The 115,343-nt window shown below is 57.1% G+C and carries 94 protein-coding genes and 7 pseudogenes (2 of these 101 only partly in view); 65 read left to right on the top strand and 36 right to left on the bottom strand.

Features of this window, described 5'->3' with window-relative positions:
• Both I9H07_RS24210 and I9H07_RS24205 read right to left on the bottom strand, forming a co-directional pair.
• Positions 1-403, bottom strand: the start of a protein-coding gene (locus tag I9H07_RS24210) for a lysophospholipid acyltransferase (protein ID WP_058824910.1). 485 nt of this gene lie to the left of the window's left edge; 403 of the gene's 888 nt are visible here — the first part of the coding sequence; it begins with the start codon at positions 401-403; its stop codon lies beyond the left edge, outside the window.
• A gap of 37 nt (positions 404-440) precedes the next feature.
• Positions 441-992, bottom strand: a complete 552-nt coding sequence (locus tag I9H07_RS24205; RefSeq protein ID WP_236424357.1) for a DNA-3-methyladenine glycosylase I — start codon at positions 990-992, stop codon at positions 441-443.
• Between the two features lie 79 nt (positions 993-1,071).
• On the opposite strand from I9H07_RS24205, the gene glyQ reads away from it, so the two are divergent.
• From glyQ to I9H07_RS24165, 7 genes are all read left to right on the top strand, one after another.
• Complete coding sequence (gene glyQ, locus I9H07_RS24200; RefSeq protein WP_024675483.1) at positions 1,072-2,019, top strand: glycine--tRNA ligase subunit alpha; 948 nt, start codon at positions 1,072-1,074, stop codon at positions 2,017-2,019.
• The gene (gene glyS, locus I9H07_RS24195; protein WP_024675482.1) at positions 2,016-4,070 is read left to right on the top strand and encodes a glycine--tRNA ligase subunit beta; all 2,055 of its coding nucleotides are present in this window, start codon (positions 2,016-2,018) and stop codon (positions 4,068-4,070) included. Before glyQ ends, glyS begins: the two co-directional genes overlap by 4 nt.
• Before the next feature lie 10 nt (positions 4,071-4,080).
• Positions 4,081-4,635, top strand: a complete 555-nt coding sequence (gene gmhB / locus I9H07_RS24190; RefSeq protein ID WP_162839739.1) for a D-glycero-beta-D-manno-heptose 1,7-bisphosphate 7-phosphatase — start codon at positions 4,081-4,083, stop codon at positions 4,633-4,635.
• 58 nt (positions 4,636-4,693) lie between these two features.
• Entirely contained in the window at positions 4,694-5,464 is a 771-nt protein-coding gene (locus I9H07_RS24185; RefSeq protein WP_024675480.1) for a lysophospholipid acyltransferase family protein, read from the top strand.
• A 424-nt stretch (positions 5,465-5,888) separates the two neighbouring features.
• A complete protein-coding gene (locus tag I9H07_RS24180; protein ID WP_236424361.1) occupies positions 5,889-7,541 on the top strand; it encodes a ShlB/FhaC/HecB family hemolysin secretion/activation protein in 1,653 nt (550 codons plus the stop codon).
• A gap of 39 nt (positions 7,542-7,580) precedes the next feature.
• Positions 7,581-16,928 (top strand): hemagglutinin repeat-containing protein, encoded by a 9,348-nt coding sequence (locus I9H07_RS24175; protein WP_283107543.1) that lies wholly within the window; start codon positions 7,581-7,583, stop codon positions 16,926-16,928.
• On the top strand, positions 16,928-17,356 hold the full coding sequence (locus I9H07_RS24165) for a hypothetical protein (protein ID WP_236427197.1): 429 nt from the start codon (positions 16,928-16,930) through the stop codon (positions 17,354-17,356). The genes I9H07_RS24175 and I9H07_RS24165 overlap by 1 nt, the downstream gene beginning before the upstream one ends.
• Here the strand turns inward: I9H07_RS24165 and I9H07_RS24160 are convergent.
• The gene (locus I9H07_RS24160; RefSeq protein ID WP_236427198.1) at positions 17,347-17,898 is read right to left on the bottom strand and encodes an RNA 2'-phosphotransferase; all 552 of its coding nucleotides are present in this window, start codon (positions 17,896-17,898) and stop codon (positions 17,347-17,349) included. The two genes, I9H07_RS24165 and I9H07_RS24160, sit on opposite strands and share 10 nt — an antisense overlap.
• A 364-nt stretch (positions 17,899-18,262) precedes the next feature.
• Here I9H07_RS24160 and I9H07_RS25265 point away from each other — a divergent pair.
• From I9H07_RS25265 to cysC, 13 genes and pseudogenes are all read left to right on the top strand, one after another.
• A pseudogene (locus I9H07_RS25265) lies at positions 18,263-21,261 on the top strand (hemagglutinin repeat-containing protein); the annotation flags it as partial.
• An 85-nt stretch (positions 21,262-21,346) separates the two neighbouring features.
• Positions 21,347-21,727 carry a ribonuclease toxin immunity protein CdiI gene (gene cdiI / locus I9H07_RS24145; protein WP_024673870.1) on the top strand — a complete coding sequence of 127 codons (381 nt, stop codon included), beginning with the start codon at positions 21,347-21,349 and terminating at the stop codon, positions 21,725-21,727.
• A gap of 226 nt (positions 21,728-21,953) precedes the next feature.
• A pseudogene (locus I9H07_RS24140) lies at positions 21,954-24,029 on the top strand (hemagglutinin repeat-containing protein); the annotation flags it as partial.
• A complete protein-coding gene (locus tag I9H07_RS24135) occupies positions 24,026-24,334 on the top strand; it encodes a cyclic-phosphate processing receiver domain-containing protein (RefSeq protein ID WP_236427175.1) in 309 nt (102 codons plus the stop codon). The pseudogene I9H07_RS24140 and the gene I9H07_RS24135, both read left to right, overlap by 4 nt.
• A gap of 448 nt (positions 24,335-24,782) precedes the next feature.
• Positions 24,783-25,859, top strand: a complete 1,077-nt coding sequence (locus tag I9H07_RS24130; protein ID WP_236427174.1) for a hypothetical protein — start codon at positions 24,783-24,785, stop codon at positions 25,857-25,859.
• Entirely contained in the window at positions 25,859-26,383 is a 525-nt protein-coding gene (locus tag I9H07_RS24125) for a hypothetical protein (protein WP_024673397.1), read from the top strand. Before I9H07_RS24130 ends, I9H07_RS24125 begins: the two co-directional genes overlap by 1 nt.
• An 816-nt stretch (positions 26,384-27,199) precedes the next feature.
• Complete coding sequence (locus I9H07_RS24120; RefSeq protein WP_024673396.1) at positions 27,200-27,823, top strand: hypothetical protein; 624 nt, start codon at positions 27,200-27,202, stop codon at positions 27,821-27,823.
• Positions 27,823-28,293, top strand: coding sequence for a hypothetical protein (locus I9H07_RS24115; RefSeq protein ID WP_024673395.1), 471 nt, complete (start codon positions 27,823-27,825; stop codon positions 28,291-28,293). The genes I9H07_RS24120 and I9H07_RS24115 overlap by 1 nt, the downstream gene beginning before the upstream one ends.
• A gap of 128 nt (positions 28,294-28,421) precedes the next feature.
• On the top strand, positions 28,422-28,928 hold the full coding sequence (locus tag I9H07_RS24110) for a hypothetical protein (protein ID WP_236426766.1): 507 nt from the start codon (positions 28,422-28,424) through the stop codon (positions 28,926-28,928).
• Positions 28,929-28,931: 3 nt separating this feature from the next.
• Positions 28,932-29,447 (top strand): hypothetical protein, encoded by a 516-nt coding sequence (locus I9H07_RS24105; RefSeq protein ID WP_024675069.1) that lies wholly within the window; start codon positions 28,932-28,934, stop codon positions 29,445-29,447.
• A 62-nt stretch (positions 29,448-29,509) separates the two neighbouring features.
• Positions 29,510-30,270: pseudogene (locus tag I9H07_RS24100) on the top strand (hemagglutinin repeat-containing protein); the annotation flags it as partial.
• Positions 30,271-30,480: 210 nt separating this feature from the next.
• Positions 30,481-31,086 (top strand): T3SS effector protein kinase HopBF1, encoded by a 606-nt coding sequence (gene hopBF1, locus I9H07_RS24095; protein WP_236425367.1) that lies wholly within the window; start codon positions 30,481-30,483, stop codon positions 31,084-31,086.
• Positions 31,087-31,631: 545 nt separating this feature from the next.
• The gene (gene cysC / locus I9H07_RS24090) at positions 31,632-32,219 is read left to right on the top strand and encodes an adenylyl-sulfate kinase (protein ID WP_236425368.1); all 588 of its coding nucleotides are present in this window, start codon (positions 31,632-31,634) and stop codon (positions 32,217-32,219) included.
• 113 nt (positions 32,220-32,332) lie between these two features.
• On the opposite strand, the gene gyrB is transcribed toward cysC, so the two are convergent.
• From gyrB to dnaA, 4 genes are read right to left on the bottom strand one after another with little or no spacing between them, the layout of a single operon-like run.
• Positions 32,333-34,750 carry a DNA topoisomerase (ATP-hydrolyzing) subunit B gene (gyrB, locus tag I9H07_RS24085; protein ID WP_024675074.1) on the bottom strand — a complete coding sequence of 806 codons (2,418 nt, stop codon included), beginning with the start codon at positions 34,748-34,750 and terminating at the stop codon, positions 32,333-32,335.
• A gap of 4 nt (positions 34,751-34,754) precedes the next feature.
• Positions 34,755-35,858 carry a DNA replication/repair protein RecF gene (gene recF / locus I9H07_RS24080; protein ID WP_024647544.1) on the bottom strand — a complete coding sequence of 368 codons (1,104 nt, stop codon included), beginning with the start codon at positions 35,856-35,858 and terminating at the stop codon, positions 34,755-34,757.
• Between the two features lie 22 nt (positions 35,859-35,880).
• The gene (gene dnaN, locus I9H07_RS24075) at positions 35,881-36,984 is read right to left on the bottom strand and encodes a DNA polymerase III subunit beta (RefSeq protein WP_024675075.1); all 1,104 of its coding nucleotides are present in this window, start codon (positions 36,982-36,984) and stop codon (positions 35,881-35,883) included.
• A 38-nt stretch (positions 36,985-37,022) separates the two neighbouring features.
• Positions 37,023-38,561 (bottom strand): chromosomal replication initiator protein DnaA, encoded by a 1,539-nt coding sequence (gene dnaA, locus I9H07_RS24070; protein ID WP_236425369.1) that lies wholly within the window; start codon positions 38,559-38,561, stop codon positions 37,023-37,025.
• A 584-nt stretch (positions 38,562-39,145) separates the two neighbouring features.
• Here dnaA and rpmH point away from each other — a divergent pair.
• The 21 genes from rpmH (at position 39,146) to glmS (ending at position 59,547) form a co-directional block, all read left to right on the top strand.
• Positions 39,146-39,280 carry a 50S ribosomal protein L34 gene (gene rpmH, locus I9H07_RS24065; protein WP_002551315.1) on the top strand — a complete coding sequence of 45 codons (135 nt, stop codon included), beginning with the start codon at positions 39,146-39,148 and terminating at the stop codon, positions 39,278-39,280.
• A 16-nt stretch (positions 39,281-39,296) separates the two neighbouring features.
• Positions 39,297-39,698 (top strand): ribonuclease P protein component, encoded by a 402-nt coding sequence (gene rnpA / locus I9H07_RS24060; RefSeq protein ID WP_024675077.1) that lies wholly within the window; start codon positions 39,297-39,299, stop codon positions 39,696-39,698.
• Complete coding sequence (yidD, locus tag I9H07_RS24055) at positions 39,691-39,936, top strand: membrane protein insertion efficiency factor YidD (RefSeq protein ID WP_002551313.1); 246 nt, start codon at positions 39,691-39,693, stop codon at positions 39,934-39,936. Before rnpA ends, yidD begins: the two co-directional genes overlap by 8 nt.
• A gap of 2 nt (positions 39,937-39,938) precedes the next feature.
• A complete protein-coding gene (gene yidC / locus I9H07_RS24050; RefSeq protein WP_024675078.1) occupies positions 39,939-41,624 on the top strand; it encodes a membrane protein insertase YidC in 1,686 nt (561 codons plus the stop codon).
• 78 nt (positions 41,625-41,702) lie between these two features.
• Positions 41,703-43,073 (top strand): tRNA uridine-5-carboxymethylaminomethyl(34) synthesis GTPase MnmE, encoded by a 1,371-nt coding sequence (mnmE, locus tag I9H07_RS24045; RefSeq protein ID WP_058823691.1) that lies wholly within the window; start codon positions 41,703-41,705, stop codon positions 43,071-43,073.
• Positions 43,074-43,668: 595 nt separating this feature from the next.
• A complete protein-coding gene (gene mnmG / locus I9H07_RS24040) occupies positions 43,669-45,561 on the top strand; it encodes a tRNA uridine-5-carboxymethylaminomethyl(34) synthesis enzyme MnmG (protein WP_058391777.1) in 1,893 nt (630 codons plus the stop codon).
• Complete coding sequence (gene rsmG / locus I9H07_RS24035; RefSeq protein WP_024675081.1) at positions 45,558-46,202, top strand: 16S rRNA (guanine(527)-N(7))-methyltransferase RsmG; 645 nt, start codon at positions 45,558-45,560, stop codon at positions 46,200-46,202. Before mnmG ends, rsmG begins: the two co-directional genes overlap by 4 nt.
• Positions 46,203-46,220: 18 nt before the next feature.
• Positions 46,221-47,012 (top strand): ParA family protein, encoded by a 792-nt coding sequence (locus I9H07_RS24030; protein ID WP_002555991.1) that lies wholly within the window; start codon positions 46,221-46,223, stop codon positions 47,010-47,012.
• Between the two features lie 9 nt (positions 47,013-47,021).
• Positions 47,022-47,894, top strand: coding sequence for a ParB/RepB/Spo0J family partition protein (locus tag I9H07_RS24025; protein WP_024675082.1), 873 nt, complete (start codon positions 47,022-47,024; stop codon positions 47,892-47,894).
• A 146-nt stretch (positions 47,895-48,040) separates the two neighbouring features.
• Positions 48,041-48,448 (top strand): F0F1 ATP synthase subunit I, encoded by a 408-nt coding sequence (locus I9H07_RS24020; RefSeq protein ID WP_003377886.1) that lies wholly within the window; start codon positions 48,041-48,043, stop codon positions 48,446-48,448.
• 16 nt (positions 48,449-48,464) lie between these two features.
• Positions 48,465-49,334 (top strand): F0F1 ATP synthase subunit A, encoded by an 870-nt coding sequence (gene atpB, locus I9H07_RS24015; protein ID WP_024675083.1) that lies wholly within the window; start codon positions 48,465-48,467, stop codon positions 49,332-49,334.
• Between the two features lie 138 nt (positions 49,335-49,472).
• Complete coding sequence (gene atpE, locus I9H07_RS24010) at positions 49,473-49,730, top strand: F0F1 ATP synthase subunit C (protein ID WP_002555987.1); 258 nt, start codon at positions 49,473-49,475, stop codon at positions 49,728-49,730.
• Positions 49,731-49,787: 57 nt separating this feature from the next.
• The gene (locus I9H07_RS24005; protein WP_024647532.1) at positions 49,788-50,258 is read left to right on the top strand and encodes a F0F1 ATP synthase subunit B; all 471 of its coding nucleotides are present in this window, start codon (positions 49,788-49,790) and stop codon (positions 50,256-50,258) included.
• 12 nt (positions 50,259-50,270) lie between these two features.
• A complete protein-coding gene (locus tag I9H07_RS24000) occupies positions 50,271-50,807 on the top strand; it encodes a F0F1 ATP synthase subunit delta (RefSeq protein ID WP_007252348.1) in 537 nt (178 codons plus the stop codon).
• Between the two features lie 21 nt (positions 50,808-50,828).
• The gene (gene atpA, locus I9H07_RS23995; protein ID WP_002555984.1) at positions 50,829-52,373 is read left to right on the top strand and encodes a F0F1 ATP synthase subunit alpha; all 1,545 of its coding nucleotides are present in this window, start codon (positions 50,829-50,831) and stop codon (positions 52,371-52,373) included.
• A gap of 50 nt (positions 52,374-52,423) precedes the next feature.
• Complete coding sequence (gene atpG / locus I9H07_RS23990) at positions 52,424-53,284, top strand: F0F1 ATP synthase subunit gamma (protein ID WP_003367855.1); 861 nt, start codon at positions 52,424-52,426, stop codon at positions 53,282-53,284.
• A 27-nt stretch (positions 53,285-53,311) separates the two neighbouring features.
• On the top strand, positions 53,312-54,691 hold the full coding sequence (atpD, locus tag I9H07_RS23985; protein ID WP_024647531.1) for a F0F1 ATP synthase subunit beta: 1,380 nt from the start codon (positions 53,312-53,314) through the stop codon (positions 54,689-54,691).
• A gap of 44 nt (positions 54,692-54,735) precedes the next feature.
• Positions 54,736-55,161 (top strand): F0F1 ATP synthase subunit epsilon, encoded by a 426-nt coding sequence (locus I9H07_RS23980; protein WP_003413751.1) that lies wholly within the window; start codon positions 54,736-54,738, stop codon positions 55,159-55,161.
• A 125-nt stretch (positions 55,162-55,286) separates the two neighbouring features.
• Positions 55,287-56,654 (top strand): bifunctional UDP-N-acetylglucosamine diphosphorylase/glucosamine-1-phosphate N-acetyltransferase GlmU, encoded by a 1,368-nt coding sequence (gene glmU / locus I9H07_RS23975; RefSeq protein WP_236425284.1) that lies wholly within the window; start codon positions 55,287-55,289, stop codon positions 56,652-56,654.
• Positions 56,655-56,931: 277 nt separating this feature from the next.
• Positions 56,932-57,702 (top strand): DeoR/GlpR family DNA-binding transcription regulator, encoded by a 771-nt coding sequence (locus I9H07_RS23970; RefSeq protein WP_200866804.1) that lies wholly within the window; start codon positions 56,932-56,934, stop codon positions 57,700-57,702.
• 9 nt (positions 57,703-57,711) lie between these two features.
• Complete coding sequence (gene glmS / locus I9H07_RS23965; protein WP_236425283.1) at positions 57,712-59,547, top strand: glutamine--fructose-6-phosphate transaminase (isomerizing); 1,836 nt, start codon at positions 57,712-57,714, stop codon at positions 59,545-59,547.
• A gap of 346 nt (positions 59,548-59,893) precedes the next feature.
• Here glmS and I9H07_RS23960 read toward each other — a convergent pair whose 3' ends face one another.
• From I9H07_RS23960 to I9H07_RS23920, 10 genes and pseudogenes are all read right to left on the bottom strand, one after another.
• Positions 59,894-60,700 (bottom strand): isocitrate lyase/PEP mutase family protein, encoded by an 807-nt coding sequence (locus tag I9H07_RS23960; protein ID WP_236425282.1) that lies wholly within the window; start codon positions 60,698-60,700, stop codon positions 59,894-59,896.
• 98 nt (positions 60,701-60,798) lie between these two features.
• Positions 60,799-61,524 (bottom strand): NAD-dependent epimerase/dehydratase family protein, encoded by a 726-nt coding sequence (locus tag I9H07_RS23955; protein WP_236425281.1) that lies wholly within the window; start codon positions 61,522-61,524, stop codon positions 60,799-60,801.
• 268 nt (positions 61,525-61,792) lie between these two features.
• A complete protein-coding gene (locus I9H07_RS23950) occupies positions 61,793-63,019 on the bottom strand; it encodes an MFS transporter (RefSeq protein WP_236425280.1) in 1,227 nt (408 codons plus the stop codon).
• Between the two features lie 172 nt (positions 63,020-63,191).
• Positions 63,192-64,055 carry a methyl-accepting chemotaxis protein gene (locus tag I9H07_RS25260; RefSeq protein WP_236537390.1) on the bottom strand — a complete coding sequence of 288 codons (864 nt, stop codon included), beginning with the start codon at positions 64,053-64,055 and terminating at the stop codon, positions 63,192-63,194.
• Positions 64,050-64,814, bottom strand: a pseudogene (locus I9H07_RS25255) (MCP four helix bundle domain-containing protein); the annotation flags it as partial. The pseudogene I9H07_RS25255 and the gene I9H07_RS25260, both read right to left, overlap by 6 nt.
• Positions 64,815-65,229: 415 nt before the next feature.
• Entirely contained in the window at positions 65,230-66,174 is a 945-nt protein-coding gene (locus I9H07_RS23940) for a methyltransferase (RefSeq protein ID WP_024673906.1), read from the bottom strand.
• The gene (locus I9H07_RS23935; RefSeq protein ID WP_236425278.1) at positions 66,171-67,619 is read right to left on the bottom strand and encodes an iron-containing redox enzyme family protein; all 1,449 of its coding nucleotides are present in this window, start codon (positions 67,617-67,619) and stop codon (positions 66,171-66,173) included. The genes I9H07_RS23940 and I9H07_RS23935 overlap by 4 nt, the downstream gene beginning before the upstream one ends.
• 266 nt (positions 67,620-67,885) lie before the next feature.
• Positions 67,886-68,383, bottom strand: a complete 498-nt coding sequence (locus I9H07_RS23930) for a ferritin-like domain-containing protein (protein WP_024673904.1) — start codon at positions 68,381-68,383, stop codon at positions 67,886-67,888.
• A gap of 106 nt (positions 68,384-68,489) precedes the next feature.
• Positions 68,490-68,687, bottom strand: a complete 198-nt coding sequence (locus I9H07_RS23925; protein WP_024673903.1) for a hypothetical protein — start codon at positions 68,685-68,687, stop codon at positions 68,490-68,492.
• 73 nt (positions 68,688-68,760) lie between these two features.
• Complete coding sequence (locus I9H07_RS23920) at positions 68,761-69,642, bottom strand: manganese catalase family protein (protein ID WP_024673902.1); 882 nt, start codon at positions 69,640-69,642, stop codon at positions 68,761-68,763.
• A gap of 430 nt (positions 69,643-70,072) precedes the next feature.
• On the opposite strand from I9H07_RS23920, the gene I9H07_RS23915 reads away from it, so the two are divergent.
• The 6 genes and pseudogenes from I9H07_RS23915 (at position 70,073) to I9H07_RS23900 (ending at position 75,710) form a co-directional block, all read left to right on the top strand.
• Positions 70,073-70,297 carry a DUF6555 family protein gene (locus tag I9H07_RS23915; RefSeq protein ID WP_024673901.1) on the top strand — a complete coding sequence of 75 codons (225 nt, stop codon included), beginning with the start codon at positions 70,073-70,075 and terminating at the stop codon, positions 70,295-70,297.
• Positions 70,298-70,716: 419 nt separating this feature from the next.
• Positions 70,717-71,877, top strand: a pseudogene (locus I9H07_RS25250) (HAMP domain-containing protein); the annotation flags it as partial.
• Positions 71,878-72,747 carry a methyl-accepting chemotaxis protein gene (locus I9H07_RS25245; RefSeq protein WP_419149428.1) on the top strand — a complete coding sequence of 290 codons (870 nt, stop codon included), beginning with the start codon at positions 71,878-71,880 and terminating at the stop codon, positions 72,745-72,747. It abuts the pseudogene before it with no gap.
• A gap of 179 nt (positions 72,748-72,926) precedes the next feature.
• A pseudogene (locus tag I9H07_RS25240) lies at positions 72,927-73,946 on the top strand (methyl-accepting chemotaxis protein); the annotation flags it as partial.
• 39 nt (positions 73,947-73,985) lie between these two features.
• On the top strand, positions 73,986-74,849 hold the full coding sequence (locus I9H07_RS25235; RefSeq protein ID WP_419149426.1) for a methyl-accepting chemotaxis protein: 864 nt from the start codon (positions 73,986-73,988) through the stop codon (positions 74,847-74,849).
• A gap of 375 nt (positions 74,850-75,224) precedes the next feature.
• Positions 75,225-75,710, top strand: a complete 486-nt coding sequence (locus I9H07_RS23900; RefSeq protein WP_032606323.1) for an Lrp/AsnC family transcriptional regulator — start codon at positions 75,225-75,227, stop codon at positions 75,708-75,710.
• Positions 75,711-75,766: 56 nt separating this feature from the next.
• Here I9H07_RS23900 and I9H07_RS23895 read toward each other — a convergent pair whose 3' ends face one another.
• The 7 genes from I9H07_RS23895 to I9H07_RS23865 are packed head-to-tail and all read right to left on the bottom strand — an operon-like array spanning position 75,767 to position 83,195.
• A complete protein-coding gene (locus I9H07_RS23895) occupies positions 75,767-76,210 on the bottom strand; it encodes a GNAT family N-acetyltransferase (RefSeq protein ID WP_058392165.1) in 444 nt (147 codons plus the stop codon).
• A complete protein-coding gene (locus I9H07_RS23890) occupies positions 76,197-77,414 on the bottom strand; it encodes an MFS transporter (RefSeq protein ID WP_236425276.1) in 1,218 nt (405 codons plus the stop codon). The genes I9H07_RS23895 and I9H07_RS23890 overlap by 14 nt, the downstream gene beginning before the upstream one ends.
• Positions 77,411-78,547, bottom strand: a complete 1,137-nt coding sequence (locus tag I9H07_RS23885) for an ATP-grasp domain-containing protein (protein WP_024673895.1) — start codon at positions 78,545-78,547, stop codon at positions 77,411-77,413. Before I9H07_RS23885 ends, I9H07_RS23890 begins: the two co-directional genes overlap by 4 nt.
• Before the next feature lie 3 nt (positions 78,548-78,550).
• Positions 78,551-79,783: an aminotransferase class III-fold pyridoxal phosphate-dependent enzyme gene (locus I9H07_RS23880; RefSeq protein ID WP_236425275.1), complete on the bottom strand. Its 1,233-nt coding sequence runs from the start codon at positions 79,781-79,783 to the stop codon at positions 78,551-78,553.
• 14 nt (positions 79,784-79,797) lie between these two features.
• The gene (locus I9H07_RS23875; RefSeq protein ID WP_236426005.1) at positions 79,798-81,207 is read right to left on the bottom strand and encodes a hypothetical protein; all 1,410 of its coding nucleotides are present in this window, start codon (positions 81,205-81,207) and stop codon (positions 79,798-79,800) included.
• A 10-nt stretch (positions 81,208-81,217) separates the two neighbouring features.
• A complete protein-coding gene (locus tag I9H07_RS23870; RefSeq protein ID WP_024673892.1) occupies positions 81,218-82,207 on the bottom strand; it encodes an iron-containing redox enzyme family protein in 990 nt (329 codons plus the stop codon).
• Positions 82,208-82,217: 10 nt separating this feature from the next.
• A complete protein-coding gene (locus I9H07_RS23865; RefSeq protein ID WP_024673891.1) occupies positions 82,218-83,195 on the bottom strand; it encodes an iron-containing redox enzyme family protein in 978 nt (325 codons plus the stop codon).
• A 709-nt stretch (positions 83,196-83,904) separates the two neighbouring features.
• Here I9H07_RS23865 and I9H07_RS23860 point away from each other — a divergent pair.
• From I9H07_RS23860 to I9H07_RS23845, 4 genes are all read left to right on the top strand, one after another.
• Positions 83,905-85,659, top strand: coding sequence for an ABC transporter permease (locus I9H07_RS23860; protein ID WP_236425684.1), 1,755 nt, complete (start codon positions 83,905-83,907; stop codon positions 85,657-85,659).
• A gap of 31 nt (positions 85,660-85,690) precedes the next feature.
• On the top strand, positions 85,691-86,995 hold the full coding sequence (locus tag I9H07_RS23855; protein ID WP_236425683.1) for an ABC transporter ATP-binding protein: 1,305 nt from the start codon (positions 85,691-85,693) through the stop codon (positions 86,993-86,995).
• Positions 86,996-87,219: 224 nt separating this feature from the next.
• Positions 87,220-88,287, top strand: a complete 1,068-nt coding sequence (locus tag I9H07_RS23850; RefSeq protein ID WP_236425682.1) for a sensor histidine kinase — start codon at positions 87,220-87,222, stop codon at positions 88,285-88,287.
• Positions 88,287-88,922 (top strand): response regulator transcription factor, encoded by a 636-nt coding sequence (locus I9H07_RS23845; protein WP_024673887.1) that lies wholly within the window; start codon positions 88,287-88,289, stop codon positions 88,920-88,922. Before I9H07_RS23850 ends, I9H07_RS23845 begins: the two co-directional genes overlap by 1 nt.
• A gap of 55 nt (positions 88,923-88,977) precedes the next feature.
• Here I9H07_RS23845 and I9H07_RS23840 read toward each other — a convergent pair whose 3' ends face one another.
• Together I9H07_RS23840 and I9H07_RS23835 are read right to left on the bottom strand one after the other, a co-directional pair.
• The gene (locus I9H07_RS23840) at positions 88,978-90,597 is read right to left on the bottom strand and encodes a glucan biosynthesis protein D (RefSeq protein ID WP_024673886.1); all 1,620 of its coding nucleotides are present in this window, start codon (positions 90,595-90,597) and stop codon (positions 88,978-88,980) included.
• 183 nt (positions 90,598-90,780) lie between these two features.
• Positions 90,781-90,921, bottom strand: a complete 141-nt coding sequence (locus tag I9H07_RS23835) for a hypothetical protein (RefSeq protein WP_235181179.1) — start codon at positions 90,919-90,921, stop codon at positions 90,781-90,783.
• Between the two features lie 303 nt (positions 90,922-91,224).
• On the opposite strand from I9H07_RS23835, the gene hflK (I9H07_RS23830) reads away from it, so the two are divergent.
• The 5 genes and pseudogenes from hflK (I9H07_RS23830) to I9H07_RS25230 form a co-directional block, all read left to right on the top strand.
• Positions 91,225-93,171, top strand: coding sequence for a protease modulator HflK (gene hflK / locus I9H07_RS23830; RefSeq protein ID WP_236425720.1), 1,947 nt, complete (start codon positions 91,225-91,227; stop codon positions 93,169-93,171).
• A 10-nt stretch (positions 93,172-93,181) separates the two neighbouring features.
• Positions 93,182-94,216 (top strand): protease modulator HflC, encoded by a 1,035-nt coding sequence (gene hflC, locus I9H07_RS23825; protein WP_236425721.1) that lies wholly within the window; start codon positions 93,182-93,184, stop codon positions 94,214-94,216.
• Positions 94,213-95,241, top strand: coding sequence for a protease modulator HflK (hflK, locus tag I9H07_RS23820; protein WP_058392174.1), 1,029 nt, complete (start codon positions 94,213-94,215; stop codon positions 95,239-95,241). The genes hflC and hflK (I9H07_RS23820) overlap by 4 nt, the downstream gene beginning before the upstream one ends.
• A complete protein-coding gene (locus I9H07_RS23815) occupies positions 95,238-97,163 on the top strand; it encodes a heavy metal translocating P-type ATPase (protein ID WP_248957191.1) in 1,926 nt (641 codons plus the stop codon). Before hflK (I9H07_RS23820) ends, I9H07_RS23815 begins: the two co-directional genes overlap by 4 nt.
• A gap of 3 nt (positions 97,164-97,166) precedes the next feature.
• Positions 97,167-97,271, top strand: a pseudogene (locus I9H07_RS25230) (hypothetical protein); the annotation flags it as partial.
• 239 nt (positions 97,272-97,510) lie between these two features.
• Here I9H07_RS25230 and cls read toward each other — a convergent pair.
• A complete protein-coding gene (cls, locus tag I9H07_RS23810; protein WP_024673881.1) occupies positions 97,511-98,950 on the bottom strand; it encodes a cardiolipin synthase in 1,440 nt (479 codons plus the stop codon).
• Between the two features lie 168 nt (positions 98,951-99,118).
• Here cls and I9H07_RS23805 point away from each other — a divergent pair, with 168 nt between their 5' ends.
• Together I9H07_RS23805 and I9H07_RS23800 are read left to right on the top strand one after the other, a co-directional pair.
• A complete protein-coding gene (locus tag I9H07_RS23805; protein ID WP_024673880.1) occupies positions 99,119-99,640 on the top strand; it encodes a DUF3617 domain-containing protein in 522 nt (173 codons plus the stop codon).
• Between the two features lie 199 nt (positions 99,641-99,839).
• Positions 99,840-101,063 (top strand): N-acetylmuramoyl-L-alanine amidase, encoded by a 1,224-nt coding sequence (locus I9H07_RS23800; RefSeq protein WP_024673879.1) that lies wholly within the window; start codon positions 99,840-99,842, stop codon positions 101,061-101,063.
• Between the two features lie 5 nt (positions 101,064-101,068).
• On the opposite strand, the gene I9H07_RS23795 is transcribed toward I9H07_RS23800, so the two are convergent.
• Positions 101,069-101,446, bottom strand: coding sequence for a hypothetical protein (locus I9H07_RS23795; RefSeq protein ID WP_024673878.1), 378 nt, complete (start codon positions 101,444-101,446; stop codon positions 101,069-101,071).
• 140 nt (positions 101,447-101,586) lie between these two features.
• On the opposite strand from I9H07_RS23795, the gene zigA reads away from it, so the two are divergent.
• Both zigA and I9H07_RS23785 read left to right on the top strand, forming a co-directional pair.
• Positions 101,587-102,798: a zinc metallochaperone GTPase ZigA gene (gene zigA, locus I9H07_RS23790; RefSeq protein ID WP_024673877.1), complete on the top strand. Its 1,212-nt coding sequence runs from the start codon at positions 101,587-101,589 to the stop codon at positions 102,796-102,798.
• A complete protein-coding gene (locus I9H07_RS23785; protein WP_024673876.1) occupies positions 102,798-103,448 on the top strand; it encodes a DUF1826 domain-containing protein in 651 nt (216 codons plus the stop codon). The genes zigA and I9H07_RS23785 overlap by 1 nt, the downstream gene beginning before the upstream one ends.
• A gap of 6 nt (positions 103,449-103,454) precedes the next feature.
• Here I9H07_RS23785 and I9H07_RS23780 read toward each other — a convergent pair whose 3' ends face one another.
• The gene (locus tag I9H07_RS23780) at positions 103,455-103,826 is read right to left on the bottom strand and encodes a hypothetical protein (protein WP_024673875.1); all 372 of its coding nucleotides are present in this window, start codon (positions 103,824-103,826) and stop codon (positions 103,455-103,457) included.
• Positions 103,827-103,878: 52 nt separating this feature from the next.
• On the opposite strand from I9H07_RS23780, the gene I9H07_RS23775 reads away from it, so the two are divergent.
• Positions 103,879-104,850 (top strand): CobW family GTP-binding protein, encoded by a 972-nt coding sequence (locus I9H07_RS23775; RefSeq protein ID WP_024673874.1) that lies wholly within the window; start codon positions 103,879-103,881, stop codon positions 104,848-104,850.
• A 171-nt stretch (positions 104,851-105,021) separates the two neighbouring features.
• Here I9H07_RS23775 and I9H07_RS23770 read toward each other — a convergent pair whose 3' ends face one another.
• On the bottom strand, positions 105,022-105,414 hold the full coding sequence (locus I9H07_RS23770; RefSeq protein WP_024673377.1) for a DUF3301 domain-containing protein: 393 nt from the start codon (positions 105,412-105,414) through the stop codon (positions 105,022-105,024).
• Positions 105,415-105,531: 117 nt separating this feature from the next.
• Between I9H07_RS23770 and pdxY the strand changes: the two genes are divergently transcribed.
• Positions 105,532-106,398: a pyridoxal kinase PdxY gene (pdxY, locus tag I9H07_RS23765; RefSeq protein WP_024673378.1), complete on the top strand. Its 867-nt coding sequence runs from the start codon at positions 105,532-105,534 to the stop codon at positions 106,396-106,398.
• A gap of 48 nt (positions 106,399-106,446) precedes the next feature.
• Here the strand turns inward: pdxY and I9H07_RS23760 are convergent, their stop codons facing one another.
• Positions 106,447-106,932 (bottom strand): acyl-CoA thioesterase, encoded by a 486-nt coding sequence (locus I9H07_RS23760; protein ID WP_005895029.1) that lies wholly within the window; start codon positions 106,930-106,932, stop codon positions 106,447-106,449.
• Positions 106,933-107,224: 292 nt separating this feature from the next.
• On the opposite strand from I9H07_RS23760, the gene I9H07_RS23755 reads away from it, so the two are divergent.
• Positions 107,225-108,988, top strand: coding sequence for a cation:proton antiporter (locus I9H07_RS23755; protein ID WP_024673379.1), 1,764 nt, complete (start codon positions 107,225-107,227; stop codon positions 108,986-108,988).
• Positions 108,989-109,040: 52 nt separating this feature from the next.
• On the opposite strand, the gene I9H07_RS23750 is transcribed toward I9H07_RS23755, so the two are convergent.
• The 3 genes from I9H07_RS23750 to uvrD all read right to left on the bottom strand — a co-directional run bounded on the left by I9H07_RS23750 (position 109,041) and on the right by uvrD (position 113,040).
• The gene (locus I9H07_RS23750) at positions 109,041-109,448 is read right to left on the bottom strand and encodes an SMI1/KNR4 family protein (RefSeq protein ID WP_005895035.1); all 408 of its coding nucleotides are present in this window, start codon (positions 109,446-109,448) and stop codon (positions 109,041-109,043) included.
• 131 nt (positions 109,449-109,579) lie between these two features.
• The gene (locus I9H07_RS23745) at positions 109,580-110,422 is read right to left on the bottom strand and encodes a Tim44 domain-containing protein (RefSeq protein ID WP_058392178.1); all 843 of its coding nucleotides are present in this window, start codon (positions 110,420-110,422) and stop codon (positions 109,580-109,582) included.
• A gap of 434 nt (positions 110,423-110,856) precedes the next feature.
• Positions 110,857-113,040, bottom strand: coding sequence for a DNA helicase II (gene uvrD, locus I9H07_RS23740; RefSeq protein WP_024672598.1), 2,184 nt, complete (start codon positions 113,038-113,040; stop codon positions 110,857-110,859).
• Positions 113,041-113,360: 320 nt separating this feature from the next.
• Here uvrD and hexR point away from each other — a divergent pair, with 320 nt between their 5' ends.
• Positions 113,361-114,227: a transcriptional regulator HexR gene (gene hexR, locus I9H07_RS23735; RefSeq protein ID WP_024643477.1), complete on the top strand. Its 867-nt coding sequence runs from the start codon at positions 113,361-113,363 to the stop codon at positions 114,225-114,227.
• A gap of 78 nt (positions 114,228-114,305) precedes the next feature.
• On the opposite strand, the gene I9H07_RS23730 is transcribed toward hexR, so the two are convergent.
• Positions 114,306-114,620: a hypothetical protein gene (locus tag I9H07_RS23730; protein ID WP_024672599.1), complete on the bottom strand. Its 315-nt coding sequence runs from the start codon at positions 114,618-114,620 to the stop codon at positions 114,306-114,308.
• Between the two features lie 257 nt (positions 114,621-114,877).
• On the opposite strand from I9H07_RS23730, the gene I9H07_RS23725 reads away from it, so the two are divergent.
• A complete protein-coding gene (locus I9H07_RS23725; protein ID WP_161632850.1) occupies positions 114,878-115,063 on the top strand; it encodes a PA3496 family putative envelope integrity protein in 186 nt (61 codons plus the stop codon).
• Here I9H07_RS23725 and I9H07_RS23720 read toward each other — a convergent pair.
• Positions 115,017-115,343, bottom strand: the 3' end of a protein-coding gene (locus I9H07_RS23720) for a LysR family transcriptional regulator (RefSeq protein WP_236425479.1). It continues 609 nt past the right edge of the window; 327 of the gene's 936 nt are visible here — the last part of the coding sequence; its start codon lies beyond the right edge, outside the window; the stop codon is at positions 115,017-115,019. The genes I9H07_RS23725 and I9H07_RS23720 overlap by 47 nt on opposite strands.

Genomic DNA, 115,343 nt, shown 5'->3' with positions numbered 1-115,343 from the left:
ACTGGCTGCAATAAAAGTGATTGAGCACTTCCCAGTTGCCCAGGTGGCTGGTGATGCCGACCACGCCCTTGCCAGACGCCAGCGCGTCCTTGAGTACCTCGAGCCCTTCAACCTCACGCACCAGATTGATCGATTTCTGTGCCGGCCAGATCCACGCGCAGGCGCTCTCGGTGAGCGTCTTGCCGATGTCCATCAGGCTGCGGCCGACCAGCTTTTCCAGTTCAGGCTCGCTCAGTTCCGGGAAACACTTGGACAGATTGATTCGCGCCACTTCACGGGAGCGATTGGGCAGCTTCCACATCAACCAGCCGATGGCGGTGCCGGCCCACTGAACGGCTCGCCAGGGCAGCAAGGCAAACAATCGCAACGCCCCGACCATTACGGCGCCTTTGAACTTATCCACAGATGACTCCCAGATTCTTGAGGCGGGTAGTGTAACGTCAGCGGCTCAACACCGCGTACCGATCACAATCGACCGTGTGATCCATGACCATGCCGCTGGCTTGCATGTAGGCATAACAGATGGTCGGTCCGACAAAGGTGAAACCGGCCTTTTTCAGCGCCTTGCTCATCGCTTCTGCCTCAGGGGTAATGGCCGGTACTTCGCTGCGGCCCTTGAAATGATTGACCTTCGGCTGCCCGCCGACAAACGACCAGAGCAGGCCGACCGGATCTTCCAGCGCCAGCCAGGCCCGCGCATTGGTACGCACGGCCTTGAGCTTGAGACGGTTGCGAATGATGCTCGGATCGAGCATCAGCGCCTCGATTTCGGCATCACTCAATTGCGCCAGCCGCTCGACATCAAAGCCATGCAGCACCTCGCGATAACGTGTCCGACGCTTGAGAATCGTGATCCACGACAGCCCCGCCTGGAACCCTTCGAGCAAAAGCAACTCGAAGAGCTTCTGCGCATCGCGCAGCGGCACTCCCCACTCCTGATCGTGATAAGCGATGTACAGGGGGTCTTCGTTGCACCAAAAGCAGCGTGTCATAGGGCTCCCAGGAGCGGACGTGCGGCCGAATCGGGTATACTCCCGCTCTTTGAATCGCAGCCCAGCACAGGTGAAATTTGTGAGCCAGCCTACGCCAGCCGTGCGTACCTTCCAAGACTTGATCCTCGCCCTCCAGCAATACTGGGCAGAACAAGGTTGCGTGGTACTTCAGCCCTACGATATGGAAGTAGGCGCCGGCACGTTCCACACTGCCACGTTTCTGCGCGCCGTAGGCCCGGAAACCTGGAATGCCGCTTACGTACAGCCAAGTCGTCGCCCGACTGACGGCCGCTACGGCGAAAACCCGAACCGCCTGCAGCATTACTATCAGTTTCAGGTGATTCTCAAGCCGAACCCGGACAACTTCCAGGAGCTGTACCTGGGCTCGCTCAAGCACATCGGCCTCGATCCACTGGTGCATGACGTGCGCTTCGTCGAAGACAACTGGGAATCGCCGACGCTGGGCGCCTGGGGTCTGGGCTGGGAAATCTGGCTCAACGGCATGGAAGTTTCGCAATTCACTTACTTCCAGCAAGTGGGTGGCCTGGAGTGCTACCCGGTGACTGGCGAAATCACCTACGGCCTCGAACGTCTGGCGATGTACCAGCAGGGCGTGGACTCGGTCTACGATCTGGTCTGGGCTGACGGCCCGTTCGGCAAAGTGACCTATGGCGACGTGTTCCACCAGAACGAGGTGGAGCAGTCGACCTACAACTTTGAACACGCCAACGTCGAAAAGCTGTTCGAACTGTTCGATTTCTACGAAAGCGAAGCAGCGCGTCTGATCGAGCTGGAACTGCCATTGCCGGGCTATGAAATGGTCCTCAAGGCCTCGCACACGTTCAACCTGCTGGATGCCCGTCGCGCGATTTCCGTGACAGCGCGTCAGCAATACATCCTGCGCGTGCGCACGCTGGCCCGTTCGGTGGCTCAGGCTTACCTGCAAGCCCGGGCGCGACTCGGCTTCCCGATGGCGCCACCCGATCTACGCGATGAAGTGTTGGCCAAGCTGGAGGCAGCGCAATGAGTGCTCAAGATTTTCTGGTCGAACTGGGCACCGAAGAACTGCCACCCAAGACCCTCGTTTCTCTGGCGGATGCGTTTCTGGCCGGTATTGAAAAGGGCCTGCAGGGCGCAGGTCTGACGTACAGCGCCAAACAGGTCTACGCCGCACCGCGTCGTCTGGCCGTGTTGATCACCGCGCTGTCCACGCAACAACCGGATCGCAGCGTCAACCTGGACGGCCCGCCGCGCCAGGCTGCGTTCGACGCCGACGGCAATCCGACTCAAGCGGCACTGGGCTTCGCCAAGAAGTGCGGCGTCGATCTGAGCGAAATCGATCAAAGCGGCCCGAAACTGCGTTACAGCCAGACCATTCTCGGAAAACCGACGATGTCGCTGCTGCCGACCATTGTCGAAGACTCGCTGAACGACTTGCCGATTGCCAAGCGCATGCGCTGGGGTGCTCGCAAGGAAGAGTTCGTGCGTCCGACCCAGTGGCTGGTGATGCTGTTCGGCGATCAGGTGGTTGATTGCACGATTCTCGCCCAGAGCGCAGGGCGTCATTCTCGCGGCCACCGCTTCCACCACCCGGAAGACGTGCGTATTTCCTCGCCTGCCGGTTACCTGGGCGACCTGCGCGCCGCTTATGTACTGGCCGACTTCAATGAGCGTCGCCAGATCATCAGCAAGCGCGTCGAAGAGCTGGCCACCCAACAGGAAGGCACCGCGATCGTGCCGCCAGGCCTGCTGGATGAGGTCGCCGGTCTGGTCGAGTGGCCGGTGCCGCTGGTGTGCTCGTTCGAAGAGCGTTTCCTTGAAGTGCCGCAGGAAGCCCTGATTACCACCATGCAGGACAACCAGAAGTATTTCTGCCTGCTGGATGTCGATGGCAAGCTGCTGCCGCGTTTCATCACGGTCGCCAACATCGAAAGCAAAGACCCCGCACAGATCGTTGCCGGCAACGAGAAGGTGGTTCGTCCGCGTCTGACCGATGCCGAGTTCTTCTTCAAGCAGGACAAGAAGCAGAAGCTCGAAACCTTCAATGATCGCCTGAAGAACGTCGTGTTCCAGGCTCAGTTGGGCAGCGTCTTCGACAAGGCCGAGCGTGTGTCGAAACTGGCCGCCTACATCGCGCCACGCATCGGCGGCGATGCGCAGCGCGCAGCGCGGGCCGGCCTGTTGTCCAAGTGCGACCTGTCGAGCGAGATGGTCGGCGAGTTCCCGGAAATGCAGGGCATTGCCGGTTACTACTATGCCAAGGCCGACGGCGAGCCAGAAGATGTCGCGCTGGCGCTCAACGAACAGTACATGCCGCGCGGCGCAGGGGCCGAACTGCCGACCACACTGACCGGCGCAGCCGTCGCCATCGCTGACAAGCTGGACACGCTGGTCGGTATCTTCGGTATCGGCATGCTCCCCACCGGCAGCAAGGACCCGTATGCCCTGCGCCGTGCAGCGCTGGGCATCCTGCGAATCCTGATCGAGAAGAAGCTCGACCTGAACCTGGTCGACACCGTGAAGTTCGCGGTCACCCAGTTCGGTAGCAAGATCAAGCCAGCCGGTCTGGCGGAACAGGTACTCGACTTCATCTTCGACCGCCTGCGTGCGCGTTACGAGGACGAAGGCGTCGATGTGGCGGTGTACCTCTCGGTGCGTGCCCTGCAACCTGCCTCGGCGCTGGATTTCGATCAGCGTGTTCAGGCGGTCCAGGCCTTCCGCAAACTGCCGCAAGCCGCTGCACTGGCTGCCGTGAACAAGCGCGTGTCCAACCTGCTGAGCAAGGCCGAGGGCAATATTGCCCAGACCGTCGAGCCCAAGTACTTCGATAACGCCAACGAGTTCTCGCTGTACTCGGCAATTCAGCAGGCTGACAATGCGATCCAGCCTATGGCTGCCGAGCGTCAGTACAGCGAATCGCTGGCGCGCCTGGCCATGCTGCGTGAGCCGGTCGATGCGTTCTTCGAAGCGGTCATGGTCAACGCGGAAGACGCCAATGTGCGCGCCAACCGTTATGCCTTGTTGTCGCGCCTGCGCGGCCTGTTCCTCGGCGTTGCCGATATCTCGCTGCTGGGCTGACAAGGGATCGATGGTGAAACTGCTGATACTGGATCGGGACGGAGTGATCAACCATGACTCCGACGCTTACATAAAGTCGGTGGAGGAATGGCTGCCCATTCCCGGCTCGATCCAGGCGATCGCAGCGCTGAGCAAGGCCGGCTGGACGGTGGCCGTTGCCACCAACCAGTCCGGCATTGCCCGCGGTTATTACGACCTGGCCACGCTCGACGCCATGCATGCGCGCTTGCGCGAGCTGGTGGCTGCGCAGGGTGGCGAGGTCGGCTTGATCGTCTACTGCCCGCACGGGCCAGACGAAGGATGTGAATGCCGCAAACCCAAACCCGGCATGCTGCACACCATCGCTCGTCACTACGCAGCCGACCTCAAGGGACTATGGTTCGTAGGCGACAGCAAAGGTGACCTGCAGGCCGCTTTGGCCGTCGATTCCCAGCCTGTGCTGGTGCTGACCGGCAAAGGCCGCAGGACAATTGAAGGCGAAGTGCCGGAAGGCACACTGATTTTTGACGATCTGGCGGCGGTTGCCGCAGAACTTATCCACAACAGCGCTTCACTGAACAACTGACCCCATCAGGTTCGGAACGCTCCAGGAGCGGGCACCTGCCCGTACGGTAAACGTAACTATGTCGATCATGCAGGCAATCAGGACTTTCTTCTTTTACCTGTTGCTGGGCACCAGCTCGCTGCTGTGGTGCACATTGAGCTTTTGCATCGCGCCTTTTCTGCCGTTCAAAGCCCGCTATCGCTTCATCAATGTCTACTGGTGCCGCTGCGCCCTATGGCTGACCCGGGTGTTCCTGAACATCAAGGTTGAGGTGACCGGCGCAGAAAACGTGCCGAAAACGCCCTGCGTGATCATCTCCAACCACCAGAGCACCTGGGAGACGTTCTTTCTCTCGGCGTACTTCGAGCCGTTGAGCCAGGTCCTCAAACGTGAGCTGCTGTACGTCCCGTTTTTTGGCTGGGCCATGGCCATGCTGCGTCCTATCGCCATCGATCGCGAAAACCCGAAAGCAGCACTGAGAGAAATCGCCAAGAAGGGCGACGAGTTGCTCAAGGACGGTGTCTGGGTACTGATTTTCCCGGAAGGCACACGCGTGCCCTACGGCCAGGTCGGAAAATTCTCGCGCGGCGGCACTGCGCTGGCGGTCAACGCTGATCTGCCGGTGCTGCCAATTGCGCACAACGCCGGTAAATACTGGCCTCGGGACGGTTGGGCGAAAAAGCCTGGCACCATTCGTGTGGTCATCGGCGAACCCATGTACGCAGAAGGCACCGGCCCGCGCGCTATCGCTGCGTTGAATGAGCGCGTACAGGCCTGGAACGAAGACACACAACGCGCCATGGGAACCCCGGTCACACCTGCAACAACTGCAGAAAAAGTCCCCGCGTGATTTTGTGGATAACCTGTGTACGGATTTTGGAAAAGTATTGGAAAACGGCGTTAAGCCTTTAATTATACTGCTTATTTCTCAAAGTGATTAACACGCCCAAAACGTGCATAAGTTTTGGTGATGTACAAAAACCGACCCTTTAGAGGTCGGTTTTTTATTGGTGCGCGATTAACCACAACGTCATGTATTTCAAATTAAAAGGCAGGTCGGGTCAGTAAAATTTCGCTCGTGTAGGAATTTTCTTGCATGTGCGTGGTCTGTTTCACGATCGTTACACGCGATATCACTTGGCCGCTATCCGGCCTGGGGCCTTCGTGTTGACTAACCCCGAACAGGCGTACCTCTCGCCTCCAGCGCTTTTAATGGAATATTTATGTTTGCCTCCAAAAGGACATGGCTGGGTTTGTGTGCGTTACTGCTGGCTATGGGAGCGTTGACGCCTGTTCAGGCTGCGACCCCCGGAGAACAGGATCTCATCCGTGATCGCCAGGACCGCTTGCTCGAAGAGCAGCGCCGCCGCCTGGAAGAGCTCAAGGACCTGCCCGGCAAACAGACCACACCGACGGCCCCCGTCACGCCCGCCGACACCCGCTGCTTCACTATCAACCGCATCGAACTCAAGGGCGCTGATTCCTTGTCGCCTGCCGAGCGCGAGGCACTGATCACGCCATTTCAGGGCAAGTGCCTGGGCGTTGCGCAGCTCAATGAACTGTTGAAGGCCATCACCGACCATTACATCGGCAAAGGTCTGGTGACCACCCGGGCCTATCTGCCGCAACAGGACCTGTCCAAAGGCGACCTGCAAGTGCTGGTCATCGAAGGCAAACTGGAAAAACTGCGCAGCGATGCCGACAGCGGCCTGTCGGATCGCGAGCTGGCCATGACCTTTCCCGGCCAGGAAGGGCAGGTGGTCAACCTGCGCGAGATCGAGCAGATGGTAGACCAGCTCAACCGCTTGCCCTCCAATCAGGCGCAGATGGAACTGACTCCGGGCCAGACCGTGGGCGGCAGCGACGTGGTGGTCAAAAATACCCCGCAAAAACCCTGGCGCGCCAGCCTGTCGCGCAATAACGACGGCCAGCGCAGCACCGGCGAACAGCAGTGGAACGCCGGTCTGGACTGGGACAGCCCGCTGGGCCTGGCCGACCAGTTGAGCCTGCGCGGCGGGCATGACGCCGTCAGCGACCATCAACAGGGGTCGCACAATGGCATGCTGTCGTACAGCCTGCCGTGGGGCTGGTGGACCTTCAGTTACCTGTACAGCGAAAGCGAATATCGCTCGCAGGCCCAGGCCGACGGCTTCAAGTTCAAGCAGGATGGCGACAGCCAGAACCATCAGTTCCGTGCCGAACGGGTTATCCATCGAGACTCGGTCAGCAAGACCTCGCTCAACGCCGGTCTGGCGTACCTGCGCACCAACAACTACCTGGATAACAGCAAAATCGGCGTAAGCAGCAACCGCATCACCGAAGCGCAGTTCGGCATCAACCATGGTCGCCGGGTCGGCTCAGCGTTCGTCAACATCGACCTCGGCATGCAACAGGGCATCGGTTTGCTGGACGCCCAAGGCAACCACGATCCGGGGCCGGGCGAAGCCGATGCGCGCTACCGCAAATACACCGGCACCATCAGCTACCTGCATCCGTTTCAGCTGTGGGGCGAGAACCTGGCCTTCACCAGCCTGGCCACCGGACAACGCAGCGAAGACGTGCTGTTCAGCCCGCAACGCCTGAGCCTGGGCGGTTCGTCGTCGGTGCGCGGCTACAAGGATGAGTTTCTGTCCGGCGACAGCGGCGGCTACTGGCGCAACGAAATCCGTCTGACCCGTCCGGTGACCCTCGACTGGCTGCGCCCGGTTTTCGTCGAATACGGTGCTGCCGCTGGCTACGATCAGGGCGTGATCCGCAATGACCGTTACAACGGCCAGGAACATGGTCGACTGTCCAGCAATTCGTTCGAACTGTTTACCCGTGGCGAGCACGTCGCCGCCTCTGTCACGTTTGCTCATTCTCTGGAACGTCCCGACGTGATCGAGCGCGAAGCGCCGGTCTATTTTCGCGTGGACTTTTTCCTTTAATAACGCTGCTCCTGATAACACTGCCCCGAGGTTGCTCACATGGACGTTCATCAACTGGCTCTGCTGACACGTCAGCCTTCTGCGGCCCTGACCGAACGCCCACGCTTCTGGGGCATGCCCAAGCGCGGCATCGCATTGATCCTCGCCAACGCGCTGTTCTGGCAGCCGCTGCTGGCGCAGGCCGAAGGCATCGCTGTCAGCGGCGCCACCAACACCTCCGTAGGCCAGGCTGGCAACGGCGTGCCGGTGATCAACATTGCCGCACCCAACGGGTCGGGGCTGTCGCATAACCAGTACCAGCAGTACAACGTCGACAGCAAAGGCGTGATTCTCAACAACGCGACCAATGCCACCCAGAGCACGCAACTGGGCGGCATCATCGTGGGTAACAAGAATCTGGGGGGCACAGCCGCGCGTACGATTCTCAACGAGGTGACCGGTGCCAATGCCAGTCAGCTCAACGGGTATACCGAGGTGGCAGGGCAGTCGGCGCGCGTGATCGTGGCCAACCCCTATGGCATCAGTTGCAACGGCTGCGGTTTCATCAACACCCCGCAAGTCACACTGACCACTGGCAAGCCGGTACTGGACGCCAACGGTCAGTTGAATCGCTTCAACGTTCAGGGCGGCAGCGTGTCCATCGATGGCGTCGGCCTGAATGCCGACAACGTCGACCAGTTCGACATCATCACCCGCAGCGCAAAAATCAACGCCGAGCTGCATGCCAAGCGCCTGAACATCATCGCTGGCCGCAACGACGTCGACGCCCAGACGCTCAATGCCACGCCACTGCCAGACGACGGCAGCGCCAAACCTGAACTGGCCATCGACTCCTCGGCGCTGGGCGGGATGTACGCCGGGGCGGTCCGGCTGGTCGGCACCGAAGCAGGCGTCGGGGTTCGGCTGGCCGGAGACCTGGCGGCCAGCGGTGGCGATATCAATATCGATGCCAACGGCAAGCTGACCATGAATCAGACCGCAGCCAGCGGCAACATCGTTGCCAAGGCTCGCGACATCAGCGTCACCGGGCCGACCTATGCCGGTTCACAACTGGCGCTCAACGCCTCAGAAACCCTCACCAACAGCAGCGATCTGGTGGCCGGTCAGGCCGTGACCATCGACGCCGATCAACTGAGCAACACCGGCGTCATCGAATCCGGGATCAACGCCGACAACACACGCAACAGCACGGGCACCTTGAGTGTCCGCGCGCGCAACGTGGTGAATCAGGGCACTCTGGCGGCCAGCAGCGCACTCAGCGCCATCGTCAGCGAAACGCTGGATAACCGCGCCGGGAAAATCGTGTCGGAAGGCACGTTGACGGCCAGTGCTGCGCGCCTCGACAACAGCAACGGCCAGCTGTCCAGTGCCGGTGAGCAATCGGTCACCGCCAGTGAAAGCCTGGACAACTCCGCCGGGCAACTGGTGACTGACGGCGTGCTGACCGTGAGCAGCGCACGCCTGAACAACAGCGGCGGTACCCTGAGCGCGGCTCAGGCCTTGAACATCAACTCGGCACAGCTCGACAACAGCGCCACAAGCCGGATCACCAGTGGCGCAGCGCTGGCGCTGAACACCACTGTACTCAATAACCTGGGCGGCCTGATTTCCGGCTGGCAGGGCATGACCCTGACCGGCGACAGCTTCGATAACACCGCAGGCACGCTGGTCAGCAACACAGGCATGACGCTCACCCTGAATGGCGCTCTGACCAATACCAACGGCACAGTGGTCAGCAACTCAGCCATGACCCTTGACCTGCCCGGCACGCTGAACAACAGCAATGGCAACATCGTCAGCGGCGGAGACTTGCTGCTGCAACGCGGCGGCAACGTGACCAACAGCAATGGCCGCCTGACCAGCCAGGGCCTGATGACCCTGTTCGCCACCACCCTGGATAACCGCAACAACGGCACCCTTGCTGGCAGCACCGTCTCGATCACGTCCAGCGGCGATGTGCTGAATGGCAACAACGGGCTGATCAACAGCCGCACCGGCACGCTCGGCCTGAACGCTGGCGCACTCAACAACGACAGCGGCGTGGTGCAAAGCGCCAATACGCTGACCCTGGCGACCGGCAACGGCGCCGTCAGCAACGTGGGCGGTAACCTCATCGCGCAGACTGGTGATCTGTCGATCACCGGAGCCAGCGTCGATAACAGCGCAGGCGTGCTGGCCAGTCTGTCAGGAGGCGTGAGCACCGATCTTTCCGGCCTGCTGCGCAACGGCCTGGCGAACGCCAAAGGCGGGGTCATTCAGGGCCAGCGCCTGCTGCTGACCGCGCGTGGCGGCATCGATAACAATGGCGGCAGCATCGCCGCACAACAGGGCGATGCGCTGATTCAAGCGTCGACCTTCGATAACCGCAATGGCGCGCTGTCTGCCCTGGGTCTGGTGCAAGTCCGCGGCGATAGCTTCGATAACAGCGGCGACCAGGACGGTCAGGTAGCCGGCCGGGACATCGACTTCGACCTGTCCGGCGCATTGAACAACCGGCAGGGCATCATCGAAAGTGACAACAGCTTGCTGCTCAAGGCGGCCAGCCTGGACAACACGTCGGGACAACTGCGCGCTCTAGGCAACGGCGGCTCTACAGTGCTGACCCTGAGCGGTGCGCTGGACAACACCGGCGGCAAGCTGGAAAGCGCGAGCAGCAATCTGCAGTTCGCCATCGGCAGCCTGGTCAACACCAACGGCTCCATCCTCCACGTTGGCCAGGGCGATCTCGGCCTGAGCCTGGCACTCCTGCAAAACGCAGGCGGCAGTATTTCCACCAACGGCAGCCTGACCCTGACCGGCGACAGCTGGACCAACAGCACCACGCTGCAAGCGGCCAACATGGACCTGAACATCGGCAGCTTCACTCAGCTGGGTGGCGGGCAGTTACTGGCAGCCAACAGCTTCGTCGGACGCGGCGGCAACTGGACCAACGACGGACGCATTGCCAGCGACGGTACGCTGGACGTGCGCCTGACCGGTGCCTACAACGGCGCAGGCAGCATGACCAGCCTGGGCAGTTCGACCCTGACGGCCGCGCAGCTCAACCTGACCGACGCCAACGCGCGGCTGGCCAGCGGCGCGGCCGGTGTCATTGATATCGATGGCATCCTCAACAACAGCGGACGGATCACCGGCAACACCGACCTGCAAGTAAACGCAGGGGCCATCAACAACTACGGCACCTTGGGCGCAGGCGGCAACCTGTCGGTCAGCACCCCGACGCTGCTGAACCAGAACGCGCTGATCTTCAGCGGCGGCAATACCTCGCTGCTGGTGAATGACTTCACCAACCAGTACGCCGATGTGTACAGCATGGGCAACCTGCAGATCAGTCGTGATGCCGCTGGCGCGTTCGCCAACAGCATCATCAATCGCTCTGCCACGCTGACCAGCGACGGCAGCATGCTGCTGGCCGCCAACACGGTTCAGAACATTCGCGATGTGCTGTCGGTGAAAGACTCCGGAATCTACAGCGCTCGCATCGACGAGATCTCCTGCTCAACCCCGGGCACCGGCAATCTGGATTGCGGCGGCGGCAAGGAGCACCACGTCTGGAAGATCCAGCAGCTGGAAAAGCTGGAGGTGACCGCCGCCAGCGCTGCATCGAGCATCACGTCCGGTGGCAACATGACGCTGGCCGGGGGTGATTTCCTCAACAGCAGCAGCTCGCTGGCCAGCGGCGGCGCCCTGACCGCCACCTTCAACAACTTCAGCAACGTCGGCGTGGTCACCGGCCAGACCGAGAACAACCGCATCTTCGTCTCCCGCCGTACCCGGGACGACGACCGCTGGGATGAAGACGCCAGGCTGTTCAACCTGCGCTATTCGCAAGACAGTCCACGCTACGACCCAAACAACCTGAGTGGCTTGCAGGCCGCGATGAGCAACTTCATCGCGATCACTGAACGCGACGTCCCAGAGCTTGAAACCAACCGCCAGCTCGCCTTCGATGCCACGACCTACGCCGCAACCATTCAGGCCGGCGGCCCGGTCAGCATCACGGCAGGCAACAATTTCGACAACAGTGTGGTGCGCGGCGGGTTCACCTACGTCAGCGGCGGCACACGCACAGACACTACGGCGCCGGGCACCGATTACGCAACGGTCGTCACGCTCAATCGTCAATTGCCGCCTGACCTCGCGCAGCAGCAGGTCAACCCGACTGCCTTGCCCGGCTTTAGCTTGCCGACCGGACAAAACGGCCTGTTTCGCCTGAGCGACACGCAAAACGGCACGAGCCTTCCAGGCAGTGGCGCACAATTGCTCGGTACCGCAACAGCCGCCCAGCCACACCCGTACCTGATCGAAACCAACCCGGCGCTGACCGACCTGCGTCAGTTCCTGAGCTCCAGCTACTTGCTCGACACCGTCGGTTACAACCCCGACGCTGCCTGGAAGCGCCTGGGCGATGGTTATTACGAGCAGCGCCTGATCCAGCAAGCGGTTATAGCGCGTACCGGCCAACGCTTCATCGACGGTCTGACCAGCGATGAAGCCATGTACAAATACCTGATGGACAACGCCATCGCCAGCAAGAGCGCGCTGGACCTTAGCGTCGGCGTGGCCCTGACGGGCGAGCAGGTCGCGGCCCTGACTCACGACATCGTGTGGATGGAAGATCAGGTCGTGCGCGGCGAACACGTGCTGGTGCCGGTGCTTTATCTGGCCCAGGCCAACAATCGACTGGCCAACAATGGCGCGCTGATCCAGGGCGGCGACCTGTCGCTGATCGCGGGCAACAACCTGACCAACGTCGGCGTACTCCGAGCGACCAGTACCCTCAACGCTCGCTCAGGCAACAGCCTCATCAACGAAGGCCTGATTCAGACCAACGAGCGCCTGAACCTGCGCGCCGACAACAACCTGATCAACCGCGCAGGCGGTATTGTCGCCGGGCGCGACGTGACCCTGAGTTCCGCCAACGGCGACGTGAGCAACGAACGCAGCGTTACCAGCCATCAGAGCGCAGTCGGCAATTCCACCTGGCGCAGAGACTTCGCCAATAACGCCGCTCGCGTCGAGGCTGCCAATGACCTGACCATCAGTGCCGGTCGCGACGTCAGCAACAGCGGTGCGCTACAGGCCGGACGCGACGTAACCCTGCTGGCTGATCGCGATGTCGCGATCAGCGCCGCACAACTCCAGCAAGACCGTAGCGACGGACCAAACCACGTACGCACCAGCACCAACCAGCTGGGCGCCAGCGTAAACGCCGGTCAGGATGTCGCGGTGCAGGCGGGACGTGATCTGGGCGTAACGGCAAGTCGCGTGGACGCCGGGCGGGATATGGCCTTGCGCTCCGCTGGCAACCTTGCGCTCGAGTCGGCAGCCAACCAAAGCGAATACGTGTCGCGAAGCAAGAAGACCACACTGGAGACCCGCACGGTCAATCAGCAGGCCAGTGAGCTTAACGCGGGCGGTAACCTCTCGGCAGATGCCGGACAAAACCTCGACATCGTCGCCAGTCGGGTCAAGGCAGGCGGTGACGTTGCGCTGGATGCCGCGCAGGACACGACCATCACCTCGGCCAAAGACGAGAATTCGTACTTCTACTCGAAGAAGAGCAAAGGCTCATTCGGGCGTAGCAGCAGCAAGCAGCAGGAAAGCTACGACAGCACCAACATGGCCTCCGAGGTCAACGCGGGGCAAGACCTCACGGTCAACGCCAGCAAGGCCGCCGACGGCAGCGTCAACATCAACGGCGGGCGTGATGTCAGCGTCATCGGCAGCAAGCTGTCGGCCGGTAATGACCTGGTACTGGGTGCGACCAACGACGTCGCGGTGCTCTCGGGTGTCGAGGAACACGGGGCCTACAGCAAGAAGACCAAGTCGGGTTTCCTCGGCCTGTCCAAAAGCGGCAAAAGCCAGCTGAAGACCAGCGCGACTCAGGTCGGCAGCGAACTGGACGCAGGCGACGATGTGGTGGTTGCGTCCGGCAAGGATGTGCGGCTGCGCGCGAGCGAGATCGGCGCGGGCAATGATGTCGACGTCAGGGCCGGCCTGCTGGACAAAACCGGTGATATCAACCTGGTCTCAGCCAACGACGAGGCCTACAGCCGCAGCGAGGAGTACAAGAAGAAAACCGGTCTGTCGGTGTCCGGGGGTTTCCTGTCGATCTCGTCGGCCAAGGAAGCCGGCCGCGTCGCACAGAGCAGCACCAGCGTAGGCAGCCAGGTCAACGCGGTACGCGATGCCGATCTGCAAGCCGAGCGCGACATCAACGTGATAGGCAGCAGCATCAACGCAGGCGGCAATGTGCGCCTGAACGCCGGTCAGGACGTCAATGTGCTGGCTGCGCAGAACAGCAACTCCAGTCAGGACTGGGAAAAGAACCGGCAGACCGGCATCGGTGTGTCCTCCAACGCCAACGGCGTAACGTTCTTTGCAGGCGTTGATCGCACCAAGGAGAAAAACCGCCTTGAGCAACAGACCGCCGCCGCCAGCCAGATCCGCGCCGGTGAAAACCTGGCCGTCGATGCCAAACGCGACATCAATCAGATCGGCTCCGACCTTGAAGCCGCCAACAATATTGACCTGACGGCCGGGCGCAACATCAAGATCGACGCGGCCCGTGAGTCGCAACTGATCGAACAGCAGCGCGAAAGCTCGCGCAACGGCCTCAGCCTAAGCGTCAACCACAACTACGGCAGCACCAAAGATGCCGTGAGTGGCGCAGGCAAGGGTGATGACGCAGTCAGCAAGGGCTCGAGCACGCTCAAGGCCGTGGACGGGGTTTCGCAGTTCCTCTCAGGCCCGACGGGCGACGCCAAACTGGGCACCAGCAAGCAGAGCACCAGCCAGCAGGTCATCGAAGAAACCAACCGCGCCTCGACCCTGAGCGCCGGCAACGACGTGAACCTGTCGGCGAACAACGCCGTGCAGGTCACCGGTGGCCAGCTGCAGGCGGGCCGTGACATCAACGTCAAAGGCCGGGACGTCACCCTTGATGCCGCCAGAGGCAGCTACAGCCAGGAAACCCGCGAGCGTCAAAGCTGGGGCGGCATCCACGGCGGCACCAGCGGCGGCTTCAAACTCGGCGTCGGTGGCAGCAACGGCATCGCCAGCGGTGATCAGAGTCAGGAATCCTCCACAGTCACCGCTTTGCAAGCAGGCCGCGACATCAACCTGCAGGCCAGCAACGACCTCAACCTGATCGGCACCCAGGCACAGGCCCAGCGCGATATCGACCTGCGCGCAGGCAATAACCTCAACATCAAAGCCGCCCAGAACAACAGCAGCACCGACAACACCCGCAAGAACGGCGGCGGCGAAGCAGGTATCGCGGTAGGCCCAGGCGGCATCGGCTTCTACGCCAGCGTCAACATCGGCAAGGGCGACCTGGAACGCGAAGGCTTGCAGCAGCAAGAAGCCTATCTGTACGCAGGCAACCGCTTGGGCTTCACCAGCGGCCAGGACACCAACATCGGCGGCGCCACCCTTCGCGGCAACGACGTCGTCGGGCGCGTGGGGCGCGACCTCAACGTCACTTCACTCGCTAACACCGGCAAGGCCGAAGGCAAGGAATACGACCTCAGCGCCACCGTCGTGGTCGGCTTCGGCGGCAGTTTCAGCGGCTCGGCCGGTTACGGCCGCACCAACGGCTCCACCAACTGGATCGAGCAACAGACCAGCATCACCGGCAAGGACCAGGTCGATATCCGCACCGGGAACCACACCCAACTCGACGGCGCACTCATCGCCTCCGACACCGGCAACCTCAAGCTCGACACCAACACCCTCGGCTTCAGCGACATCGCCGGCAAGGACAAGGAACACGGCTATTACCTGAACGTCGGCGGTTCCTACGGCAACAGCAGCGGCGCCATTCAGGACCCGAGCCAGGTCGGCAAAGGCACACAAGGCCAGAACGGCTGGAGCGTCGAAGGCTGGAACTACGAGAAAGACCGCCAGCAGGTTGTGCGGGGGACTGTGGGTGTTGGGGACGTGGTGGTGCGCGGTGATGCAGCAGCGGGCAAGGACTCGACTGTCGGGCTGAATCGCGATGTGGATAAAGCGTATGAAATCACGCGCGATGAAGAGCATCGGACTGATTTGTATGTGACGAAGAGTTCGGTGGAGGCGGCCAGCCAACCGGTTGTCACCGCCAAACAGTGGACAAATCAGTTACTGACCTACGACGACACCGCTCGGCAGAACTTCGAAGATGCCTCCCGCAATTTGACACGTGCCGTCAACAAGATCCAAAGCACCTTGGGCCGCCAGATGGATTCAGGCGCGACCAAACTGATGGGCGCTGATTTCGCCGAAAACACCATGGACTCGCTGCTCCAAGGTGGCATGACGCGAGACCAGGCCATGAATACCCTGGCCGACGCCAAGTTTCAGGAGAACGTCGTAGCGGAAATCGCTCGCCTTGCCGGGATCGACCTCAACCCGGTTGAAGACCTGGACAAGACGCTTCAGGAAGACAAGAGACCCACTAGCCCAAATGCGATGGAATTACCTGAAATCTCTGTCACCGCGAGTGACGAAGAAAAGCTCACGGTCGCTCAGACCACGTTGCGATCGATGGCTTCGATCAAGCAGTACATCCAGGAGCATCCGCAACAGGAAGAAGCCGTAAGCGTATTGGTGGCGGTAGCGCAGGGGCCTAAAGGTCTGGTGCAACTGGCGGTTTACAACGCGGTTTCCGAAACGCCTTTGGGGCAGAGCCTGAACCAGAAGCTCGCCGAGTACAGCGACGCGTTGGGTAAGGAAGTCGCCAATGCCATGGAAGGCAAAAAACTCAGCGACGAAGAGGGTTACGATAACTACCTGATCGGCGGAGGACTGTTCACCACCGCCATCTTGACGGGCGTACTGACAAGCGGCAAGTTTTCGGGCAAGTCCAAGGTGGTCACGGCTGAAATGAAGGCTGATCCTTACCATCCTGACTGGAAGAATTATACTGGTAAGGATAGAGGGGTTGGGGCTGATGTTGTTAAGGGGGAGGGAGGTAAAGGCTCAAATAGTGCAACACTTCATGCGGCTGATGATATTCGGTTCTCGCAAAATAGCGTTTCTTTCAATAAAACTGACCGAGTAACAGGTACAAATTACACATACGATGATTTAGTTCAAAGCATGCGTACTAATGGCTGGAAAGGTGATCCAGTTGACGTTGTTAAAATGCCTGATGGCAAGCTAACTAGCATGGATAACACCCGAATTGCCGCAGCCAGAGAGGCGGGGATCGATGTTAAAGCTAGCGTTCGGGAATTTGATGATCCATTGACGCCAGCTATTCAAGAGGCTAGAGGATGGCAAAAATTTAATACTTGGGGAGAGGCCATTACTGGTCGTATAAACAAACAGTCAGGAGGCTTTTCTACCTCCAACCCTCACGGTTCAACAGAAGCACCACGTATTTCTGGAGGTGGTAAATAATGAAGAATTTTTTGTACGACCTTCCAATTTTGCCGGATGGTTTTAAATTCCCTGCTGAATATCTAAATGTAGTTTTAGCTGATGAGCTTATAGATATAGAGCCCTGGCGGTTTCTATCAAAAGATATGGCGACATCACTTTTTTATTACAGCTCCATGCTTTTGAAATTCTCGGAAGCTGCGCTTGTTCCTTTTGCAATTATCCAAGATGAGTCTGGACTGTATAATGATGGATGGGTTGTTCTTGCTTGTTTTGATGGGGAGTGCAAGGAAGGCAATGCATGTGTGCGAATTTATGATTACTCCAAACCAAAGTTAAGTCCTTGGGATAACCTTTCTTATTCAGGTTTTTCTGACTGGTTTATTTCTGCCAAAGAAGAGTCTTCCCGCTATAAAGCTGAGCAAGTTGAGGACAACGACTATTCCTGACGAATGAAAAAATTTGGGACATAGCCGGTTAACCATACATCATTCTCAGCCTGAAAAAACTTGAAGCCCTGTTGGTGCATCTGCAGGGCTTCAACTTTTAGCACCGCAGGTTTTCCATATCGCTGCCCAACATCTATCGCTGTAGTAAAGTCTTGCGACAAATGTACGTGGTGACGAGATCCTGCAATTAATCCTTGTTGCTGAATTGACGTTAGAAAGCGAGTTGCAGTTCCGTGGTACAAAAGCTCGGGAGGTTCTTTCTCAATGTACTGGATATCTACACTTTCAATCGAGTGCCCCTGCACAGCTCGAATGTATTGTGCATCTTCAGAAGTAGCGAAACGCCTCTTATCGCTGCTACTGACAACGGCCAAGATCAGTTCACGATCTAGAGCAACCCCTCCCTTAGCCGCGCCTGCAATTAAACAATCTATTTCTGCCCAGCCTTCCTTGTCGAGCTGAAGTCCAATGGACTGCGGCTCATGTCGCAATACATAGCTGAGAAATTTACTGACTTCGTTTAGATGCTTATTGCTATTCATGATTGCTGTTTTTACTCTGGACTAAGTACAAAACTTTTTCCTGATTTTTTAAAATTATTGCATCGGGCAGAGCGAGCACTGAGCGGAGTTCATCCTTATCCATTTGCACAACTGCTTCAAATTTTGAGCTTTAGCTCGTTATGCGATTTTCGCTCATTTTTGTCAAACACCCAGCCAATCGGTGAAGACGCTAAAGACCACCTCCACCTTTTGAGCATCCAAGCGATGTAGGCTCCACCAGAATAGCTAGCACTCTGCATAAGGCGCAAGCACTGTCAATGCAAAGACTACGACATTAACGAAGCAGATTTTTGCTCAATAAACAATCTGATTGTCCTCCAACGCCAACGGCGTAAAGTTTTTTACAAGCAGTGATCTCATCAAAATCGATGCGGCGCGTGAGTCGCAATTGATCGAACAGCAGCGCGAAAGCTCGCGCAACGGCCTCAGCCTAAGCGTCAACCACAACTACGGCAGCACCAAAGATGCCGTGAGTGGCGCAGGCAAGGGTGATGACGCAGTCAGCAAGGGCTCGAGCACGCTCAAGGCCGTGGACGGGGTTTCGCAGTTCCTCTCAGGCCCGACGGGCGACGCCAAACTGGGCACCAGCAAGCAGAGCACCAGCCAGCAGGTCATCGAAGAAACCAACCGCGCCTCGGCCCTGAGCGCCGGCAACGACGTGAACCTGTCGGCGAACAACGCCGTGCAGGTCACCGGTGGCCAGCTGCAGGCGGGCCGTGACATCAACGTCAAAGGCCGGGACGTCACCCTCGATGCCGCCAGAGGCAGCTACAGCCAGGAAACCCGCGAGCGGCAAAGCTGGGGCGGCACCAGCGGCGGCTTCAAACTCGGCGTCGGTGGCAGCAACGGCATCGCCAGCGGTGATCAGAGTCAGGAATCCTCCACAGTCACCGCGCTGCAAGCAGACCGCGACATCAACCTGCAAGCCAGCAACGACCTCAACCTGATCGGCACCCAGGCACAGGCCCAGCGCGATATCGACCTGCGCGCCGGCAACAACCTCAACATCAAAGCCGCCCAGAACAACAGCAGCACCGACAACACCCGCAAGAAGGGCGGCGGCGGAGCAGGTATCGCGGTGGGCCCGGGCGGCATCGGCTTCTACGCCAGCGTCAACATCGGCAAGGGCGACCTGGAACGCGAAGGCTTGCAGCAGCAAGAAGCCTATCTGTACGCAGGCAACCGCTTGGGCTTCACCAGCGGCCAGGACACCAACATCGGCGGCGCCACCCTTCGCGGCAACGACGTCGTCGGGCGCGTGGGGCGCGACCTCAACGTCACTTCACTCGCTAACACCGGCAAGGCCGAAGGCAAGGAATACGACCTCAGCGCCACCGTCGTGGTCGGCTTCGGCGGCAGTTTCAGCGGCTCGGCCGGTTACGGCCGCACCAACGGCTCCACCAACTGGATCGAGCAACAGACCAGCATCACCGGCAAGGACCAGGTCGATATCCGCACCGGGAACCACACCCAACTCGACGGCGCACTCATCGCCTCCGACACCGGCAACCTCAAGCTCGACACCAACACCCTCGGCTTCAGCGACATCGCCGGCAAGGACAAGGCTGGAACTACGAGAAGGACCGCCAGCAGGTTGTGCGCGGCACGGTGGGTGCTGGGGACGTGGTGGTACGGGGTGATGCAGCAGCGGGCAAGGACTCGACTGTTGGGCTGAATCGCGATGTGGATAAAGCGTATGAAATCACACGCGATGATGAGCATCGGACTGATTTGTATGTGACGAAGAGTTCGGTGGAGGCGGTTTCTGATCCATCCGGGACCGTAGAAGCCTGGAAGAACGACATCAAGAGCTACCCGGATAAGTCCATCGACTTGGTGAATGCTGCGAACGTTCTTGTCAGCGGACCCGTGTCGGCCGCAGAACAGATCTGGAGCAATATTCAAGCGCAAAACGTATCTTTAGACGACGTACCAGATGATGTCAGAAAGCAGTACGGTGACGAGCTAGCGCTTAATCTGACGAAAACGTTTATACAAAATGGCAGAGATACTGACGACATCAAAAACCTGTCTCAGAACGATGTCGCTGTCATTCAGAGTTTTAAGAGCCGTTTCTCGGAGTTCAATGCACAGCAAGTAGCCTGCGATTCAACCGGAAACTGTGGTTCCGGCGCTGACGCGTCAGCAGGCAACATCAAGTACCTGCATTATCAAGACAAAGATGGTGTAAACAGAGTCGCACGCCTACAGGATGTCAGCTCGAATACTCCGGGAGGAAAGCTACTGGATCAGGCCGAACGCCTGCAGGGCTATATGGACCAGTTGCCTACTGAGCAAGCGGCGCTTCTCGGGTTAGGCGTTCAAGCGGTGATGGGGCCGGCAAAAATGGCCCTGGGAATGGCCGGCAATATTGTGCTCGACAAACTGTTTGGCGAACAAATCGCTGCCGCCAAGGACTCCATGGCCAAAACAGTGGCAAGCGAACTGAGCGGCAAGGATCGGGATGATCTCGTCAGCAGTGATGACAGGCTGAAAGAACTGTATGGCCTTAATGCGAATGATCAGAAAGGGGATATCTACGTACGTGGCGCAACCACGCTGATCAACATCGCACTGGGCACCGCTGGCGTTACTGCGGGTGTTGCAGGCGCCAGACTGATAAAAAATACGGCTGGGAACGGATCAAGTGTCGGCGCGAGCAGGCCTGATGATCTCGTGAAAGTAGCCGTTGATCCAGACTGGAACAAAGCATCCAGACCGATCAAAGCGCCGGAACAGGCAAAGCTCCCGTCGTATTACCGCGAAGACAGCTCGGCCAACTCCGCCTTCAACAAGACCGGCAATTTGCCTGACGGCTACCGACGTGTGATCAATACCCGGACAGGCAACGTTGAGGTTGTGGGTCCCGATGGCGTGTTCTACTTCGAGCAGCCCGGAGGTGGACTCAAGCCCAAGGCCGGGGGTAATCTGGCTCAGTTGGTGAAGGCTGAGGCCGAGATTGCTGGGGGTAAAGGATCTGCCAATTTTCCAGAGGGAATGAGCGTCAATCCAGATATTAAAAATCACTTGAGTAGCTTTGATGGGCTAACTCAGAGAAAAGGGATAAGTGGCACTCACAATCTTGACGCTTTTTCCCAAGCTATAAATCAGACCGGTGCCAAAGTCGTTAATCAGATTCCAGGGGCAGTAAAGGGGATCTCTGAAATAAAATATCAAATACCAGCGTATGACCGAGCCGGAAATGTGATTGGCTATAAGTCAGAGATATTTACTAAAACTGTTTACGACCCTAAGGTGTTTACTGACTCCCAAATATTGGACCTTGGTCAGCAGGCTGCTGCAAGTGGCTATAAGTCAGCAGTTTCACAGGGAGCAAGATAATACACGGCAAGTGCAGGTGGTGTGAAGTTTAGAGTTTACCTGGATGGTAAAACAGTGAGAAACTTTTTCCCGGAGGTTAAATAAAATGACTATTGATTTTTCTAGTGAAAAACTTAAAAGTGAGTATCTCTTTGAGGCTATTGATTATGAAAAAGATAAGTTTGGGATTGTTAAGGAATTCTTTAACTCTATCAATATGAGTAAAAAGTTTTTGTATGGTCTGTCTTTGATGGCTGAGGGTGTTGGTTTTTGTTTTGACGAGACTTATTTTCACTTTCCTGACTTAGAAAGTTCAGGCGACGAATTGAGATTCGAAGGTTTGATGTTCGGTGTGTTTGATGAAGAGGTTATTGTTTCTGAAGCAGATGGTTATAATCTCGCGAGATTGGCTTGTAATAAGTATCTCCAGCTTCACCCAGAAGATACTTCAAAAGTAAATGAGCTACTGACCAAGCTACCTGGCTAAAACTTTTTGACACTTATCTCGCATAAAACGTGCTTTAGGATTTTTATTATACCTTAATTAATATCAACTTAATGATAGCTCTTTAAAATTAAGATTTTAAATATACTAGTAACAAGCCAAGTTACACTTTAACACGTCAGCAGCCTCGCTGATCTTATTTAGCTGGCAGGCGTCCACATCCAACGCTGGTGTCAGCGCGATGAACAGACGCAACGGAAGTCGTTACGCAGACAACCCCCTCAATATCAAAGCCGCCCAAAACAACACCCGCAAAAACGGCGGCGGCGAAGCAGGTATCGCGGTAGGCCCGGGCGGCATCGGCTTCTACGCCAGCGTCAACATCGGCAAGGGCGACCTGGAACGCGAAGGCTTGCAGCAACAGGAAGCCTATCTGTACGCAGGCAACCGCCTGGGCTTCACCAGCGGCCAGGACACCAACATCGGCGGCGCCACCCTGCGCGGCAACGACGTCGTCGGGCGCGTGGGGCGCGACCTCAACGTCACCTCACTCGCCAATACAGGCAAGGCCGAAGGTAAGGAATACGACCTCAGCGCCACCGTTGTGGTCGGCTTCGGCGGCAGTTTCAGCGGCTCGGCCGGCTACGGCCGCACCAACGGCTCCACCAACTGGATCGAGCAACAGACCAGCATCACCGGCAAAGACCAGGTCGACATTCGCACCGGGAACCACACCCAACTCGACGGCGCACTCATCGCCTACGACACCGGCAACCTCAAACTCGACACCAACACCCTCGGCTTCAGCGACATCGCCGGCAAGGACAAGGAACACGGTTACTACCTGAACGTCGGCGGTTCCTTCGGCAACAGCAGCGGCGCCATTCAGGACCCGAGCCAGGTCGGCAAAGGCACACAAGGCCAGAACGGCTGGAGCGTCGAAGGCTGGAACTACGAGAAGGACCGCCAGCAGGTTGTGCGCGGCACGGTGGGTGCTGGGGACGTGGTGGTGCGCGGTGATGCAGCAGCGGGCAAGGACTCGACTGTCGGGCTGAATCGCGATGTGGATAAAGCGTATGAAATCACACGCGATGATGAGCATCGGACTGATTTGTATGTGACGAAGAGTTCGGTGGAGGCGGCTGCCAAGCCAAAACAGGCGCTTGAGCAGTGGCAACGAAGTGCAGCCCTCTACGGCGAGAACAGCCGCAACACCATAGAAAAGCTGCTCGACGTGCTTGTGGTAGCTGCGCAACTTCCTCAGGACGTCGCGACAGGTAATGGCACGTCACGTGCGAAAGACCAGATCGCAACCACTGAGCGGAGACAGCAACTTACCAGTCTGGATGCGAGCAAACGAGCGGAAGGCGTGAGGAGCGTGCTCCGTAATATGGCTCAAACCGATGTAGAGCCGCTCGTCGCACGTATCACCGAACTGGGTGAAGAGAATCCTAATGAAGCGTTAAGAACGCTGGGGCTGCTGGTTTCTCTGAACAGGTCCACCGACGGCAGATCGAACTTTGTTCCAGTAATAGCACTGGGGGCAGGGGTTGCCGCTGCGTTAGCCGCCGCCTTAACTACCACAGCGGCAACGCCTGAAGGCCAGGAGCGATTGAGGGAAGCTGCCAATTCGGTTGCGGACTCGGTCGCCAGGTCAGGCGAATCTGTCGACATTCAGGCCGCTATTTCTATCAGGATATGGAAGTCCCTATTCATCACAGGCTTCCCGATTCATCTGCTCGACGACGATAACTCCAGGCTGGTTAACCCGATTGTCGAAGCTGAGCGTGCTAACCCGGAAAGTGGCGGATATGCTGCGGGGGCGACACCTACGACTCCCAATTCGACAGGCGGGAGCGAGATCGCTAATCAGACGCCGACTGACTACTCAAGGCCTGTTGTGACGCTTCCGGCGCCTGGGGTGATGAATCAGGAGGCATCTGACAATGAAATTGAACTCACTGGGGAGACAGAGAGTACGAGGGAACTTAAACCCCTAACTAGTGAGCAAATTTTTGATATAAATAAAACCACAAATGGCGAAGGTATAGAACTGACTGGAGCCGTAGAGACAGTATTAACAAATATGTATTATCGAGAAGGATTCTCGAGCCAAGCAGCGACTGTAGTAAGAGATATTGCAGGCAGCCATCTGTTTAAAGATGGCAATAAACGTACTGCGCAAACGGCAGTTGAAGTGTTTGTGAAGCAAAATGGAGTAGAAATCAATGCGGACGCACTTAGGAACGTGATTGATGAGGCGGGTAAGGGAAATTTAGGTACACTTTCAACCGTGGAATCAATTGAGCAGGCACTAAATAAATCTGTTATTGTCAAAAAATGAAAAAAATTAAAGTTTTTTTGGATGACATACGCACCCCCCCTGCCGGGTGGATTCTTGTACACTGGCCCAATGAAGCAATAAAATTACTTCAGGAGTTCGATGTAGAAGAAATAAGTCTTGATCATGATTTAGGTGATGATCAAAGAGGCACAGGCTATGATGTAATACTCTGGATTGAGGAAAAAGTAGCGCTAGACGGATTCGTTCCACCTAAAATTGTTGTTCACTCTGCTAACGTATCTGCGCGCCTTAAAATGGAGCAGGGAATAAAGAACATAATAAAATTGAGCAAACACTATGAATAACTTAACTGAATTACTAGAAAAATTTGAAGAAATATCGAAGAATGGTATATCAGTCGTCATAAAGTTTGATGGGGAGCGATGGACAACCTCTCCAACCAAACCATTTACTGTTCTAATTTTTGGAGGCTTTCTTACAGGAGATAACTCTATCAAAATAGATTCTGACAGCTTGGGCAACGCACTGCAGATAGCTCTTGAGCACTATGAACTGAAGTGCGTAAAAGTTTAGCTTCACCCAACACATTAAAGCTTATTTATATTTATTTAAATACAAGCTCGCAGAAATCACCCCTCCCTAATTTATTAGTAAATAGAAAATTTAAAACCTTATATAGGCATGGATGACATTAGCTAAAACTACAAGAATGCCTCTCGTGACCTGACGCGTGCCGTCAACAAAATAAAAAGCACCTTGGGCCGCTAGATAGATTCAGGCGCAACCAAATTGATGGGTGCTGATTTCGCCGAAAACACCATGGACTCGTTGCTCCAAGGCGGCATGACGCGAGACCAGGCCATGAAAACCCTGGCCGACGCCAAGTTTCAGGAGAACGTCGTAGCGGAAATCGCACGCCTTGCCGGGATCGACCTCAACCCGGTTGAAGATCTGGACAAGACGCTTCAGGAAGACAAGAGACCCACTAGTCCAAATGCGATGGAATTACCTGAAATCTCCGTCACCGCGAGTGACGAAGAAAAGCTCACGGTCGCTCAGGATACGCTGCGGTCGATGGCCTCGATCAACGAATACATTCAGGAGCATCCGGCGCAACAGGAAGCTGTGAGTGTGTTGGTGGCGGTGACGCAGGGGCCTAAAGGTCTGGTGCAACTGGCGGTTTATAACGCGGTTTCCGAGACGCCTTTGGGACAGAGCCTGAACCAGAAGCTCGCTGAGTACAGCGACGCGTTGGGTAAGGAAGTCGCCAATGCCATGGAAGGCAAAAAACTCAGCGACGAAGAGGGTTACGATAACTACCTGATCGGCGGAGGACTGTTCACCACCGCCATCTTGACGGGCGTGCTGACAAGCGGCAAGTTTTCGGGCAAGTCCAAGGTAGTCACGGCTGAAATGAAGGCTGATCCTTACCATCCTGACTGGAAGAATTATACTGGTAAGGATAGAGGGGTTGGGGCTGATGTTGTTAAGGGTGGAGAGGGTGCGAAAGCAACTACTCACGCTCCAAATACACCCAGGTTCATTACGGACTCTGCCGGTAATACTATTGATTTAGATTATACCAAGAGACTCAGGGAAACGAATGTGACGGTCACGGGAACGCGTGGTGGTGTTCAGTATCCGTTGCAAGGGCAAACTCCCGATTCTTATGCGAATCTGGGAAATGGGCATGTTGTTGTCTACGGTCCTGAAGGGCGTGCGCTATATGATGTGTCTAGCTCTCCGATTAAGGTGGTCGAATGGAACCAAGCTCCGAATGGAACATATTTCCCCAAGAAGGGAAGTGATACAAAAGCTTTTGCGGGAAATGTTCCTCAGTCGGTTCTTGATAGCTTAGGGTTGAAATGATGAAAGTTTATCAGGGTAATATTTCTAAAGAGTCGTTGAATCTGTTTGTTTCAGATATTGGCTCCGGGGAGTTTTTTTCATATGTAGGGCACTTGGTTTCATTAGAACAGGCAATTTCTGTTCTAGGTTTGCTCTCTCCTGATTTTATTGAGGTCAGTGGTCACATTTTCTGGCTGCCTAACGCTCAGCAATACGATCCACAAAAATTTCATTTGAACGGGCTGGTTGAGACCGAATCTAGTATGTTGGAACAAAGTACATCGCGTAGAGACGTTGAACGATACAGAAATATTTTTTCAATAAATCAGTTCTTTTCAAAGTGGGAGGATGCACCGGGCCGACCCGTATTTAAAGTGGGCCTATCGGAAGAAGATTATCGTCTTTGTCATTTATTTGCTGAACAGATCACTAGATATTGGAAGCGTGCGTTATCCGATGCCTTTCCAGAGAAGGTCTTTCAGTTTGAAATTGCTGACGATCTTCTCGATGAATATGGCGTCTGTCTGACATTCTGGCAGTCGTAGTTTAAAGAGCGCACAGGATGTGTCCGCGCCATTAAAACCACTGCCAGAGACTAAACAATAATTATGCGTTTAGAAATGGTGCAAAAGGCATTGATAAAATTTTTGAAACCGGTCGCACGCCAAAAGCGAGTGAGTTAAAGGAGTTCGCGGAGGCTCAAGGCTGGAAGCCTTCTCAGACAGATGGCGGCCCTCTCAAATACGTTGACGGGAATGGCATTCCTCGTGTGACAATCAAACAAGGTAGCTCGCGCGCGCCAGGAAGTTCTAATCCACATGTTGAATTTAAGGATGCTACAGGCCAAAGAACCGATGCCTTTGGTAATCCTGTAACTAGGAAAAGCCCAGACAATCGCGATAAACTGCGATTAGATATGATTAACTCCATGAAGGAAATTTTTGACGAAAACGCTAATCCGTTATTACTGAAGGCCTTAAGAAAATACTTTCCAGGAATATATTTTGCTCTGATTCTAAATTGGATCTCCGAACAGGCTGAAGATATTTATTGGGTTCTAATCGACTTGCAGTCGTATAGCAATTATAGAAATTCCAAGATTAAGCGATAATGTAGATGATGCGATAGTGGAAGTAGTTAATGTAAGTACTTTCAAGGTGGAGCGTCGATCTGCTGAAACGAAGCGACGTTTTAAATTAGCTATAGAGTTAATGAAAGAGCATTTCCTAGGGACTGTTCCCGTTTCGACATAAAACACTGATTCTTATGGGAGCAGGCCCATGTTAGTGGAGTTTTCCCACAGAACTAATACGGGTCTGCAAAGCTCTGATTAGTGAATAGGAAAGGAAGTCGCCAATGCCATGGAAGGCAAGCAACTCAGCGACGAAGAGGCTTACGATAACTACCTGATCGGCGGAGGACTGTTCACCACCGCCATCTTGACGGGCGTACTGACAAGCGGCAAGTTTTCGGGCAAGTCCAAGGTGGTCACGGCTGAAATGAAGGCTGATCCTTACCATCCTGACTGGAAGAATTATACTGGTAAGGAGAGAGGGGTTGGGGCTGATGTTGTTAAGGGTGGAGAGGGTGCGCAAGGGGAAGCTTCTGGTCTTCTTCCTAAACCTGGTAGCACATCTCTCCCTGCAAGCGGCTTAGGTGCCAACGCTGCATTCAAAGTGGACTCGAAGCAGCTCGGTAAAAAACTCGGTAAGCACGTTGAAGATTTCGGTGGCAATGCGGCTAGCCCAACAGATCGAAAAATGGTGCTAGATAAGATTCATGACATTGGCAGTAACACTGAAAAAGTAATTCCTGGAACCTTCGCTGGGCAAGGAGCGAATGGCGCGCGGGGCGATGTACTCTTCAGAGTCAAGGGAGATGACGTGGTTGTTACTAAACCTGATGGGACATTTGTCACCATCCTAAAAGATGGAATGACTCAGAACACATCTGTTCGAAATGCACTGATGGGAGGAAGTAGATAATGAAATATCCTGAGTTGATGATATCTTGGTTACAGACACTACTTGGGAAGAGGCTAATCTCAATAAATGCGTTATTTCATGTCTTAGCTTCCGAGAAAGACTCTTCCCCTAAAGAAGTTAGTTTTATTTTTGATGATGCTGAGGTCGGGAAGATCTACGGCGGATCTGACGGTGCGACTCTGTGTTTTTCTTTTAAACCGCTTTGCAGTTGCGATTTAGGTGAGTACGGAATGGAGGATATCTTTTGTATCTCCGACGAACCGTTATTTTCAGATGTTGTGGGAAGTAGATTAGCTTCAGTGAAGCTTTTAAAATCCCTAACAGAAGAGGCGGTAATAGGTCTGTTCCTTTCGTTTGATAATAAATCCAACCTATGTATTTTAAATTTAGGGGATGAGCTTTTCGTTTATGATCATTTACCAGAAAGCATCGTGACTGATGAGCAATTGAGCCTGATCTCCGTAAGATAGCTCGGCCAACTCCGCCTTCAACAAGACCGGCAATTTGCCTGACGGCTACCGACGTGTGATCAATACCCGGACAGGCAACGTTGAGGTTGTGGGTCCCGATGGCGTGGTCTACTTCGAGCAGCGCGGAGGTGGACTCAAGTAATCTGGCTCAGTTGGTGAAGGCTGAGGCCGAGATTGCTGCAAGTAAACAAACTGCCAAGGATACACTTGCTACATCTGCCGTATCCCGTGAGGGGTTGCGTGACGATCTCTCCGCGCAGGCAGGCATACCTCGAAAAATATCTGAAAACCCCTCAAGCATGTGGGGTAAGTCAATCGATGATATTAGGCAATCACTCACTATGGAGGGTGCGATACTGACTATTAAGCCCCCCGTATCAGGGACCTCTGGGAGAGCTCAAGTCTTCAAGGTTGAAGGCCATGCAGCAATTAAGGAAATTGAGTATCATCCTGGTGGCGGAGTTCACGGAGACAGTCCCTACTACAAATTCATACGCAACGACAATGTAGAAGTCAGGGTTATTAACCCAAGTCCAGACTTTGGTCCGGGCACGATTACCCGATATCAAGAATATTATGATACAAAAGGTAATCGTCTAAAGTATGAGCGCGGCGAGTGGAAAACTTGGGAGTGAATTATGAATTTTTCGTATTTAGATATGTGCGCAGATATAATTCCCGGGGTAAGCGCAGCCGGATTTTATATTGGGGAAAAATTTCTTGAAGTAGAAAAAAAAATTGGCCCTATTAAACACTACGGGGCCGAAACCTCTATCAGAGATATCCTACTGAACAATAACGGCTGGGTACTAATAGAAAGAAGAATCGGATTTGAAAATGACTACACACTGTCTTATCGGTACATGAACAATACAGTTTGTTTGTATTTTGAAAAAACAAAAATTCTTTATCGAATAGCGGTCGGAGCTGGGTACGAAGGAAGTTTTGAAGGTATACGTCCCGGAAATGAAATAGTCTCACTTAAGAAAAAATACACGCTAGTATTCAATGATGTAGAGGATGAGTTTCTTATCGAAGACAATGGTGTAATCATGACGGGGATTAGTTTTATTACAGATCACCGAGCATCATTGGAACATGCGCCCGAGCAGATAATACAACAGATATCAATTCATGATTGGTCACTAAGATAAAATATAAATGGTTTTAAAATTTAAATAAATTAAATTATAAAGATCGAAAATTAGGCTCTAATCTTGCAGGCCCGACAGCCGACGCCAAACTGGGCACCAGCAAGCAGAGCACCAGCCAGCAGGTCATCGAAGAAACCAACCGCGCCTCGGCCCTGAGCGCCGGCAACGACGTGAACCTGTCGGCGAACAACGCCGTGCAGGTCACCGGTGGCCAGCTGCAGGCGGGCCGTGACATCAACGTCAAAGGCCGGGACGTCACCCTCGATGCCGCCAGAGGCAGCTACAGCCAGGAAACCCGCGAGCGGCAAAGCTGGGGCGGCACCAGCGGCGGCTTCAAACTCGGCGTCGGTGGCAGCAACGGCATCGCCAGCGGTGATCAGAGTCAGGAATCCTCCACAGTCACCGCGCTGCAAGCAGACCGCGACATCAACCTGCAAGCCAGCAACGACCTCAACCTGATCGGCACCCAGGCACAGGCCCAGCGCGATATCGACCTGCGCGCCGGCAACAACCTCAACATCAAAGCCGCCCAGAACAACAGCAGCACCGACAACACCCGCAAGAAGGGCGGCGGCGGAGCAGGTATCGCGGTGGGCCCGGGCGGCATCGGCTTCTACGCCAGCGTCAACATCGGCAAGGGCGATCTGGAACGCGAAGGCTTGCAGCAGCAAGAAGCCTATCTGTACGCAGGCATCCGTTTGGGCTTGACCAGTGGCCATGACACCAACATCGGCGGCAAACACTGTGCGGTAACGATGTAATCGGGCGCGTGGGGCGCGATCTCAACGTTACTCTGCTTGCCAGTACCGGCAATGTCGAAGGCACTGCATCGCGTTTGAGGTGAGCTAAAAGGAATGGTGTATTGAGTCTCGCCAATGGAGCACGGTACCCAACACGGCGTATTCAATCTGTGTAGAAAAAGGCGCCAAACCGGGAACCCAACTCACCCCAGGCTTCACTCACTGCGCAAGATCGCGACGACTCCGCTCGCGAATCACACACCCGTACAGTCGCATACACAGCGGTGACCATCATGCCAATTGTTTCCAGTGCTACCTCTATCCAGCGGCATCCGAATATCCAGGATGTCGCTGCGCCTACTGAATTTACCTCAATCCCGTCCGTGGGCGAAAAGCTTGGAAGCGGAAGTCAGAAGGACGTTTATCATTCTCGGCAGGATCCACGGCAATGCATATGCCTGATCCGGCCAGGCACAACCGGGATTATTTCAGGAAGTGATTACGCGGCAAAGGAGCTAAAGATGACCAAACACCTGAAAAACCTTGGATTTCCGGTCGTTGATGCGCATTCCTTAGTCAAATACGATAACAAGGTCGGGATAGCAAAAGACTACATTCATCATGCTCTGGACTCCGAAGACGTTATCCATAACCGCAAACACATTCCAACCGACGTGGCTTTCAATAACAACGTTCTGAAGGACTGTGACGAGATCATATCCAGACTCAGAACCCATAACCTGCACGTTGAAGACTTACAGTTCCTGATCGATGGGTATGGTCGGGTGCGAATCAATGACCCACGAGACGTAATCCGGTCTTCGCCAGAGAAGAACATCGCTAAAGTTCGAGAGTTGCGCGCCATTGCGTTGAACAACCTTCTGGATGACGACGATTAGCCGTCCCTGAGCTTATAAGCAAGCCAACACCCAACCATGAACACGCTGGATGATAGGTCAAAAGTTCTAAGACGATTTGACCCATCGGGTAACCAAATAACCTCTGCGTCTCAGCTCCGGGAATAAAATCATGGCTCGATTGACGGAGGGCTACGTCAAACTCTCAGGGATTCCGGGAGTCGAGTCGAGGCAGTGCCGTCTACATCGAAAAATAAAGACGTTGGAATGGATCATGTGTGGACCTCCTGCTAGCGAAAAGGCCTCTTCAAAGAGAATGACGCGACCGTCAGGTCGAATATGGAGGAAGGAGAGGCATTGTCCTCATCCAAGACTTGGTCCATCAGAAAAGTTTTTTTGTCGGGGACTAGCGATCTCCGAGAGCTCATCTGGGTTAAGTACAGAGTAATTGATGCGATCCGACTATGATGAACGTATTGAAAATTATTCATTTAACCGCCGAACCATGAAGCAGATATTTTTCATGATAAAAGCTTACACAAAGGCCGCTCACCCCGGAGTGGCTCCATGATGAGGAGTCTAAACACATGGATATCTACCCGCCTCGTCTGGATATAAACAAGGTTGACCGAGCCAGCTTAAAAAAACAAAAGCCTTGTGTACTGTGGTTGACAGGGCTGTCAGGGGCCGGGAAAACCACTCTGTCTAATTTGGTCGAACTCAAGCTTTTCAAGTTGGGGCATCATACTTATGTGCTTGACGGGGACAATGTAAGGAACGGCCTGAATCGTGACCTCGGCTTCACAGAGCCTGAACGTGCCGAGAATATGAGGCGAGTGGGGGAAGTCGCGAAGTTAATGGCTGATGCGGGATTGATCGTGTTATGCGCATTCGTTTCTCCGCTTTCAGCCGAGCGAAAAAAGTTGCGGGATTTTTTTCAACCTGATGAGTTTTTTGAGATTTTTGTAGATTGCCCGTTGGCTATTGTGGAAGCCCGGGATACAAAAGGCTTATACAAAAAAGCCCGGATCGGCGATTTAGAGAATTTTACCGGTGTCAACGCGCCTTACGAAGCGCCCACGAAACCTGACCTTCACCTGAAGACGGACGTATATTCGCCAGATTATGTCTCTGAGCAATTGATGCAATTTCTTAAAGAGACCGGGCTCATTTGACGACTCTCACCCATGCAGTGAAAAATAAAAAACCCGGCACAGAGGCCGGGTTTTTTAATTAGCGTGCGAAAAAATCCGCCCACCAGCGTCACTTAATGTGCCCGTCGACACCATCAGAAGTCGAGGTTGGACACAGCCAACGCATTACTTTCAATGAAGTCACGGCGTGGCTCGACCGCATCACCCATCAGAGTGTTGAAGATCTGGTCAGCGCCGATGGCGTCTTCAATGGTGACTTTCAGCATGCGGCGCACGCTTGGGTCCATGGTGGTTTCCCACAGTTGGTCCGGGTTCATCTCACCCAGCCCTTTGTAGCGCTGGATGGTGTGGCGCTTGGTGCTTTCGGCCATCAGCCAGGCGAGGGCTTCCTTGAACTCGGAGACAGGCTTTTTGCGCTCGCCACGTTGTACGTAGGCACCTTCTTCCAGAAGCGTGCTGATCTGCGCGCCCAGAGCGGTAACGGTCTTGTAATCGTTGCTGCCGAAGAAGTCACGGTTGAAGGTGACGTAGTTCGACAGGCCGTGGGAGATCAGTTCGACCTCTGGCAGCCAGACGTTACGCTCGCGGTCTTCGCGCAGGCTGGCCTTGTAGACCAGACCCGACTTCTCACCCGTGCGCAGGCGCGCGTCGAACAGAGCCAGCCAGGCTTGCATGCCCTCGTGGTCTGACAGCTGCTCAAGCGTGATGGGCGGCAGGTAGACGAAGTGCTCGGTCAGTTCCTGTGGATACAAACGCGACAGACGCTTGAGGGTCTTCATCACCATACGGAAGTCGTTGACCAGTTTCTCCAGCGCAGTGCCGGAGATACCTGGTGCCGATTCGCTGAGGTGCAGGCTGGCGTCTTCAAGTGCCGATTGGGTCATGTATTCTTCCATGGCCTCGTCGTCCTTGATGTACTGCTCTTGCTTGCCTTTCTTGACCTTGTACAGCGGTGGCTGAGCGATGTAGATGTAGCCACGCTCGATCAGCTCGGGCAACTGACGGAAGAAGAAGGTCAACAGCAAGGTACGGATGTGCGAGCCGTCGACGTCAGCATCGGTCATGATGATGATGTTGTGATAACGCAGCTTGTCGATGTTGTACTCGTCACGGCCGATGCCACAGCCCAGCGCGGTGATCAAGGTGCCCACTTCCTGAGAAGAGATCATCTTGTCGAAACGCGCTTTTTCAACGTTGAGAATCTTGCCCTTGAGAGGCAGGATGGCCTGGGTTCTGCGGTTACGTCCCTGCTTGGCTGATCCGCCAGCAGAGTCCCCTTCCACCAGGTACAGTTCGGAGAGGGCAGGGTCCTTCTCTTGGCAGTCGGCCAGTTTGCCCGGCAAGCCAGCGATGTCCAATGCGCCTTTACGACGAGTCATCTCACGCGCCTTGCGCGCGGCTTCACGGGCGCGCGCTGCGTCGATCATCTTGCCGACAACTGCTTTGGCTTCGTTCGGGTTTTCCAGCAGGAAGTCGGAGAAGTATTTACCCATCTCCTGTTCGACTGCGGTTTTGACTTCGGACGAAACCAGCTTGTCCTTGGTCTGCGAACTGAATTTTGGGTCAGGTACTTTGACCGAGATGATCGCGGTCAGGCCTTCACGCGCATCGTCACCCGTGGTCGCGACCTTGTGCTTCTTGGCCAGACCTTCCTGCTCGATGTAGTTGTTCAGGTTACGCGTCAGGGCGGAGCGGAAGCCCACCAGGTGAGTACCGCCGTCGCGCTGAGGAATGTTGTTGGTGAAGCACAACAGATTCTCGTTGAAGCTGTCGTTCCACTGCAGAGCAATCTCTACACCAATACCGTCTTCGCGCTGGATGTTGAAGTGGAACACTTCATTCACCGGCGTCTTGTTGGTATTCAGGTATTCAACGAAGGCACGCAGACCGCCTTCGTACTTGAACAGCTCTTCCTTGCCGCTACGCTCGTCCTTGAGGACGATACCAACGCCAGAGTTCAGGAAGGACAGTTCACGAATACGCTTGGCGAGAATATCCCAGCTGAAGTGAATGTTCTTAAAAGTATCAGCAGACGGCTTGAAGTGAATCTGGGTGCCTGTGCTGTCGCTATCACCCACGATTTTCATCGGTTCCTGTGGAACACCATGAACATAGGTCTGCTCCCAGATCTTGCCGCTACGGCGAACCGTCAACAGCAGAAGCTCTGAAAGGGCGTTTACAACCGACACACCTACACCGTGCAAACCGCCGGATACTTTGTAGGAGTTGTCATCGAACTTACCACCCGCGTGGAGCACGGTCATGATGACCTCGGCTGCCGACACGCCTTCTTCTTTATGCACATCTACCGGAATACCGCGGCCGTTGTCGCGCACGGTAATAGATTCGTCTGGGTGGATGATGATGCTGATGTCGTCGCAATGGCCTGCCAATGCTTCGTCGATCGAGTTATCAACCACCTCGAACACCATGTGGTGCAGACCGCTGCCATCGTCTGTATCACCGATGTACATTCCGGGACGCTTGCGTACGGCATCGAGCCCTTTCAGCACTTTAATGCTGGTCGAGTCGTACGTTTGGTTTTCGCTCATGCAATCACTCCCGATGGTCGTGGGTCTGGGTGATACGGCCATGTTCCACGTGGAACAAAGCAACTGGCGTATCCGTCTGCCAGCCTTCCCTCAAAAATTCTTGATCTACACAGGTTATAAAAACCTGGCAGCGTAATTCTTCCAGCAAGCGGCAAAGCGCCTGGCGATGATGCTCGTCCAGTTCGGACGGCAGGTCATCGACCAGATAAATGCATTGGCCGCGACGGACCTGGCTGACCAGATGTCCCTGAGCAATACGCAATGCACAGACCACCAGCTTCTGCTGACCACGCGACAATATGTCTGCCGCATTGTGAGCGCCTAATCTAAGGCGCAAGTCAGCGCGTTGGGGTCCCGCTTGGGTATGGCCTATCTGCTGATCTCGATTCAGGGAAGAGGCGAGCACCGTGCTCAACTCTTTTTCTTTGTCCCATCCTCGGTAGTAGCTCAGGGTCAAACCTTCAAGCTCAACGAGCTCGCTCAAGGTCTGCTCAAAGACCGGCTTTAGTGCCTTGATATAGGCGCGACGGAATTCATCAATTTCGTCACTTGCCAGACACAGCTCACGGTCCCATGCCGCCTGCGAAGCGGCGTCAAGTGTACCATGCCGGAGCCACGAGTTTCGCTGCTTGAGGGCCTTCTGAAGGCGCTGCCAGGTGGCCATGAAACGAGGTTCCACGTGGAACACTCCCCAATCCAGAAACTGCCTGCGGATCTTCGGTGCACCTTCCAGCAGCCTGAAGCTGTCCGGGTTGATCAATTGCATCGGCAGAATTTCAGCGAGCTGCGCTGCACTTCGGGCGTTCTGACCATCAATGCGAATCTGGAACTCACCTTGTCGATCACGTGAAACGCCCAGATTGCTGTGACCACCCTGAGCAAGATCGACTTGCCCAAAGACCGTACAGGCAGGCTGTTCGTACTGAATGACAGGGAGCAGGCGGCTGCTGCGAAACGAGCGGGCGATGCCCAGCAAGTGGATCGCTTCCAGAACGCTGGTTTTTCCGCTGCCGTTGGCACCGTACAGGATATTGATACGCGGGGAGGGGGAGAGGGTCACCGGGTGCAGATTGCGCACCCCGGTGACCGAGACGCGACTAAGAGACATCTAGGTTGCGCTGGACATGAAGTTACAGGCGCATCGGCATGACGACATAGGCAGAATCGTCGTTGTCCGATTCTTGCACCAGTGCACTGCTGTTTGAGTCAGACAGGATCAGGCGTACCTGTTCGGTGGTCATGACACCCAGCACGTCGAGCAGATAGCTCACGTTGAAACCGATTTCCAGCGAGTCTCCGTTGTACTCGACGCTGATTTCTTCCTCTGCTTCTTCCTGCTCAGGGTTGTTGGCCTGAATCTTCAATTGACCACTGGCCAGTTGCAGACGGATACCGCGGTACTTCTCGTTGGACAGAATCGCAGTACGGCTGAAAGCTTCACGCAGTGCCTGACGATCACCCAACACCAACTTGTCGCCACCCTTGGGCAGAACACGCTCGTAGTCCGGGAATTTGCCGTCTACCAGTTTCGAGGTAAAGGTGAACTCGCCAGTGGTGGCACGAATGTGATGCTGACCCAGGACGATGCTGACCATGCCGTCCTGCTCGGTCAGCAACCGCGCCATCTCAAGGATACCCTTGCGTGGAACGATGACCTGGTGGCGATCAGCGTGTTCGATATCGGCGGACATCGAGCACATTGCCAGACGGTGGCCATCGGTAGCGACTGCGCGCAGAACACCTGAGCTGACTTCCAGCAGCATGCCGTTGAGGTAGTAGCGGACGTCTTGTTGCGCCATCGCAAAGCTGGTGCGCTCGATCAACCGACGCAATTTGCTCTGCACCAGGTTGAAAGTCAGCGAACCCGGGCCTTCTTCCACAGTCGGGAAATCATTGGCAGGCAGGGTAGACAGTGTGAAACGGCTGCGACCCGCTTTGACGATCAGCTTTGAGTCATCGAGCTTGATATCGATCAGCGCGTCATTGGACAGACTTTTACAGATGTCCATCAGCTTACGCGCCGGCACTGTGATTTCCCCTGGCTCGGCGGGTTCTTCCAGTTGGACACGACCAACGAGTTCTACTTCCAGATCCGTACCGGTCAGCGACAGTTGCTGACCCTCGACGACCAGGAGCACATTGGAAAGAACCGGCAAGGTCTGGCGGCGTTCAACCACGCCGGCGACCAATTGCAGGGGTTTCAACAGGGCTTCGCGTTGAATGGTGAAATGCATGGTCTAGTCCCTTGCCTTAATAAGCTGCGCTGGCGTCATCACGTAGTCAGCGTCCGCAGCAGGTTCTTGTAGTCCTCACGGATATCCGCATCGGATTCCTTGAGTTCGTTGATCTTTCGGCACGCGTGTAAAACGGTCGTATGGTCCCGGCCACCAAAGACATCACCGATTTCCGGCAGGCTATGGTTGGTGAGTTCCTTGGAAAGCGCCATGGCCACCTGACGAGGTCGGGCCACAGAACGCGAGCGACGCTTGGACAACAGATCGGATATCTTGATCTTGTAGTACTCGGCGACCGTACGCTGAATGTTATCCACACTGACCAGCTTGTCCTGCAACGCCAGCAAGTCCTTCAGCGACTCGCGAATCAGCTCGATGGTGATATCGCGGCCCATGAAGTGCGAGTGCGCAATGACACGCTTGAGCGCACCTTCGAGCTCGCGAACGTTGGAGCGTATGCGCTGGGCAATGAAGAACGCCGCGTCATGAGGCAGATCGACCTTGGCCTGATCCGCTTTTTTCATGAGAATCGCGACCCGGGTTTCCAGCTCCGGTGGCTCGACAGCCACTGTCAGCCCCCAGCCAAAGCGGGATTTGAGTCGTTCTTCAAGCCCTTCGATTTCTTTTGGATAGCGGTCGCTGGTCAGGATGACCTGTTGCCCGCCTTCCAGCAGCGCGTTGAACGTGTGGAAAAACTCTTCCTGCGAACGTTCTTTACGGGCAAAAAACTGAATGTCATCGATCAGCAACGCGTCGACCGAACGGTAGAAGCGCTTGAACTCGTTGATTGCATTGAGCTGCAAAGCCTTGACCATGTCCGCGACAAAGCGCTCCGAATGCAGGTATACAACCTTGGCGTTCGGGTTCTTTTTCAGCAGGTGGTTACCCACAGCGTGCATCAAGTGAGTTTTACCAAGACCTACACCGCCATAAAGGAAGAGCGGGTTGTAGCCATGCTTCGGGTTATCGGCAACCTGCCAGGCCGCAGCGCGAGCGAGCTGGTTGGATTTACCTTCAACAAAATTCTCGAACGTGAACGTGCGGTTCAAGTAGCTGGTGTGCTTGAGCGCTCCTTCTACCTGGACGGTGCGTTGCTCGGCACGAGCGGGCGCTTGCTGTGAGCTGGCACCTGCCATCGGGTCGAAGCTGTCACGTGAAGGCTCATTGTGCGTAACAACATTATGCACAGGTGCCTGAGTCGCAGCTGCGGGAGCTGCAGTTGCAGCCATCACCGGAGCAGCAGACGACACACTGCTGACAGAATTGGCAGACAGCGCCTGAGACGCTGCAGCTGCCAACGGAGCATTGGGAGCAGCACGTGGTGTAGAACTGCGCTTGCTTCCTATTAATAAGGAAAGAGCAGGCGCCATGCCCTGACCGTGTTCACCAAGAAGCTCAAGTAAACGACCGAGGTACTTTTCATTGACCCAATCGAGAACAAAACGGTTGGGTGCGTACACACGCAACTCGTCGCCTTCGGCTTCGACCTGTAGCGGACGGATCCAGGTGTTGAATTGCTGGGCAGGCAGCTCTTCGCGCAAAAGCTCCACGCACTGCTGCCAAAGTTCCACTGACACGGATATCCCCTGAGTTGAAAGCCGGTGAGGCAAAAACAGCCGCCATTGTAACGATCCGAGGGCGACTTATCCACATGTAGGTTGCTCACAGGGGGCTATAAATCAACGATTTATAGGATGACCACACGACAAACGGTCGTCGCTCAAGGTCTGTGGATAACATGGCATCAGCTCGTTGCATAAGTCAGCCCTAAACCCTGTGGGTAACTCGCCTGTGGATAAATACCTGTTTCATGCACAGCTTTTCCGACAGTGCGGCACAGGCACAACACCGTTTCTCGACAACCTTTTGAATCGCTGTACACACCATTTTTAATGGCTCTCAGAGAGTTATCCACAGAAAATCTCTGCGTAAGAGTTATAAGCACTATAAAGAAGCTTTAAATACTCTCTTTCTTTTATTTCTATAACTGAGCTGACGCGAAGCGTGTTCAGGTGACGACAGAACGTCGAATACCCCCTGAAAGACGTATATGAAGAAAAGCTGGTTGGAAATTGACCTGCGGGCCCGCTTTCTCTAGAATCCCCGGTCTCTTAAAACGGGGGCCATTCCGGCCCGTAGTGGACGAACCAGGTAACACGCCATGAAACGTACTTTCCAACCCAGCACCATCAAGCGCGCCCGCACCCACGGTTTCCGTGCACGTATGGCCACCAAAAACGGTCGCGCAGTCCTTTCGCGTCGTCGTGCCAAAGGCCGTAAGCGTCTGGCAGTTTGATAAACCGGCCAAGGAGGTGAGTCGAGACTTCAGTCGGGAAAAGCGTTTGCTGACACCCCGGCATTTCAAGGCAGTCTTTGACTCCCCTACCGGCAAGGTTCCGGGGAAAAATCTCCTGCTCCTTGCGCGCGATAACGACCTTGATCACCCCCGTCTGGGGCTTGTGATAGGTAAAAAGAGCGTCAAGCTCTCCGTCGAGCGCAATCGTTTGAAACGCCTGATGCGCGAATCATTTCGCCAACACCAAGACAGTTTGGTCGGTTGGGATATCGTTATCGTCGCGCGTAAAGGTTTGGGTGACGTAGAAAACCCTGAACTGATTCAGCATTTCGGCAAGCTCTGGAAACGTCTGGCGCGTAGCCGACCCATTCCGCAAGCAAACTCCGAACCTGCAGGGGTAGACAGTCCAGATGCGTAAACTGGCACTCGTTCCGATCCAGTTTTATCGCTATGCCATTAGCCCGCTGATGGCCAGTCACTGTCGTTTCTACCCCAGTTGCTCCTGCTACGCGTATGAAGCCATCGAGAATCATGGCCTTTTGCGCGGTGGCTGGCTGTCAATTCGTCGCCTGGGTCGCTGTCACCCGTGGAATCCCGGTGGTTATGACCCGGTTCCAGCTGTCCCCACCTCCCGTTCTTCTTCGATGGCCGAGTAATCATGGATATTAAACGCACGATCCTGATCGTCGCCCTGGCAATCGTGACCTACGTCGGGGTTCTTAAATGGAACCAGGACTATGGTCAGGCTGCCATGCCGACCCAGAATGTTGCAGCCAGCACCACCGCACCGGGCATACCGGACACGGCTGCTGGTAATAATGGTTCTGCAAGTGCCGATGTTCCAAGCGCTACGGCCAACACTGCCGCAGCACCTCTTGAAACTCCGGCCGTAGCCAGCAAAGATCTTATCCACGTCAAGACCGACGTGCTCGATCTGGCGATCGATCCGGTAGGTGGTGACGTTGTGCAGCTTCGTCTGCCGCTGTATCCACGCCGTCAGGATCGCCCGGATGTTCCGTTTCAGCTGTTCGATAACGGCGGCGAACGTACTTTTCTGGCACAAAGCGGCCTGACTGGCACCAATGGTCCTGACGCACGCCCAGCCGGTCGTCCGGTTTATTCCTCCGCACAAAAGACTTATCAACTGGCTGACGGCCAGGATTCGATGGTCGTGGAGCTGAAATTCTCGGAAAACGGCGTCAACTACATAAAGCGCTTCACGTTCAAGCGCGGCCTGTACGATCTGGTCATGACCTATGTTGTGGATAACCAGAGCGCTCAGCCTTGGGCCGGTAACCTGTTCGCGCAGTTGAAGCGTGACGCCAGTGCCGATCCTTCGTCGACGACCGCAACCGGTACAGCCACTTATCTGGGTGCTGCACTGTGGACGGCGGCCGAGCCGTACAAGAAAGTGTCGATGAAAGATATCGACAAGGGTCAGGTCAAGGAAACCGTGCAGGGCGGCTGGGTTGCATGGCTGCAGCACTATTTCGTGACCGCGTGGATTCCTGATCACAACGCCACCAACCTTGTGCAGACCCGTAAAGACAGCCAGGGCAATTACATCATCGGCTTCACCAGCCCGACCTTGTCGGTTGCGCCAGGTGCGCAAGGTGAAACCACTGCCACGTTGTACGCAGGTCCAAAAAGCCAGGCGGTACTCAAAGAGTTATCCCCAGGTCTGGAGCTGACAGTCGACTACGGTTTCCTGTGGTTCATTGCCCAGCCTATCTTCTGGCTGCTGCAACATATCCACGCGATCCTGGGTAACTGGGGCTGGTCGATCATCGTTCTGACGATGTTGATCAAAGGTCTGTTCTTCCCGCTGTCTGCCGCCAGCTACAAATCCATGGCCCGTATGCGCGCCGTGGCGCCGAAGCTCGCAGTGCTGAAGGAACAACATGGCGATGATCGTCAGAAAATGTCCCAGGCGATGATGGAGTTGTACAAGAAAGAGAAGATCAACCCGCTGGGTGGATGCTTGCCTATTCTTGTGCAGATGCCTGTTTTCCTTTCGCTGTACTGGGTACTCCTGGAAAGCGTGGAAATGCGTCAGGCTCCGTGGATTCTGTGGATAACCGACCTGTCGATCAAAGACCCGTTCTTTATCCTGCCGATCATCATGGGCGCGACCATGTTTATCCAGCAGCGTCTGAACCCGACTCCGCCGGACCCGATGCAGGCCAAGGTCATGAAATTGATGCCCATCATTTTCACGTTCTTCTTCCTGTGGTTCCCTGCTGGTCTGGTTCTGTACTGGGTTGTGAACAACACCCTGTCGATCGCACAGCAGGCATACATCACTCGCAAGATCGAAGCGGCTACCAAGAAAGCAGCTGCCTGATCTAACCTGTGAGTAAGTTATACAAGACGCCCCCTCGTGGGGCGTTTTGCTATCCGCCATTTGTCCAGGAGCCGGACCATGAACGTTCCTCGTGAAACCATCGCCGCCATTGCTACTGCTCAAGGGCGGGGCGGTGTCGGTATTGTGCGTATCTCGGGCCCTTTGGCTGGCAAGGCCGCTGAAGCAATTATTGGCCGAACGCCCAAACCGCGCTTCGCGCATTACGGTCCTTTCTCCGATGGCGCAGGTGAAGTGCTCGATGAGGGCATTGCGCTGTATTTTCCCGGTCCGAATTCATTCACCGGCGAGGACGTACTGGAACTTCAAGGCCACGGCGGCCCGATCGTTCTGGACATGCTGCTGCAGCGCTGCCTGCAATTGGGCAGTCGTCTGGCTCGTCCAGGTGAATTCAGCGAGCGTGCATTTCTGAACGACAAGCTCGATCTGGCCCAGGCTGAGGCAATCGCTGACTTGATCGAGGCAAGTTCTGCACAGGCAGCGCGCAATGCATTGCGCTCGCTGCAAGGCGCTTTTTCACAGCGTGTGGATAACTTGACTGAAAAATTGATCAGCCTGCGTATCTATGTGGAGGCGGCCATCGACTTTCCGGAAGAGGAAATCGACTTCCTTGCGGACGGGCATGTACTCAATATGCTCGATGACGTGCGTTTGGAGTTATCCACAGTGCTGCGCGAAGCCGGGCAGGGCGCCTTGTTGCGTGACGGCATGACCGTCGTGATTGCCGGTCGTCCCAATGCAGGTAAATCAAGCCTGCTGAATGCCCTGGCGGGCAGGGAAGCGGCAATCGTTACCGAGATTGCCGGCACCACCCGCGATGTCCTGCGTGAACATATCCACATTGATGGCATGCCTCTTCATGTGGTCGACACCGCAGGCCTGCGCAACACTGAAGATCAGGTGGAAATGATTGGCGTGCAACGGGCGCTCAAGGCCATTGGAGAGGCAGACAGAATTCTGCTGGTGGTGGATGCCACAGCACCGGAGGCGGCAGATCCCTTTGCACTGTGGCCAGAGTTTCTGGAGCAGCGCCCGGACCCTGCCAAGGTCACGCTGATCCGCAACAAGTCTGACCTGAGCGGCGATAGCGTAGGCCTGTTCACAGGGGACGATGGCCACGTCACGCTCAGCCTTAGCGCCAGGTCGGGTGGTGAGGGACTGGAATTGCTCCGTGAACACCTCAAAGCCTGCATGGGTTACGAGCAGACCTCTGAAAGCAGCTTCAGCGCTCGTCGACGCCACCTCGAGGCGCTGCGCCATGCCAGTGACTCTCTGGAGCACGGCAGGGCGCAGCTGACTCTGGCCGGCGCTGGAGAGCTGTTGGCCGAAGACCTGCGTCAGGCCCAACAGGCGCTTGGCGAGATTACCGGCGCATTCAGTTCAGATGACCTGCTGGGCAGAATCTTCTCCAGCTTCTGCATTGGCAAATAAGCGACCCGCTCTCATCAATAACCGTGAGGTATGACCGCTTCAGGTCATGCCGCCGTGTGTGTTTAAGCGCCTTTATCAGACGCTATTTTGTCCACACACGGACAATACACTCCCTTCATTTCTTCTCAACCCACCTGCTTTTGCGCGCAAACGACGCCGCGAAATGGATGGGCTCGTCCTTTTTTTAGCCTTTTGCGTGCTTTTTTGTGAATTAAGCCCTGTGAATAACTGCCCTTCAGCTCGGTGGGTAAGCAGGGGGCAAACCTGAAGATAAACCGCCCTGTGGACAAGTGGCACTTTTATCAACAGGCTCAGGACGGTTATCCAAGCCTCTCATCCGCACATGAACACAGACTTTTGAATCGCTGTACACATTGTAAATAAAGGCTTGTAGCGATCTATCCACAGAAACGGTGCTCAGTAAGAATAAACATAAAAACAAAGCTTTATAAACTTTCTTTCTTTTTTATTTTCTTTATTCGCGAGTTTTCCACAGCTGGTTAAATTTTGTCCAACGGGTTTCATTCAGGTGGGGTAAGTCCCTATACTTGTCAGCTATCCCAATTTCTCATCGACAACAGGCACGAGGTGCGTGGTGGATTTCCCTTCCCGTTTTGAAGTGATCGTCATCGGTGGCGGTCATGCCGGTACCGAGGCCGCACTGGCGTCGGCACGCATGGGCGTCAAAACCCTGCTGTTGACGCATAACGTGGAGACGCTCGGTCAGATGAGCTGCAACCCTGCCATCGGTGGCATCGGTAAAAGCCATCTGGTCAAAGAAATCGACGCGCTCGGCGGAGCCATGGCGATGGCTACCGACAAGGGTGGTATCCAGTTTCGTGTGCTAAACAGCCGCAAAGGCCCGGCCGTACGAGCTACCCGTGCCCAGGCAGACCGCGTGCTGTACAAGGCCGCTATTCGCGAAACTCTCGAAAACCAGCCGAACCTGTGGATATTTCAGCAAGCCTGTGATGACTTGATCGTCGAGCAGGATCAGGTTCGTGGTGTGGTAACCCAGATGGGCATGCGCATCTTTGCCGACTCTGTCGTGTTGACGACCGGCACGTTCCTTGGCGGACTTATCCACATTGGCATGCAGAATTATTCGGGTGGTCGGGCAGGCGATCCGCCGTCGATCGCGCTCGCTCAACGCCTGCGTGAGCTTCCACTACGTGTTGGACGATTGAAAACCGGAACCCCGCCGCGTATTGACGGGCGTTCTGTCGATTTTTCGGTCATGACCGAGCAACCGGGTGATACGCCGATTCCGGTCATGTCGTTTCTCGGTTCCAAGGAACAGCATCCGCCACAGGTCAGCTGCTGGATTACCCACACCAACGCGCGCACTCACGAAATCATCGCGGCCAACCTTGATCGGTCGCCAATGTATTCCGGTGTGATCGAAGGGATTGGCCCGCGTTACTGCCCGTCGATCGAAGACAAGATTCATCGCTTTGCCGATAAGGAAAGCCATCAGGTCTTCATCGAACCTGAAGGGCTGACCACTCACGAGCTTTATCCAAACGGCATATCCACGTCGTTGCCGTTCGATGTCCAATTGCAGATCGTGCGTTCGATCCGCGGGATGGAAAACGCTCACATCGTTCGCCCTGGTTACGCCATCGAGTACGACTATTTCGACCCACGCGATCTGAAATACAGCCTGGAAACCAAGGTGATTGGTGGTTTGTTCTTTGCTGGGCAGATCAACGGCACCACGGGTTACGAAGAGGCTGGCGCTCAAGGTCTGCTGGCCGGAACCAACGCTGCGCTGCGTGCACAAGGCAAAGACAGCTGGTGCCCGCGTCGCGACGAAGCGTACATCGGTGTACTGGTCGATGACCTGATTACGCTGGGTACCCAGGAGCCCTACCGGATGTTTACTTCGCGTGCGGAGTACCGTCTGATCCTGCGCGAAGACAACGCCGATCTGCGCCTGACTGAAAAAGGTCGCGAGCTGGGTCTGGTCGACGATGCCCGCTGGGCTGCGTTCTGCACCAAACGCGAAAGCATCGAACTCGAAGAACAGCGGCTGAAAAGTACCTGGGTTCGTCCCGGAACCGAGCAGGGCGACGCGATTGCCGCGCACTTTGGTACGCCGCTGACCCATGAATACAATCTGCTCAACCTGCTGACACGTCCGGAAATCGACTATGCCAGCCTGATCGCCATTACTGGCCAGGGCTGCAGTGATCCGTTAGTGGCCGAGCAGGTCGAGATCAAGACAAAATACGCCGGGTACATTGACCGGCAGCAGGATGAAATCGCCCGGTTGCGTGCCAGTGAAGATACCCGCTTGCCGGAAGACATCGACTACGCCGGTATTTCCGGTCTGTCGAAAGAAATTCAGAGCAAGCTGGGGATAACCCGGCCAGAAACACTTGGGCAAGCTTCACGCATCCCGGGTGTCACGCCTGCGGCGATATCGCTGTTGATGATTCATTTGAAAAAACGCGGCGCGGGCCGTCAGTTGGAGCAAAGCGCTTGAGTTCTATGGTCACCCCGCAACACGCCCAAGAGTTATCCACCGGTGCCCGCGAGTTGGGGATAGAGTTATCTCCGGTGCAGCATGACCAATTGCTGGCCTACCTGGCGCTGTTGATCAAGTGGAACAAGGCTTACAACCTGACCGCAGTACGCAATCCGGATGAAATGGTATCGAGACATCTGCTCGACAGCCTCAGCGTAGTGCGCTTCATCGAAGGCACGCGCTGGATGGACGTCGGCAGCGGCGGTGGAATGCCTGGCATTCCCATGGCCATCCTGTTTCCGGAGCGAAATGTTTCGCTGCTGGACAGCAACGGCAAGAAGACCCGGTTTCAGACGCAGGTCAAACTGGAGCTGAAACTGGACAATCTTGAAGTTATCCACAGCCGTGCAGAAAATTATCAGCCTGAGGTGCCGTTCGACGGGATCATCTCCCGGGCGTTCAGCAGCCTTGAAGACTTCGCCGGTTGGACTCGTCACATGGGCGATGCCAATACACGATGGTTGGCGATGAAAGGTCTGCATCCTGCCGATGAGCTGGTAGCATTGCCCTCGGATTTTCACCTCGATAGCGCACACGCCTTGACCGTTCCGGGTTGCCAAGGCCAACGCCATCTGCTGATACTGCGCCGCACGGCATGACTGGGAACACAAGCAAGAATGGCTAAGGTATTCGCGATAGCGAACCAGAAAGGTGGGGTCGGCAAGACCACCACATGCATCAACCTCGCTGCGTCGCTGGTCGCGACCAAGCGCCGTGTGCTGTTGATCGATCTCGATCCCCAGGGCAATGCGACCATGGGCAGCGGTGTGGATAAACACAACCTGGAAAACTCGGTCTACGACCTGTTGATCGGCGAATGCGATCTGGGCGAGGCCATGCAGTTTTCAGAGCACGGTGGTTATCAACTGCTTCCGGCCAACCGCGATCTGACGGCGGGCGAAGTGGTGCTGCTCGAAATGCAGATGAAAGAGAGCCGTCTGCGCAATGCGCTGGCGCCGATCCGTGAAAACTACGACTACATTCTGATCGACTGTCCACCGTCACTGTCGATGCTGACGCTGAACGCACTGGTTGCAGCTGACGGCGTGATTATCCCCATGCAGTGCGAGTACTTCGCGCTGGAAGGTCTGAGTGACCTTGTGGATAACATCAAGCGCATCGCCGAATTGCTCAACCCGCAGTTGAAGATCGAAGGTCTGCTGCGCACCATGTATGATCCGCGTCTGAGCCTGATCAACGATGTTTCCGCGCAGCTCAAGGAACACTTTGGCGAGCAGCTCTACGACACCGTGATCCCGAGGAACATCAGGCTGGCCGAGGCGCCGAGTTTCGGCATGCCGGTGCTGGCCTATGACAAATCTTCTCGTGGCGCCCTGGCGTATCTGGCGCTGGCAAGTGAACTGGTTCGTCGTCAACGTCGCGGCGCGAAAACCGCTCAGCCAACCTAAGGAATTCCCATGGCCGTCAAGAAACGAGGTCTCGGACGTGGGTTGGACGCACTTCTGAGCAGTCCAACCGTCAGTTCGCTGGAAGAGCAGGCCGTCAAGGCTCCGCCAAGTGAGTTGCAGCATCTGCCGCTGGACCTGATCCAGCGCGGCAAGTACCAGCCGCGCCGTGACATGGACCCGCAGGCACTGGAAGAACTCGCGCAGTCGATCAAGTCGCAAGGCGTGATGCAGCCGATCGTGGTTCGTCCTGTTGGCAACAACCGTTTTGAAATCATCGCCGGTGAGCGTCGCTGGCGGGCGAGTCAGCAGGCTGGCGTCGAAACGATTCCGGCGATGGTTCGCGATGTACCGGATGAAACCGCGATTGCGATGGCGCTGATCGAGAATATTCAGCGCGAAGACCTGAATCCGATCGAAGAAGCCATGGCGTTGCAGCGCTTGCAGCAAGAATTTCAACTGACCCAGCAGCAGGTTGCGGATGCCGTCGGCAAATCGCGGGTCAGTGTGGCGAATTTGTTACGTCTGATTGCCTTGCCTGAAGTCATCAAGACCATGCTGTCGCATGGCGATCTCGAAATGGGCCATGCCAGAGCGTTGCTTGGTCTGGGTGAAGACAGGCAGGTCGAAGGGGCGCGACACGTTGTCGCACGCGGGCTGACCGTACGCCAGACCGAAGCGCTGGTCAGGCAGTGGCTGAGCGGCAAACCGGAGGCAGCAGAACCGGCCAAGGCGGATCCGGATATCAGTCGGCTCGAACAGCGTCTGGCCGAGCGTCTGGGCTCTGCGGTGCAAATCCGCCATGGGCAGAAGGGCAAGGGTCAACTGGTGATCCGTTATAACTCGCTGGATGAGCTTCAAGGTGTGCTTGCCCACATCCGCTGAAACAATTGCTCTGTAGCGTATAGTCGGAAATCACTACCCGACTGTTGAATAGGGGCTGAACCGCCCCTATACTCTGCGCGCATTTTGTCGGCACAAATTATGCCAAGTTATTGATTATGGCGACCGACATCAGAGGAGCAGTTGCGATGGAATCCCGCATGCCAGACCGCTTGCCGTTCTATCGCCTGGCGGTTTTTCCGTTATTGCTGGCTCAATTGATCGTCCTGCTCATCGCCGCTTTGGTGCTGTGGCAGTGGCAGGGAGTCGTGGCGGGATACTCGGGACTCTGCGGAGGCCTGATAGCCTGGCTACCCAATTTATACTTTGCTCACAAGGCATTCCGGTTTTCCGGGGCCAGAGCAGCGCAAGCCATCGTCCGGTCGTTCTATGCCGGCGAGGCAGGCAAACTGATTTTCACGGCAGTGCTATTTGCATTGACGTTCGCAGGTGTGAAGCCGTTGGCGCCGCTGGCTGTATTCGGCGTGTTCATGTTGATCCAGGTGGTCAACTGGTTCGCTCCCCTGCTTACGAGAACAAGACTTTCGAGACCTTAGGGCGTTTGAGGCAACCATGGCAGAGCAAACAGCTTCGGGCTATATCCAGCACCACTTGCAGAACCTTACATTCGGGCACCTGCCCAATGGCGATTGGGGCTTTGCCCACACCGCAGCGGAAGCCAAGGAAATGGGCTTCTGGGCTTTCCACGTCGATACACTCGGCTGGTCGGTTGCGTTGGGTCTGATTTTCGTTCTGATCTTCCGCATGGCGGCCAAGAAGGCAACTTCCGGTCAGCCAGGCGCCCTGCAGAACTTCGTTGAAGTTCTGGTCGAGTTCGTCGACGGCAGCGTGAAGGACAGTTTCCACGGTCGCAGCGCGGTCATCGCGCCACTGGCGCTGACCATTTTCGTCTGGGTATTCCTGATGAACGCGGTCGACCTGGTACCGGTTGACTGGATTCCACAACTGGCGATGCTGATTTCCGGCGACGTGCACATTCCATTCCGTGCCGTTCCGACCACTGACCCGAACGCTACGCTGGGCATGGCGCTGTCGGTCTTCGCACTGATCATTTTCTACAGCATCAAGGTCAAGGGCATCGGCGGCTTCATCGGCGAACTTACCCTTCACCCGTTTGCCAGCAAGAATATCTTCGTTCAGGCGCTGTTGATTCCGGTCAACTTCCTGCTGGAATTCGTGACGCTGATCGCCAAGCCGATTTCTCTGGCTCTGCGTCTGTTCGGCAACATGTATGCTGGCGAGCTGGTCTTCATTCTGATCGCCGTGATGTTCGGCAGCGGTCTGTTGTGGCTCAGCGGTCTGGGTATAGTGCTGCAGTGGGCCTGGGCTGTGTTCCACATCCTGATCATCACCCTGCAAGCGTTCATCTTCATGATGCTGACCATCGTCTACCTGTCGATGGCTCACGAAGATAACCATTGAGATTCGTCTCACGACGCGTCTGATGACCGTCTCGCCAATGGCGGGGCGGTGCCCGCAAGGGCTGATGTAAAAATGATTTTGTTTTACCGCTTCAATTAATAAAACCTAACCAATACGACGTAAAAGTCGGGAGGAAAGATGGAAACTGTAGTTGGTCTAACCGCTATCGCTGTTGCACTGTTGATCGGCCTGGGCGCACTGGGTACTGCAATCGGTTTCGGCCTGTTGGGCGGCAAGTTCCTGGAAGGCGCTGCGCGTCAACCGGAAATGGTTCCAATGCTGCAAGTCAAAATGTTCATCGTAGCGGGCCTGCTCGACGCCGTGACCATGATCGGTGTCGGTATCGCTCTGTTCTTCACCTTCGCGAACCCCTTCGTTGGTCAACTCGCTGGCTGATCACTCGAATTTTCGAGTTGATTGGTGTGATGGACAACGAACGAGCGAGGTGTTGGCGTGAACATTAATGCAACCCTGATTGGTCAGTCCGTTGCGTTCTTCATCTTTGTGCTGTTCTGCATGAAGTACGTGTGGCCTCCGGTCATCGCGGCTTTGCACGAACGTCAGAAGAAGATCGCGGACGGTCTGGACGCTGCTTCCCGAGCAGCTCGCGACCTGGAGCTGGCCCAAGATAAAGTGGGTCAGCAACTGCGCGAAGCTAAGGCTCAAGCAGCCGAGATCATTGAGCAAGCCAAGAAGCGCGGTACTCAGATTGTCGACGAAGCCCGTGAAACGGCACGCGTTGAAGCTGACCGTGTGAAGGCTCAGGCTCAGGCCGAGATCGAGCAGGAACTGAACAGTGTCAAAGACGCCTTGCGCGCCCAGTTGGGTAGCCTGGCAGTCAATGGCGCAGAGAAGATCCTGGGCGCCACAATCGATCAAAACGCGCACGCGGAGCTGGTTAACAAACTGGCTGCTGAAATTTAAGCGAGGGCGATCATGGCAGAACTGACCACGTTGGCCCGACCTTACGCGAAGGCGGCCTTCGAGCATGCGCAGGCCCACCAGCAACTGGCCAATTGGTCAGCCATGCTCGGCCTGGCTGCTGCGGTGTCGCAAGACGACACCATGCAGCGCATGCTCAAGGCCCCGCGACTGACGAGCGCACAAAAGGCCACCACTTTTATTGAAGTGTGTGGCGACAAGTTCGATGCCAAGGCACAGAATTTCATTCACGTCGTTGCTGAAAACGACCGTCTCCCGCTTCTGCCGGAGATCGCCGAACTGTTCGACCTGTACAAGGCCGAGCAGGAAAAATCGGTCGATGTGGATGTCACCAGTGCTTTCGCATTGAACCAAGAACAGCAAGACAAACTCGCCAAGGTTCTCAGTGCACGGCTCGGCCGGGAAGTGCGCCTGCATGCTGCGGAGGATGCCTCTCTCATAGGGGGTGTCGTAATCCGCGCCGGCGACCTGGTTATCGATGGCTCAGTTCGCGGCAAAATCGCGCAACTAGCCGAAGCATTGAAATCTTGAGTTTGAAGGGGCAGCAGAGCAATGCAGCAACTCAATCCTTCCGAAATAAGTGAAATCATCAAGGGTCGCATCGACAAGCTCGATGTAACCTCCCAAGCCCGTAACGAAGGCACAGTCGTCAGCGTATCTGACGGCATCGTGCGGATTCACGGTCTGGCCGACGTAATGTACGGCGAGATGATCGAGTTTCCGGGCGGCGTCTACGGTATGGCGCTGAACCTTGAGCAAGACTCTGTAGGTGCCGTGGTACTGGGCGCTTACACGACTCTGGCTGAAGGCATGAGCGCCAAGTGCACAGGCCGCATCCTCGAAGTTCCTGTTGGTAAGGAACTGCTGGGTCGCGTTGTCGATGCACTGGGTAATCCAGTTGACGGCAAAGGTCCGCTGAACAACACCGAGACCGATGCGGTCGAGAAAGTTGCTCCAGGCGTGATCTGGCGTAAGTCGGTAGACCAGCCTGTACAGACTGGCTACAAGGCTGTCGATGCCATGATTCCTGTCGGCCGTGGCCAGCGTGAGCTGATCATCGGTGACCGTCAGATCGGTAAAACCGCTCTGGCCATCGACGCAATCATCAACCAGAAGAACAGCGGCATCTTCTGCGTCTACGTAGCCATCGGTCAGAAGCAATCGACCATCGCCAACGTTGTTCGCAAGCTCGAAGAAAACGGCGCACTGGCTAACACCATCGTCGTGGCTGCAAGTGCTTCCGAATCCGCTGCGCTGCAATTCCTTGCACCGTACTCGGGTTGCACCATGGGTGAATTCTTCCGCGACCGCGGTGAAGACGCGCTGATCGTTTATGACGATCTGTCCAAGCAAGCAGTGGCTTACCGCCAGATTTCCCTGCTGCTGCGCCGTCCGCCAGGCCGTGAAGCTTACCCAGGCGACGTGTTCTATCTCCACTCCCGTCTGCTGGAGCGCGCATCGCGTGTTTCCGAAGAGTACGTAGAGAAGTTCACCAATGGCGCAGTGACCGGCAAAACCGGCTCGCTGACCGCATTGCCTATCATCGAAACCCAGGCTGGCGACGTTTCCGCGTTCGTTCCGACCAACGTGATTTCCATCACCGACGGTCAGATCTTCCTGGAATCGGCCATGTTCAACTCCGGCATCCGTCCGGCTGTGAACGCCGGTGTTTCGGTATCCCGTGTGGGTGGTGCCGCTCAGACCAAGATCATCAAGAAGCTTTCCGGTGGTATCCGTACCGCTCTGGCTCAGTACCGTGAACTGGCGGCATTCGCCCAGTTCGCTTCTGACCTGGACGAGGCGACCCGCAAGCAACTTGAGCATGGTCAGCGCGTTACCGAGCTGATGAAGCAGAAGCAATACGCACCAATGTCGATCGCTGACATGGCGCTGTCGCTGTATGCCGCTGAGCGTGGGTTCCTGACTGACGTCGAAATCGCCAAGATCGGTAGCTTTGAACAAGCGCTGATTGCTTACTTCAACCGCGATCACGCCGATTTGATGGCGAAGATCAACGTGAAGGGTGACTTCAATGACGAAATCGATTCTGGCATGAAAGCCGGCATCGAGAAGTTCAAGGCCACCCAAACCTGGTAAGCCGCAGCGGGGGCCGCAAGGCTCCCGCTTGCTAACCTGATAGGTGTTACATGGCAGGCGCAAAAGAGATTCGCAGCAAGATTGCGAGCATCAAAAGCACGCAAAAGATCACCAGCGCCATGGAAAAAGTGGCGGTCAGCAAAATGCGCAAGGCTCAAATGCGCATGGCTGCTAGCCGTCCTTACGCGGAGCGCATTCGTCAGGTGATTGGTCACCTGGCAAACGCCAACCCGGAGTATCGCCACCCGTTCATGATCGAGCGCCCAGTAAAGCGTGTCGGTTATGTCGTCGTGAGCAGTGACCGTGGTCTGTGTGGTGGCTTGAATACCAACCTGTTCAAGACTCTGGTCAAGGACATGGCGGTGAACCGTGAAAACGGTGTAGAGATCGATCTGTGCGTGGTCGGCAGCAAAGGTGCGGCATTTTTCCGCAACTTCGGCGGTAACGTCGTCGCTGCGATCAGCCACCTGGGCGAAGAGCCGTCGATCAACGACTTGATCGGCAGCGTCAAGGTGATGCTGGATGCCTATCTGGATGGCCGTATTGATCGCCTGTCCGTGGTATCCAACAAGTTCATCAACACCATGACCCAGCAACCCACCGTGGAGCAATTGATTCCGCTGGTGGCAACCCCGGATCAAGGGCTCAAGCACCACTGGGACTATCTCTACGAACCCGACGCCAAAGAGCTGCTGGACGGCCTGATGGTTCGTTACGTGGAATCGCAGGTGTACCAGGCGGTGGTCGAGAACAACGCAGCTGAACAAGCAGCGCGGATGATCGCGATGAAGAACGCCACAGACAACGCCGGTGATTTGATCAGTGATTTGCAGCTGATCTACAACAAGGCGCGTCAGGCAGCGATCACCCAAGAGATCTCGGAAATCGTCGGCGGCGCTGCCGCGGTTTAACGGTTCAAATATTAGAGGAACCAGCTAATGAGTAGCGGACGTATCGTTCAAATCATCGGCGCCGTGATCGACGTGGAATTCCCACGCGATAGCGTACCGAGTATCTACAACGCGCTGGAAGTTCAGAGCGCGGCAGGAACCACCCTGGAAGTTCAGCAGCAGCTGGGCGACGGCGTGGTTCGTACCATTGCGATGGGCTCCACCGAGGGCTTGAAGCGTGGTCTGGAAGTTACAGACTCTGGCGCAGCCATCTCCGTACCGGTCGGTAAAGCGACTCTGGGCCGGATCATGGACGTGCTGGGCAACCCGATCGACGAAGCAGGCCCGATTGACACCGAAGAGCGCTGGGGCATTCACCGTCCTGCACCGTCCTTCGCTGAGCAAGCGGGCGGCAACGACCTGCTGGAAACCGGCATCAAGGTTATCGACCTGGTCTGCCCGTTCGCCAAAGGCGGTAAAGTCGGTCTGTTCGGTGGTGCCGGTGTCGGCAAGACCGTAAACATGATGGAACTGATCCGTAACATCGCCATCGAGCACAGCGGTTATTCCGTGTTCGCCGGTGTGGGTGAGCGTACTCGTGAGGGTAACGACTTCTACCACGAGATGAAGGATTCCAACGTTCTGGACAAAGTGGCACTGGTCTACGGTCAGATGAACGAGCCGCCGGGTAACCGTCTGCGCGTAGCCCTGACCGGCCTGACCATGGCCGAGAAGTTCCGTGACGAAGGTAACGACGTTCTGCTGTTCGTCGACAACATCTATCGTTACACCCTGGCCGGTACTGAAGTATCCGCACTGCTGGGCCGTATGCCTTCTGCAGTGGGTTACCAGCCGACCCTGGCTGAAGAGATGGGCACGCTGCAAGAGCGCATCACTTCCACCAAGAATGGTTCGATCACCTCGATCCAGGCCGTATACGTACCAGCGGACGACTTGACTGACCCGTCGCCAGCGACCACGTTTGCCCACTTGGACGCCACCGTCGTACTGTCCCGTGACATCGCCTCCCTGGGTATCTACCCAGCGGTAGATCCACTGGATTCGACTTCGCGCCAGCTGGACCCGAACGTCATTGGCCAGGAACACTACGACACCGCTCGCGGCGTTCAGTACGTGTTGCAGCGCTACAAAGAGCTGAAAGACATCATCGCGATCCTGGGTATGGACGAGCTGTCGGAGACCGACAAGCAGTTGGTTAACCGTGCTCGTAAGATCCAGCGCTTCCTGTCCCAGCCTTTCTTCGTGGCAGAAGTCTTCACCGGTGCTTCGGGTAAATACGTTTCCCTGAAAGACACCATTGCTGGCTTCAAAGGCATCCTCAACGGTGACTACGACCATCTGCCAGAACAAGCGTTCTACATGGTCGGCGGCATCGAAGAAGCGATCGAGAAAGCCAAGAAACTGTAATCCCGGCGCCCGGCAACGGGCGCTAATTAGGTTGAGGCAAGCAAATGGCTATGACAGTCCATTGCGACATCGTCAGCGCGGAAGGGGAAATCTTCTCCGGTCTGGTCGAGATGGTGATTGCGCACGGCAACCTGGGTGATATCGGTATCGCTCCAGGCCACGCGCCGCTGATCACTGATCTGAAGCCGGGCCCGATCCGCTTGATCAAGCAGGGTGGGGAAGCGGAGGTGTTTTACATCTCCGGTGGTTTCCTTGAGGTTCAGCCGAACATGGTCAAGGTGCTTGCCGACACTGTGCAACGTGCTGCCGACCTGGACGAAGCTTCTGCTCAGGCCGCTGTTCTGGCTGCCGAGAAGGCTCTGAACGAAAAAGGCGCAGATTTCGATTACGGATCTGCAACTGCTCGTCTGGCCGAGGCTGCAGCTCAGCTGCGCACCGTGCAGCAAATTCGCAAGAAGTTCGGCGGCTAACCCCGCTGACTCCTGTGCGCGATTGAGAAAAAGGGTAGCTTCGGCTACCCTTTTTCTTTTTTCAGAATTCTCCTTTCAAGTCAGCCCGCCCCAGGCCCGGTTGTCGCTCAGTTGGTAGTCCTATCATGTCTCTCGATATCGTTATTCTCGCTGCTGGCCAAGGTACCCGGATGCGTTCGGCGCTGCCCAAGGTTCTGCACCCAGTGGCAGGCAACTCCATGCTGGGCCATGTTATCCACAGCGCACGTCAGTTATCCCCAGTGGGAATACACGTGGTGATCGGTCATGGCGCAGATAGCGTGCGCGAGCGTCTGGCAGCCGATGACTTGAATTTTGTGATGCAGGATAAACAACTGGGTACTGGCCACGCAGTTGCCCAAGCGTTGCCTGCACTGTCGGCCGACACCGTATTGATCCTCTACGGCGATGTGCCGCTGATCGAGGTGGAAACCCTCCAGCGTCTGCTCAAGCTGGTCACGCCCAAGCAACTCGGTTTACTGACCGTGAAGCTGGATGATCCCACGGGCTACGGTCGTATCGTTCGTGACGATCAGCAACGCGTTTGCGCGATCGTTGAGCACAAGGACGCCACCGATGCGCAGAAAGCAATTACCGAAGGCAACACCGGTATTCTCGCCGTGCCTGCCATGCATCTGGAAGACTGGCTCGGGCGTCTTTCCAACAACAACGCGCAAGGTGAGTACTACCTGACCGACGTAATCGCCATGGCGGTGAATGACGGCCTGGTCGTGGCTACCGAACAGCCGCACGATGCCATGGAAGTGCAGGGCGCCAATGATCGTAAACAGCTTTCTGAACTCGAACGTCATTATCAGATGCGCGAAGCCCGTCGTTTGATGGCTGCAGGTGTGACCTTACGAGACCCGTCGCGATTCGACGTGCGTGGCGAAGTCAGTGTCGGCCGCGACGTGTTGATTGACGTTAATGTGATTCTGGAAGGCAAGGTCGTCATTGAAGACGACGTAGTGATCGGTCCCAACTGCGTCATCAAGGACAGCACCTTGCGCAAGGGCGTTGTCGTCAAAGCCAACAGCCACATTGAAGGCGCCATGCTGGGCGAAGGCAGCGATGCCGGTCCGTTTGCGCGCTTGCGGCCGGGCAGTGTGCTGGGTGCCAAGGCGCATGTGGGTAACTTTGTCGAGTTGAAGAATGCGACCCTGGGAGACGGTGTAAAAGCCGGTCACCTGAGCTATTTGGGCGATACGATTATTGGCGCGCGGACCAACATTGGTGCCGGCACTATCACGGTTAACTATGATGGCGCGAACAAGCATCAGACGCTGATAGGCGAAGACGTATTCATCGGATCGAACAATTCGCTGATCGCGCCTGTGGCTATCGGAGACGGTTCCAACACCGCGGCTGGCTCTACCATCACCCTGAATGTGGATAAGTCGCAGTTGGCAGTCGCCCGCGCCCGTCAGCGCAACATCGAAGGTTGGAAGCGCCCGGTGAAAATAAAGAAGGATTGAGTTATCCACAGTCTCAATGATGTGTGACGCGGAGCGTCAATCAAGGCATGCCAACGCGGAGCGATTGGCACGAGAGTCAGTTAGACACCTCTCGTTCCTCACGCTCCAGCGTTGGAACGCCTTTCGTGACGCTCCGCGTCACCCTTCTGCGCCGTACCGCACATGCAAATCGCAGTGCCGGACCAACAAAGGCATCACGCCAACTCTCAAGCCTTGACCAAACCAGAAAAATAGGTTTTGATTGCCTTCGCTATCTTTCGAATCGAAACTTAAGGCGATCATGTCAAAGCGCAATACACCACAACGTCGGCACAATATCCTTGCCTTGCTCAACGAGCAGGGCGAAGTCAGTGTTGATGATCTGGCAAAGCGTTTTGAAACTTCTGAAGTTACGATTCGAAAGGACCTCGCGGCGCTGGAATCCAGCGGTCTTTTGCTGCGCCGGTATGGTGGTGCAGTACCGCTTCCGCAAGAACTGATCAGCGAAAACAGCCAGCCGGTTTCCCGCTACAAACAGGCAATCGCCCGAGCGGCCGTCGCCCGGATTCGTGAACACGCGAGAATCATTGTCGACAGTGGCAGCACCACCGCTGCGTTGATTCCCGAATTGGGTCGACAGCCGGGCCTGGTGGTCATGACCAATTCCCTGCATGTCGCGCGCGCCCTCACGGACCTGGAACACGAGCCTGTTCTGCTGATGACGGGCGGAACGTGGGACCCGCATTCCGAATCCTTTCAGGGCCAGGTCGCCGAGCAAGTGCTGCGTTCCTACGACTTTGATCAGCTGTTCATCGGTGCTGACGGCATCGATCTGACCCGTGGCACCACGACCTTCAATGAGCTGCTGGGCTTGAGCCGGGTCATGGCTGAAGTCGCGCGGGAAGTCGTGGTCATGGTTGAAGCCGACAAGGTCGGTCGCAAGATTCCCAATCTGGAGCTGCCCTGGAGCAGCATCCATACCCTTATCACCGATGATCGCCTGCCCATCGAGGCACGCGAACAGATACAAGCCCGCGGCATCACATTGATCTGTGCCGCTGTCAGCTAGGAGAAAACCATGTGTGGAATAGTCGGCGCGGTTGCTGAACGTAATATCACGGCCATTTTGCTCGAAGGCCTCAAGCGTCTTGAATACCGAGGCTATGACAGCGCGGGCGTGGCTGTTTTCAGTAACGAGGGCACGCTCGAGCGCCGTCGTCGCTCCGGCAAGGTCAGTGAGCTGGAGCAGGCACTGGCCGGCGAGCCACTGACCGGTCGCCTGGGCATTGCTCACACCCGCTGGGCCACCCATGGCGCGCCGTGCGAGCGCAATGCCCATCCGCATTTTTCGGCCGATGAACTGGCAGTTGTCCACAACGGCATCATCGAAAACCACGAAGCCCTGCGCGAACAGCTCAAGGCTCTGGGCTACGTGTTCGCCTCCGATACCGACACCGAAGTCATCGTTCACCTGCTGCACCACAAGCTCAAGGACACGCCTGATATGGCGGTCGCGCTGAAAGCTGCCGTGAAAGAACTTCACGGTGCTTACGGTCTGGCCGTCATCAGCGCTGCTCAGCCGGATCGCTTGCTGGCTGCTCGCAGCGGCAGCCCGCTGGTGATCGGCATAGGCATGGGCGAAAACTTCCTGGCCTCCGACCAACTGGCGCTGCGTCAGGTGACCGACCGCTTCATGTACCTGGAAGAGGGCGATATCGCCGAGATCCGTCGCGACAGCGTGCAGATCTGGACCGTCGATGGCCAACCGGTCGAGCGGGAAGTGGTGCAATACCATGAAGGCGCAGAAGCGGCCGACAAGGGTGAATATCGCCACTTCATGCTCAAGGAAATCCACGAGCAGCCCAAGGCTGTGCAGCGCACCCTTGAAGGTCGTCTGGGTCAGCAGCAGGTTCTGGTTCATGCTTTTGGTCCACAGGCAGCCGAGCTGTTCGCCAAGGTTCGCAATGTTCAGATCGTCGCCTGCGGCACCAGCTATCACGCGGGTATGGTCGCGCGTTACTGGCTTGAAGGCCTGGCCGGCATCCCGTGCCAGGTAGAAGTGGCCAGCGAGTTCCGCTACCGCAAGGTCGTGGTGCAGCCGGACACCCTGTTCGTCTCGATCTCGCAGTCGGGCGAAACCGCCGACACCCTCGCTGCATTGCGTAACGCCAAAGAACTGGGCTTTCTCGCCAGCCTGGCGATCTGCAACGTGGGCATCAGCTCACTGGTACGTGAATCCGACCTGACCCTGCTGACCCAGGCCGGTCCAGAGATCGGAGTGGCTTCGACCAAAGCGTTCACCACTCAACTGGTCGCCTTGCTGCTGCTGACCCTGTCGCTGGGCCAGGTCAAAGGCTCGCTGGAGCAGGGCGTCGAAGCGCAACTGGTTGAAGAACTGCGTCGCCTGCCAACCCGCTTGGGCGAAGCCTTGGCAATGGACGGCACCATCGAGAAAGTCGCCGAGCTGTTCGCTGAAAAGCACCACACCTTGTTCCTCGGTCGTGGCGCGCAATTCCCGGTGGCGATGGAAGGCGCACTCAAGCTCAAGGAAATTTCCTACATCCACGCCGAAGCCTACCCCGCAGGCGAACTCAAGCACGGCCCGCTGGCGCTGGTGGATGCCGACATGCCGGTGGTCACCGTCGCACCGAACAACGAACTGCTGGAAAAACTCAAATCCAACCTGCAGGAAGTCCGCGCACGCGGCGGTGAGTTGATCGTATTCGCTGACGAACAGGCCGGTATGAAAGACGGCGAGGGCACCCACGTCATCGCCATGCCACACATCATCGATGCGCTGGCGCCAATTCTGTACACCATTCCGTTGCAGTTGCTTTCGTATTATGTGGCTGTACTGAAGGGGACTGATGTTGACCAGCCGCGGAATCTGGCGAAGTCGGTTACGGTGGAGTGAGTTATCCACAGGTGGTGGCTGCTGATTTTAAAAAATTAAAACTGTGGCACGTGAATTAAAACTGCTGCAGATTTCTCTAAAATCGCCTCTTCGCTTATGCGGTTCTTTTTGGCGCCAGCCGCAACTAGCCGAGCAGCAAGGTTGCTGATGTGCTACTCGGCTAGCGCGACATACAGTCGACGCTGCTTCTTAGATCCGGTTAGATCCGGGCTGGCGCCGTTTAACCGCTCGGTTCATGACCCGGTAGTGTGCTCCAAGACCTTGCCAAGCCAGCAGGCGTTTCCCCAGTACGCCTGGGCTGTGGCCCCTGGGCACCACCGCGTACTCTGCCTGTGGGCGTGTAGCTTTATCCACGCTCCCCCATTAATCCATTCAACTTTGCATACGTAAAACCCTTAAGCGCTTGCGTATCCAACTGCCCGCGCTCAATGAAATAGCGCGCAAGCCCTTCCATCGCTCCGTAAAGGAACTCCGCGATACTTGAACCGGCGCTCAGGCGTCTTACGCCTAAGCGCTGCAAATCGTCGGGTGCCGACAGCCCATCGCGTGCAAGCAGGTTCACCGGTAGCGTGGAGGTGTTGCAGAGTATGGAAATCTCGGCAGGTGTGACCATACCTGCGGCGAACAGGCCGTTGGCTCCTGCTTGTGCGTAAAGCGCTGCACGCCGGATGATTTCATCCAGACGCTGGACGGTGGGCACCAAGCTTTTCAGATAGACATCACTGCGCGCATTGATGAACAGATTAATGCCGTGCTTGTTGGCGACTTCTCGGGCAACTTCGATTTTGCTCACGAGTACTTCCGGTGGTGCGGTACCGTCTTCGATGTTGATACCCACGGCGCCTGCGGCGACAACCGCTTCGACAACGCGGGCTACGTGTTGGAGATCGTCGGAGTAACCTGCCTCAATGTCTACGGTCAAGGGGACGCGCAGTATTCGCGTCATAGATTCAACGCTGGCTGCCAGCCGCGTAAGGGGGAGCTGGTTGCCATCGGCGTAACCATGCGCCCACGCCATGCCCGCACTGCTGGTTGCGATCGCGGTGGCACCCAATGACTCCACGACTTTTGCCCCGCCTGCATCGCTGACATTGGCCAGGATCAAAAGACCATGGTTATGTAACTCATGAAAAATATTGTCCAGTGATTTCATAACACTTTCCTGTCTGAAAGTTGCCATCTATTGACCGTGGCAGGCAAGCGACTGGAGATAGAAAGCCTGCCTTCGTACGGGGTAGCTGCGTTGGGGCGTCAAGCCTCCACGGTAGGAGACCATCCCAGTATGCGCTTGGCTTTTTCGTTGCTGACGGTCGGGCTGTCCTGAGTGATATTGAAAATACCACTTTGCTCTGTTTGCAACGCCAGCAGTGCGGCGCGTGCAGCGGCTTCTACGTGCACAGGGCTGGTGCCTGTAGGCTCGTCAGTGCCAGTGTCGGGCCCGTATAACTGGCCATAGCGCAAGACGGTTCCGTTCAATGTAGGCTCGCTCAGCACTTGCTTTTCCAAGGCCGCCACACCCCCCACGCTTATGCCACGGCTGCCTTGTGCCTCCACGTCTAGAGGACATGTTTCGAGATAAGGGGTGTCGCCTGAACGGTAGGCCCAGGCGATGCTTTGAGCTATCAGACGGGTAGCGCCAGCAGCTCGAGCGGCGGCTACCAGATTACGCGTTCCTTCTGTACGGATACGTGCGTTGTTCTCGACCGCTTTTGCCATCAATTCGGGACTTAGGCCACGAGGCAGATCTGTCAGTTGATGAATAACAGCCCATGGCTGTATGCGGACCAACTCTTCGTTTAAACGCTCGGCGTAATAGACATCGACCACTACTGCCGTAGCACCTGTGGCCTCAATGTCCTTCACTCTTTCAGCGCGACGTGTAGCGCCATATACGCTGTAGTCCGCAGCCACCAAGAGCTTGAGCAGGGCTCTGCCGATTACACCGGATGCGCCGGCTACAAAAACTTTACGCGACATTGCACCCATCTCCTTGAGGTTTCATTGGGACGGAAGCAGGCCGGTGGCCAAGACTTCGCTCAGGCATCTTAGCCGCTGCGCTTGAATCCCCTAGGGGCCAAAAAACATAAAACAGACCATGACAAGAGTGCTGTGTCCGGGACCAGTTGACCACTACAACCCTCAGCACCCTGCTAGCAGAGCAAGAAGCGGTTAGAGCAGCCTAGTAAAAACACCACCACTGCCTGTGGATAAACTCAAAAAAGTGCAACCATTCCAGGCCCCACGCTCAATCCCCACCCTTCTGATCAACCCCAAACGTCGATGAAGCAACAGTGCGACCCACCCCAACAAACCACCATACCGCAACCACCCCCAACAACGCCGTCATCGCAGCCATTCCCAGAACCACCCCCTGTACCCCCAAAGGCGCTGCCAGCAGTGCCACCAGCAAACCAGCCAGTGGTTGCGACAGGTTGTTGAGCAAGGTGATCACGCCCACGGTTTTGCCGAAGTCCTGCGGTGGAATGACTCGCTGGCGGAGGCTGCGCATGTAGAGGTTGAACATCTTGTCGAAGCCGACGATTAGCAGGAAACCTATTGTATAACCCGCCAGGTTCGGGCTCAGGGCGGTGATGAAGGCGCCTGCGGCGATGATGGGGTAAGCGACGCCGCCGAGTACTCGCAGGGGCAGTACCACTCGGGCCAGGAAGAACAGGATCACAATGGTGACCACTGCACCTGCCGCCTGCAGTCCGGCGTAGTCGCTCGTGTCGGCGCTGTATTGGCCAATGACCATGGCTGCCGAGGTCGCCAGGGTGACGCCGACGATCAGGTTTACACCCACGGCCAAGGTGATGATTTTTTGCAGTTCTGGCAGCTCGCGGATGTGCCTGAACGCAATGCGCAGGGGTTGCAGCCAGATGTCCCGATGCTGCTCGTGTACCTCAAGTGTGATGCGACTGTTGCGCTGCCACACCCGCATGCTCAGGTCAGCCAGTACGAACAGTCCGGCGACCCACATCACCACCCAGTGCCAGGCCTGGATATCCAGTAACAACGCGGCCAGCAGCGGTCCGAGGACCAGCCCGGTCTGGTCGGCGATCTGCGAGTAGGACAGGGTTTTGGTGTAGCTGTAGTGCTGAAAGATGTGCGGCATCAGCACCTCGCGGGCCATGATGCCTTGGGTGGTCAGTACGCCGCACAGCGCGGATAGCACTACCAGCCAGGCGATACCGCCGAACAGTGCATAGAGCAGCATGGCAATGATGCACAGCAGCGCGCGGTAAATCTGGCTGATGTGCAGCATCCTGATGGGCGAGAACTTGTCACACAAGGCTCCGCACAACGGAAACGCGAGAAAGCGCGGCAGCGATTCGACGAAAAACGCGAGCCCGGCCCAGGACGCGCTATGAGTGGTCTGGAACACCACCAGCGGTACGATGAACAGCAGGATCTGGTCGGCGAGCCTTGATAGAAACAGCGAGATGAAAAAAGCCAGGTAATCCCGACGCACAGTGACCTCCTGTCAATCGGCGGCACGGCGTGGCCGCCTGTCGCGACATTAGCAGGCGGAGATCGGACTGTCGTGGAAGTTGTGGCGCTTGCGGCCACAGGGCAGGTTGAACACGCTGACGAATCCTGACCTATGCAAGGTGCAGGATCAGCCAGCGTTGTTCATGTGGGGCTCAAAGCTTGAACTGCGCAACCATCGTGTTGAACGATGTCGCCAGACGTGACAATTCGTGGCTGGATGCACTGGTCTGATTGGCGCCCGCTGCTGTCTGCGCGCTCAGTTCCTGAATGTTGACCAGGTTGCGATCGACTTCGCGTGCGACCTGCGCCTGCTCTTCGGAAGCCGACGCGATGACCATGTTGCGCTCGTTGATGGTCCCGACGCCGCTGGTGATTTTTTCCAGCGCGGTACCTGCGCGCACGGCGAGTTGCTGGGTGTTGGTAGCGGTCGCCAGGCTTTTGCTCATCGCAGCGACGGCGCCATCGGCACCGGACTGCACCGTCCCGATCATGCCTTCGATTTCAACAGTCGAAGCCTGTGTACGGTGAGCAAGTGCACGAACCTCGTCGGCCACCACCGCAAATCCTCGGCCTTGTTCGCCTGCGCGTGCCGCCTCGATGGCCGCGTTGAGGGCCAGCAAATTGGTCTGCTCGGCGATGCTGCGGATCACTTCCAGCACCTTGCTGATGTCCCGAACATGACCGGCGAGCGTCGTGACCGACCCGGTGGACTCGGTGATCTCGCTGACCATGGTGCCGATGCCCTTGACCGTATCATCGACTTGTCCACGGCCATGGACGGCATCGTTGGCCAGGGTCTTGGATACATCTGAAGTGGAGACCGCATTGCGAGCGACTTCTTCTACGGCGGCGGTCATCTCATTGACCGCTGTCGCCGCTTGCTGGATTTCGTCGTTTTGACGGGTGAGACCGCGAGTGCTTTCTTCGGTCACTGCGCCGAGCTCTTCCGCAGCGGAGGCCAGTTGATCGGACGCGCTGGAAATCTCCTGAATCGTCCGTTTCAAGCTGCTTTGCATCGTACCGATCGCGTTGAGCAAGTGCCCGGCTTCATCACCTCGAGTGCTGGAAACAGGCTGAGTCAGATCGCCTGACGCAATACGCTGCGCAACTTCGATGGCCTCTTTCAACGGTCTGGTGATCATGCGAGTGATCAGGAAACCCAACATGATCGCCACCAGAAACGCAATGACGATACCGATGGTCAGCATTATTACGGAAGTGTTTTGCAGCTTGTCAGCCGCATCCGCACCTTCTTTGATCTGACGCTTGTTGGAGTCGACCATTATCTGGAGATAGCCACGGGCTTTGTTGAAATCGCCTTCCGCCAGCTCAGTAAGTCGATTGCGGGCTTCTTCCAGATTGCCTGCCTGTTGCAGGTCGAATATTTTCTGCGAGGCAGCAATATAGGAAGGCATCACTACATCGTACTGATCGCCCGCTGCCCGCTCGTCATCTTCCAGCGGAGTCGCACGGTATAAGGCATAGAGTTTTTGAGCTCGATCCAGCGCGGCATCGATGCCTTGGCGCATCTTTTCTGCGGTGGCTTTGTCTCGGGCATCAAGCAGCCGGTAGAGACCGCGGTTGTGCGTGGTCAGCGCGGTCATGGTCTCGTTCGTGTAGGCCACCGACACCAGGTTGTTCGAGAACGTCAGCTTTAGCGCATCGGAAAGCCGGTTTATACCCAGCATGCCCAGACCGCCCACTGCCAGCGTAATAACGGCGCACGCGATGAACGCGACCATGAGTTTTGTAGCAAAGCTGGTACGATTTATCATGTTCATTGATTATCCGTCATCATTAAATGGTCAGTGCTACACAAAGTACCTTCGTACTAACGCTACAGCCCGCTTGGATAACCGGAAGATGCTTGATCACACTAAGGTCGGATCTGGATCACGCCTTAGAGCGTCAAGCATGTGGAAACGTCAGTCGATACAATCTGGCTTCCAGAGATATCTATCTGGATCGGCAGCAATAGAAATTTCTTGATAGTTCATTTGTAATCCAACTAACGTACTGTTTTTATAGCGTTTTTTGTAATGATGAAAAGATGAAAATCATTCTGTGCGGCTGGATAAAGCGCTCTCCGAGCCGATCAGCCCACCGCTGCAACGGGTCAGTATCGATGGCAACGCACACATGAATCCGCCCTTGCGCGTCAGAGGCGCTGGGCGGCAGTATGCAGCCTGATCAAGCCCGTCGAGTGACGATCAATTCCACTGCAGCGATACGGTCCACGTCTTCGTAACCGTCTTCCAGCAGCTCTTCGCCAAACACATCCGGGTCCAGCTCGCGGTAAGTCCATGCCAGCGCTGCATGGTCGATATCACCACGCACTGCATCGAAGAAAGGATCGTGTTCGCCGACCATCGCCACGCCGGTATAGAGCACCAGCGAGCCGCCTGGTGTAAGGCGGTCCAGTGATTCACGCAGGATGCGCACCGACAGGTCCGCACCGAGTGCATCACCACCATGGCGATAAGCCCGGCGTTTGCTGTCCTTCATGTACGGCGGATTGGCGACGATCAGGTCGAAACTGCCGGTCACGCCCGAGAGGATATCGCTCTGGCAACACTGCAGATTTTTCAGACCTGCTGCAGCGGCGTTGATCTCGGCGAAGTGCAGCGCTTTAGGGTTGATGTCGACGGCATAGACCTGGGCTTCAGGGCGTGCAACGGCAACCAACAAGCCCCCGGCACCGGTGCCACAGCCGATGTCCACGGCGCGGCTGATCGGATGCGCGGTGTCCTGCAGATGACGATTGATGGACTGCGCAAAGCGGTAGGTGTCGGGACCGAAGAACACCGAGTCTTCATCGGTGGTCGGGAACGCCGAGTGCACCAGCAGCAGGTCATTCAGGCTGGAAAACCTCACGCGACTCTTCAGGCCGTCGTCGCTGCGCTCAAGAATGCCGGCTTCCAGCAGGCCCTGCGCTTCCGAGACCGGCAGCATGAATTCCGGGATCAGACGACTCCAGCCGAAAATATCCCGCAACGACGCGGCGACGCGATTTTCGGGGCGTTGATTGACGTGGCGGTGGGTCAGCGGCGTTGGCGTGATGAAGCGGTAGTCATTGGTTTTCAGGCGTTCTGCGAGCGTGATCAACGCATTGTGGTCAGGCAGCGGGAGGCTCATGCGTGTGCTCCGGTCAGTCGTTCGGCCATGCTGCTGACGAACAGGCGAGTGGCGTGCAGTCCGGCCGCCGTCGCATGCCGCGCGGGTGACATGCTTGCGATCAGGGTGGACATTTTTTCAGTCGCCGCCGCCGATTCAAGTTTCATGTGCAGTTCGCGAACATCCGGGTCGACATCTTCCAGCGTCGGCGTCGCGAGGGCGGGAGAGGGCTGGACGCCTTGCACGTTGCGAAAGCGTGAACGAAACGCTTCGGGCAAGCGTTTGCCCACAGTCGCCTGAGCGCTGCCATCGGCGAGCCAGTCACCCGCAATCCAGTCGTGCATGAGCTGTTTTTCGTAGCCATTGAACACACCGAACATCGGCGCGCCAGCGCCTTCGAACAACTTCCAGAAGCGACTGTGCAGAGGGTCTTCGTGACGCTTGATCCAGCCTCTGTTTTCCAGCACAGCGAGAAACTCCGGGATCTGATCCGGCTCCGCAAGCCACTCGTTGACGGTCTTGCCATCCAGACGGCAGTAGTCGGAATGCATGTGCTGGCCGAAGGTCCGCTTGCGCTCAAGCATGGCCACCACTTCCTGCTCCAGATCGAACGACTGAATGACGTCGCCAGAGCCCATGCCCAGCTCGTTCAAGCGATAGCCGTTGGCGACACGCCGATAGAACTCGTCGCGCTCCTGACCGACGGGCATCAGTTCGAGGACGCTCTGGGCAGCCTTGCGTGCATGTCCGGTGCTGGCGTTATCGATCGTGACGTGAAGGGTGAAGTAATAGGGGTCGATCTCCAATTCATTCAGTTCAAACGAGGTAATGAGCAAGTGCAGCGGCAGTTGCTCATAGCCCAGGTTGTAGCCGATGACTTCAGGAAGGTATTGATCAGTCAACTGGCCCAGCGACAGCTGAATGGCGGCTTGCAGATACGCTTCATCCGGCAACGGAGCGCTGGTATCGCAGTCGAGGTCGGCCAGCAGTTTGCGGTACAGCGACACATGATTCTGCGCCTGCTCGCCATCGCCCAGTTCTTCCAGATACGTGCGAATCAGGCCATGGAATCGATAGTCTGCCCAGTGCGGTAACAGTCCATATAACCAGGCGCCGTCAACCAGCTTCACTGGCGCAACGTGCTGGATGAAATACATCGCCTGGGCCTTGCTCCTGAAAAACCGTCGCGGCCGGCCAATGCGACGCTCTTTGAGGTAATGCGCGTACTGGTCGGCAACGACCCCGACGTTGTGCTCCATCCACTGCTCGAGTGCTTCCGGCCGGGCCGGAAGATCGCACGCTTCCCGTTCGGCGCGAGCCAGGCAATGATTCAGAAAAGTGACCGCATCATGTTGATGTTCCGGAGCCTGATCATTCATCCATGATTGGTAGATGGTTTTTGAACGGGCTTCTTCAACGACGGTTTTGACGACGGCTGCGCCGGTCATCACTTGAAGAGACGTCATGAAAATCTTACCTCGGCAGTTGAAATCACGATAGATGCGGTCACTCGAGATGTTCTGTTTTCTATAAAGCGTAGAGAAGGGAGTGCTGCGGGCCGGGGAAAATTCAGCGAATTTTGTCGGTTGCCGATAGGTGGCGATTGCCCAAACAAGGTCGTTTCTTATGGTGGCGATCCTGCAAGGCAGCAATGTGACCGGGTGCAGATAAGCCGCCTGGCGTGACCTCATACTCATCAGGCCACATCAGGCGGTGATTCAAAGACTTCAATCTATTTGCTTGAAGTCGCAGCCTGAGTTCCGCCCTGTTCAGCGATGGCGCTCAGCTTCTCGTCCGCGCCTTTTTCCTCGGCCAATGTTGCGCTCAGCAATTTCACCGCCTCTTTCATACCCAGATGCGTAGCCATCGCGATCAAGGTGCCGTAACTGGCAATCTCGTAGTGTTCGACCTTCTGGCAAGCGCCGATCAAACCGGCGTCCAGAACTTCGCCTTTCTCGATCTCATCCAGCAACTCTTTGCTTTCTTCGATAAGACCTTCCATCGCCACGCACTTCATGCGCTTGAGCTTCAGCCCTTCGGCTTCCACCAACTGGTCAATGCGTTCGATCTGGCCGTGGGTTTCTTCGAGGTGAGCCTTGAAGGCTTCTGCGAGCAGGGGATTCGTCGAGGCGCGCGCCAGCTTCGGCAATGCTTTGGTAATTTGCTTCTCGGCGCTATAAACATCCGACAGTTCATGAATGAACAGATCTTGTATCGTTGTACGAGCCATGCAGATAATCCTTTTTTGCACATGAAGTTATCCACAGGCGAGGCTGACATTCAGCCTCGCTTGCAGGTGTATAAAGGGCTGAAGCGTATGACTGAGGATCGAGTAATCAGCGGCTGGGCAAGTTGTTATCCAGCAACGTTCCGACACCAAAGACTTTGGTAGCCATCGCCACCTGAAAACCTCTGCGTGCCAGACGTGCCTGTGCGTCGAACGCACGAAGCCCGTTCACGAATACCGCATCTGTCAGTCCTTTCTCGAACTCGCCATCAGGCGAGAAGTGCTTGCTGGAGCGTGGTTGCTTCATGATCCTTTCTCCTGATTGCGACATCAGCGCTCTTCAGAGGCTCTTGTGGGAGAGCCTCTTGAAGGGCAATCCCTTAAAGGTCTTTACCCTGAACAAATCCCGACCCGAGATCCGCGCCGGTAATAGGGTTGGACGTCGGATCGGACATGGTCCGTTCTTTCATCATTTCCAGAACCTCTGCATCGTTGGCATCTAGGGTCACAGACGCAGAACCATCACCGCCATCGACTGCCGGCTGTGGTGACTCGACGAATTCCCACTCGCCGCCCTGGTTCCACGGACCCCGTACATTCGGTTCGCCGGACATGTTGAAGAACTTGTTGGTGAACTCCGGATCGCCAGGCAGCTTGCCTTGCGGGAAGTTGGGCTGGATGGCGTGCAGGGCTTTTTCAAACGACAACTGGTGAGCGATCTCACGCGTCATCAGGAAGCCCAGCGCCTCTTTCACGCCTGGATCATCGGTCACGTTCATCAGCCGCTCGTACACGATCTTGGCCCGTGCTTCGGCAGCGATGTTGGAGCGGAAGTCGGCAGTCGGTTCGCCGATGGTGTCGATGTAGGCAGCGGTCCACGGCACACCGGCCGAGTTGGTCAAGGGCGCACCGGCGCCGTACAGCAGGCTGGTGATGTGCGAGTCATTGCCGTTGCCGTTAATGGCGCGGTAAAGCTCGCCTTCTTCTTCGATGCCTTCAGCCAGTTGGCCTTTAGCACCTTTGTTGAGCATGACGATAATCGAACCCACGATTTCGAGGTGGCTGAGTTCCTCGGTGGCGATGCTCATCAGCAGATCTTTACGGCCTGGATCATCTTCGCTCAGGCCTTGGGTGAAGTAACGTCCAGCGGCCGCCAGTTCGCCTTGCGCACCACCGAATTGCTCCAGCAACAAATTGGCGAGTCCTGGATTTGGACGAGCTACACGTACGGTATATTGAAGTCGTTTGTTATGAATGAACATGTCGTTTCCTCAGGCTTTGTCTCTTTGGGGAGCGTTAACCCATACGAATGGGCTTGATTCAACGCAGTCACTGGGTATGAGATGGGACGCCTGTAGACGTTGCTCGAAACTTTATTTTTATAGGATGAGCGGCGTAAAAATGAAGGTTCAATAGAGTTTGCTTATCTCGAAGTCAGGCAAGGAAAAGTGCGGTCTTATAGTTGAAGCCTTTCAAGAAGCGACGCACGGAGAGGCCATGCTTAAACCATTAATGTTGTGAACAAATCCTGGTTATTAACATTGCCTATTAATAAGCCTGTATTCGGTGCTATTCATTTGAGTGTGAGGGCTGATGGCAGTGTGATATCGTTTAAATGACGGTAATAATTTTTTGAATTTTTTGAAACGGCCATGATCTGTTTTGCGAGTTGACAAAGCAGGAGCAACAACCATGGCTGATGAAAAACACTACCGTATCGATTACCTGCTGCATGGCAGTTACAAGACGTTCTACATAAGAGCAGTCGCCATGGACAATCAGGAAGCCTGGCATTGGGCTTCGGTTGATGCAGGGTTTGGTGCTATTCCCAAATACCGTTCAGATCCGGTGCCCAAGTTGAGCAAGCCTCAGGCGGAAAAGCTCGGTCTGTCGAATGTGGAATGGGCGAGGGCCTGAACGACCAGAAATCCGTCAAAGCAGAAAAATACCCGCCGTCGTGCAGCCAGGTTGTCGCACGACGGTATAGACCATGGCGGATTTCTCCAGCCAGTTTTTCAGCCTTACTTTCTCTTCTCGATCAATGAACCCCTCGTTTGAATCTTCCCTTACTGCATGATTTCTGGCGCTTGCTGCGCTTCGTTCGCAGCTGCATATCTTTCTCATGCTCACGTTCTGCGTGGCCTTGCCGATAGGTCGGTATCAGCTGATGGTCGTCATTGAACTTCTCAATGACGGCTGGCTCTGAAGTGATGTCACAGTGCCTCTACTCGAATGGGTGATCTGTTTGAGACCGACAAACTGACCTGCGCCTGCCGTGATGCAAAGAAAGGAGTTTTTTCAACTGGATCGGGCACCTTAATTAAATCGAGAAAAACATGAATATTCTTTCGCCTGGTATCAGCCTTACCAACCGCCTGCGTTTCCCTGCCAAATTTGCCGTTTTAGCCATTATTATCGTTATCCCGCTGGTCATTCTCGGTGCGAGGGTGTTCAGCAACCTGAATTCCAGAATCGATAGCGTCGAGCAAGAGCGTGTCGGGCGCGAATACCTGCTGACCGTCACGCCTATCCTGCGGCTTTCCATGCTCCAGCGCGCGCACACCAACCGTCTGTTGTCGGGTGATGCCTCTGCTGCTCAAGACCTCGCCAATAACCGTAACCAGCTTGAAACGGCCTTCAATAATCTTTCCGATATGGATGCTCGCAAGGGCCCTGAGCTGGAAACAGAGAATCGCGTGCAGCGCCTTCGTGAAAGTGCGCGTTCCCTGATGGAAAGCGTCAAACCGGGCCTTTCGCCGGATGATTTCTTTGCCCAGTGGAACGAGCAACTGGCGCAGACGCTCAACTTTATCTATTACGTATCGGCCACCTCTGGCCTGGTGCTGGACGATGATCCTGCGACGCTGTTCCTGATCGACCTGAGCACCATTCGCATGCCCAGGGAAATCAACGTGGCCGGTCAGGTCCGTGGCATTACAGCGGGCATGAGCACAGGGCAGGGCCTGAGCGTCTCGATGCGCAGTTCGCTCGACAGCCTGTTAAAGCTCGAGTTGCTGTTCCGTGGCGAGCTTGAGCAAAGCGTTCGTTTGCTCAAACGACGTTCTCCGGAACTGGCCACCCGCATCAATGATCCGATCTCCACCGCTACCGCAGCCATGGACAACTTCCGTAACGAGCTGCAAGCCTATGTAAAAGGCCCGGACTTCTCCGCGCAAAGGGGTCAGGCGCTCGGTGCTCAGGGTAACGTGGTGGTCACTGCCCTTTATAAGGCACAAGACGAAATCGAGGTTTCACTGCAGGACCAATTGAATTCCCGCTACACCTCGTTGCTCGAGCTGCGCCAGATGATGATCGCTATGTGCGTGATCGTCGGTCTGCTGTTGCTCTATGCGTTCAGCAGCATCTATCGCGCCTTGCGGATGGCCATCGACGGCCTGTTGGGTGTCACCCGTCGTCTGGCCGACGGTGATCTGAGTGCGCGAGTGCAGGTGGTCAGCAAGGACGAAGTGGCCGATATCGGTAACGGTCTGAACCTGATGGCAGAAGCGTTCTCCAGTTCCATCTCGCACATGGATCGCACCTCGTATGAGCTGTCTGACGTGGCGGCGCGACTGGGCACTTCCATTGGTCTGGCCAAGCAATCGATGAACGCACAGCAGGCCGAGACCGAACAGGTGGCCACGGCCATCAACGAGATGACCGCAAGCGTCGCCGACGTGGCGCAGAACACTGAAGGCGCCGCATCGGCTGCTGACGAGGCCAATACCGCTTCGCGGAACGGACTGCGCATCATGCATCAGGCTCACACAACCATTCAGGCGCTGGCCGATGAAGTGGAAGTCAGTGCTCAGAAGGTTCAGGCGCTGGCCTTGCACAGCCAGTCGATTGGCGGCGTCATTCAGGTGATCAGCACCATTGCCGATCAGACCAATCTGCTGGCGCTCAACGCGGCTATCGAGGCGGCACGTGCCGGTGAGCAGGGTCGTGGTTTTGCGGTCGTGGCTGATGAAGTCCGCACGCTGGCATCGCGTACTCAGGCGTCTACCGAAGAGATCCGCAGCATCATTCAACAACTGCAAAGCGCCACCGACGCGGCCGTGCAGCAGATGCAGGCCGGGCAGCACAAGGCTCAAGCGTGCATCAGTGCGGCCAGCGAAGCGTCAGGCAGCCTGTCGACCATCAGCGAAGGTGTCGAGCGCATCGTCGAAATGAACACCCAGATCGCCAGCGCTGCGGTACAGCAGCACGCGGTTTCCGAAGACATCAACCGTAACGTCATGGAGATCCGCAACAGCTCCGGGACCTTGATGCTGGGTATCGACAACAACGCAGTGACCGCCGACGAACTGGCACGGGTTGCGAACGACATGCGCAATGTCGTCGCCCGTTTCAAGCTGGTTGGCTGATCAGAACGGGGGCGAGCAGCCCCCGTTTTTTTCTTGAGAATCGGTGCCTGAACACTCACGTTTTTTTATCAAGTTTTGCGCTTGTGCGGCCGATAGCTCTAGCGCGCGGGTCTGCTGTTCATAAAAACAAATCCTCAGCTTTGTCAGTGCGCATTAAAAAAGCATAATCAGGAGATGTCATGAACAGCAGCTTTGCGAATATCAGCGTCAACATGAAGTTGGCACTGGGCTTTGGGACCGTTCTTTTTTTTACGGCAATTCTTGCACTGGTCGGCTGGACCAGCCTCGACAAGCTGATCAGTCGCACCGACAGAATCGGCGACATCGCTCAACTCAGCAGCAACCTGACCAACCTGCGCGTTGCGCGCCTGCAATACATGCTCACCGATGGCGATGAAACCGCCGCGCAGAACATGCAAAGCAAACTGGACGTGTTCAAGGCGCATCAGGATTCACTGCGGGGTCGCTTCACCAACCCGGTCAACCTGAAACCGATGAGTGATCTTGCTGATGTGACTCGTGACTACGAGGCGTCGCTGAACAGCATGCGTGCGGTTTACCGGGACAGTACCAAGGTGCGCACCGAGATCACTTCCAATGCTGCCGCTGCGGCTCAGGGGGTTGAAGCGCTCAATGAGTCCGTCATGCGCATGGACCCGTCCGACCCGACCCGTTTCGATCTGGCACAACAGGTCAATTCCGCCAGACAGGACGTGCTGCTGACGGGCAGCGAAGTGCGAGGCTATACCGCCAAACCTGATGAGAAGAGCGAGAAAGCTGCTTTCCAGCAACTGGACACCACTATCAGCCATCTGGACAAACTCAAATCGGCTTTTGCTGCCAGCAATGGCGCGCAGGTTGCGCAGTTCGAGACTGCACTTCGCAACTACCGTGCTTCCCTTAACGCGTTCAAGGCCACCGCGCAGACGGCGGGTGATGTTCGCAAGGACCTGACCACTCAGGGTGCGACCATCGTCAAGCTTGGCGAACAGCTTTACGGGCTGCAGATGCAGCTGGCCAAGGCTGACACCGACAAGGCCCGTAACCTGCAGATCGGTTGTGTGGTGTTGGTCATGCTGCTCGGCATTCTTGCTGCGGTGCTTATCACCCGTCAGATCACTCGCCCGTTGCGTGACACGCTGGCGATCGTCGAGCGCATCGCTTCCGGCGATCTGACCCATACGGCGGCCATTACCCGACGCGACGAACTGGGTTTATTGCAGCAAGGCATCCAGAATATGGGCACTACCTTACGCGAGCTGATTTCCGGGATTCGCGACGGTGTTACGCAGATTGCCAGCGCGGCCGAAGAACTGTCCGCAGTGACCGAGCAGACCAGCGCTGGCGTCAACAGCCAGAAGGTCGAGACTGATCAGGTGGCCACGGCCATGCAGGAAATGTCGGCCACCGTTCACGAAGTCGCACGCAATGCCGAGCAGGCTTCCGTTGCGGCATCCGATGCGGACACGCAGGCTCGCGAAGGTGACAAGGTGGTGGGCGAGGCCATCCAGCAGATCGAACGGCTGGCCACTGAAGTGGCGCGTTCGTCCGACGCGATGAATGTGCTGGAGCAGGAAAGCGACAAGATCGGCAAGGTCATGGACGTGATCAAGGCGGTGGCCGAGCAGACCAATCTGTTGGCACTCAACGCGGCCATTGAAGCGGCGCGTGCCGGTGAGGCAGGGCGTGGTTTTGCAGTGGTCGCCGATGAAGTGCGCGGCCTGGCGCAGCGCACTCAGCAATCCACCGAAGAGATCGAAGGCCTGGTCGCTGCGTTGCAGAACGGTACTCGTCAGGTGTCCGGCATCATGCTGGGCAGCCGTGCGCTGACCGACAGCAGTGTCGAACTGACCCGCAAGGCTGGTACATCGCTGGAAAACATCACGCGCACCGTGTCGAGCATTCAGGCCATGAACCAGCAGATCGCGGCCGCCGCCGAGCAACAAAGCTCTGTCGCCGACGAAATCAGCCGCAGCATCGTCAACGTGCGCGACGTGTCAGAACAGACCGCCGAAGCCAGCGAAGAAACCGCCGCCTCCAGCGTCGAACTAGCACGCCTGGGCGGACAGCTGCAGATGATGGTCAGCCACTTCCGGGTTTGATCAGCCCATATCTACCTGACTGTTTTGCCCATGCACAGTGCATGGGCACGGCACGTTCAAGCGCGGATGCTCATCGTGCGTTCATCGTCGCTTCTTGATACCGATACGACAATCTCTTGAGTACATCGCGGGTGCCGCACGCTTGAGCGTGCTGGTACATCGACGCCGGTGGGCGTTTATTGACAAGAATAGGGATTCGCTGCTTAATCGCTGCACTCGGCCGGCGCTCGCATCGGCGTGAGACAAAGCCTTTATAAAGGGTAACGAACCGATTGATATTCATGCATTTCAATCAGTCGATTATTATAAAAACTGAAGTTTGTGGTCTGCCGATAACCCAGTGTCCTGATCGAGAAAATTAGCCAAGGGATAAGCATGAAAAGGAAATCTAGTTCGCTTGATTCGGTGGATCTGCAGATTCTTTCCATTATGCAGTCGGACGGCAGAACCACACTCGCCAAACTCAGTGAAAAACTGTCGTTAAGTGAAACTCCTTGCTGGCGTCGCTTGAAAAGACTTGAGGAAGAGGGCTACATCAAGCATTACCAGGCGGTGTTGGACAAGCATGTACTGGGTTTCGATATTACAGCGTTTATTCAACTTTCCGTTGATTCACATACGCCGGAATCTACGCGTGATCTGGAGCAGAAGCTGACCTCTTCACCTGAAGTGGTCGCACTTTACAATGTGACAGGCGATTTTGATTTCATGATTCATATCGTCTGTTACAGCATGGAAGCGTACTCACGGTTCATCGAACTGACCTTGAGGTCGTTGAAGTGTATTAAACAAATCAAAACCTCAGTGAGCTTACGCGAAGTATACGCCAACAATAACGTGCCGCTGTCATCTGTTCCCTGACAGGCCCCTGAAGCACTGCACCGTGCGGGGAGCGTGATCGCACGGTGCTTGCTGCCTCATGTTGAATAGACGTCGGGTCGGTGAAGCTGCCAGATATAATTGGGTTTGTTGACGGGAGTGAAGTCGAGCTTCTCGTACAGCCATGGGGCCGTTGTTGTCGCCAGTAGTATACGTCTCAGTGATTGCACCTCTGGAACTCCCAGAAGCGCCTCCGAAAGACGCCGCCCCAGTCCCTGTCCGCGGTATTGCGCATCGACAAAGACATCGCAAAGATAGCCAAAGGTCGCGAAGTCCGTCACCAGCCGGGCAAAACCGACTTGTTGTTGCCCATCAAACGCGCCGACGCAAAGACTGTTGGCAATGCTGGTGTGCACACGATCAATTGAAATACCTGCCGCCCAGCTGGAGGTCGTCAGGAACGCGTGAATGAACGCAATATCCAATAGGTCTTTGTCCAGCGACAACTGGATAACGCCGGAATCGCTGCTAGGGGTGTCCATAGTGACTGTCCTTTAATACCACAGTGTCTTGTTTACGATAAAACCCGATCAACACAATAGCCAGCGCTGCCAGTGAGGCGTTTACGTACCAGAAATGTGTGAAGTCTCCTGAGCCTGCGTACAGGCTTGCCGCTGCGTTCCCGGCGACCGAGCCGAGCAGCCCCATCAGGCCCAGCAAACCGAAACCTACCGGCAGCAGGTCAACAGATACACGCTTGCTGAGCAGAGAGTCGATAGCAGGATCAATGGTGATTTCGCCCACTGTAAACAGCAATATGCCAAACAGGAAAAAGCCCTTGGCAGGAAGTTCGGCGATCAGCCAGAACGCGAGGACCATGCACCCGAAGCCGAGCACCAGCGTGCGGTATACCGATATTTTTTTGGAAAGCCAGGTATTGAACGGTAGTTGCAACAGCATGACGGTGGCTGCATTGACCCAAAACACATGGGCTACGGAGTCGGTTCCCCAGTTGTGATCTGCAATCAGTGGAAATGAATATTCCAGCTGTATGTAGTGAAACTGATAACACAGTGAGACGATCATCAGAATGACCGCCAGCGGTGTGCGCAATATGCTACCTACGGCGGCGCCGAATTTCACGCTGTTTGGCTTGTGGGCGCTGGTGTTGCCTGAGCGTTGTCTGACGGCTGCCAGTATCCACAGGGCCAGGCATTGAATCGCAGCGGCGAATATAAACACTGTCGCGGCTGCCTGTTCAATGAGCGCTGCGCCCAGGCAACTTCCAAGCGCAACCCCCAGATTATTTACCGTGCTCCTGAACGAGAAAAGCAGGTAGTGATTATCGCCAGGGGTCAATCCAACCAGTGCGGCCTTGGACGCAGGCGTGAAAAAAGCCTTGCTCACGCCCAGCGAAAAACTCAGCAGGCTTAGCGCCAACGCCGAAGATAGCCCGGCAGCGAACAGCACGTAGGTCGAAATCTGAAGCACAAGGCCGACCTTCATCGTCAGCAGCGGCCCTTTCCTGTGGCTCAGGTAGGCGCCGACAAAAGAGGCGCTGTACTGGCCTACCAGAAATAACGTCAACTGACTGGCAGCAAACGACGGCGAATAGCCTAAAAATCTGACCAGATAGATAACGAAGAAAGGGATGATTGAAAAATAGCCCAGTGAGGTCAGGAACTGCACAAGCACGATACGTCTGGCGTCAGGAGGCATAGTGACCAGAAGCGTTCTTAGGCTCATGCGACGACAACCTCTATTCGTTCAAGCTCGTGGCTGAGGCGATCCCTCAATACGCAAGCGTCAGGGGCTGACACAATTATTCCGCCCTGGCGCTGAAAGGAATTGGACACTCCGGTCACTTTTTCACCAGGTCGCAGGCCCGAATCCAGCCAGTGAACATGAGCAGGGAATGCCTCGGGCATCCTGACCGACTGAACGGTACCGGGCGGCAACTCAAAGTATTTGATGGCCGCGCAGCCACGTTGGTCGATTGCGACAGTCACTTGGTTGCCTAGCAGCAGATTTACCTGAGCGGTAATCATGTCAAAGCCGGTCACGATTTCCACGAGGCTCCAGATCCGGTCGCCGCCAGGCCGGTTGTGACATTCGATGATGTCTATCGAGTCGCCGTCAATTTTCAGTTCTGTGTGCCCCGGGCCATCCGTTATGCCTACGGCGTTCAGGCATTGACATAAGTAAGCCCACTGCTCGTCGGTGAGCTGGAAGGAGGCCGGATCGATCAGATGGCCTGTTTCTACCAGGCCATTCGTTCCTCCCAGCCATTTCTCGGTAACGGCCAGCAGATAATGAGCCCCTTTGATACTGAAGGTTTCACAGCTGAACTCTTTGCCTGCCAGCCACGTTTCCATGATGTATCGCTGCTCGGGCACAAGATCGACGCTATCGCCAGGCGCGACGCAGTGCACATCAAGACTGCCGGTTCCGTCGATGGGTTTTACGACTACCGTGTGGTCGCGTTCGTTGTGCCAACCGTTAGCTGCGATTTCGTGAAAGTCGACATGGGTCAGGCCCTGTTTTCGCAAGGCTTGTCGGGTGAGGAGTTTGTTGCGCGAGACAATCGAAGCGTCGAGCTGTGGTGCCGGAACGCCGAGCAGGCGGCCGATGATCGCTGCTGGCACGATGCCAAGCTCGGTGAATGAAATGACAGCACGCACCGAGGTGGCTGCTGCAATGCTCATGGCAGTCAGCAGCAATTCGGGGATTTCCTTAAAGCTGCATAGATGAATCTCGCAGGGTGTCGTCAATTGCCAAGGCGTCAAGCGCTTGGTCTCGGTCAACACAATCACCGACTTATCCACAGCCATCACTTTACGCAGATAGTCATCGGTGGGTCCGAGCAATAGTAGGCTCATTACTTATCCTTGCAGATCAGCGGCCAGTTCGGAAAATACATAGAGAAACTCGTCCAGCGAAGCCTGGTCAACGGTGAGGGGAACGATCAGCTTCAGCGTTGTAGGTTTGTGAGGGCAAATGGTCGTGCAGATGTGATTAAGGAACAGCGAATGCCAAAGGGTGAAGCAAGTATCCGGGTCTTTCATCTGGATGAAAAAGCACGCACCCAGACAGCTCACACCGTTTATTACATCAGGCCAGCGGCCCGGATACGCTTGTAATTGCGCCCCAAAGTCATCGAGCGTGCTGAAGGCCTTGGCATCCATGATATAGCTGTCCAGCAACTCCAGGACCGAGCAGGCCAGGCTGAGCGCCAGATTGTTATTGGCAAATGTGGAGCCGAGGATTTTCTGGCAACCTGGCCTCGCGAAGAGCCCGTCGAACAGGGGAGTGCGCATCAGTAACTGGGCGCTCGGAATCATCGCGCCTGTCAGGGCCTTGGCAAGTAACAGGATATCCGGCTGTTCGCTCCAGCCCAGTTTCTGCATGGCCGAGTAGGTACCGCAGCGGCCGAGCCCGCAGAACACTTCATCCACAATACTGATCGTTCCGTGCTGGCGGCAGGCCGCCAACACCGAATCGGCTTCGTCGGCATTGAAGGTACGTCCGCCGCCCATGGCCTGTACCGGTTCTACTATCAAGGCGGCTACATCACCTTCAGCGATTGCCTTCAGGGCTTCGTCAGAGTGCTCGAAGAAGACGATATCCACAGCGGGCCGCAAGGCCTCGAATCCTTCCCGATGCGCAGGCTGATCGCTGAGGTGCATCGTGAAGACGCTATTGCCGTGAAAGCAGCCGCCTCTCACCAGGATTTTACGTCTGGCAGTCGCGAAAAGAGCAGCTTTTACCGCGCCTTCCACCGCTTCGGTGCCGGTAGTAACGCTACACAGCTTCCAGGTTCCTTCCAGGCCCAGCCGCTTAATCAGCCGGGTAGCAAGCTCGGCGCTACCCGTGCATATGCCCAGCGGCGCTCCGGCAGGTAGCGCTTGTTGAATCAGCGTAATCAGTCGTTGCTGAATGCCGTCATGATTGTGTCCGAGAATCGATGCGCCGTAATGTCCCACAAAATCCAGCCAGCGATTGTCATCACTGTCGTATAAAAACTCATCCTTGGCTTTTATGAACACCGGGCGCTCCCCCAGTTGCTGCAAGAGCGCGGCCCAGTGTGGATTGACGTGCTGCTCGTATTGCTCCAACGAAAGCGCGTGGCTCATAGAAAGTCGCTCATGGCGAAGTTCAGAGGAGGTCGCTTGTTCAACACATGAAGTCGGTGCAGTTCTTCCCAGGCACGGTGGGTCAGTTCCAGTAACAAGGCATAGGCTGTCGCGGTCGTCTGCTGTTGCTGCGTGCTCAGTTCGCCAACTTCGGACAGCATGATTCTGGAGATGTACTGATGAGCCAGTTTTTCGTTCAGTTGCTCATGCTTGCGAGAGGGGCGGTTATTGAATACGGCGGTCTTGTTGAACTGTGTGGAAAGCGAATTCAACAGGTTTTCCTGACCCGGCAGCCCTTCGGTAATGGTAGCGGCGGCGAAGTAAGAGACCACATCCGTTGTCGCAAAGTAGGTGTAGAAATCGCAAAGCAGTTGCGCGTAAGGCGTCGGCAGTGAGGTATGCAGATCAGCCTCGCTCATGCCCAGCGATTTGCAGGTCTTGAGCTCATACAGTTCGTGGCCTGCTTCCTCCATGTAATACCGTCGGGCAAGTTTTTTGAGCGGTCTGGGCAAGCGTTGCGAAATGGCCGGGCAGATCAGGTCGATAAACCGGTCAGTGATGTAGTACTCCTGGGCGTAGCTGGCGGCGATGAGGGCGTCGCAACGGTCATTGTCTTCGCTAAAGGCCGAGCGGTATCGGCTTGCGTCCTGCTCCCCCAGAAACTCCAGCCCCCAACGCTCCAGACGGATAGCGAGATTCAGTCCTGAATCCACATCGGTTGCAGGCAAAACAGATGAGCAAAGCTTTTCTGCGTCCTGCTGCTGGCTGCGAACCAGGAGCCAGGTCAGCGCAGACAGACACTTTCTGACTTCGCCTACCCAGAAAGCGCTGAATTCGATGTCTGTAGTCTCAACGCGTTGCCCCGCGAGTCTTTTCAACAGGGCGGCCGCTGCAGGGACTGCCGGTGGACAGATAACTTTCCAGCTATCGAGAGCCAGCCGTGCGTAGATCAGATAGATATTCGAACTGCTGTTATAGAGTGCAGTAACTGGAACGGGTGAGGAAGCCTGTATGGACTCAAGCAGTTCCTGCACAATAAGTTGCTGGTTGAAGCCTTGTTTTGCCAGGGCGGCATACGCTTCTTCCAGCGTGTCGTTCAATAAACCCTGTTTTTTTGCCAGGGTGTGTTCGGGGGCTGCTTCTCTGATCAATCCCGCGTCGTCAAGGATCGCCACGATGTCCTGCAACGGTCTTTCCGAGGTGTTCTGCTTTAACGCTATCCAGTGTTCACTGTCGCACGTGCCAAGGCTTTTAAGTGTGTTGTCGAGGGCGTCCAGCGACTCGGAGGTCAACGAAAATTCGGAATGGTGTTCTCCGATTTCAATGCTGGCCCCCGCCTCGTCCGGGCTGAAATAGCCGATGTTGAGGAAGGGTTTTTTATAGCTGCCAATGGACCACTTTTCCACGCGAATCACCTCAGCTAAAAAGACGAAGTTTGACGCCGCTCTCGTAGTACGAGCAGATCTGGCTGTCCCATTTCCCCATCAGTTCAAGCAGGGAACAGACATGGACCAATGTGACCCGTGCTTCCTCTTCCGATACCGCTGGAAAATGACTTAGCAGGTCGTTGGTGATATTGCCGTGCCCTTCAGACTCGTTAACGTTGGAATGCCCGATGATCGGGCCCCAGAACGCTTTAGGGATGCCCAGACGCTCGCAGGACTCTAAAAAAAGCTCGTTGAACTCAGGGTAGGGTTCTTCAAAGAGGAATAGCGAGCTGATGAACGACAACAGGTGTTGTCTCGCGTACACGCCCAAAGAGGAGTAAATGGAAAACGTCGAATCCAGCGGAGCGACGTATTTCAGTTTTTCCCGATCGACCGATACCGCTGACAAGGCATCGGCGAGCAACGATTCATGGTCATGCTCTTCCAGAAACAGTTTTTTTATACCCTGGTATACCTCTGGGCTGGAATGGTGTGCCATGGCCGGCGAGATGACCTTGGGTGCCTGTTTGACAATATGGTAGTACTCAAGCGCAAAACCAATGAGCTGGGTGCGGGTGACGGTCTGATCTTTCATGCGCTGGTAGAGGGACGAGTCACCCTGCTTTCTGTGAAAAGCCGCAATCGTTGCATTCAATTTTCGCGTGAATTCTTTTCCGGACAGCACCCCGTTGGGCTGGATGTACCTGCCCTCTGTCAGGAGATAGTGTTTATCCAGATCGATAATTAGCGCTTCGATGATCTGCGAGTCGATCATCGGATGGTGCTTGTCATAAAGCTCGTCTGTGCTGAGGCAACCTTCTTTCAGATCCGCCAGCAACGCGACAAGGCTGGTGTCTTCGGGGTTCTCCAATACGACGCTTTGCAGTCGATAGTCCAGGTGGTGGCTGTTATCCACCTGAGTGTGCTGAACACCGGCCCGGAATTTAGGGTAACGAAAACGTTGACTGTGCGTTTGCATACGATCGTTCCTATAGGTTGACGGGCCTGAGCAGCGTGTGGGTTGTGGAGTAGAAATCCCAGACAGCAGAGTGGAAGTTGTCGTAAAGCTCCACAAATATATGGGTATTGGATTTCATACTGCGTAGCTGATCAGCCGTCACTACCGGTATTTCAGCAAACAGCTCGCGGGTCAGCACTCCGTGTTCGGCACCAATGTTGATGTTGGCGTGGGCCAGAATGGGGGCGATGAATTCGTCTTTTATCTTGCCACTTGCCTGCATGGCGATGATGTAGCTGTCCACTTCAATGTCCTTGCCTTCAAGGATGCCCATCGTGGTAAAGAAAAACAGCGGGTCGGTCGCCGCCCAATAGGCAAGTGCGTTGCACAGCGCGAGTGTCTCAGGCAGTGGCACAGACTCACGGATCTGTTGCTGGGTGATGCCCAAGGTGCTCAGTGCCTGAAAAATGAGTTCGTCATGTCCGTATTCTTCACCGTAGAACTCGTTCATCTTCAGCCGCGCTTTTTCGGAGGCGACGTAGTTAAGCACCGGGGAATCAAACCAGCTTTCACGGTACAGAAAGTTGAAGTTCTCGATGGCCATTCCGTAGTACACATTTTCAGGCACGGATTCTGGTGTCTGCATGCCTCGCCAGAACCTGTTCGCGTAGAGCGTCTTGTGCAGCAGATCGGCCTGAAGATCCTCGATTATCAGGATGGCTTCGTCGCCGGTCATGTAACGCTCACCTGAGTTTGCTCGATAAGCCAGGTTGCTTTCGGCCAGCGTCTCCAGCAACTCGCCAATGGCCTGTTCTTCCAGATCGCCGTTCAGGGCGCAGATTTCTTCTACGGTCCTTGAACCGTCACACAGTTCCAGCACTTGATTCCACTGCTCAACTTCGCCGTCCAGGCCGGTGACCTCATGGGTGCTGCCTGAAAACATCAAGGTTTTTGACGTCTGGTCCTGACCTTTCTCGAATCGACCCAGTGCGATGAAAGACTCACTCATCCGTATCACTCCTTGTCAAAAGATAGCCGGGCACACTGGCCCGGCTGTTGACGTCGTTTTACAGATGAGCGGCCATCAGAATAGGGCGCTCATTTTTTGCCTTGATCACGATCTTTTTGCTGGTGGTTTCAGCTTTCTTTTCCGATTGAGCAACGGTAGTCGACATATCATTATCCTCACAGTAGTAGTGATGCCGGACCGGTCTGATGCACGGTGTCCATGCCATTAAACAGCGCAATCCGTTTAATCCCGGCGAGACAATTCAAGCACTCGGTGAGGAGAATAAAATTGCTTTCTGGAGCACTTCTGGCCGGTTTTTTGGAAAAATTCTCTCGCCATGACCTTGGGAGCGTTTTCGACTGCCCATGGATTCGGGACCGTTGTCGCAGGGTCTGCTCCTGCGCTGTTCAGGCATCTGTCTGGTTCTCCAGACTTTTCAACGCACTGTGTGGAGAACGATAAGTGCTCAGCGCGAGTGCCAATAAGTGCCTGTGAAGCGGACATTCATGTACCTATACGTTCGTATATATGACTCATACATACAGATAAACATGCTCTACCTTTGCAGGTTTTAACTGTTGTTCAAAACTCGATAAGCTTTGTCTCACTATCCGGCAGCCTTTAATGCCCTTTTATCAGTAAACGCAGACAGCCTGTTTGTTTATCAAACCTGCTGTCCTGCGCCTGTGCTGCCGACGCGAGGTGAGTAATGCATTCGATATCCGAATTTGGTAAAAGCCTGCGAACGCCGCGTTTTGTCAGGGCCGGGGCGCGAAACTCTTATGTGGCCGACGGCATCTGTGTCGTGTTGCTGGCCGTATTCTTTGCGCTGTTGTGGTATGGCGTCGGCCAGATGCTGCAGCCCATCGCCGTGCTTGATTCCAGCCCGGTGACACTCGATCCGGCGCGGCTTCCGGAATATGCCCTGCGTACTACGTTGCGCATGTTTATCGCGTTGGCCGCTTCGCTGGTCTTCACGTTCATCGTCGCGACACTGGCCGCTAAAAGCCGCAAGGCCGAACAGATCATTATTCCTGCGCTGGATATTCTTCAATCCGTCCCGGTACTGGGGTTTCTGACCTTCACCGTCACGTTTTTCATGGGGCTTTTCCCCGGCCGGCAACTGGGCGTCGAATGCGCTGCGATCTTTGCGATTTTCACCAGCCAGGCCTGGAATATCGCGTTCAGTTTCTATCAGTCGTTGCGCACCGTGCCGGCTGACCTGAGTGAAGTCAGTCGCCAGTTCGGGCTCTCGCCGGTGCTCCGTTTCACCCGTCTGGAGCTGCCGTTCGCTATACCGGGGCTGGTGTGGAACATGATGATGTCGATGTCCGGCGGCTGGTTTTTTGTGGTTGCCTGTGAAGCGATTTCTGTCGGGGATACCACGGTCAACCTGCCGGGCATCGGTTCCTGGCTGGCGCTGGCCATCGAACAGAAAAACCTTCCGGCGATTGCCTGGGCCGTCGGCGCAATGGCGGTCGTGATTCTCGCCTATGACCAGTTGCTGTTCAGGCCAGTGGTCGCCTGGGCGGACAAATTCCGCTTCGAGCAAACGGCTTCGGCGAAGCGTCCACGCTCCTGGGTGTACAGCGTACTGGGTCGCTCGCGTCTGGCACCGATGCTCGGCGCACTTCTGGCTGCGCCGTGGAAAGGGCTGATGCTGATCGACTGGCGCGTGGTGTCCCGGTTCTGGAAAGTGAAACCGACGCCACGGTTCGCCCGGTTGATTGATTACCTGTGGCTGGGGATGGTCATGGCTGCCTGTTTGACCGCCAGTATTTACCTGTTCCGTTTCATCGAGGCATCGCTGGGCCTGAACGACATGATCACCGCCTTCGGGCTGGGCCTGGCGACCATGTTGCGGGTGATCGCCCTGATCGTGATTGCCAGCCTGATCTGGGTGCCGGTCGGGGTATGGATCGGCTTGCGGCCAGTGTGGGCCGAGCGGTTGCAGCCGATTGCGCAATTCATGGCGGCATTTCCTGCAAACGTGCTGTTTCCGTTTGCCGTGATCGCTATCGTCGGGCTGCACCTGAACCCCGATATCTGGCTGTCACCGCTGATGGTGCTGGGCACGCAGTGGTACATCCTGTTCAACGTGATCGCCGGGGCCAGTGCCTTGCCGACCGACCTGCGCGAAGCGGCCAGCATGTTCAACATGCGCGGCTGGCAGTGGTGGCGTCGGGTGGCATTGCCGGGGGTGTTTCCGTACTACGTGACGGGCGCCCTGACCGCGTCCGGTGGCTCGTGGAACGCCAGCATCGTCGCCGAAGCAGTGTCCTGGGGCGACCAGCATGTACAGGCGGCGGGGCTGGGTTCGTACATCGCCAATGCGACTCAGGCGGGAGACTTTCCGCGTGTCGCGCTGGGCATTGCTGTCATGTCGGTCTTCGTGATCGCGTTCAACCGGTTGCTGTGGCGCCCGCTGTACGGGTTTGCCGAGCGACGTCTGAGCCTTGTGTGATTTTGTGCAATCTTGTGTAAGGGAGGGCGCCATGATGATGGCGGTCGAAACGCGGTGCCTGGTAGATGTTCAGAAGGTTCGACATGTGTACGGCAAGGCCAGCAAAGAGCGCCTGGTGCTGGATGACGTGACACTGCAACTCAATGAAAACGAAATCGTCGGCCTGCTGGGTCGTTCCGGCTCGGGCAAGTCGACCCTGTTGCGCTCTATCGCGGGGCTGGTGGTGCCGACCGAAGGCCAGGTGAATTTTCCGCGCCTTGCGCAAGGGCAGGCGATGTCGGTGGGCATGGTGTTCCAGAGCTTCGCTCTGTTTCCCTGGCTGACCGTGCTGGAAAACGTTGAAGTCGGCCTCGAAGCGCAGCGCGTGCCGGCTGCCGTGCGCCGCAAGCGTGCGCTGGCGGCTATCGACCTGATCGGTCTGGACGGTTTCGAGAGCGCTTATCCCAAAGAGCTTTCCGGTGGCATGCGCCAACGTGTAGGCATGGCGCGTGCGCTGGTTATCGATCCCGATGTCTTGCTGATGGACGAGCCGTTCTCCGCGCTTGATGTGTTGACCGCTGAAACCCTGCGCACCGATCTGCTGGACATGTGGAGCGAAGGGCGCATGCCCATCAAATCGATCCTGATGGTGACGCACAACATCGCCGAAGCGGTGCTGATGTGCGATCGCATCCTGCTGTTCTCCTCCAATCCGGGGCGGGTGATCAGCGAGATCAAGGTCGATCTGCCGCAGCCGCGCAATCGCCAGGACCCGATTTTCCGTGCCTTGGTAGAAGAAATCTACGTGCTGATGACTCAGGACAATGATGTGGGCGAGATCCGTCAGGGTGTGTTTCCCGGCACCGGGCTGGGCATGGTGTTGCCACAGGTTTCCACCAACGCCCTTGCAGGGCTGATCGAGGCGATTCACGCGCCGCCCTATAACCTGAAAGCCGATCTGCCGGAGCTGGCCGCTGCGCTGCACTACAACGCCGACGAACTGTTCCCGATTGCCGAGGTGCTGCAACTGTTGCGCTTTGCTGAACTGAAGGGCGGCGACATACGTTTGCTGCCTGCTGCGGAGCGTTATGCGCTGGCGGATGTGGATGAGCGCAAGCAGCTCTTCGCCCAGCATTTGCTGAGCTTTGTGCCGCTGGTGGCGCATATCCGCCGGGTGCTGGATGATCGTCCCACGCATACGGCACCGGCGCGGCGCTTTCGCGATCAACTGGAAGACTTCATGTCCGAAAGCGATGCCATGCAGACCCTGAACGCGGTGACTCAATGGGGGCGTTACGCCGAGTTGTTTGCCTATGACGAGCTGGCCGATCAGTTCAGCCTGGACAATCCTTCCTGAGGTTTGTACGACATACTTAGGCTCTGTACGTAAAGTGGCTGCGCTCGGTGATGCTGCGTTAAAAACAGGCTCGTGCGCGAGTCCGATCGGAATGCTCATTTACAACACGTAGAGTCGAACGCGACCCCGGCCGGTCCTCGCCTGTTTTTGCCTTGCCTGACCTTCGCTCGCCGACTTTTCGTACAGAACCTAACGGGCCTTTTGCAACGAACGGGATGATGCCCATGCGTGAACCTGAATCCTACGGCAAGGCCGCGTTGGCGGTGCGGCTGATCGCCTTGCTGCTGCTGGCGCTGGTCATTGCGGTAGCCGACACGCTGACCGATCTGGAAATTGCCGTCGGTGTGTTTCAGATTGCGGTGGTGTTGCTGGCGGTCAGATTTTTGCCGGTCGGCGGCGTTATCGCGATAGCCCTGCTGTGCATGGTGCTGACCGTTATCAGCTACGAGATGACCACGTCCAGAGGCAGTGAGGCGTCCGGGCTGGTCAACTGCATCATCAGCCTGGCGGCCATTGCCATGACCACCTGGCTGGCGCTGCGCATGGCGCTGGCCATCCGTTCGGTGCATGAAGCGCGCTCACAACTGGCGCACATCGCACGGGTGAATCAACTCGGTGAACTGACGGCGTCCATTGCCCATGAGCTCAATCAGCCGCTGTCGGCCATTGTCATCAGCGGTAATGCCTGCCAGCGCTGGCTGGCCACCGAGCCGGTCAATCTGGAAAAAGCCCGGCAGGCTGTCGAACGCATGATCGGCGACGCCAACCGGGCAGGCGATATCATTGTGCGAGTGCGCGCTCTGGCGAAGCGTTCGTCTACCCACAAGCAGTGGATCAGTGTCGCCGACACCGTGGCCGAGATCGTGGCGTTGGCGCATAGCGAGATAGAGGAGCAGGGCGTTGCGCTGACGGTCGATATCCCCGAAGGCCTGCCACCGCTGCTGGCTGATCGCGTGCAGATCCAGCAAGTGCTGCTGAATCTGATGCTCAACGGCGTGGACGCGATGAAGAAGGCCGAGCCGGATCAGGCACAGCTGGAGATTCGGGTGGACTGGCGTGACGGCGGTGATATCGGATTTGCGGTAAGCGACAAGGGCATCGGCGTGCAGCCGGAAAACACCCATCGGTTGTTCGACGCGTTCTACACCACCAAGGAGGAGGGCATGGGGATTGGCCTGGCGATCAGCCGCTCGATCATCGAGGCCCATGGCGGGCGCATCTGGGTCACGCCCAACCCTTCAATCGGTGCTACGTTTCATTTCACCCTGCCTACCGGAAAGATGGAAACCTGATGAATACAGCCGCCACCGTTACGCCGCCTGAGGAGCCGATCGTCTACGTTATCGACGATGACCTGTCGGTGCGTTCCTCGCTGGAAGATCTGCTGGCGTCGGTCGGGTTGCGCAGTCTGTTGTTTGGCTCGACCAGGGAGTTTCTGGAAACGCCTCGCCCCGATGCGCCGGGCTGCCTGATTCTGGACATCCGCATGCCAGGCATGAGCGGCCTGGACTTTCAGGAGCACATGGCCAGATCGGGGATTTTCCTGCCGGTCATCTTCATCACCGGGCATGGTGACATCCCCATGTCGGTACGGGCGATGAAGGCGGGGGCTGTGGAGTTTCTGACCAAACCTTTCCGTGAACAGGACCTGCTGGACGCCATCCAGCAAGGGCTGGCGCAGGATCGCAGTCGGCGCCAGAGCGCCGCTGTCGAAGCCGAACTGCAGCGCCGTTACGCGAGCCTCAATCAGGGTGAGCAACAGGTGATGGACCTGGTGGTCACCGGGCTGCTGAACAAACAGATCGCGGCCCGCCTGAACGTCAGCGAAATCACCGTCAAAGTCCGCCGCGGCTCGGTGATGCGCAAGATGGAAGCCGACTCACTGGCCGACCTGGTCAAGTACGCCGAGCGGCTCAAAGAACTTTGATGAGCGTCATACCGGGGTATGACACTCAAGGTTCAACCGATCAACGCTCAACCCATCAAGGGTATTTGCGCTTGTCCGGTGCTGGTGGGAAGTACTGGTACAACCAGGTCTCGCTCAACGTCCGGTCGCCGGTGCGGATGAACATGCGCATTTCAACCGGCTCGACCGAGTCGCTGTCCGGTACCCAGTCGAAGGTGATGCGGTAGCCCTTGATGTCCGGCAGCACGAGGATGTTGAAATCCTGCACTTTGCCGTGGGTCACGGTAACGATCGGCTCGATGCCTGTGCCTTCCGGCAGACGATCCAGACCGCCGCCATTGAAGTCCACCGCAAAGCGCCGTGCCCAGGTTTTCGGGTAGTGCTCGCCCGGCGCCCAGCCTTCGAGAAAACCGCCCATGCCCGAGCGCGTGGCGTGGACCTGTGCCAGTGGCGTGCTAACCGGTGGCAGCGGGCTCCAGAACAGCTTGTAGCCGTAATTCATCGAATCCCCGGCCTTGACCGGCGTCTTCGGCGTCCAGAACACCACGATGTTGTCCATCGTCTCGCCGGTGGTCGGCAGTTCCAGCAGGCTGACCTCGCCTTCACCCCATGCGGTGATCGGTTCGACCCACAGGCTCGGGCGACGGCTGTACCAGACAACCGTGTCTTGATAGCTGGAGAACTCGTGATCGCTCTGCACCAGACCGAAGCCTTTCGGGTCCTTGTCGGAGAACGCACTGAATTGCGGCTTGACCGGGTTGTTCAGCGGACGACAAATCCACTCGCCATTGCCGCGCCACATCGACAGGCGATCTGAGTCGTGAATCTGTGGGTGAATGGTGTCGCACATGCGGCGCTCGTGAGTGCCACAGCTGAACATGCTGGTCATTGGCGAGATGCCCAGTTGCTGGATATCGGTACGCGCATTGACGTGCGCGTCGATCTCCATGACCACCTGACCGGCCTGGCAGTCAATGTCGAAGCGGTAGGCGCCGGTCGCGCTGGGCGAGTCGAGCAGGGCGTAGACCACAAAACGGGTGGCGTTCTTGTCCGGGGTTTCGAACCAGAACTTGGTGAAATCGGGGAATTCTTCCTGACGCTTGGCGTAGCTGTCGATTGCCAGGCCACGGGCCGACAGGCCGTACTGCTTGTTGCTGTCCACGGCCCGGAAATAACTGGCACCGAGGAACGAGACCACATCGTTGATGGCGATTTCAGGCGCCTTGAACAGCTTGAAACCGGCAAAGCCCAGGTCGCCCTTGACCAGATTCTTGTCGATGCCGCTGCTTTCGTAATTGAACAGGTCATGGCGGAAATGCACTTCCCGCGCCTGCTTGCTCTTAGGGTCGACGCTGTACATCCGCACCGGCGTCTTGAAGCCCATGCCGACGTGGAAGAAATGCACGTCCAACTGCCCGTTGACGTCTTTCCACAGCGAATGATCCGGGTCATAGCGAATGGCATTGAATTGCAGCGGCGTCATGTTCGCCAGCACCGGTGGCAGCACCTGCTTGTTGCTGACGTAGCCTTTGCTCGCGAGCTTCTTGGCGTGGGCTTGCAACTCTGCAAAATCGAAATGCTCGATCTCGCCATCGGCTGCTGCGGCCAGTGCTCGCGCAGCGAAAAGCCCTGAAGCCGACACGCTGCTGTAAGCGGCCAACGTCATGGACGCTTTCAGGAGATTTCTGCGATTCATAAGGGTGAAGCCTCTGAGTAATTCTGTGCGTCCTGCACAAAAAATGGCGCGCCAACGACTCCTTGCCGAACGCAAACTACCCACAACAGATAACAAAGACGAGATCCGGTTCGGAAATCGGCCAAAAAAAAACACCGCTCCTGTTCAATGAATACGGCGTAGAGACGGCCAGAACGCTTGTTTTCACATCGCTATCGACTGATCGATTATCCGCAACGCCGCTTGGCGCAAGGCCTCCAGACGAGTGGGGCGGGCAGGGCTGAGCAACTCGATATATTCCGCCAGCGGTAAAAACTTTTTTGCCAGGCAATATTCAGCAATCATTTTCCTGACGCACGGACTGACCTCATGAGCGCGCCTGCCTCCCTGGAGGGTGATGCTCGTGCCAATGCTCCGCGTTGGCATGCCGTTCGTGACGCTCCGCGTCACACACTGGAGCCATGACAGCACGAGCGTCGGTCATTTGTGTATAGCGATGAGCGCTGCACGCTATCTCGCATTCGTTCAGCTAACAGACCTGACGAAAGTTTCACTCTGCGTGTTATATCGTAACGCTAAGATGCAGCGGCATTTACATGCCAATGCAGGGCTCTGTACAGAGCGATAATCAGCGGTTTCGGGGTGTTGATGCGGGTTGATCTGGATGAGCATGCAGGCCTGGATGGTCTGCCGCGTTTTCAAATGGCGGTGCAGCAGGCCAAGCGACTTGGACGGTTGATGTACCTGACCGGTGGGGCAGGCGCCTTTGGGCTGCTGCTGGCGCTGTCTATTGATCTGTTTTCCCCGGGCTCATTGTGGATGGCGGTGCTGTGCAATGCCGCAGCGGCCCTGTTCTTGCTCACCGCAGGCCTGCAATCTGCGCGGCATGTGGCGAGGTGGCGGGCCCGTGCGCTGGGTTCGCCAGAGACAGGCCAGCCGGTCGAAACCGCACAGGCGGGTGATGAAAGCGGCTGGTACGAGCGCCTGCTCACCCGCCTGAGCCATTCCGGCGAAGCACTGATCAGGCATATCGGCAGTTCGACCCTGTGGCTGGCGGCGTGGGCCGTGCTGGCGTTGATAGTGATCCGTTCTTTCTGGAACCTGGCGTTGCCCGGCACGGAGCTTTCAGCGCTGAGTAACCTGGCCGGGAGCGTGATGTTGCTGTTGGCGTTCGGCCTGCTGGTTATCGAGCGGCAATTGAGCGGCGAGCCTGCCGGCCAGTCACCGGAAGCCGGACCGCTGGCGCAACTGGTGCGCATGACGATCAGCGTCATGCTGATCGGCGCGCTGTGTCTGTTTTTCTCCAGCGCAGACCGAGTCTGGCCTGTGCGAGTGGCCGTGCTGATCGGCCTGCTGCCACTGTGTGTCGCCCTTGAGTTTCTGTTGCGCGCTGGCCTGTCAGTCTTCAGCCCGCGCAATCCTCGTGTCGAGCCGCGCCTGCTGGCCAGCAGTTTCATCGCTGACCTGCTGCGCTGGCCACCGCGTCCGCTGCTCGCCTTGCAGCACGAACTGCACAACCGTTTTGGCATCGATCTGCGCCAGATCTGGGCGTTCACCTATATGCGCCGCGCCTTTCTGCCGGTGCTGGCCGTCGTCGCTGCATTGGGGTGGGCGCTGAGCGGCGTGCATGAAATACCGATGCAAGGGCGCGGTATCTACGAGCGCTTCGGCAAGCCGGTCGAGGTGTTCGGGCCCGGCCTGCATGCGGGCCTGCCCTGGCCGTTCGGGCGGGTGCTGGCGGTGGAGAACGGTGTGATTCATGAGCTGGCGACCAGTGTTTCTGCGGCCGATGCCACCGAACAGAGCCTCGACCCGGCTGAAGGACCACCACCACTCAGCGCCAACCGGCTGTGGGATGCCAGCCACATCAACGAAAAGTCCCAGGTGATTGCCAGCAGTGCGGGCGACAAGCAGAGCTTTCAGATCGTCAACATGGACGTGCGGTTCGTCTATCGCATCGGCCTGACGGACGCGGCGGCGATGGCCTCGACGTACCACAGCGCAGATATCCCGGCGCTGATCCGCAGCACCGCCAGCCGCGTGCTGGTGCACGATTTTGCCTCGCGCACGCTGGACGAGCTGCTCGGCGAGCAGCGCAGTGGCCTTGCCGATGACATTGGCAAGGCGGTGCAGGCTGACCTGAAGCGCCTGGACAGCGGCGTAGAATTGCTGGCCACCGTGGTCGAAGCGATTCATCCGCCCGCCGGGGCGGCCAATGCCTACCACGCGGTGCAGGCTGCGCAGATTGGTGCGCAGGCGCTGATCGCCCGTGAGCGCGGCGCCGCCAGTGACAAGGCCAACCAGGCTCAGCTCAATGCCAGCGTTGCCCGCGACCAGGCCACTGCCGGTGCGCGTGAAGTCATGGCCACCGCGCAGGGCGCTGACCTGCGTTTCAGCGCCGAGCGGCAGGCCTACGCCAAGGCCGGGCAGGCCTTCCTGCTGGAGCAATACCTGGCCCAGCTTACCGAGGGGCTGGGTAATGCCAAGCTGTTGATACTCGATCATCGTCTGGGCGGCGATAACGCGCCGACCATCGACCTGCGTTCTTTCACCCCACCGGCAGACCCAACGGCGCCGCGTAAAGCCGTTCAGTAAGGAGTGTCCCTTGAGTCTGTTCCATCATCATCACGATCACAGCGAACACGAAAGCCATGACAGTCATGGGCATGGCGGTCATGGGCACCATCATCATCATGCGTCTGACGGTCCGGCGAGCTTCCCGTGGCGACGGGCGAGCCTGGCCGCCGTGCTGATTGCTTTTGCCATCGCAGCGGCCAGCCTGGTGCAGGTGCGTTCGGGCGAGGCCACTGTCGTCACTCGCTTTGGCAACCCGTCCCGCGTGTTGCTGGAGCCAGGCTTGAGCTGGCGCTGGCCCGCACCGTTCGAGGCGACCATCCCGGTGGACCTGCGCCTGCGCACCACTTCCAGCGGCCTGCAGGATGTCGGCACTCGCGACGGCTTGCGCATCATCGTTCAGGCGTATGTGGCGTGGCAGGTGCAGGGCGACGCAGACAACGTGCAGCGCTTCATGCGTGCCGTACAGAACCAGCCGGACGAAGCGGCGCGGCAGATTCGCACCTTTGTCGGCTCCGCGCTGGAAACCACGGCGAGCAGCTTTGACCTGTCCAGCCTGGTGAATACCGACGCCAGCAAAGTGAACATCACGGCGTTCGAAAACCAGTTGCGCCAGCAGATCGATCAACAGTTGCTGGCGACTTATGGCGTCCGTGTGTTGCAAGTAGGTGTCGAACGATTGACCCTGCCGTCGGTGACCCTCAACGCCACGGTCGACCGTATGCGCGCCGAGCGCGAAACCATCGCCACCGAGCGCACGGCGGTAGGCAAACGCGAGGCGGCGCAGATACGTTCGGCGGCTGAGCGCGACGCACGCATCGTCGAAGCGGATGCGACGGTCAAGGCCGCCGACATCGAGGCGCAGTCCCGCGTCGAAGCCGCGCAGATCTATGGCCGCGCCTATGCCGGCTCGCCTCAGCTCTACAATCTGCTGCGCTCGCTGGACACCCTTGGCACGATCGTGACGCCGGGTACGCGCCTGATCCTGCGCACCGACGCCGCGCCGTTCCGTGTGCTGGTGGACGGCCCGCCAGCCCTGGACGCCAAAGGCGGAACGCAGCCATGAGCAGCCCGTGGTTGCAGGCCAGCCGCTTGGCGTTCCTCGGGCTGTATGGCGTCACACTGCTGGCAGCGCTTGGCTGGGTGACGTCCAACGTACGGGAAATCGATCCGCAGAACCGTGCGGTGGTCATGCGCTTTGGCGCGCTTGAGCGGGTGCAGAACGCCGGTCTGCTGACCGCCTGGCCACAACCCTTCGAACAGGTGGTGCTGCTGCCCTCGGCTGATCGGGTGATCGAGCGGCGCGTGGAAACCCTGTTGCGTTCGCCTGCCGCGTTGAAAGCCGATGAGATCGCGACCCTCTCGGCACCGATGAGCGACGCGCTGGCGGGCTCGGGCTTTCTGCTGACGGGCGATGCGGGTGTCGTGCAACTGGACGTGACCGTTTTCTACAAAGTGACTGACCCAAGGGCGTTTGTTCTGCAGGGCGATCACGTACTGCCCGCCCTTGATCGACTGGTCAACCGCAGCGCCGTGGCGCTGACCGCCGCGCGGGATCTGGACGCGATTCTGGTCGCCCGCCCCGAGCTGATCAGCGCAGACAGCCAGGCCGCCGAGCGCCGCGAACGGCTGCGCGGTGATTTGGTGCGCGGCATCAATCAGCGTCTGGAGGAACTGGCTGCGACCGGAATGGGCATCGGCGTCGAAGTGGCGCGGGTAGACGTGCAATCGAGCCTGCCGACCTCGGCGGTCAACGCTTTCAACGCCGTGCTGACCGCCAGTCAGCAGGCCGATCAGGCCGTGGCCAACGCCCGCACCGAGGCCGAGAAACTGACCCAGACCGCCAATCAGCAAGCCGATCGAACCCTGCAAGTGGCGCATGCTCAGGCCTCGGAGCGTCTGGCCAAGGCGCAGGCGGCCACGGCCACGGTCGTCAGCCTGTCGGAGGCTGCCCACAACGGCAGCGATCCTGGCCTGATGCAGCGTCTTTATCGCGAGCGCGTGCCGGGCATTCTGCGGCAGGCCGGTTCGGTGACCACCGTCGATCCTAAAGACGATTCCCGCCTGATCATCCAGGGAGCACCACAATGAGTGGCGAAGCCGTTCACACCCACCACGCCGCCAAACCCGAGGCGGCGGGCAGTTTGCTGAGCAACGCGGAGCAGCGCAGCGCCGCCCGGCAACTGACTCTGGCGATGCTGGCGCTGGGCTTGTTGGGGCTGGGGCTGATCTGGCGTTTTGTCGCGCCGGAGCAGGCGGGCGTCAGTCAGTTGCTGCTGGGCGCGGCGTCGCTGCTGGTGGCTATCCCGGTGGTCAGCGCCGGTTGGCATAGCCTGCGGCATCCGAGCCTGCACGGCATCACCGATCAACTGATCGCACTGGCTATGCTCGGTGCCTGGGCCACGGGCGATCTGATGACGGCTGCATTGCTGCCGATCATCATGATCTTTGGTCATGTGCTGGAAGAACGCAGCGTGATCGGCTCGCAGGAGGCCATCGAAGCGCTGGGCCGCCTGACGCGCAGCCAGGCTCGTTTGCTGGGTGCAGATGGCAGCATTCGTGAGGTCGACAACACCACGCTGAAAGCCGGTGATCAGGTCGAAGTGCGCGCCGGTGACCGGGTCCCGGCGGATGGCCGTGTGCTCTCCGGGCAAGCCAGTCTTGATACGTCGTCCATCACCGGCGAGTCGGTGCCACTGGAAGCCAGTGTCGGCGTCGAAGTGTTTGGCGGTGCGATCAATCTGGATGGTGTGCTGCGTATCGAAGTGACCCGCATTGGCGATCAGTCGACATTGGGCAAGGTCATTGCGCTGATGCAAAGCGCCGAACGTTCCAAGCCACCGATCACCCGCTTGCTGGAGCGTTACGCAGGCAGCTATATGGTGCTGGTGTTGCTGATCGCCGCGCTGACCTGGTTTATCACTCAGGATGCGCAGGCGATGCTCGCCGTGCTGGTTGCGGCGTGTCCGTGTGCGCTGGTGCTCTCGGCTCCGGCGACCGCTATCGCAGGCATCGCCGTAGCGGCGCGCCACGGGATTCTGATTCGCAGTTCGGCGTTCCTTGAAGAGCTGGCTGACCTGACCTCGCTGGTCGTGGACAAGACCGGCACCCTCACCTTTGGCCGCCTGCGTTTGCAGTCAGTGCAGGCCGATGGCCCGCAGCATCCACTGTTGCTGGCGCTGGCGGCCAGCTTGGGTTCGGCCAGCAGCCATCCGGTCAGTCGGGCAATGGCCGGGCTTGTGGATAACAGTCTTTTGTTGCCGTTGAGCGATACCCGCGAGCGCCAGGGGTTGGGCGTCGTCGCGTCGACCGAGCATGGCGAAGCCGCATTGGGTCGCCCGGAGCTGTTTGAGCAACTGGGCATCGTCACGTCTGCCGTGCCTGCGCATGACGGCCCGCTGGCCGGGCTGTCGCTGGACGGTATCTTTCTGGCCTGGCTGCTGCTGGCCGACAGCGTCAAACCTGAAGCACAGGCGGCGCTGCTTGAACTGCGTGAGCTGGGCCTGGGGCGCCAATTGCTGCTGACCGGTGACCGGCAAAGCGTGGCCGATAACCTGGCTCGGGAAATCGGTATTGCCGATGTTCAGGCGCAGGCGCTGCCGGAGGACAAGCTCAACCGGGTCATGGGTGAAATTGCCGGTGGCTTCCGGCCGATGGTGGTAGGTGATGGCATCAATGACTCGCTGGCGCTCAAGGCCGGTGTGGTGGGCGTTGCGATGGGGGCGGGCGGGGCGGACATCGCGCTGGCTTCCGCCGACATCGTGCTGATTGGCAGCGACCTGCGGCGACTGGGCACCTGCGTGCGCCTCAGCCGCCAGTGCCGGCAGACGTTGCAGGTCAACGTGATCATCGGGCTGGGCTGGACGCTGGCCATTGTTGCGATGGCGGCTTTTGGTCTGCTCGGCGCGGCTGGCGCCATGGTCGCGGCTGTCCTGCACAATCTCAGCACATTGTTGGTGCTTGGCAATGCCGGACGTCTATTGCGCTTCCAGGAGCCGCTGCTGAAGCTATAAACGCATGGCTTCGCCACAGGCTGGATCAACCTGCACCAGATACTGGCAGTGAAACCCTTCGCCGATGGCTCGACCGGATTGCCGCTGACGCGGGAGGATGTTTATCGTTGGCGCACGATAATACTTCGCAACGCACATTCAAGACCGGACGCAGAGCGTCCAGAAATGGATGCCAAGGCATTGGCACGAGAGTCGTAAGCCCGGACACCTCTCGTTCCGCACGCTCTGCGTGGGAATGCCGTTCAGATCTGTGCGGTGCCGCTCATTCAAGACCGGATGCGGAGTTCCAGTAATGAGTACCAGAGCATTGGTACGAGGGTCAGTCGGGTTGATAGTGTTAAGCGGGCTCACAAAATCGGTGATATCAGCCTCGCCACGCGCATGCCCAGCTGATGCAGGCGGCGGGTGTCGTGGCTGTCCTGGAGGGAGATTTCTCGCGCCGCAGCGAAGTCGGCGGTAAGCATGGCTTCGACCTGGCTGGAAAACGCGCTGTCGACGGTCAGCAACATCAGTTCGAAGTTGAGACGGAACGAGCGGTTGTCGAGGTTGGCGCTGCCGATGGCGGTGATCTCGCTGTCGACCAATACCACTTTCTGGTGCAGGAAGCCGGGTTCGTAACGGAACACGCGAACGCCTGCACGTACTGCTTCGAATGCGTACAGGCTGGAGGCGGCGTACACCGCGTAGTGATCAGGACGCGAGGGCAGCAGCAGACGCACGTCTACGCCGCGCAGTACCGCCAGGGTCAGGGCGGCCGATACCGCTTCGTCGGGGACGAAGTAGGGGCTGGTGATCCATACGCGCTCTTCGGCGGCATGAATGGCTTCGACGAAGAACAGCGAGCAGGTTTCCTGTGCGTCGGCCGGGCCGGTGGTCAGCAGTTGGCAAAGCACGCCGTCTTCCGGAAATTCCTCAGGCAGGCTTAGCGGTGGCAGCTCGCGTGTGGCCCAGAACCAGTCTTCGGCAAATGACTCTTGCAAGCAGGCGACTACCGGGCCGATGGTTTCCACGTGCGTATCCCGCCATGGTGCCAGCGGCGGTTTCAACCCCATGTATTCGTCGCCGACGTTATGCCCGCCCATATAGCCTTTGAGGCCATCGACGACCACGATCTTGCGATGGTTGCGGAAGTTGATCTGGAAGCGGTTGAGCCAGCCACCGCGCGTGGCGAATGCTTTTATCTGCACGCCGCCTTCACGCAACGTTTCGATGTAAGAGCCCGGTAACGCATGGCTGCCAATGCGATCGTAGAGTACGAAAATCGCCACACCCTCTGCGGCTTTTTCCAGCAGCAGCGTTTGTAGCTGACGCCCGAGCTTATCGTCATGAATGATGAAAAACTGCACCAGAATCGTCTGCTTTGCTTCGCGGATCGCCTGGAAGATGGCCCCGAAGGTTTCTTCGCCATTGATCAGCAGCCTGACCTTGTTGTTGGCCAGCGCGGGCATGTTCCCCAGCTTTGGCATCGCACGCAGCGCTGCATAAGCATCCGAGCGCCGCGCCGCCACGGCTTCTTCAATCCACGGCCGCCAGTTGAGGTTGCCGATGGCCGCGCGCATTTCCTTGTTGGCTTCGCGACGCGCCTTGATATACGCATCGAATGAACTGCGTCCGAAGATCAGATAAGGCAGCAGGGTGAAGTAGGGGATGAACAGCAGCGGCATCGCCCAGGCAATTGCGCCTTGGGATGTACGCACCGTCAACAAGGCGTGAATGGCGGCAACGCTGCCCAGTAAATGAAGGAAGCCGATGACATAGCCGAAAAAGTACGGGTCGTGATAATCCATGTGGAACAATGCTCTCGCCTTTTATCGCTTAAAAGACCACAGCTGAACAGGAATGTCGCTATTTTATTCCCGGTGCAACTGGGCTTCGCTTATACCGTCTAAGGCTTATCGTCCGGCCGGATTGCTTCGGCCTTGTCTGTATTCAACTGCTCGATCAGGAATCTTGAAATGAACAAACGCATATTGGCCTGGATGTTTTGTCTGGCGACGCCACTGGCTCAAGCGCAGATGCTGCAACCGGGCTTGTGGGAACTGACCACGAGCAACATGCAGGTCGATGGGCAACAGCTGCCGGACCTGCAACTGATGCTAGGGCAGTTGCAGAACCTGCCGCCCGAGCAGCGCGCCATGATGGAACAGATGATGAAGAAGCAGGGTGTCTCACTGGGAGGCAAAGGCGTACGGGCCTGCCTGACCGAGGCGCAGGTGAAGTCCGACGATATCCCGCTGACTGACCCGGCCTCCGGTTGCTCGCAGAAGATCACTGCGCGCAACGGCAAGACCTGGAATTTCCAGTTCACTTGCCCTAAGGCGCAAGGCACAGGACAGGCGCAGTTCCTCAGCGACCGTGAATTCACCACCAAAGTAGTCGGCACATTCAATGCTACGGGTCAGCAACAGAACGGCAGCATGGACACCCGCGCGGTTTGGCTGGGTCCGCAATGCGGCGCTGTAGCGCCACGTACCTGATCAAATTCATAGAGTTATGTTCCACGTGGAACACCAGCCGCCAAGGCGATGAATTATTGTCGCTCGCGGCTGGTATTTCATGACGGAATCTTCATGAAGGGCTTCATCTTCCGCCTGTAACTGCATGTTATATTGTTACTATTGATGTGGATGAACCCTTCGTGAGCCGGGATGCTCGATTTGCTCTTTGAGACATTCCATGCACCGACGCCAAGTGTTGCTCAATATGCTGCTGGCCAGCGCCGCCCTGACGCTGCCGTTGGGTGCCTACGCCACGCAGATCAGCAACGCACGTCTGTGGCGTACCAACGACAAGCTGCGGCTGGTGCTGGATCTGAGCGGCCCGGTGCAGTACAAAACTTTCATGCTTACCGCGCCCGACCGGCTGATCATCGATGTCAGTGGCTCCCGGCTGACCGGAAATTTCAGCCAGTTGGCGCTGGATCGCACGGTCATCAAATCGATTCGTTCCGGGCATTACGGCACCGGCGATGACACGCGCATCGTGCTGGACCTGACTGCACCCGTGCAGCTCAATAGCTTTCTGCTTGGCCCCGATGGCTCGCAAGGTCATCGGTTGGTGCTGGACATGAGTTCCACAGCGCGTGCTCCGGTGCAAATGGCCGAACTGCCGCCGCCAGTGCCGGTGCCGATTCAGAGCAAGGCCCACACCGGACGCGACATCATGGTAGTGGTCGACGCCGGGCATGGCGGCAAGGACCCAGGCGCAGTCGGCTCACGTGGTGAACGCGAGAAAGACGTCGTGCTGTCCATCGCGCAGTTGCTGGCCAGGCGCCTGAAGCGCGAGAAGGGCTTCGATGTGCGCCTGGTGCGCAACGATGACTTCTTTGTGCCGTTGCGCAAACGGGTCGAGTTCGCGCACAAATCCAACGCCGATATGTTTATCTCCGTGCACGCTGACGCGGCACCTCGTCTGACCGCTTCCGGCGCTTCGGTATTTGCCTTGTCCGAAGGCGGCGCAACCTCGGCGACAGCGCGCTTTATGGCGCAGCGAGAAAATGGCGCGGACCTGTTGGGTGCGACGTCGTTGCTCAACCTGAAAGACAAAGACCCGATGCTGGCCGGGGTGATTCTCGACATGTCGATGAACGCGACCATCGCAGCCAGTCTGCAACTGGGGCATACCGTTCTGGGCAGTCTGGAAGGCATCACCACGCTGCATCAGAAGCGCGTTGAGCAGGCGGGCTTTGCGGTGCTCAAGTCGCCGGACGTGCCATCGATTCTGGTCGAGACCGGCTTCATCTCCAACAGCCGCGACAGTCAACGGCTGGTCACGGCACGTCATCAACAGGCTGTGGCAGACGGTTTGTTCGACGGCCTGCAACGCTACTTCCAGCGCAACCCGCCGGTGGATTCGCACATGGCCTGGGTGCAGGCGCAAAAGCAGGAACAACAGGCCTGATGCGTTCAGCGGCAGCCGTTCAAGCGGCTGCACGTGATCTTGCTGCGTGTGCCGCTTGAGCTGGAGACTCGCGTGATCGTGGTCCAGCCCACGCGCTGGATCGTGCCAATCCAGGCTTCGCCATTCGAGGCCAGCCCGGTAAAAAACGTCAGTTGGCCATAACGGCTGTTGGTTTGCGCCCAGCGACGTTTATCGAGCACTTCATAACCCTTCAACCAGGTCGTCGGCCCTGCCGTAACCACACTGTAGCTATTACCCAGCGCATCGCTGCACGCCAGTATCGACGCGCTGCGGGTACAGCGTGCCAGATCCGGAGCAGCCGCCATCGCCTGTGCGCCAGTCAGCGTCAAGAGCACGATCAATCCCGTTGTGAGCCGTTTCATCAAAACCTGTCACCAAGCCCGGTAGCTATTTTGTGTTGTTATACTATAACATTGTGCAGTGATTAGAGCTGGCTGCCTGAGGGATTCGTTGCAGCTGCCATGAAAAAGGTTCAAGCCTTGCCGCTGACTGGAGAATCCTGATGTCAGACCGTCTACCCGTTACCGTTCTTTCCGGCTTTCTCGGGGCCGGTAAAAGCACCTTACTCAATTACATCCTGCGCAATCGTGAAAACTTGCGTGTGGCCGTCATCGTCAATGATATGAGCGAGATCAACATTGATGGCGGCGAAGTCCAGCGCGATGTCAGCCTGAACCGCGCCGAGGAAAAGTTGATCGAGATGAGCAACGGCTGCATTTGTTGCACCTTGCGCGAAGACCTGCTCGAAGAGGTCAGCCGTCTTGCTCAGGACGGGCGCTTTGATTATTTATTGATCGAATCCACCGGGATCTCCGAGCCTCTGCCGGTCGCCGAGACGTTCACCTTCCGCGATGAAGCAGGCAAGAGCCTGAGCGACTTGGCGCGGCTGGACACTATGGTTACCGTGGTCGATGGCGTGAATTTTCTGCTCGATTACGAAGCCGCGGATGGCCTGGACACGCGGGGTGAAACCCTTGGTGAAGAGGATGATCGCTCCATTACTGACCTGTTGATCGAGCAGATCGAGTTCGCCGACGTGATTCTACTCAGCAAGATCGATCTGATCAGTTCCAGCGAGCGGGAAGAGCTTGTCGCAATTCTGAAACGGCTCAATCCGGACGCCGAGATCGTGCCGATGGTGATGGGCCAGGTGCCGTTGGCGAAGATCCTCAATACCGGTCGCTTCGACTTCGAACGGGCCTCTCAGGCGCCGGGCTGGCTGAAGGAAATGCGCGGCGATCACCTGCCGGAAACCGAAGAGTACGGGATTGCATCGACGGCTTATCGCGCGCGCCGTCCGTTTCATCCGCAGCGCTTCTTCGATTTCATTAACCGCCCGTGGACCAATGGCAAACTGCTGCGCTCCAAAGGATTTTTCTGGCTGGCCAGCAAGTACAAGGATGCGGGCAGCTGGTCGCAGGCGGGTGGTTTGATGCGCCATGGTTTCGCCGGACGCTGGTGGCGTTTCGTTAACCGTGATGGCTGGCCTGAGGACAAGGATAGCGTTGCATCGATTCTGAAGAACTGGTCCAACGAAACCGGCGACTGCCGGCAGGAGCTGGTGTTTATCGGTCAGAACATCGATTTTGCGCTGCTGACAGCTGAACTGGACAATTGCCTGCTCACCGACGCCGAGATGGCGACCGGTGTCGAGTGCTGGTGCGAACTGGCCGATCCGTTCGGTTCGTGGCACATGGAAGAGGTGGCTGCCTGATGCTCGCGTATCGGTTTAAACCTCGGCCATCGGTTCGGCAGACACAGGGCGATACGCCCGAGGTGTTGAGCGAGATCGTCGAAGAGGGCGTGAATCTTGCGCTCTGGCAGCGCCAGTTGCCTGCGCACATTGTCGACTTCAGTGCGTTGCTGCTATCGATGGGCGAGCCGCTCGCCGAGGCGTTGACGCTGGATGTGAAGGGGGGCGACGTCGAGCCGGATCTGCGCACACTGGCGTCGGCGTATGCCGATCTGCACGGCTATGAAGGTTTCATCACCGATGTGTCATGGCTGGTAAGCGCCTACGCCTGTCTGCTGGGCGCTGAATGTGTCGGGTTACGGCTGCGCGTGCTCGACAAGGCCATGTGCCCGCGTTTCCACGTCGATCACGTGCCGGTGCGCCTGATCACTACCTACGGCGGGATTGGCAGCCAATGGCTCAAGGAAGACGTGCTGGACCGCAAACAGCTGGGGCGTGCAGACGCCGAGCCGAGCGATCCTGCGCACATTCAACAGATGGGCAGCGGCGACGTGGCATTGCTCAAGGGCGAGCGCTGGCACGGCAATGAAGGCTTCGGCCTGATCCACCGTTCGCCGCCGGTGGCGCGTAACGAGCGCAGGCTGATTCTGACCCTGGACTGGCTGGCATAAAGCGCGTTACGGCGTTATCCACTGGCCCTTGCTCTGGCCTTCGCAAAAGGGCTTGAGGTACAGCGCGTCACGGGCAACGCCGTAATAGTGGATGTTTTCGCGGTAAGGCATATTGGCGACCTGCGCGTTACGGCAGACGCCGAAAGCACCCGTCGGGCATTGCGCCGAGTAGGTTGTCTCGGTCTGCTGTCCGGTCAGCTGTGGCTGGCAGAAGCCGTCTTTGAACAGGCTGGCCGGGATGTTGATATTTTCCTGGCAGACTTTGACATCGAGCCGCTCGGCCTGGCTGTGCACCAGGCACGCCTCGGCCCACGCCGTAACTGGAGACATAGCCAGCAGCATCAGCGCCAGGCGAGCAGTCAGCTGTATCACTTGCATCGCTACCTTTCCTTGCTCTTCAATGACCCACGCACTCTTTAAAAGTGATCCCATGCTGCAGAACATCCCCACGCACGTCATCGGCGGCCCGCTCGGCGCCGGCAAGACCAGCCTGATCAAGCGTCTGCTGGCGCAGAGACCCGCCAATGAACGCTGGGCGATACTGATCAACGAGTTCGGACAGATCGGTCTGGATGCGGCGCTGATGAGCACGTCTGCCGATGGTATCGCACTTGGCGAAGTGGCTGGCGGCTGCCTGTGTTGTGTCAACGGTGTGCCGTTCCAGATAGGCCTGGGACGCTTGCTGCGTAAGGCCCGGCCTGATCGTTTATTGATCGAACCCTCGGGCTTGGGCCATCCGGCACAACTGATGGCCCAACTGCGCGAAGCGCCATGGCGTGGTGTGCTGACGGTTCAGCCTAGTGTGATGGTGCTGGATGCCGCGTCAATGGCCGCAGGCCAGCCGTTGCCACCCACGCAACAGGAGGCGCTGGCGGGGGCAGGGTTGGTGGTGATGAACAAGTCCGAGCAACTGGACGATGCCTTGCGCCAAGCGTTGTCAGCGCAATTGAAGGCACACACAGTGTTCTGGACCCGGCACGGGGAATTGCCGCTGGCTCGCTTGCCTGGCTTTATCGAGGGTGTGGCGGTGGATAAACAGGCTGTGGATAACCTGACGTTACCTAAGAGTATCGGCGAGTTGCCTGCGCTGTGGACTGATCCGCGTGTGCCTATTTGCCTGAGTCAGAACAGTGCCGAAGGCTGGAGCATTGGCTGGCGCTGGCATCCGTCGCAACCGTTCGACCTGCAACGCCTGCTGCAATGGCTGGAAAGCCTGATGTGGCGGAGGGCGAAGATGGTTATCCACAGCCCGGCAGGCTGGTATTCAGCCAACGTGCTTGATGGCGCACCGATTGCGTGGCAAGTCAGCGAATGGCAGCAGGACTCACGTCTGGAATTGATCTTTTCTGCGCCGCAGGATGTGGATAAGTTACAGGCGCAGCTGGCGAGTTGCCTGATTTGACGGGCTGCTGGCTCACCCTCGGACGCTGAGCGTCCAGAACAGCATGTCGACGCGGAGCGTCGCACGATCGTTGCGATCATCGTTCCTCACGCTCCAGCGAGAGCGTCATGAAATGCATTACCACGCGGATCCTGGGAACGAGAAGAGCCTGATAACAAGAGTCGTGCCCGGCTACTGCTTCCACTTCTGATGCGATTGACGCCACTCACTCATTTGAATGATTTCCGCGCTGGGCGGCGGCGTTTTTATCTCAAACGGATAGGGTGCCAGTTCGATTTGCGCGGTGTGGGCGCCGAACATGGTGATGGTGCCGGGGTGACGTTGTTCGCCGGTCACGGTGAACTCGAACGCGTAGACGCGGGCCAGACGCTTGCGGCCTTGCGCGTCGCGGGCGAAGGTCAGACGGCGCAGGGCGACGGCGTCGTCCAGGAGCTGGAGTTCGAGGCGTGCGCAATGCTGTTTCACGCGTGCCAGCGCTTTTTCGCGCAGACCATGGGCGTGCCACCACCAGGCCGCAGCGCTTGCGAACAGCATCAGCACGAAGATATTTCCCAGGGTCAGCATGACAGGGTGCTCCAACAAAGGAGCGACCAGCTTAACTGCCCGGAGTGATTTACAGCCATACTGCGCAACTTATATTTCTCATTACTGCATTTGCATCGTGTTCAGGATTCCACACCCATGAAACGTACGCCCCACTTGCTCGCCATTCAGTCCCATGTGGTGTTCGGCCACGCCGGCAATAGCGCAGCGGTGTTCCCGATGCAGCGAATCGGGGTCAATGTCTGGCCGCTCAACACGGTTCAGTTCTCCAATCACACGCAATACAAGCAGTGGACGGGCGAAGTGCTGGCCCCGCAGCAGATCCCCGCGCTGATCGACGGCATTGCCGCGATTGGCGAGCTGGGCAACTGCGATGCCGTGCTGTCCGGGTATCTGGGCAGTGCGGCGCAGGGTCGGGCGATCCTGACGGGCGTGGCGCGCATCAAGGCGGCCAACCCCAAGGCGCTTTACCTGTGTGACCCGGTGATGGGCCATCCTGAAAAAGGCTGCATCGTCGCCCCGGAAGTCGGTGACTTCCTGCTGGAAGAGGCCGCCGCGATGGCTGACTTCATGTGCCCTAATCAACTGGAGCTGGACAGTTTCTCGGGCCGCAAGCCCGAATCACTGCTCGACTGTCTGGCGATGGCACGTGCGCTGTTGGCGCGCGGCCCTAAAGCGGTGGTGGTCAAACACCTCGATTACCCGGGCAAGACCGCCGATGGTTTTGAAATGCTGCTTGTTACTGCCGACTCAAGCTGGCACCTGCGCCGTCCGCTGCTGGCCTTCCCCCGCCAGCCGGTCGGTGTGGGCGACCTGACGTCCGGGTTGTTTCTGTCGCGGGTTCTGTTGGGCGACGATCTGGTCGCCGCATTCGAATTCACCGCAGCGGCGGTCCACGAAGTACTCCTGGAAACCCAGGCCTGCGGCAGCTACGAGCTGGAACTGGTCCGCGCCCAGGATCGCATCGCGCATCCACGGGTGAAGTTCGAAGCCGTGCGTTTGTAAGCTCCGGGCACGTCCACTGGCTCAGGCATTGCTGCCTGAGCCAGATGCTTATAGCGCCTCTTCCTTGATGTCCTGATAACGCTTTTCCAGTTCCTGACGAATCTGGCGGCGTTGCTGCGCCTGGATATAACGACGCTTCGCATCGGCAGACTCCGGTTCCAGAGGCGGCACGCTGGCAGGTTTGCGGTTGTCGTCCACGGCGACCATGGTGAAAAAGCAACTGTTGGAGTGGCGTACCGAGCGCTCGCGGATATTTTCGGTCACCACCTTGATGCCGACCTCCATCGATGTGTTGCCGGTGTAGTTGACCGATGCCAGAAAGGTCACCAGTTCGCCGACATGCACCGGCTCACGGAAAATCACCTGGTCCACGGACAGGGTCACCACATAACGACCGGCGTAGCGGCTGGCGCACGCGTAGGCGACTTCATCGAGGTACTTGAGCAACGTACCGCCGTGTACATTGCCAGAGAAGTTGGCCATGTCCGGGGTCATCAATACAGTCATCGACAGCTGGGCGTTTCCGGGTTCCATAGCGTACTCACACGGTCAAGGTGTTCAAAGGGCGCCTATGCTGGCGCCTGGAAGGGCTTGCAACAGTTATCGGGACGCTGGAAGGCAGGCGGCCGTCACGCTGGATAACTATCTGTTTCCATATATTGCACCGGCTTTATGTCGAAGGGGGCAGTGATAACCTGCAAAAACCCGTGGATCGGGTTTTTTCCTACGTTTTAATCGGATTTTGATGACGAACTGAGTGGCTGACACCTCAAACGGTGTGGCGATATCGGTGCAGGGCGTCATCTTCACAAGGAGCTTCGCCGCCATGCATGCCATCAATTTCATTCAGGATCTGGCAGTGATCATGCTGGTGGCCGGTGTGGTGACCATTCTGTTTCATCGTCTCAGGCAGCCGGTGGTTCTGGGCTATATCGTCGCCGGATTCATTATCGGCCCGCACACGCCACCGGTCAGCCTGATCCACGACGAAGGCACCATCAAAACCCTGGCAGAGCTCGGGGTCATCTTTCTGATGTTCTGTCTGGGGCTGGAATTCAGTCTGCGCAAGCTGTTCAAGGTCGGTGCCACGGCATTCATCGCGGCGTTCCTCGAAATCGCCCTGATGATCTGGATCGGCTATGAGATCGGTCAGTTCTTCGGCTGGAAAACCATGGATTCGCTGTTTCTCGGCGCGATTCTGGCGATTTCCTCGACCACCATTATCGTCAAGGCGCTCAATGACCTGAAGATGAAAAACCAGCACTTCGCGCAGCTGATCTTCGGCGTGCTGATTGTCGAAGACATCCTCGGCATCGGCATTATCGCGCTGCTGTCCGGCATTGCGGTCAGTGGCTCGGTCAGTTCGGGCGAAGTGTTTTCCACAGTCGGCAAGTTGTCGCTGTTCATGATCGTAGCGCTGGTGATCGGGATTCTGCTGGTTCCCCGGTTGCTGTCCTACGTCGCCAGGTTTGAAAGCAACGAGATGCTGCTGATCACTGTGTTGGGCCTCTGTTTCGGCTTCTGCCTGCTGGTGGTCAAGCTGGAATACAGCATGGTGCTGGGCGCGTTTCTGATCGGCGCGATCATGGCCGAGTCGCGTGAGCTGCTGAAGATCGAGCGCTTGATCGAGCCGATCCGGGACATGTTCAGCGCCATCTTCTTCGTCGCCATCGGCCTGATGATCGACCCGAAAATTCTGCTGGAATATGCCTGGCCTATCGCGGTCATCACCGTTGCAGTGGTGCTGGGCAAGATGTTGTCCTGCGGTCTCGGGGCATTTATCGCTGGCAATGACGGCCGTACCTCACTGCGCGTGGGCATGGGGCTGTCCCAGATTGGCGAATTTTCCTTCATCATCGCGGCGCTGGGTATGACGCTACAGGTCACAAGCGACTTTCTGTATCCGGTGGCTGTTGCCGTCTCGGCCATCACCACCTTGCTGACCCCCTATCTGATTCGCGGCGCCGATCCGTTGTCGCTCAAGCTGGCGGCAATCATGCCCCGGCGAGTGGCGAGGGTGTTCGACATGTATGGCGAATGGCTGCGCAGCATTCAGCCGCAAGGACAGAGCGCCGTGCTTGCCGGGATGATTCGACGGATTCTGCTGCAGGTGGGGGTCAATCTGGCGCTGGTGATGGGGATCTTTTTCAGCGGCGGCTACTTCGCTGAACATCTTGGCGGCTATATGAGCGAGTGGGTGACCGATGTCAGTCATCAGAAGGCGTGGATCTGTGGTGCTGCGCTGCTGCTGTCGCTGCCGTTTCTGATCGCGGCGTATCGCAAGCTCAAGGCGCTGTCGATGCTGCTGGCGGAGATGGGTGTCAAGCCCGAGATGGCCGGCCGACACACCGTGCGCGTGCGCAAGGTGGTGGCGGAAGTGATCCCGCTGTTGTCGCTGGCGGTGATCTTCGTGATGCTGGCGGCGCTGTCGGCGAGCATTCTGCCAGCCAGCGAATTGTTGCTGGTGGTTGCTCTGGTCGCCGCGCTGGTCGCCGCATTGCTGTGGCGCTGGCTGATCCGCGTGCATACGCGGATGCAGATCGCGCTGCTGGAGACCTTGGGTAACAACCCGGAATCATCCGGGCATTGAGCCCGGCGATCTTTTTGCAGCCGTTACCTTCAGTCGATGCGGCAGGGGTGTCTCAGCTTTCCAGCCAGACATCCCGCGCCCAATGCCAGACCGATTCCCAGCTGTCTTCAGTGACCAGCTCTTCCTCGGCAGACCACAGCAGCACGGTGCCGTCTTCCTCGACGCAGTAATAATCGTCACCGTCCTGGCAGATCGGAATCAGCTCGCGCGGTACGCCCAGATCCCAGGCGGTAGCACAGACTTCCGGCAGGTAGGTGTGCGACTGCGGATCAGTCACTGTGACGGGCTCAAGGCTGCCATACACCACATCGCTGACCGTCAGGAGAAACTCCTTGAAGACGAACGGAATATTGATGAACAGCTGTTCCTCGATCTCGACCAGCAGGTCTTCGTCAGGCAGTTCAAGCGGAACCGGGACCGGCTCGTTTGCTTCACGCAGTTGTTCAATGACTTCTTCCACGACACAGCTCCTCTCACTTGATGGCGCGGGTTATACAGTAGCGTAAAGCCTTTCTCAAAATAACTATCCGAACGGATAAACAAAAAACCCCGGACATGTCCGGGGTTCTGAACGCGAGAACGGAATCTGGTTCAACCGTTCTGGCGAATTCCTGCCACCAGCCATGGCTGGTTGTCACCTTGTGGTCGTTCCATGTTCCAGCTTTCGCTGAACACTTCGCCCTGGTCAAAGCGCGACGTCTTGGAAACGCCGGAGAAGGTCAGGGTCGCGATGGTCTTGTCGGCACGGTCATCGACGCCGTCCAGCTGTACGCTGAGGTTGTCGATGAAGGTCGACTGGAAGCCGTCGCCCAGATCCGCACGTTCCTTTTTCAGGAATTGCAGCATCTGCGGAGTGACGAACTCGGCGATTTTGTCCATTTCGTTGGCGTCCCAGTGCTGCTGCAGCGCCTGAAAGTGGCCACGGGCCGCCTCCAGGAAGCGCTCCTCATTGAACCAGGCCGGTGCGTTGATCACTGGCGCAGCGGATGCAGGCGACGAACTGCCGAAAATCGGGTTCTGCCCAGGCTGACTGGCTTCACGCTGGTACGGTGCACCGGCAGCGGCCATTTTCGGCTGTTGCTGCTGACGACGACGTGCGATGAAGCGGAAGATCAGGAAGGCAATGAGGCCCATGATCAGGATGTCGAACAGTTGCAGGCCGTTGAAGCCGTCACCCATGAACATTGATGCGAGCAGGCCACCGGCAGCGATACCGGCCAATGGGCCCAGCCAGCGCGAGGCGCCGCTTGCCGCAGGGGCAGGGCGGCCAGCAGCGCCAGGTGCGGCTGCCGGCGTGGAAGGTGCGGTCTGGCGCGCCTGATGCGTAGGCGCCGAGCCCATGCTCTTGCCGCCACCGAAGCGCGCGGCATTCACATCCAGGCTCATGGTGAGCCCGATGCACAGCGCCATCGCGATGCTTAGAAAACGTTGCATAAGGGTATTCCCGTTTGGTGATTGCACGCGCGTCATGTTGCACAGCAGATGGCAACATGACCAGCGCGTTAGTGTTTCGGACTTTTACACAAACAGCGTAGGACTTTTCAGCGCGCTTCGTAAGTCTTGTGATTAATCCTGCGCTGGAGCGTGCGGATGATGGTTATGCCTGTCGTGCCAATGCTCCGCGTTGGCATGCAGTTCGTGACGCTCTGCGCCACACATTGGAGCGTTGACGCCGAATTCAGGCCTTACGAGATGCAGGCACCATTAAAGCCCGAGCTTCGTTTACGCGCACTGTCTCGCCAGACTGAAGATTTGTGACGCGGAGCGTCACCCAATACATGCCAACGCGGAGCATTGGCACGATAGTCAATAACGATGAGCGTGGGAGCGAGAGAGCTCTCCGAGCCCCGTTTCCCAAGCCCGGAACCCTACAACGCCACCAGCTTCGCATACCCCATCATCAGCCACTTGCTGCCATCGGCGAAGTTGACCTGCACGCGTGCCTGAGCGCCGGCACCTTCGAAGTTGAGGATCACGCCTTCGCCGAACACCGCATGCTGCACGCGCTGGCCCATGGTGAACTCGGTTTCCGGAATGCCGGTGCCGTTGAACAGGCTGCTGCTGTTGAATTTCGGAGTGCCGCCGAACGGGCGGCTGACGCTGTTGGACAGCCGTACTTCCTGAATCAGCGCAGGCGGAATCTCGCGCACGAAACGCGAGACCTTGTTATAGGTTTCGCTGCCATACAGACGACGCGTCTCCGCGTAGGTCATCACCAGTTGCTTCATGGCGCGAGTGATGCCGACATAAGCCAGGCGCCGTTCTTCTTCCAGGCGGCCTGGCTCTTCCAGGCTCATCTTGTGCGGGAACAGTCCTTCTTCCATCCCAACCAGAAACACATGCGGGAATTCCAGGCCCTTGGCGCTGTGCAAGGTCATCAACTGGATGCTTTCCTCATGTTCCTGCGCCTGAGTGTCGCCAGCCTCAAGTGAGGCGTGGCCAAGGAACGCCGCCAGTGGTGTCAGCTCTTCGTCACTCTCATGGTTCTCGAAGGCGCGTGCGGCGCTGACCAGTTCCTCAAGGTTTTCTACCCGAGCCTGGCCTTTCTCGCCTTTTTCCTGCTCGTGATAAGTGATCAGCCCGGACTGCTCGATAACCGTCTGGGTCATCAGGTGCAGCGGCATTTCCATGACCTTCGCCGACAGGTTCTCGATCAGCTCGATGAACCCGCCCAACGCCGTGGCGGCGCGACCGGTCAGGCCTTTGTTGGCGACCAGCAGACGCATGGCTTCCCACATCGAGACGTCGGCGTGACGCGCATGCTCACGAATCGCTTCCACGGTCTTTTCACCGATGCCGCGCGCCGGAACGTTGATGACCCGCTCCAGTGCCGCATCGTTGCCACGGCCTTCCAGCAGGCGCATGTACGCCATGGCGTTCTTGATCTCGGCGCGTTCGAAGAAGCGTTGCCCGCCATAGATGCGGTACGGGATGCGTTCGCGCAGCAGGGCCTCTTCCAGCACCCGCGACTGGGCGTTGGAGCGGTACAGAATGGCGATGTCGTTGCGCGAAATACCGGTTTTCAGCGCGCTTTCGATGGTCTCGACCACGTAGCGTGCTTCATCGTGTTCGTTGAAGGCGGCGTACAGGTTGATCAGCTCGCCGTCACCGACATCCGTCCACAATTCCTTGCCGAGACGACCGCTGTTGTTGACGATCAAGGCGTTGGCGGCCTTGAGGATGCTCGCCGTGGAGCGGTAGTTCTGCTCCAGGCGGATCACTTCGGTGTCCGGGAAGTCGGAAGAGTACTGGTGAATGTTCTCGATCTTCGCGCCACGCCAGCCGTAGATGGACTGATCGTCGTCGCCGACCACCATCAGGCTGTCGCCGCCCTGGGCCAGCAGACGCAACCAGGCGTACTGCACGGCGTTGGTGTCCTGGAACTCGTCGACCAGTACATGGCGGAAACGACGCTGATAGTGCGCGAGCAGGCCAGGGTTATCGCGCCACAGGTCCAGGGCGCGCAGCAGCAGTTCGGAGAAGTCGATGACGCCTGCCCGCTGGCAAGCGACCTCGTAGGCTTCGTAAACGCTTTTCATGGTGGTCAGGAACAGATCGCCGCTGGCCTGAATATGTTTCGGGCGCAGGCCTTCGTCTTTCTGACCATTGATGAACCACTGCGCCTGACGTGCAGGCCAGCGCTGCTCGTCCAGCCCCAGCTCGCGCATCACGCGCTTGACCAGACGCTGCTGGTCATCGCTGTCGAGAATCTGGAAGGTCTGCACCAGCCCGGCTTCCTGCCAGTGCGCACGCAGCAGGCGGTGTGCCAGCCCGTGGAACGTGCCCACCCACATGCCGGCCGGGCTGATGCCCATCAGCTGTTCGATACGGTGGCGCATCTCGGCAGCAGCCTTGTTGGTGAAGGTCACCGACAGCACCGAATGCGGGGAGGCTTGCTCGACCTGCATCAGCCAGGCGATGCGATGCACCAGCACACGGGTTTTGCCGGAGCCAGCACCGGCCAGAACCAACTGACGACCCAGTGAGGCCGCTACGGCCTGACGCTGGGCATCGTTGAGGGAATTCAGAAGAAGAGAGAGATCATCGCGCATCGGCGCATTCTAGGGTGCCGCGCGATGACGGGCAAACCATGCTTTGCGTCAGGCATTAAAAAACCGCAGCAGCGGGACGACCGGTCGTCGCCTATTGCGTGGTTCGCACGGACTCCGTCTACTTTTACTGACTGAGCCTGCGGCCGCTGGCGCGAGACAAAGCCTGATGTAGGATTATTCCCACGAAAACGTCGGGAATCCTCATGACAGAGCCCGTATGCAGCCTTCCGGCGTCGTTTAACTGGGCGCTTCGCGGGTCATGTAGTATAACTACAAAAAAGTTACAGCCCTGCCCATCTCATCTTTGTCGAGTCCGCCCCTTGAATCTGCTGCAGCACATCGCCCAGTCACGTCACCTGTTGCGCAAATCGGAGCTCAAGGTAGCCGACCATGTGCTGCTTGACCCTGCGGCTGTGATGCACAGTTCCATGGCTGATCTGGCCCACAGTGTGGGGATCAGCGAGCCGACCATCGTGCGCTTCTGCCGCGCCATCGGTTGCAGCGGGTTTCAGGACCTCAAGCTCAAGCTGGCCCAGAGCCTGGCGGCAGGTGCCAGTTTCGGGCAGTTCGCGATTCACGAGGATGATTCGGTCGCTGACTACAGCCTGAAGATTTTCGACACGACCCTGCACACGCTCATGGAAGTGCGCGAGAACCTTGACCCTCATGCCTTGCAGCTGGCGGTCACCGCCATGGCCGGCGCCAATCGGGTCGAGTTCTACGGGTTCGGTGCATCCGGCGCGGTGGCTGCCGATGCGCAGCACAAGTTCTTCAGGCTGCTGCTGACGGCTGCGGCGTATTCCGACCCGCACATGCAGGCCATGTCGGCCGTCACGCTCAAGCCGACAGATGTGGCGGTGTGCATTTCCCAGTCAGGGCGCTCCAAGGATTTGCTGATCACGGCCAATCTGGTCCGCGAGAGTGGCGCGACGCTGATCACGCTGTGCCCGAGCCAGACGCCACTGGCCGAACTGTCTTCGGTCAACCTGGCCATCGACGTGCACGAAGACACCGAAATCTACACACCGCTGACCTCGCGCATCGCGCATCTGGTGGTTATCGATGTGCTGGCAATGGGCGTCGCCATGGCGCGCGGTCCGAGCCTGGTCAATCACCTCAAGAGCGTCAAACGCAGCCTGCGCGGCTTGCGGCTGTCGCCGAAGTCGATCAAGACCCACGAAGACTGACGCCGCCTTGTATTGAAAGCGACGTCAAAACGCCCGCCAAATACCCTGAGGTCATGGCAGGCGTCCATAAACGCTATGTTATTCAGCGGCGAACATCGGAACTTCTACGGTATCGATGGACGCCAGCAACTCGTCCTTGTAGTAGATGCTGATAGCCGTAATGTCAGCGCCACTCGGTTGGGTATAAGCAACTGCTTTCTCGGTCAGTACCTGTAAGCCAATGCCTTGAGTTTCGATCGTCAGATCCAGACTCAGGTGGTTGAAGGCGGCTGGTCTGGCGCTTTTAACGAGCACTGGAACCGAATTTGTCTGAGGGACGGTTACGGTCCCGAAAACCTGAAGAGTGCTGACGCGACTGTCGCGTGCTTGCCAGTTTTTGCTTTCGATAGTCATTGTTTGGCTCCTTGCCATAAATTGATTGAATGAGTGAATTGCGTCCTGCAGGGCCAGTTTCTATCGTGGGGGGCATCGGGACGCGGTAAATATATATATTTCGCGGTTTCTTTCTGGCTATCAGGTTACAAGAATTAACCAAGCTGTCATGTGTCCGCCGCCTGATTGTCACTGTCGCGCTCCATTCTGGTGCTCCCACAAAACGTATTGGGAGACAGGACATGGCTCGGCATTACGATGATTTACCCAACAGCACCGTGAAAACCCGCCGTCAGCAGGAAGATCAGCGTCGCATGGAGTTTCGTCGGGCAATTGAAAGTTACAGCGAGGCGCGTCAGCTCAATCAAGAGCTCTGCGACTACATGGATGGGGTGAAAAACGCCGTCTGGCAGACCGTCACGCCACCCGCGGTCGACCGTCGAAACGCTCGACAAGCTGGCTGATCTGCGCACGTTCGCTGCGGATGAAGGCAAGAAACGCGTGCGCTACGGGTGACAGGCGTTTGTCCTTGGCCTGCACCACGCACCAGCTTCTGTACAGCGGCAGCTCCGCCACAGGCAGCTCGATGAGCGTCCCTGTGGCGAGTTCCTGACAGACCGCATGCCGCGTCAGCATCGCCAGGCCCAGCCCGGCAACCACGCATTCACGCTGCGCTTCGCTTGAAGACACTTCTTGCGTCTGCGTGAAGTGCACGCGCTTTTCCTTGAAATACTCCTCGCAGGC

The organism is Pseudomonas syringae, from assembly GCF_023278085.1.
Taxonomy (GTDB): Bacteria; Pseudomonadota; Gammaproteobacteria; order Pseudomonadales; family Pseudomonadaceae; genus Aquipseudomonas; species Aquipseudomonas syringae_Q.
This window is presented reverse-complemented; position numbering and strand designations above follow the sequence as displayed.

Excerpts from the sequence above, each read along its gene's own strand:
- pdxY (WP_024673378.1), top strand. The coding sequence starts at position 105,532 with ATGAAACGTACGCCCCACTTGCTCGCCATTCAGTCCCATGTGGTGTTC.
- I9H07_RS24135 (WP_236427175.1), top strand. The coding sequence starts at position 24,026 with ATGAAAAAAATTAAAGTTTTTTTGGATGACATACGCACCCCCCCTGCC.
- I9H07_RS24175 (WP_283107543.1), top strand. The coding sequence starts at position 7,581 with ATGGACGTTCATCAACTGGCTCTGCTGACACGTCAGCCTTCTGCGGCC.
- atpG (WP_003367855.1), top strand. The coding sequence starts at position 52,424 with ATGGCAGGCGCAAAAGAGATTCGCAGCAAGATTGCGAGCATCAAAAGC.
- I9H07_RS24180 (WP_236424361.1), top strand. The coding sequence starts at position 5,889 with ATGGGAGCGTTGACGCCTGTTCAGGCTGCGACCCCCGGAGAACAGGAT.
- I9H07_RS24030 (WP_002555991.1), top strand. The coding sequence starts at position 46,221 with ATGGCTAAGGTATTCGCGATAGCGAACCAGAAAGGTGGGGTCGGCAAG.
- I9H07_RS23940 (WP_024673906.1), bottom strand. The coding sequence starts at position 66,174 with ATGAGCCTCCCGCTGCCTGACCACAATGCGTTGATCACGCTCGCAGAA.
- I9H07_RS23890 (WP_236425276.1), bottom strand. The coding sequence starts at position 77,414 with ATGAGCCTAAGAACGCTTCTGGTCACTATGCCTCCTGACGCCAGACGT.
- I9H07_RS23795 (WP_024673878.1), bottom strand. The coding sequence starts at position 101,446 with ATGAAACGGCTCACAACGGGATTGATCGTGCTCTTGACGCTGACTGGC.
- I9H07_RS23775 (WP_024673874.1), top strand. The coding sequence starts at position 103,879 with ATGCTGCAGAACATCCCCACGCACGTCATCGGCGGCCCGCTCGGCGCC.
- I9H07_RS23770 (WP_024673377.1), bottom strand. The coding sequence starts at position 105,414 with ATGCTGACCCTGGGAAATATCTTCGTGCTGATGCTGTTCGCAAGCGCT.
- I9H07_RS23840 (WP_024673886.1), bottom strand. The coding sequence starts at position 90,597 with ATGAATCGCAGAAATCTCCTGAAAGCGTCCATGACGTTGGCCGCTTAC.
- I9H07_RS23805 (WP_024673880.1), top strand. The coding sequence starts at position 99,119 with ATGAACAAACGCATATTGGCCTGGATGTTTTGTCTGGCGACGCCACTG.
- atpB (WP_024675083.1), top strand. The coding sequence starts at position 48,465 with ATGGCAGAGCAAACAGCTTCGGGCTATATCCAGCACCACTTGCAGAAC.
- I9H07_RS23855 (WP_236425683.1), top strand. The coding sequence starts at position 85,691 with ATGATGATGGCGGTCGAAACGCGGTGCCTGGTAGATGTTCAGAAGGTT.
- I9H07_RS23860 (WP_236425684.1), top strand. The coding sequence starts at position 83,905 with ATGCATTCGATATCCGAATTTGGTAAAAGCCTGCGAACGCCGCGTTTT.
- I9H07_RS23800 (WP_024673879.1), top strand. The coding sequence starts at position 99,840 with ATGCACCGACGCCAAGTGTTGCTCAATATGCTGCTGGCCAGCGCCGCC.
- I9H07_RS24185 (WP_024675480.1), top strand. The coding sequence starts at position 4,694 with ATGTCGATCATGCAGGCAATCAGGACTTTCTTCTTTTACCTGTTGCTG.
- I9H07_RS23815 (WP_248957191.1), top strand. The coding sequence starts at position 95,238 with ATGAGTGGCGAAGCCGTTCACACCCACCACGCCGCCAAACCCGAGGCG.
- I9H07_RS23925 (WP_024673903.1), bottom strand. The coding sequence starts at position 68,687 with ATGAAGCAACCACGCTCCAGCAAGCACTTCTCGCCTGATGGCGAGTTC.
- I9H07_RS23780 (WP_024673875.1), bottom strand. The coding sequence starts at position 103,826 with ATGCAAGTGATACAGCTGACTGCTCGCCTGGCGCTGATGCTGCTGGCT.
- I9H07_RS23760 (WP_005895029.1), bottom strand. The coding sequence starts at position 106,932 with ATGGAACCCGGAAACGCCCAGCTGTCGATGACTGTATTGATGACCCCG.
- I9H07_RS23845 (WP_024673887.1), top strand. The coding sequence starts at position 88,287 with ATGAATACAGCCGCCACCGTTACGCCGCCTGAGGAGCCGATCGTCTAC.
- I9H07_RS24130 (WP_236427174.1), top strand. The coding sequence starts at position 24,783 with ATGGGTGCTGATTTCGCCGAAAACACCATGGACTCGTTGCTCCAAGGC.
- mnmE (WP_058823691.1), top strand. The coding sequence starts at position 41,703 with ATGAACGTTCCTCGTGAAACCATCGCCGCCATTGCTACTGCTCAAGGG.
- hopBF1 (WP_236425367.1), top strand. The coding sequence starts at position 30,481 with ATGCCAATTGTTTCCAGTGCTACCTCTATCCAGCGGCATCCGAATATC.
- I9H07_RS23915 (WP_024673901.1), top strand. The coding sequence starts at position 70,073 with ATGGCTGATGAAAAACACTACCGTATCGATTACCTGCTGCATGGCAGT.
- glmS (WP_236425283.1), top strand. The coding sequence starts at position 57,712 with ATGTGTGGAATAGTCGGCGCGGTTGCTGAACGTAATATCACGGCCATT.
- I9H07_RS25235 (WP_419149426.1), top strand. The coding sequence starts at position 73,986 with ATGGGCACTACCTTACGCGAGCTGATTTCCGGGATTCGCGACGGTGTT.
- I9H07_RS24125 (WP_024673397.1), top strand. The coding sequence starts at position 25,859 with ATGAAAGTTTATCAGGGTAATATTTCTAAAGAGTCGTTGAATCTGTTT.
- hflK (WP_058392174.1), top strand. The coding sequence starts at position 94,213 with ATGAGCAGCCCGTGGTTGCAGGCCAGCCGCTTGGCGTTCCTCGGGCTG.
- I9H07_RS23755 (WP_024673379.1), top strand. The coding sequence starts at position 107,225 with ATGCATGCCATCAATTTCATTCAGGATCTGGCAGTGATCATGCTGGTG.
- I9H07_RS23745 (WP_058392178.1), bottom strand. The coding sequence starts at position 110,422 with ATGCAACGTTTTCTAAGCATCGCGATGGCGCTGTGCATCGGGCTCACC.
- I9H07_RS23870 (WP_024673892.1), bottom strand. The coding sequence starts at position 82,207 with ATGCAAACGCACAGTCAACGTTTTCGTTACCCTAAATTCCGGGCCGGT.
- cdiI (WP_024673870.1), top strand. The coding sequence starts at position 21,347 with ATGACTATTGATTTTTCTAGTGAAAAACTTAAAAGTGAGTATCTCTTT.
- I9H07_RS24120 (WP_024673396.1), top strand. The coding sequence starts at position 27,200 with ATGGAAGGCAAGCAACTCAGCGACGAAGAGGCTTACGATAACTACCTG.
- glyS (WP_024675482.1), top strand. The coding sequence starts at position 2,016 with ATGAGTGCTCAAGATTTTCTGGTCGAACTGGGCACCGAAGAACTGCCA.
- I9H07_RS25260 (WP_236537390.1), bottom strand. The coding sequence starts at position 64,055 with ATGCAAAGCAGCTTGAAACGGACGATTCAGGAGATTTCCAGCGCGTCC.
- I9H07_RS23900 (WP_032606323.1), top strand. The coding sequence starts at position 75,225 with ATGAAAAGGAAATCTAGTTCGCTTGATTCGGTGGATCTGCAGATTCTT.
- I9H07_RS23895 (WP_058392165.1), bottom strand. The coding sequence starts at position 76,210 with ATGGACACCCCTAGCAGCGATTCCGGCGTTATCCAGTTGTCGCTGGAC.
- I9H07_RS23980 (WP_003413751.1), top strand. The coding sequence starts at position 54,736 with ATGGCTATGACAGTCCATTGCGACATCGTCAGCGCGGAAGGGGAAATC.
- I9H07_RS23850 (WP_236425682.1), top strand. The coding sequence starts at position 87,220 with ATGCGTGAACCTGAATCCTACGGCAAGGCCGCGTTGGCGGTGCGGCTG.
- uvrD (WP_024672598.1), bottom strand. The coding sequence starts at position 113,040 with ATGCGCGATGATCTCTCTCTTCTTCTGAATTCCCTCAACGATGCCCAG.
- I9H07_RS24165 (WP_236427197.1), top strand. The coding sequence starts at position 16,928 with ATGAAGAATTTTTTGTACGACCTTCCAATTTTGCCGGATGGTTTTAAA.
- yidC (WP_024675078.1), top strand. The coding sequence starts at position 39,939 with ATGGATATTAAACGCACGATCCTGATCGTCGCCCTGGCAATCGTGACC.
- gmhB (WP_162839739.1), top strand. The coding sequence starts at position 4,081 with ATGGTGAAACTGCTGATACTGGATCGGGACGGAGTGATCAACCATGAC.
- hflK (WP_236425720.1), top strand. The coding sequence starts at position 91,225 with ATGCGGGTTGATCTGGATGAGCATGCAGGCCTGGATGGTCTGCCGCGT.
- gyrB (WP_024675074.1), bottom strand. The coding sequence starts at position 34,750 with ATGAGCGAAAACCAAACGTACGACTCGACCAGCATTAAAGTGCTGAAA.
- I9H07_RS24020 (WP_003377886.1), top strand. The coding sequence starts at position 48,041 with ATGGAATCCCGCATGCCAGACCGCTTGCCGTTCTATCGCCTGGCGGTT.
- I9H07_RS23960 (WP_236425282.1), bottom strand. The coding sequence starts at position 60,700 with ATGAAATCACTGGACAATATTTTTCATGAGTTACATAACCATGGTCTT.
- atpA (WP_002555984.1), top strand. The coding sequence starts at position 50,829 with ATGCAGCAACTCAATCCTTCCGAAATAAGTGAAATCATCAAGGGTCGC.
- I9H07_RS24115 (WP_024673395.1), top strand. The coding sequence starts at position 27,823 with ATGAAATATCCTGAGTTGATGATATCTTGGTTACAGACACTACTTGGG.
- I9H07_RS23865 (WP_024673891.1), bottom strand. The coding sequence starts at position 83,195 with ATGAGTGAGTCTTTCATCGCACTGGGTCGATTCGAGAAAGGTCAGGAC.
- I9H07_RS23935 (WP_236425278.1), bottom strand. The coding sequence starts at position 67,619 with ATGACGTCTCTTCAAGTGATGACCGGCGCAGCCGTCGTCAAAACCGTC.
- cysC (WP_236425368.1), top strand. The coding sequence starts at position 31,632 with ATGGATATCTACCCGCCTCGTCTGGATATAAACAAGGTTGACCGAGCC.
- I9H07_RS23930 (WP_024673904.1), bottom strand. The coding sequence starts at position 68,383 with ATGGCTCGTACAACGATACAAGATCTGTTCATTCATGAACTGTCGGAT.
- I9H07_RS23835 (WP_235181179.1), bottom strand. The coding sequence starts at position 90,921 with ATGATTGCTGAATATTGCCTGGCAAAAAAGTTTTTACCGCTGGCGGAA.
- I9H07_RS25245 (WP_419149428.1), top strand. The coding sequence starts at position 71,878 with ATGGCAGAAGCGTTCTCCAGTTCCATCTCGCACATGGATCGCACCTCG.
- I9H07_RS23730 (WP_024672599.1), bottom strand. The coding sequence starts at position 114,620 with ATGACTATCGAAAGCAAAAACTGGCAAGCACGCGACAGTCGCGTCAGC.
- rpmH (WP_002551315.1), top strand. The coding sequence starts at position 39,146 with ATGAAACGTACTTTCCAACCCAGCACCATCAAGCGCGCCCGCACCCAC.
- I9H07_RS24205 (WP_236424357.1), bottom strand. The coding sequence starts at position 992 with ATGACACGCTGCTTTTGGTGCAACGAAGACCCCCTGTACATCGCTTAT.
- I9H07_RS24160 (WP_236427198.1), bottom strand. The coding sequence starts at position 17,898 with ATGAATAGCAATAAGCATCTAAACGAAGTCAGTAAATTTCTCAGCTAT.
- I9H07_RS23955 (WP_236425281.1), bottom strand. The coding sequence starts at position 61,524 with ATGTCGCGTAAAGTTTTTGTAGCCGGCGCATCCGGTGTAATCGGCAGA.
- yidD (WP_002551313.1), top strand. The coding sequence starts at position 39,691 with ATGCGTAAACTGGCACTCGTTCCGATCCAGTTTTATCGCTATGCCATT.
- I9H07_RS24025 (WP_024675082.1), top strand. The coding sequence starts at position 47,022 with ATGGCCGTCAAGAAACGAGGTCTCGGACGTGGGTTGGACGCACTTCTG.
- recF (WP_024647544.1), bottom strand. The coding sequence starts at position 35,858 with ATGTCTCTTAGTCGCGTCTCGGTCACCGGGGTGCGCAATCTGCACCCG.
- I9H07_RS23785 (WP_024673876.1), top strand. The coding sequence starts at position 102,798 with ATGCTCGCGTATCGGTTTAAACCTCGGCCATCGGTTCGGCAGACACAG.
- I9H07_RS24105 (WP_024675069.1), top strand. The coding sequence starts at position 28,932 with ATGAATTTTTCGTATTTAGATATGTGCGCAGATATAATTCCCGGGGTA.
- glmU (WP_236425284.1), top strand. The coding sequence starts at position 55,287 with ATGTCTCTCGATATCGTTATTCTCGCTGCTGGCCAAGGTACCCGGATG.
- cls (WP_024673881.1), bottom strand. The coding sequence starts at position 98,950 with ATGGATTATCACGACCCGTACTTTTTCGGCTATGTCATCGGCTTCCTT.
- I9H07_RS23920 (WP_024673902.1), bottom strand. The coding sequence starts at position 69,642 with ATGTTCATTCATAACAAACGACTTCAATATACCGTACGTGTAGCTCGT.
- zigA (WP_024673877.1), top strand. The coding sequence starts at position 101,587 with ATGTCAGACCGTCTACCCGTTACCGTTCTTTCCGGCTTTCTCGGGGCC.
- I9H07_RS23885 (WP_024673895.1), bottom strand. The coding sequence starts at position 78,547 with ATGAGCCTACTATTGCTCGGACCCACCGATGACTATCTGCGTAAAGTG.
- dnaN (WP_024675075.1), bottom strand. The coding sequence starts at position 36,984 with ATGCATTTCACCATTCAACGCGAAGCCCTGTTGAAACCCCTGCAATTG.
- atpE (WP_002555987.1), top strand. The coding sequence starts at position 49,473 with ATGGAAACTGTAGTTGGTCTAACCGCTATCGCTGTTGCACTGTTGATC.
- I9H07_RS24000 (WP_007252348.1), top strand. The coding sequence starts at position 50,271 with ATGGCAGAACTGACCACGTTGGCCCGACCTTACGCGAAGGCGGCCTTC.
- atpD (WP_024647531.1), top strand. The coding sequence starts at position 53,312 with ATGAGTAGCGGACGTATCGTTCAAATCATCGGCGCCGTGATCGACGTG.